The sequence below is a fragment of the Sedimentitalea sp. genome (genome assembly GCF_039973035.1).
Taxonomy (GTDB): Bacteria; Pseudomonadota; Alphaproteobacteria; order Rhodobacterales; family Rhodobacteraceae; genus Sedimentitalea.
Genome location: NZ_JBDWLR010000078.1, coordinates 56,869 through 170,273, shown reverse-complemented (window position 1 = coordinate 170,273; position 113,405 = coordinate 56,869). Strand labels below are relative to the sequence as shown.

The following is a 113,405-nucleotide window of genomic DNA, read 5'->3' as shown; positions in this document are numbered from 1 at the left end:
GTCCAATACCGGGTCGTTCCGTTCACCGGCCAGCGCCAGTTGAAGCGCTGCGTCATGCGCCCTCACAAGTCCGCCGATCAGGGCCAGCATTCCGCGAATGCGTCCCTTGACCGAGACGACCACCGGCTCTGCAGCCCCGATGGCCAGCAGGCCCACGCGCCCCCCTTGTTCGATGATGCGCCATCCGATCAATGCAAGGGCTTCGGCAACCGCGACAGAGCGCAGGGCCCGCCGGGTGCCCCACAGCATTGCGGGCCGAAAATCGGCAACCAACAGCGTTACACGGTCACGCTCTTCCTGAAAGGACCGTACATGCAGGGTGCCGGTGCGCGCGGTGCTGCCTCGGTCGAGATGCCGTATATCGTCGCCTGCGACGTATTCGCGAACATCGGCCATTTCCTGGCCGTGACCACGCCGCTTGGTGACGAACCCGCCCGGCAATGCGGCGAGCACGGTGTTATCCTCGTGATGCAGGGCCAACGAGCGCAGCGCAATCAACGTCTCGGCGCGCAGGGCGATGCCCGGCATATCGAGTGCGGCACTCACAAGGGCTCTACTGTGGTGACGACGTCCGCGATCAGGTCGCGTGCGGTACGCCCTTCGGAAACGGCGCGCCACGTCATGACCAGCCGATGCGACAGCGCGTCTGCCGCAACCGCCTGTACATCCTCGGGCAGGGCGTGGTCGCGCCCGGCCAGATAGGCACGGGCCTTGGAGGCGGCGGCCAACGCCAGAGAGCCACGTGGCGAAACGGCATGGTCAATGTCATCCGCAAACGGGGCATGCCGTGTCGCGGTCACCAGCCGAACGATATAGTCACGCAGCGGAGAAGACAGGTGCACAGCCATTGCCGCCGTTTTGGCGGCGCGAATGTCGTCCAGATGCAGGCGCACCGGCTTGGCAATCGGGCCCTGCCTTTCGGCCTCGACCAGATCGAGAATCCGCCGTTCGGTGGCCGCATCGGGTAGTTCGAGAACCACATGCATCAGGAACCGGTCCAGTTGTGCTTCGGGCAGCGGGAAGGTGCCGTCGTGTTCAATCGGATTTTGCGTCGCAACCACGAGGAAGGGGTCGGGCAAAAGATGGGTTTCATTGCCGCTGGTGACCTGTGCTTCGGCCATCGCCTCCAACAATGCGGATTGCACCTTTGGCGGGGCGCGGTTGATCTCGTCCACCAGAACAAGATTGTGAAACACCGGGCCGGGCACGAACTCGAACGCACCGGTCTGCGGACGGAATACCGGCGTGCCGGTCAGGTCTGATGGCAGCAGATCGGGCGTACATTGTATCCGCGCAAATCCGCCTTCGATGGCGTCGGCCAGCCATTTGACCGCGCGCGTCTTGGCAAGGCCCGGCGCGCCTTCGATCAGCAGATGACCCCCGGCCAATACGCCGATCAGCAAACGTTCGATCAATGCGTCGTGCCCGACCAACCCGGATGCAAGATGGGCTTGCAGTGCGCCCAGCCCGGTGCCTGTTTTTGCGTCCATGCCGCCTCCCTGTTGCGTGCCAGAATGCATATGCACACGCGCAAAGGCTAGCGCCAACGGGAGCGCTCTCAAACACAGCCCATAGTCTAAGTCGTATCTGTGGCTCGCAACTGCACTGAATGAGAGTGCGGCGTTACACCGTTTGAGCCAGTTATCGGTCAGTTACTCGGCGATTTCCGGCACCGGTTTTCCGGGGGCTGTGCGGTAGATCAGATCGGCCGTGTCGTTGTGAGAAAAGGCATCGGCCTTTGCCTGAAGAGCACCGTGATGCGGGGATTTGATGCAAACCGGATCGGTGGCATTGGCATTCCCGACAACAGCCATGGCCTGACATCGGCAGCCGCCAAAATCCTTGAGCTTGTTGTCGCAGCTTTGGCAGGGTTCCTGCATCCAGTCGGTACCGCGATAGGCGTTGAAGGCTGCGCCGTCGTACCAGATGTCACGCAAGTGGCTGTTACGCACATTGTCAAATTGCAGATGCGGGATTGTCTGCGCGGCGTGGCAGGGCAGGACCTCTCCATCCGGCGCGACGTTCAGCCCGGTTGTGCCCCAGCCGCCCATGCACCGTTTGGGAAAGTCGGAATGATAGTCGGCGGGAACGTAGTCGATCACCAATTTGCCCCGCAGGTCTGCGCGGGCCTGTTTGACGATCTTGTCCGCCTCGCGTGCCTGTTCATGGGTGGGCATCAGCCCATCACGGTTTTTCATGGCCCAGCCGTGAAACTGAACGGTCGCCACCTCGATCCGGCGCGCGCCCATTTCAAGTGCCATTTCCAACGCGCGCGGCAGTTGATGCAGGTTGCGGCGATGCAAAACCGCGTTCAGCGTCAGAGGAAAGCCGATATCCTTGATCCATTCGGCCACCTGCATCTTGCGCGCGAACCCTCCGCGATAGCCGCCGATCGAATCCGCCATCTCGGCATCGGTGCCTTGCAGCGACAACTGAATATGGTCCAGCCCGCATTCGTCCAGCGCGCGCAAACGCTTTTCTGTCAATCCGATGCCCGAGGTGATGAGGTTTGTGTAAAGACCCGCCTCGCGGGCAGCACTCACCAAATCGATCAGATCGCGGCGACTGGCGGGTTCTCCGCCAGAGATATGCAACTGCAGCACACCAATTTCAGCGGCCTCGCGAAAGACGCGCGTCCAGGTTTCGGTATCCAGTTCCCTGTCCTGTTGCGCCAACTCCAGCGGGTTGGAACAATAGGGGCAGGCCAGCGGGCAGCGATGGGTCAGTTCTGCCAGCATGGCGATGGGGGGCTTTACCGTCATGTGCGCACCTCAAGAAACCGGCGGTTTTTGAGCGCGCCCAGAAACCCTGCCGTGTCCTTGGCGATATCTTCGACGGGTGCGTTATATTTGGCCGAGAGTATGTCAGTGATCGCCTGAAAGGTCCGCTCGCCATCAATCTCGGACAGGATCGCATGCCCAATGCCGTCCAGTGTGATTGCCCGTTCCGGCGCCAGCAAGACCCAGCCGTCACGCACCTTGTCAAAGTGCACGCGCACACCGCGCGGCAGATAGGGGATATCGGACTGGTCGATCATGACGCTTTGGCCATTGCCATGCCTTCGCCGGGCACCCAAGCGCCGGGCGGGATGCGTCCGGGCTCTACATAGGCCGCGTAAAGCGCGTCAAGCTGCGACCACAACACATCGGTTTTGAAGATCAATGCTGCGGCAGCGGCATCCTGTTTTTCTTGTGTGTCCGCGTGATCCAGGACCCAAGACAGGCCAAAGGCCACGTCCTTGGGCGCCTCTTTCAACCGATTGCGGAAATAACTGAGGCTGCTGTCATCGGCGAAATCATAGTTCTTCAACAGCCCTTGAATGCGATCCGCGTGGATTTTGGGGGCGAAGAGTTCGGTCAGCGAGGCCGCGATCGCCTCAAGCAGAGTTTTGTCGCGCACAAAGCGGACATAGGCATCAACCGCAAACCGGGTTGCGGGCAAAACCCCCCGGTTGGACGCCACATAGTCCCGATCAAGACCAACCGCCTGGGCCAGTCGCAGCCAGCGCCGAATGCCACCTTCGTTGGTGTCGGTGCCATCGTGGTCCTCGATTCGGCTCCGCCACATGCGGCGCAAGTCCGGGTCTTCGACGCGCGACATGAAAGCTGCGTCCTTGATCGGGATCGAATGCTGGTAATAATACCGGTTGATCACCCATGCGCGCACCTCCTCGGGGGAACACTTGCCGCCATGCAACAGGTGATGGAACGGATGCTTGTCGTGGTATCGTTCAGCACCGATCTGGCGCAACCTGTTCTCAAACTCTTCGCGTGTCTGGGTCATGGTGTCACCTCCAGTCCGTCCTGTCCCACAACCCAACCTGCAGCCTCTGCTTCGGCCCTCTCGGCCGAATTCGGGCGCAGCACCGGGTTGGTGTTGTTCATATGTACAAAAACCCGTTTGCCGACGTTTAGGTCTGCAAATGCGGCGATCGAGCCGTCTTTGCCTGACATTGACATGTGACCCATCCGTTTGCCGGTCTTGCTGCCCAATCCGGCGCGCACCATTTCGTCGTCGCGCCACAGTGTTCCGTCGAAAAACACCAGTGCGGCATCGCGCAAACGATTCCGCAGATCATCACTCAATTTGGCACAGCCGGGGATGTAATAGGCGTCCTGACCATCGGCCTGCAGATGTACACCGACAGTCTGCTCACCAACCAGTTCGGTTTCGACAACGTCGCCTTCAAGATACAGCGGCACCTTGCCGGGCACCGGAAACAACGTCGCCACAAGGCCGGGCGCGATCTCGGTCGGCTTATCCAGTGTAACGGTCTGGCGCGTGACAACTGATGCATTCAACGCCGCAAATATCGGGTTTTCATTCAGGACGTCATGAATGCCAGCCGTTGCAAATATCGTAAACGGTTGCATTTCGCGCAGGGTCAGCAACCCGGCAACATGGTCGATATCACCGTTGGTAAGCAGGACTGATCGCAGCGGCATCTCCCGTAATCCGGTTGGATGCAGGGCCGGGCAATCAGCTAATTGTTGTCGGATGTCAGGTGACGCGTTCAAAAGCGCCCAATCGCGTCCGTTGGCCGAAAAGGCGACCGAGGATTGCGTTTGCGCAGGTATCTGACCGGCGCGGGCAAGATTGCAATTTTCGCACCCGCAATTCCATTGGGGCAGTCCACCCCCGGCGGCCGCCCCAAGTATTCTTGCACGGAAACCCACCTGGTTTCCTGTCAATGTCTGTTCAGAACAGGACGCCGTCGTCGTCGCCGTCGGGTCCGTACATGTTGATTTCCATGCCGCATTCGATTTCGCGGATTTTGGGTGTGTTCCAGGACATGATTTGCTCCTCCCGTGGGTTTCCATTTTGTTGATCTTACCTTGTCCGTGCCGGCCGAGTTATTCAAAGCCTAAGTTCTAAGAAAATATAAATGCGCATCCTAATCAGCGTCTTGTCCACTCTCGGGTGCGACGCCATCGAGCATGAACCCCCGGTTTCGAATGGTCTTGATCTCAAAGCCAAACGCGCGCATCGGGTCGAGCTTTTTGCGCAGATAGCCGACATACACGTCGACGACGTTGCCAGAGCTTGCCCCTTTGTCTGCCCAAAGGCGCTCAAAGAGCTGGTCGCGCGACAGGGTTTCTCCTTTGTGTTCGGCGAACATCATCAGCAGTTCAAATTCGCGCTGGGTGAGGGTGACCTTGTGCCGTCCACTGTCGATGCTCCACTCAGTCGGATCCAGCCGGGCAGGGCGTGGTTTTGCGGGTGTCGCGCGCCGTTCCTGCACTTTCAGTCGGGCCACGAGTTCGTCAAACGAGAACGGTTTGACCACATAATCGTCGGCCCCGACCTCGAGACCACGGGTGCGGTCCTCAACTTCGGACAGGGCGCTCAGCATCAGGATCGGGGTGCGATGACCGGCCTCGCGCACCGCGCGCACGAGGTCAAAGCCGCTATCTTCGCCGATCATGACATCAACGATTGCGGCCGCGACTTCCGAATCCCCGAACCGGGCAAGCGCCGTATCCACCCGGTTCTCCGCAAGCGTGGCATACCCGTGCAGTTCCAGCCCGCGTGACAATGCGGAGAGGATTTCCGGGTCGTCGTCGACGATCAGAATGCGGGCGGGCGTGCTCATGAGGCAAGGTTAGTGCGGGTCAAGCGGGATGCCCACTGTTACTTTGGTCCCGGTTTGGCCGTCCGCCGGTGGGCTCGTCAGCGTGATCTCGCCCCCTTGTTCCTCGACGACCCATTTGGCAAAGGCCAGCCCGATTCCAAAACCCTCCGATGCCGCCGCGCTGCGACTCTGGGCGAAGCGTTGAAAAATCGCCTGCTGGTCTTCTCTGGCGATCCCCGGCCCGTTGTCTGTGACGTCCACACGGCCCATCCCGGCCTGCTTGTGAACGCTGAGGTTTATTTTGCCTCCGCTGCGCGCGTGACGAATGGCATTCTGGATCAACCCGCCGATGATTTGACGCACCCAGTTGGCATCACCTCTGACCATCACGGACGGACCGTTCGGCCCAGTCAGGGTCATGCCTGCGCTTTTGACTTCGGCATCCAGATTGGTCGCAGCCTCGCGCGCAGTCATTGTCAGATCAAAAGGGGCGGCAGTCAATTCGAGCTTACCCGATTCCGAGCGGGCGATGCGCAGCAGGTCGTCGATCCTCCGATTCAACCGCAGCGCCCGGCTTTCGATCGTTTCAAAGGATGCCTCGGCGTCGGGGGTGGCTTTGCGTCCGATCTGCGCCTCCATCAAAATGACGGTCAGCGGGGTGCGCAACTCATGGCTGATGTCGGCAAAAAATCTGCGGCGGTTTTCGTCAGTGAGTGCCAACGCTTCATTTGCAGCGCGCAGCTCCTTTGTGCGGGCGGCAACTGTTTCGCTCAGCCGCGCCCATTCGTCTTCTACGTCGGACCTGCGCGCTGCAAGCGCGCTGGCCATGCGGTTTGTTTCGGTGAACAATTGCCCGATCTCGTCCCGGCGATCTTCAGGCAGCGTTATGTCAAAATCGTCTTGGCTGATCTGCCGCGCCGCGCCCTTCAGCTGTTTCAGACGGTGAAATTGCGGACGCACGAGACCGAGATAGAACAGAGCCAGCAACAGGACAGTCGCCACCGAAACACCCATGGCAACATAGATCAGTCGCTGGCGCAGCGCAGTAATGCCGGCGAGAACCTCGTTGCGCACCCGCAATTCACCGGTGATCACGCCGTTCAACAGGGGATCGAACCCAATGGAAAAGCTATCGATATGGCCCTGCAGTCGCTCGTGGTTGGTGACATCCGACAGCAGTGCATCGCGGGTCGATGCGAACAATGCCTCCATACGCGCAATCCCGAGGCTTTGAGTGGCGCGGCGGGATTGTTCGTTCAGACCCAACCGGTCAGCATCGACGACCGCCTGCGCGTGATCGACTCGCAGGCGCTTGAAAGTGGTTTCGATATTATCTGACAGGTTTGACAGGCGGACTGCGCGAATCTCTGGGCTCAGGTCGGATTGCAGTGATTCAGAGGCCACGACGATAAAACTGGCAATCTGGGTCGACAGGATTGCATATCGATCAATGCGATGCTCGGCAGCAAGGGCTGCGTCCAGACGTTCGGCGACGCGGTTCATTCCGATGACTGTGACGGCGGCACCAATAAGGGCAACCAGACCCAGCAAGCCGGCACCGATGCCCAGACGGGCCTTGAGAGAGAAGGCAAAGCGGCGCATCGGGTTGGTGTTCGCTCCTCCATGGCAGATTTCATGGTTGCCAGATTTGCGGGCAGTTCTCTGGAAGTTCTAGCCAAATGGCTCGATAGCGGACCATCAACCAACCTGTTACCACCGCAGATTAGGAATCTAGCCGGATCTGTGCGATATTGGACCGATACTATTGTATCAGTTGACGAGAGGTTTTCATGATTGAGCTTATATTCATTGTTTGTCTTGCCGGAGCGCCCGGTGATTGCGAAAAGCGCAGTTTACTCTACACCGATATAACGCCGACAGCTTGCGTCATGCGGGCACAGCCCGAGTTGGCGAACTGGATCAATACCCATCCCAGATGGAAAGTCGCGCGTTGGGCCTGCCAATCCGTCCGGCCCGGTGAGCACGAGATTTAGACAAACGATCCTGTAGGCTAGCCGTTGTAGACGGTTGCAGCGCCATCGCGCTCTTGCCCCCGGTTTTCGCTTGGCTCATAAACGACCCCAAGCATTGGCACGTTTTCCAAGAACCGGAAGGACCGCAGCGAGATGACCATCCAAGCCCCGGAAACCAAGACCGTAGACAGCTATCGCGTCGCCTGCGACGGTGGTGAGGGCGCGTTGGGTCATCCGCGCGTCTGGCTGTCAATTCCACATGACCGGGGCTGGGTTGAATGCCCCTATTGCGATTGCAAATACGTGCACAAGGATCATGCCGACACGGCCTGATCACGGGTGGCTCCGGGTTGGGACACTTTGCCTTGGCACGTGGTTTGCCGGGCAGGACATACGGGCGGGCTTATCTGCCACCAAAAGGCGGCAGGGTCGCAAACAACACTCTGCACTAAAGAAACATGGCTACCGGGGGACGCGGTTTGGGGGATACGACATTCGGCAAGGGCTGCCATCTGCATCTGATTGATGGGTCTGCCTTTATCTTTCGCGCCTATCACGCCTTGCCACCATTGACGCGGAAATCCGACGGACTGCCCATTGGGGCGGTTGCGGGGTTCTGCAACATGCTGCACCGCTATGTTGAGGGCAACAACGGTCCCGATGCACCAACCCATGCGGCGGTGATCTTTGACAAGGGATCGCATACGTTCCGCAACGACCTCTATGATCTGTACAAGGCCAACCGCGAGGCGATGCCCGAGGATTTGCGCCCGCAAATGCCGCTGACCCGGCGCGCCACCGAGGCGTTCAACATCGCCTGCAAGGAACTGGAAAACTACGAGGCTGATGACATCATCGCGACGCTGGCCTGTCAGGCCCGCGAGGCCGGTGGGCGCGTCACCATCATCAGTTCCGACAAGGACCTGATGCAATTGGTCGGCGACGGCGTCGAGATGCTTGACGCGATGAAGAACAAGCGCATCGACAGGGACGGTGTGTTTGAAAAATTCGGCGTCTTTCCGGATCGCGTGGTGGATGTGCAGGCGCTCGCGGGCGATAGCGTTGACAACGTGCCCGGCGCACCGGGGATCGGTATCAAGACGGCGGCGCTGTTGATCAATGAATACGGCGATTTGGCAACGTTGTTGGACCGCGCCAGCGAAATCAAACAACCCAAACGCCGCGAAACGCTGATTGACAAACGCGATCAGATCGAGTTGAGCAAGCAACTCGTGCAACTGGATTGTGCCACGCCGCTCGACTTTGGCCTCGACGATCTTGATGTGCGAGAACCTGACGCCGACGTCCTATTGCCGTTTCTCGCGGAAATGGAGTTTCGAACCCTGTCGCGTCGCATCGCCAGCCAGTTGGGAGTCGAAGCGCCGGTCATTGAAGAGGCATCTGCGCCGGCAGCGGAGGCCGACGCACCCGAAGCGCCAGCGTTCGATCAGGCCGACTATAGCTGTGTCAGCGATGCCGAGGTGTTGCAGGGATGGGTTGATCAGATTCGCGAACGCGGTTGGGTGGCCGTCGATACCGAAACCACCGGGTTGAACGAGATGATTGCCGATCTGGTTGGTGTATCCCTGTGTGTCGAACCGGGGCGTGCCTGCTACATTCCGCTGATTCACAAGACGAGCGCAACTGAGGACCTGTTTGGGTCAGACGAGTTGGCCGAAGGGCAGATGCCGTTGGACGACGTGCTCGCGCTATTGAAACCGGTCCTTGAGGACCCGGCGATCATTAAGATCGGGCAGAACATCAAATATGACGCCAAGATTCTTGCACGCCATGGTATCACGGTTGCTCCGATTGATGACACGATGCTGATGTCATATGCGATGCATGGCGGAGAGCACGGGCATGGCATGGATACGCTGAGCGAGCGCTATCTCGGTCACACTCCGATCCCGATCAAACCGCTGCTTGGAAGCGGAAAATCGGCGATCACCTTTGACCGGGTGCCGCTGGACAAGGCCGTCAGCTATGCCGCTGAGGATGCGGATATCACCCTGCGCCTTTGGCAATTGTTCAAGCCGCAATTGCATAAGAACAAGGTGACCACCGTATACGAAACGCTTGAGCGCCCATTGGTCCCGGTGCTCGCGCAGATGGAGATGCACGGCATCAAGGTCGACCGTGATACGCTCAGCCGCATGTCCAATGCCTTTGCGCAGAAGATGGCAGGCCTCGAGGCCGAGATCCACGAACTGGCGGGCGAGAATTTCAACGTCGGCTCGCCAGCGCAACTGGGCGAGATCCTGTTTGACAAGATGGGACTTGAGGGCGGCAAGCGCGGCAAGACCGGAAAATACTCCACTGGGGCCGATATTCTCGAAGATCTGGCGACGGAACACGAACTGCCGCGCCGTGTGCTTGATTGGCGGCAGCTCTCGAAACTTAAGTCGACCTATACCGACGCGCTGCAGACCCATATCAACCCCGACACGGGGCGCGTTCATACCTCTTACGCGATTACCGGGGCAAACACCGGCCGCCTGGCTTCGACCGATCCGAACTTGCAGAACATTCCTGTGCGCACAGAAGAGGGCCGGCGCATTCGCGAGGCTTTTGTGGCCGAGCGAGGCAACGTTCTTGTATCGCTGGACTATTCCCAGATCGAACTGCGTATCTTGGCGCATATCGCGGATATTCCCGCGCTGAAACAGGCCTTTGCCGACGGTTTGGACATCCACGCGATGACCGCGAGCGAGATGTTCGATGTGCCGCTGGACGAGATGACACCCGAGATCCGCCGACAGGCCAAGGCAATCAATTTCGGCGTGATCTATGGGATCTCAGGCTTTGGACTGGCCCGCAACTTGCGGATTCCGCGCTCCGAGGCGCAGGGGTTCATCGACCGCTATTTCGAACGCTTCCCTGGGATCCGGACGTACATGGACGAAACCAAGGCCTTTGCGAAGGAAAATGGCTATGTCCAGACGCTGTTCGGGCGCAAGATCCATACGCCGGAGATCAATGCCAAGGGGCCGCGTGCCAGCTTTGCCTATCGTGCGGCGATAAATGCGCCGATTCAGGGCACCGCTGCCGACGTGATCCGTCGGGCAATGGTCCGGATGCCTCCAGCGATCGAAGGGCTCTCGGCCCGGATGCTGCTGCAGGTGCACGACGAACTGTTGTTCGAGGTTGCCGAAGATGCTGTGGACACCGTAGTTGAACGCGCACGCGATGTGATGGAGAACGCCGCCAATCCCGCGGTTCATCTCGACATCAAGCTGACAGCGGATGCAGGGCAGGGTGCAAACTGGGCCGAGGCGCACTGACCGGAACCATTGCGTCCCGGTTGAACGAGTGCGGCACACCAAGCGCACCTAACGATTCGACGCCCGATCTGCTAACTAGAACGTAGCGAACGTCGCAAGAGAGACTGCAATCGCTTGGCGACTCAGGCGTGACCAATCGCCCACTGGTGACCCCGGCAGGATTCGAACCTGCAACCTGCCCCTTAGGAGGGGGCTGCTCTATCCAGTTGAGCCACGGGGCCACGGCGACCCTCTTAGCGTGGAAATATGCGATTGTCATGGGGTTTGCGGCAGAGTTGATCCCGACGGTATGTTCGCGATAACATCCTTTCAGCATACATAGAAAGATTGACCCTTGTCGCTTGATTCCAAACGCCCTCTGACGCTGCGCGATGTCTCTGAAGCATCCGGCGTTTCCGAAATGACGGTCAGCCGCGTGCTGCGCAATCGAGGGGACGTTTCGGACGCGACCCGCAAGCGTGTGCTCGCCGCGGCCAAAGAGCTGGGGTATGTTCCCAACAAGATCGCGGGGGCGCTGGCATCAAGCCGGGTCAATCTGGTTGCTGTCATCATCCCGTCATTGTCCAACATGGTTTTTCCCGAGGTGCTGACAGGTATTAACCAGGTGCTTGAAGATACCGAGTTGCAGCCCGTAGTCGGGGTCAGCGACTATATGCCGGAAAAGGAAGAACGCGTTCTTTATGAAATGCTGTCCTGGCGCCCGTCCGGTGTAATCATTGCCGGACTTGAACATTCGGACGCCAGTCGCGCCATGCTGCGGGCCGCTGGTATTCCGGTGGTCGAGATAATGGATACCGACGGCGTGCCAGTGGATGCCATGGTTGGCATTTCGCATCGCCGTGCAGGGCGCGAAATGGCGACCGCAATACTGAAGGCAGGATATCAACATATCGGGTTCATGGGGACCAAGATGCCGTTGGATCATCGTGCGCGGAAGCGGTTTGAAGGCTTCACCGAAGTCTTGGCCAAGAACGGCGTCGAAATTGAAGATAGGGCTTTTTATTCCGGAGGCTCTGCGCTCGCCAAGGGCCGCGAGATGACGCAAGAAATGCTTGAACGCTCGCCTGAACTCGATTTCTTGTATTATTCCAACGATATGATTGGCGCCGGTGGCCTGCTCTACCTGCTGGATCAGGGTATTGATGTGCCCGGACAGATCGGATTGGCGGGGTTCAACGGAGTCGAACTCTTGCAGGGGCTGCCGCGTAAGCTTGCGACGATGGATGCCTGCAGGCTGGAGATCGGGCGGACAGCGGCCAAGATCGTTGCCGGACGGTTGGCAGAGCCAGATGGTGCACACAATGACAACGTGACCCTGACGCCGACCATCGCATATGGCGATACCCTCAAGAGGCGATGAGCGTCGCGACGCTCGGAAACCGCGCCGCGCGGCATCTGTTTCTTGACCGGCACGCCCTGGCTGAACAGCCTGCTGGCCCAGCCAAAGGCGAAGACCTGCACGCGCTGATCCATCGCCTGGGATTCGTGCAGTTGGACAGCATCAACACGCTGGCCCGCGCCCATGATATGATCCTTTATGCCCGCCGTCCGACCTATCGGGCAAAGCATCTTAAGCGGCTCTATGAAAAGGACCGGGCGCTGTTTGAGCACTGGACTCATGACGCCGCAGTCATTCCGATGGATTTCTATCCGCATTGGCAATTGCGGTTCCGGCGGGATGCGGAACTGCTGAAGCACCGATGGCGCAACTGGCGCCGGGACGGATTTGAGCAACAGTTCCAGACGGTGCTGGATCATGTGCGTGATCACGGGGCGGTCTGTTCGTCGGATGTCGGCAAGGATGAAAAGAAGGGCGGCGGTGGATGGTGGGATTGGCATCCGTCCAAAACGGCGCTCGAGTTTTTGTGGCGCAGTGGTGCCCTGACGGTCGTGGGGCGTGACGGGTTCCAGAAGCGGTATGACCTCACCGAGCGCGTGATCGACAGTGCGCAGGATGTCCCCGATCCCGAGGAAACTGTCGATTGGCTTTGCGGCGGCGCGATTGACCGGTTGGGTTTTGCCACTTCGGGCGAAATCGCGGCGTTCTGGGATACGGCGACACCCCAGGAAGCAAAGGAGTGGTGCGCACGGGAACTGGCGCGCGGCACGCTGGTTCCGGTCGATATCGAAGGGCACGATGGCCAGCTGCGCCGCTGCCTGGCACGACCGGATGTAGAGGACGCGGCAGGGCAGGCACCAAAGCCACCGGGCCGCATTCGTGTTCTCAGCCCGTTTGATCCGGCCTTGCGCAATCGCGACCGTGCTCAAAGGCTGTTTGGATTTCACTACCGGATCGAAGTCTTTGTTCCCGCAGCAAAGCGCAAATACGGCTATTACGTGTTTCCCCTGCTCGAAGGGGATCGTTTGATTGGGCGGATTGACATGAAAGCGCAGCGTGATTGTTGTTGTTTGTCCGTTATCGCTCTGTGGCCGGAACGCGGAGTCCGTTGGTCAGGGGCGCGAACCACGCGATTGATGGCCGAGCTTGAGCGCGTCTGCCGGTTTACCGGATTGGACGATATCAAGATGGAAGACGGCTGGCTTCGAGCTCCGCTTTAGACCGACAACAGGCCGCGCGCCTGAGACCAACGCGAAAGGACGCGGCATGTGTGGCCGATTTATAGACCCCAACCTGCGCGGGACCGAGATTGAGCATTCGGAGATTGGAATTGATCCGTTTGCACGCCGATTCAACATTAAGCCGACGCAGGATGTACTGATCCGACCAGCCGAAGAGGGACAATTCGCATGGGCGCGCTGGTGGTTCATTCCGGTCTGGCACAAGGGCGAAATGCAGGAGTGGAAGGCCACCACGTTCAATGCCCGAATCGAAGAAGCAGATGCAAAGCCTACGTTTCGTGCGGCTTGGAAATATGGCCGCTGTCTGATCCCGGCCGGCGGCTATTACGAATGGACAGGCACGAAAGGTCAGAAGACGCCGCATTTCATCCAGAGCGCAGCAAACGAAGAAACGCTCTGGTTTGCTGGGCTGTTGTCTATCTGGAATGACATGAGAACCTGTACCATCTTGACGCGCGCAGCCAACTCGGACGTTGAGGATGTACATCACCGCATGCCGGTGATCTTGAATGCCGATGAACGGGATGCCTGGCTCGCGGGGAAACAAGACAAGGATTTGGGTGCGGGCGCCTCGCTAAGGCACCATATCGTCAAATCATTCGGCATACAGGACGATAGCCCGGAACTGATCGAGGAGGTCTAGCGCCCGTGCCATGGGACCACCCGTACCGGACTGCTAATAGGGCGGGCAGCGACAGAACGGCGAGATAACGCCGACCCTGCAGGCATTGAAATCTGGGAATATCTTTACTGCGATTCTGCGACCAGTTAAGTTCTCCGGTACAGGCTAGACACGAAACAAAACAATAAAATGGTGAGACCAATGAAAAAGAGCAGTATTTTGGCGATCATCGCCGCTATGGGATTGCTGCAGGCGTGTGCGACGACTCCTGCAGAGCAACGTCAGGTTGGTTGCGCAGGTGCAACTGTTGCAGGCGCGCTGCTTGGCGGGGCGGTCGGCAATCAATTCGGCGGCGGAAGCGGCAGGGACATCCTGACCGCTGGCGGTGCCGTTGCCGGTGGCATGGCCGGAAACAACGCTGCGGGCTGTTAGGCCGCAGTAGAACTTGGTGAGCTGGCGATCCCTGGAGGACTCGAACCCCCAACCTGCTGATTAGAAGTCAGCTGCTCTATCCAGTTGAGCTAAGGGACCGCTTGCTGCCACTTCTTGCTGCTATTCGCTGCGGGGTTCAAGCCCCAAGCGCAGGAATACGCTGTAGGGGTCTGGGATATAGCCGGGAATTGGATCGCAAGGCTCATATCCCAGCGAGTGATAAAGCGCACGGGCAGCATCAAACGCTGGAAGCAGGGATGAGCCGGTTTCCAGCGCCATGACCTGATACCCGGCTTGCCGTGCTTGGGCTTCGAGGAATGTCATGAATTGGCGGGCCAGTCCGCGCCTGCGGGCAGATGTGGCAACATGGACCGATTTGACTTCGGCAAGACCGTCACCCAAATCCTTGAGCGCACCACAGCCCAAGGGGACGTCATTTTCATAAATCGCCCAGAATCGAATGTCGGGTGCGCGCAACGCATCCGCTGGCATCGCATGAATGCTCTCTTGCGGTGTGGTTTCCTGGCTATGCGCCAGATGCGCCTCGATCATCGCGCGGATGGCTGGCGCACCGGGGTCGGCGGGCCGTATATCGATCCCGCTCAGTGGGTCCAGACCGTGCGTCGGTTGGGCGCGAAGTTGTCGGCATAGCCACCGGGCCGGATGTTCTGTTTGCGCGACTTGGGTTCGATCACTTCGGCGTCGATGCCATGCGCCTTGGCATAGTCCAGCGCGGCCTCTTTGCTGGAGAAACGCAGGCGCACCTGACTTTGTGTGTCGTCAGACGAGGTCCAGCCCATTAGCGGATCGACATCGCGTGACGTTGCAGGGGCATAATCCAATACCCAGGTCCGGGTCTTTGCCATGCCCGAGGTCATCGCGTTTCTCGCGGGTTTGTAGATCCGTGCACGCATGGGGCGCTCCCTTGTTCGTCTTGCCGTTTATCCGGGATTTCAGGGCATTGGGCAAGCATCGTTTCGCCGCACCTGAGACCGCAACAGAGGCATCTAATGACAATTTCTGACATCAGTGCGGATAGATCAACGGATATGGGGTTGAACCGGACCAGAAAGAGAACAACTCTGTGGGACCTGCCGCCGGAGAGCCCTATGCCCCATGTCCATACTGATAGTTCGATGCCAATGATGAACGCCCCTAGCGGGCCGCCTCGCGAAAAGCTTGAAGGCGGCAAACGGCTGGTGATGTCAACCGAATTCGAACCCGCGGGCGACCAACCTACTGCGATCGTGGAATTGGCGCAGGCGGTGAACCAAGGAGAACGCAATCAGGTGCTGTTGGGTGCGACGGGGACCGGCAAAACCTTTACCATGGCCAAGGTCATCGAAGAGACCCAGCGTCCGGCGATTATACTTGCACCCAACAAGACGCTGGCGGCCCAGCTTTACGGCGAATTCAAGGGGTTCTTTCCGGACAACGCGGTCGAGTATTTCGTCAGCTTCTATGACTATTACCAGCCCGAAGCCTACGTGCCGCGCAGCGATACCTATATCGAGAAGGAAAGCCAGATCAACGAACAGATCGACCGGATGCGTCACTCGGCGACCCGGGCGTTGTTAGAGCGGGATGATGTAATCATCGTGGCCTCTGTCTCTTGCATCTACGGCATCGGTTCGGTCGAAACCTACGGCGCGATGACGCAGGATCTGAAGGTAGGTCAGGAATACGACCAGCGACAGGTCATGGCGGCACTCGTTGAGCAGCAGTACCGTCGCAACGATCAGGCGTTTCAACGCGGTAGCTTTCGTGTGCGTGGCGATTCTCTGGAGATCTTTCCCGCCCACCTTGAAGACCGCGCCTGGCGGCTGTCGTTCTTTGGCGAAGAGCTTGAGGGCATCACCGAGTTTGATCCGCTGACCGGCGAGCGTACGGATACATTCGAGAAAATCCGGGTCTATGCCAACAGCCACTATGTGACGCCGAAACCGACGTTGAATCAGGCGGTGATCAGCATCAAGAAAGAGCTGCGCGAGCGTCTGGATCACCTCGTCGCCGATGGCAAACTGCTCGAAGCGCAACGGTTGGAACAGCGCACCAATTTCGATATCGAAATGATCGAGGCGCAGGGGTTCTGCAACGGCATCGAAAACTATTCGCGGTATCTGACGGGGCGTGCGCCGGGTGAACCGCCCCCAACGCTGTTCGAATTCATCCCTGACAACGCGATTGTTTTTGCCGATGAAAGCCATGTGTCGGTGCCGCAGATCGGCGGCATGTACAAAGGCGACCACCGACGCAAATTCACGCTGGCCGAACATGGGTTTCGCCTGCCATCCTGTATGGACAACCGCCCTCTCAAGTTCGAGGAATGGGACGCAATGCGCCCGCAATCGGTGTTCGTGTCCGCCACCCCCGCGAAATGGGAAATCGAGCAGACTGGCGGGGTGTTCACAGAACAGGTTATCCGGCCGACCGGATTGCTGGACCCCATGGTCGAAATCCGCCCGGTGGACATGCAGGTCGATGATCTGCTGGATGAGGTGCGCAAGGTCGCCGCCGATGGCTTCCGCACGCTGGTCACCACCCTGACCAAACGCATGGCCGAGGATCTGACCGAATACATGCACGAGCAGGGCATCAAGGTGCGCTATATGCACAGCGATATCGACACACTGGAACGCATCGAGATTCTGCGTGATCTGCGGCTCGGGGCATTTGACGTGCTGATCGGCATCAATCTGCTGCGCGAGGGGCTGGATATCCCCGAATGCGGGCTGGTGGCTATTCTCGATGCGGACAAGGAAGGGTTCCTGCGCTCTGAAACCTCGTTGATCCAGACCATCGGGCGGGCGGCGCGGAACGCCGAGGGGCGGGTCATCATGTATGCCGACCGGATCACCGGATCGATGGAGCGTGCCCTTGGCGAAACCGACCGCCGCCGCGCCAAGCAGATAGCGTATAACGAAGAACGCGGGATCACACCGTCAACGGTGAAAAAGAACGTCGAGGACGTGCTGGCCGGGCTCTACAAGGGCGATACGGACATGTCCCGCGTCACCGCCAAGATCGACAAGCCGCTGAATGGTGCCAATCTGGAAGCCGTGCTGGAAGGCTTGCGCACCGACATGCGCAAAGCGGCAGAGAACCTCGAATTCGAAGAAGCCGCGCGGTTGCGGGACGAGGTCAAACGGCTGGAAGCAGTGGATCTGGCGGTTTCTGACGACCCGCTGGCCCGGCAATATGCAGTGGAGAAGGCCTCGGAGGCGGCGGTAAAGTCGCGTGGCCGATCAACGGCTGGCAGGCCGGGGCAACGGGGCGGGAATGTGAAGCGGAAGGGGCGGTAGAGGGGTTAATGATAGCACCAAAACTGAGCGAACTGAAAAAAACTGAGTTGCGACGAGCTTAGCCAACTTTACGATGAGCATTCAGTAGAGACGCAAGTTGGAACGAGTTTCTTACCTGAAGAAATTCGCAGCCGAAGTATGGAACGCCTCGCGTCTCGAATGGATAAGTTCACGTCGGGGATATTCTGGTCGAACGGGCCATGAGCTTCAAAACCCGCGTTAGCACCGACTCGTAGCTCAGATCGGGACGCATTTCGGTCAGCCAGAACACCGGATACTTCAACAGATTCGATAATACATTTCAGGATATCCAGCGGTCTGATGTTTGATCAACTCACCGCCTGCTGGTTCTCGGCCAATTTCTGGTCCACCAGTTCCACCGTGGCGGCGAGGTTGGTGTTGTCTTGGCCCAAGGATCGGGTGATCAACATAATCAGCTTGTCGACCCGTTCGATGGCAGGTGCTCCGGCGGCGATGGCGCGGGCGGCGGAGGAGGGTTTTAGCAGGCCCTCGGCCGCTTTCGCGTATTTCTCGAAGGGCACCATGTCTTCGGGCGCGGCGCCAAGTCCCACCACCAGATTATTCACCGCGCCATAGATTGCGCGGGATTTTTCGATATCACCATGCACCGCATCGCGGATGGCGATGGGGTCGCCGGGCTGGATGCAGCGGTAGTTGCCGGTGGCCAGCATCGCCCATTTGGCAAACGGCACGAACAGCGAGTCAAACGCGCGCAGTTTCACCGGCACGTACTTGCCGTCGATCCGGTAGTCGAGAATGCCCTGTTCCAGCTCGGCCAGCATGGCATCAGCCTTGGCGTCGTGAAAGCGAGTGACCTTGAAGTTGGTTGGCAGCCCGACGTGCAGCACGTTGGCGTCCTCTTCCGGCGGGCGAAAGGCCTGCGGATCGGGCGAGCACAGGGTCATCAGCGCAGGATCGAATTTGTTCCAGATTTCCGGGTCCTGATAGGCACCGCCAAGCGGCGCGCAGTCGAGCTCGGGAATGCGCCGCATATAGGGCAGGGGGGGCATGTTCATGATCGACATGCACGGCACCCTCGCCTCGGCCACCCGCCCCAGCAGGTCGCGCAGCGAGGGGTGCGAATATTGTGGTTCCTGCATCGCGAGGCAGACCAGATCATAATCCTGTGGTTGTGCGCTCTCGGGCGTCTGTGCATCCAGTTTGCCGCTAAGATCAGCGGACAGGATGCTGCGGTGGTCGTCCTCGTCCCGCAACTTGATCCGCACCTCGGTGCCTTTGTCGTTGATCAGCGCCGCTGTCTTGTCGCGGCAGACCAGCGTGACATCGTACCCTGCGGCAAGGAATTTGGTGCCCAGCAGCGAGCCATAGGAGGCACCCAGAATGAGGATCTTGTAAGGCATGGGACTGTCTCCGTATTTTGCGTCTTCCGACGCACAGGATCAAAGCATGAAAGTACTGGGGAGAGGCCGTGAAGCCAATCCTGTGGGTTCGATATAGAAAGCAATTGATGCCCGTGCGCAATAATCTATCGCGAAGAATGGGCAGACTTTAGTCGCAGCGCGACATTCCGTCGCCCGGATTTCTGTGGGCGAGGGGCATGCAGCCCCTCGCCCGCAAGGGGTTAGCCCAGTAGTTCGACCAGTGTTTCGCCAAGTTTCGCGGGCGATGGGGATACCTGGATACCTGCCGCGCGCATCGCGTCGATCTTGTCGTCGGCACCGCCTTTGCCGCCCGAGATCACGGCGCCTGCGTGGCCCATGGTCCGGCCCGGAGGGGCCGTACGACCGGCGATAAAGCCGACAACCGGTTTCTTGCGGCCTTTCTTGGCCTCGTCGATCAGAAATTGCGCGGCGTCCTCTTCGGCACTGCCGCCGATTTCGCCGATCATGATGATCGATTGGGTTTCGTCGTCCGCGAGGAACAGTTCCAGCACATCGATGAACTCGGTCCCTTTGACCGGGTCGCCGCCGATGCCGACGGCCGAGCTTTGGCCAAGACCGGCAACGGTGGTCTGGTACACTGCCTCATACGTCAGAGTGCCGGAACGCGAGAGCACGCCGACCGATCCCTTCTTGAAGATCGAACCGGGCATGATGCCGATCTTGCACTGATCCGGCGTCATCAGGCCGGGACAGTTGGGGCCGATCAGGCGGCTGGGCGACGCGTCGAGCTTTTCCTTGACCCGCACCATGTCGAGCACCGGGACGCCTTCGGTGATGCAGGTGATCAGGTCTATGCCCGCGTCGATAGCTTCTTCGATGGCCGCCGCCGCACCGGCGGGGGGAACATAGATGACCGAGGCGGTTGCACCAGTTGCATCCTTGGCTTCGGCGACGCTGGCGAAGATCGGCAGGGTTTCACCGTTTGATCCGGTCCAGTCGGTGCCGCCCTTTTTCGGGTGGGTTCCCGCAACCATCTGGGTGCCGTGATAGGCCAGTGCCTGTTCGGTGTGGAATGTGCCGGTCTTGCCGGTCAGGCCTTGAACGATGACCTTCGTGTTCTTGTCGATCAGAATGGACATGCTCTTACCCCTTCACGGCCTTGACGATTTTTTGCGCGGCGTCATCCAGATCGTCCGCTGCGATCACGTTGAGACCGCTGTCATTGATGATGGCCTTGCCCTCTTCGACCTTGGTGCCTTCGAGGCGTACGACCAGCGGCACCTGAAGCCCCACGTCCTTGACCGCCTGGACCACGCCTTCGGCAATCACGTCGCAACGCATGATGCCGCCAAAGATGTTGACCAGGATGCCTTTGACGTTGGGATCGGAGGTGATGATCTTGAAGGCTGCCGTAACCTTTTCGGTGGTCGCGCCGCCGCCAACATCAAGAAAGTTCGCAGGCGAGGCGCCATAGAGCTTGATGATGTCCATCGTCGCCATGGCAAGGCCCGCACCGTTGACCATACAGCCGATTTCACCATCCAGAGCGATATAGGCGAGGTCATATTTTGACGCTTCGATTTCCTTGTCGTCTTCTTCGGTCTCGTCGCGCAGTTCCATGATGTCGGGGTGGCGGAACAGCGCGTTGCCATCGAACGAGATCTTGGCATCAAGCACCTGAACATCGCCAGCCTTGGTGACGATCAGCGGGTTGATTTCCAGCAGGCTCATGTCTTTCGAGGAAAATGCTTCGTACAGCGCCTTGAACAGCGCCTTGCCTTGCTCGCGGGTGTCACCGGACAATTCATAGGCGTCCGCGATCTTGTCCGCGTCTGCTTCGGTCACGCCCTGCGAGGCGGTGATGCCGATGGTGTGAATCTTGTCTGGCGTTTCTTCGGCCACGGCTTCGATGTCCATGCCGCCTTCGGTCGAGGCGACGAACGACGTCTTGCCGGTTTCGCGATCAACAAGGATCGACAGATACAGCTCGCGCTCAATGTCGGCACCGTCTTCGATATAGAGGCGGTTGACCTGTTTGCCGGCGGGGCCGGTTTGTTTGGTGACGAGCGTATTGCCGAACATCTCATTGACGTTGGACAGCGCCTCATCCGCCGAAAATGACACCCGCACGCCACCTTTGGCATCTTCGGCCAGTTCCTTGAATTTGCCCTTGCCGCGCCCGCCAGCATGAATCTGGCTCTTCACAACCCATACGGGACCGGGGAGCGCAGAAATAGCTGACTCGGCCTGATCAAGGCTGGTGATCGGAACGCCATTGGCGATCGGGGCGCCGAACCCTTTCAGCACCTGCTTGGCCTGGTATTCGTGGATGTTCATTCGTTTTTCACTCCCAGTGTGGAAATATTACTTGATGAGCGGCAAGAGCTCTTTGAATGCGGGTGTACCCGCACGGCCCAGCCATTCGAAAACCACCATTTCTGCGGTGACGATGCCGACGCCCGATGCGCTCAGACGGTCGAGGCAGGCGCGTTCGCTATCCAGCGTGCGCGACGCCGTCGCATCAGATACGACAAAGACGTCAAAGCCTGCTTCTACAAGACTCTCGGCAGTTTGTACCACGCAGATATGTGCCTCCATTCCGGCAAGTATGGCCTGCTTGCGTCCAAGCGCGCGAAACGCTTTGGCGAACGCTGGGTCTTCCATACATGAAAAATGCATCTTGGGCAGGACTTGTGCGCCTTCTGCGGCGTTTCGTACCTCGGGCACGGTTTGGCCAAGGCCCTCAGGATACTGTTCGGTCAGAAGTGCAGGCACCCCAGTACGGTTGGCGGCCGTAAGCAAAAGGCGCGTATTGGCTATGGTGCGCGCCGGTGCCTGCATGGCCGGTACAAGGCGCTCTTGCATGTCAATCACCACAAGCGCCGAATCTGTTGCCCTTATCAGCATCTGTTTGTCCAATCCGTAGATTCGATACGTCAGGTATGTGGTATACCACCATAGAAAATGTCAAGGTAGTTGTCTGATTTTCAACGGAATTAAATTTGTTGACCGGTGATGTTCTTGATGTATGGTATACCACATACACAGCTTCAGGTGCCTCGCAAGATGGCCTGCCTGAACGCCTTGGGAGGGGTGCGCACGTGTCGATTGGTGACGGTCTGAATCCGATTTCTGTGAACTTCACGCTGAAGGATCACACGTTCGAGGTTCTGAAAGAAGCCATTCTGAACATGAATATTTACCACCCTGAGGCGGACTTGCGGCTGGACGAACGGCAGCTTGCCGAACGTCTGGCGGTTTCGCGAACCCCGATCCGCGAAGCTTTGGCGCGGCTGGCTCACGAAGGACTAGTGCAAATTGTTCCGCGCCGCGGCGTTTTTGTGCTTCGCAAGTCACGTGATGAGATCCTGCAGATGGTGATTACCTGGGCGGCGCTTGAGAGTATGGCGGCCCGGATGGCAACCGAGGCTGCCAGTGACGCCGATCTAAAGGCGTTGCGGCGTTTCGCGATGCGCCACAGTAGCGATGCGGCCCGTGCCGAACTCGAAGAGTACTCGGATGCGAACATCAAGTTTCACCAGACGATTCTGGAGCTTTCGGGCTGTGAGTTGCTCAAGACGACGGCGGATGGGCTGTTCACGCACATGAAAGCGATCCGGCGGCGCGCGATGGGCGAAAGCGACCGCGCGCGCAGGTCTGTCGCGGACCACATTGAAATCCTCGAAGCCCTTGAGGCACGAGACGCCGACCTCGCGTCGCGGCGGGTGCGCGAACACACGATGAGGTTGCACGATCATATTCACAAGACTTGGACCCGGTTGGAAAATCTGGGTTCGGCAAGAACGGAAGCTGGCTAGTGATACGGGAAGATATCGGAGATCGAACATGACACAATCCGCAGTCGCAGAGACGCAGGATGACGCGCCACAGACTTTGACCGATGGGTTCCACCTGTTGATCGACGCGCTGAAGCTGAATGAGATCGACACGATCTATAACGTGCCGGGTATTCCGATCACCGATCTGGGGCGTTATGCGCAGGCTCAAGGTATGCGGGTCATCTCGTTTCGCCACGAACAGCACGCGGGTTACGCGGCCGCTGCGGCCGGGTTTCTGACCAAAAAGCCCGGTGTCTGCATGACAGTATCGGCCCCGGGTTTCCTGAATGGTCTGACCGCTTTGGCGCATGCCACAACCAATTGCTGGCCGATGATCCTGATTTCGGGCTCGTCTGAGCGTGAAATCGTCGATCTTCAGCGCGGCGACTATGAAGAGATGGACCAGCTGGCCATTGCCCGCCCCCATGCCAAGGCGGCCTATCGCATTTTGCATGCCGAGGATATCGGTCTGGGCGTTGCGCGCGCGGTGCGGGCATCGCTGTCCGGTCGTCCCGGTGGCGTTTACCTGGACGTGCCCGGTGCACTTTTGGGCGAGGTTATGGACGCGGTGGAAGGCGAGCAGTCGCTGATCAAAGTGGTTGATCCGAACCCCGCCAGCGTTCCCGGCCCCGATGCGGTCGCCCGTGCTGTCGAGGTGCTGTCTTCGGCGAAGAAGCCGCTGATCATCATTGGCAAGGGCGCGGCCTATGCGCAGTGCGACGACAAGGTGCGCGAACTGGTCGAAACGCTGGGCTTTCCGTATCTGCCGATGTCGATGGCCAAGGGGCTGTTGTCTGATACCCACCCTCAATGTGCCTCGGCGGCGCGGTCGCTTGTGCTCAAGCAAAGCGATTGCGTCTTTCTGATCGGTGCGCGTCTGAACTGGTTGCTGAGCCATGGACAAGGGCCGGGCTGGGGTGAAAAGGGCGCCAAGTCCTTTGTTCAGATCGACATTGAACCAACCGAGATGGACTCGAACCAGTCGATAACGGCTCCGCTGATCGGTGATATCGAAAGCTGCGCCACAGCGCTTTTGGACGCCATCGGCAGCGATTGGAAAAAGCCGGACGAAAGCTGGACTGGCGCGGTGCGCGACAAGGTTGTTGGTAATGTCGCAAAAATGGCGCCTCGCCTGCAGAACAACAACTCGCCCATGGACTATCATTCCGCACTTGGGGTGGTGAAGCAGGTCATCGCCGACAACCCGGATACGGTACTGGTGAACGAAGGCGCCAACGCGCTTGATCTGACCCGGTCGATTGTCGACGTCATCAAGCCACGCAAGCGCCTGGATGTCGGCACCTGGGGTATCATGGGGATCGGCATGGGCAGCGCCGTGGCCGCGGCGGTCGAAACCGGCAATCAGGTTCTGGCGGTCGAGGGCGACAGCGCCTTTGGCTTTTGCGGCATGGAGGTGGAAACCATCTGTCGCTACAACCTGCCGGTCTGCATCGTGGTCATGAACAACAACGGTATATATCGCGGTGACGGCGAAAACTGGTCCGGAGGAGACGACCCGGCGACCACGGTTTTTGTGCCGGACTCCCGTTATGATCAGATGATGGCGGCCTTTGGTGGTGTCGGTGCGCATGTCACCAATGCTGACGAGCTGAAACAAGCGATCGCCGAGGCCTTTGCCAGTCGCAAGCCCACCCTGATCAACGCGGTGATCGACCCGGCCGCCGGCAAGGAAAGCGGCAATATCGGCAATCTCAATCCGCAGTCGGTGGTGGCGCAAGCGCTTTACCCACAGGCACGCAAGTAGTTACTCGGAACAGGAATACCGCAATGAAAGCACTTGAAGGAATCAAGGTTCTCGATTTCACCCACGTCCAGTCGGGACCGACCTGCACACAGTTGCTGGCCTGGTTCGGAGCAGACGTGATCAAGGTGGAACGCCCCGGTGTCGGCGATGCCACCCGCAAGCAATTGGTCGATGTGCCGGGTGCGGACAGCCTGTATTTCACCATGCTGAACCACAACAAGCGGTCGATTGAGCTGAACTCAAAGAACGAGACCGGCAAGGAGATTCTGACCCGGCTGATTCAGGAATGCGACGTGCTGGTGGAAAACTTTGCTCCGGGTGCGTTGGATCGCATGGGGTTCAGCTGGGAGAATATCCAAAAGATCAATCCGCGTATCATCATGGCCTCGATCAAGGGGTTCGGACCGGGTAAATACGAAGACTGCAAGGTTTATGAAAACGTCGCGCAATGTGCAGGTGGATCGGCCTCAACCACGGGGTTCCGGGATGGCCCGCCGCTGGTGACCGGCGCGCAAATCGGCGATTCCGGCACCGGGTTGCATCTGTGTCTGGGCATTGTGACAGCGCTGTTCCACCGCGAAAAATCAGGTCGCGGACAAAAAGTCTCCGCCGCGATGCAGGATGGTGTGCTGAACCTCGCGCGGGTCAAGCTGCGCGATCAGCAACGTCTCGCCGCCGGTCCGTTGAACGAATACAGCCAATTCGGTGAAGGCATACCATTTGGCGATGCAACCCCTCGCGCAGGCAACGATTCCGGCGGCGGCCAACCCGGTCGCATCCTGAAATGCAAAGGTTGGGAGGATGATCCCAACGCCTATACCTATTTTATCACGCAGGCGGCAGTTTGGGAAAAGATCTGTGATGTGATCGGTGAGCCTGAATGGAAATCCAAAGAGGGTTATCAGACCCCGCCGGAACGGCTGGACAAGCTGAACGCGATCTTTGCGCGGATCGAAGAATGGACCATGACCAAGACCAAATTCGAGGTGATGGACATCTGTAACCCGCTGAACATCCCTGTGGGTCCGATCCTGTCGATGAAGGAAATCGCCGAGGACGAAGGCCTCTATAAAACCGGCACACTGGTCAAGGTCGATCATCCTGAGCGTGGCGAATACATCAGCGTCGGCTGCCCGATCAAACTGTCCGACAGTCCGGTAGAGGTTGAGCGTTCGCCGCTGTTGGGCGAGCACACTGAAGAAATCCTGGCAAGCGTGCTTGGTTACACCGGTGAAGAGCTTGAGCGAGTGATCGGGTCCGGTGCCGTGGGTGACGTGACACGGAAGGCTGCGGAATGACCGGCAAGCCGATGCGCATAATCGTGATGGGCCAACAAGCGTTCGGCAAGGATGCCCTGGCCAAGATCCTCGATACCGGTGTGGACGAAGTCGTGGCCGTCTATTGCGAACCTGACAGCGACGGCAAGCCGGTCGATCCGATCAAGGAGTATGCGCAGGAGCAGGGCCTGCCGGTCAAGCAGCCCGCGCATTTCAAGGATCAGAAAACACTTGATGAACTGGCGGCGTTCAATGCTGACCTGATGGTCATGGCCTATGTCAACGTCTTCGTACCCGAGGCCGCGCGCGACACGCCAACGCATGGTTCAATCTGCTTTCACCCGTCGCTGTTGCCTCTCTATCGCGGGCCATCGGCAGTGAACTGGCCGATCATCATGGGCGACACCAAGTCCGGCTTTTCCTGGTTCTACCCAACCGACGGGTTGGACGAGGGCGATGTTCTGTTGCAATGGGTCTGCGATATCGCGCCGGACGACACGGTGATCGATCTCTATTTCAAGAAGATCTACCCTGCAGCCATCGACTCGGTACTCGAGGTTTGTGACCTGTTCCGCGCCGGGAACCCGCCGCATAGCGAACAGGACGAAAGCGCCGCAACCTACGAGCGGCGATGCGTCAAGAAGCACGCCAAGGTCGATTGGAACAAGCCAGTCAAGCAAGTCTATGACCTGATCCGGGGAACCAACCCGGCTCCGGGGGCCTGGACCACGCATGATGGCGCGGAACTCAGTGTCTATGACAGCGCGCGCGTTCCCGGAGACGGCATATCCAGCCGGATCATGGACATCAGCGATGCTGGCGTCACGGTGCAGTGTATCGGCGGACGTATTCAAATCAAACGGGTCAAGCCTGCAGGCGGTGGCAAACAACCCGCAGCAGACTGGGCCAAGAGCGCCGGACTAAACGTCGGCGACACCTTGGGAGGATAAGAGAAATCATGGCCTTTAAAACGGATATCGAGATAGCGCGCGAAGCGGTCAAGAAACCGATTCAGGAGATTGGCGACAAGCTCGGGATTTCAAGCGATGATCTTGTGCCTTACGGGCATGACAAGGCAAAGGTCTCGGCCGAATTCATTGCCAAGGCGCGGGGCAACAAGGACGGCAAGCTGATCCTTGTTACAGCGATCAATCCGACGCCTGCAGGCGAAGGCAAGACGACGACGACGGTGGGGCTTGGTGATGGTCTGAACCGGATCGGCAAGAAGGCGATGGTCTGTATCCGCGAGGCGAGCCTTGGTCCCTGTTTCGGGATGAAGGGCGGCGCGGCAGGCGGCGGGCTGGCACAGGTTGTGCCGATGGAGGACATGAACCTCCATTTCACCGGTGATTTCCACGCGATCACCAGTGCCCACAACCTGCTCAGCGCGATGATCGACAACCATATTTATTGGGGCAACGAGCTGCGCATCGACCAGCGTCGGGTGGTCTGGCGTCGGGTCATGGACATGAACGACCGGGCGCTGCGTGATATCGTGACCAGCCTTGGCGGCGTTGCCAATGGTTTCCCACGCCAGGCGGGTTTTGACATTACCGTTGCATCCGAGGTGATGGCGATCCTTTGCCTCGCGTCCGATCTCGAAGATCTACAAAAACGGCTCGGTGATATCATCGTTGCCTATCGTCGCGACCGTTCACCGGTCTACTGCCGCGATATCAAGGCAGACGGGGCGATGACGGTCTTGCTCAAGGACGCGATGCAACCGAACTTGGTGCAAACGCTCGAACACAACCCGGCCTTTGTACATGGTGGCCCCTTTGCGAACATCGCGCATGGTTGCAACTCGGTCGTAGCGACCACCACCGCATTGAAACTGGCGGATTACGTGGTGACCGAGGCCGGATTTGGCGCCGATCTGGGTGCCGAGAAATTCATGAACATCAAATGTCGCAAGGCCGGAATCGCGCCGAGTGTTGTGGTGCTGGTTGCCACGGTGCGGGCGATGAAGATGAACGGTGGCGTGGCCAAGGCCGATCTGGGCGACGAAAACGTCGAGGCGGTCAACAAAGGCTGCGCCAATCTGGGTCGTCACATCGAAAACCTCAAAGGTTTTGGCGTTCCGGTGGTCGTGGCGATCAACCATTTTGTGACCGACACCGACGCCGAGGTCGACGCGGTCAAAGCCTATGTGCGGGGGCAGGGGTCCGAAGCGATCTTGTCGCGGCATTGGGAACTGGGTTCGGAAGGGTCCGAGGATCTGGCTCGCCGTGTTGCCGAGGTTGCGGATTCGGGCATGGCCTCGTTCTCGCCGATCTATCCGGACGACATGGGCCTGTTGGACAAGATCAAGACCATCGCCACCCGCATCTATCGTGCCGACGAGGTTCTGGCCGACAAGAAGATTCGCGATCAGCTTAAGCAATGGGAGGAGGCCGGATATGGCAACCTGCCGATCTGTATGGCCAAGACGCAATACAGCTTTACCACCGATCCCAACCGGCGCGGCGCGCCGACCGGGCACAGCGTTCCGGTCCGTGAGGTGCGGCTGAGCGCGGGGGCTGGCTTTATCGTGGTGATCTGCGGCGAAATCATGACCATGCCCGGTCTGCCCAGAGTGCCCTCGTCAGAGGCCATCATGCTGAATGATCAGGGTCAGATCGACGGCCTGTTCTGAGGAAGTGACGCTATGATACGCAAAATCCTGGTTCCGGTACGTGGCGATGGCAAGGGCGACAACGTGCTCGCCCACGCCGCCGTACTCGCCCATCGCAACAACAGTCACGTGGTGGTCACCCATTGCCGGGCCCGTCCCGAAGACCTGTTGCCTTTTGGGGTTCCGCTTCCGGCGGTGTTTCGCAAGCAGATGATGAAGCAGGCCGAGGAACTCGCGGATGTCGAAGAAGCCGGAATGCGCGAAGAATTGCGGGCGCTGGTCGACAAGCTGGGTCTGACGACGAATGGCGACCGTCATGCGGATATGGCCACGGCGGAATGGGTCGAAGAAACCGGCAAGCAGGTTGATGTGATCCGGCGGCACGGTCGCCTTGCGGACGTGATCGCCGTGCCACAGCCGGATGTTGACAGGAACCTTGGCGCAAACACGCTGAAGGCGGCCCTGTTTCGGACCGGACGCCCGGTATTGATGGTGCCCAACGGCGTCGAACCGCCTGCAAAGCTGTGCGAGCATGTCACCGTGGCGTGGAACGGGTCGATGGAGGCCTCCCGCGCAGTCACGATGACCCTGCCGATCCTACGGGCCGCCGGAAAAGTGACGATCCTGACATCTGGTGGAGAACCGAATGCGGCGACAGCCGCGGATTTGCAAGATTACCTATTGGCCCATGAGATCACTGCCGAGATTCACAGGTTTGAAGGTGCTCGCAGAGTTGGGCCGGCGCTGCTCGCATCCAGCAAGGAAGTGGGGGCTGATACCCTGATCATGGGGGCCTATGGCGACAGCCACGAAAAAGAGACAGTCTTTGGCGGCAATACGCAACATATTGTCGACCAAGCAAAAATGCCCGTGATTCTGGTGCACTGAGGAGAGCGCCATGACACGATTGAGCGAAGGGAGACAATAACAGATCCGCCGACCCAAACGGTGGGCCGTGTGGCGCGACACTTTCGCGTGACCTAAGAACTATCCTGGGAGGATAACATGACTCTTACTAAGCGTATGTTTGTCAAACTGGCCGGCGCGACCGCGCTCGCTGGCATGATTGCGGGCCCCGCTGCGGCGTGGGAACCGACCAAGCCGGTGGATTTCGTCATCATGGCGGGCGCGGGCGGCGGTGCCGACCAAATCGCCCGTTTCCTGCAATCTGTTGCTGAAAAGAAGGACCTCACAGGGCGTCCGCTTGTGCCCAACAACAAGGGTGGTGGATCAGGTGCCGAGGCGCTGATCGCACTGAAAGGCGCGAGCGATCCGGATCATTCGATTCTGGTGACGCTGAACTCGTTCTTCACCACACCCTTGCGCCAGGAAAACCTGGGTATTGATGTTCAGACCTTTACGCCGGTGGCGATGATGGGCGTTGATCCCTTTGTTCTGTGGGTTCACAAGGACAGCGGTATCACCAACTTTGACGACTGGCTCGCCAAGGTCAAAGAAGGTGGCTATGTCATGGGCGGTACGGGCAAGGGGCAAGAAGACAGCCTTGTCATCACCTACCTTGAGCAAGCCTATGATCTGGATATCAAGTATATCCCTTACAAAGGCGGCGGCGCCGTGGCCAAAGATCTGGCCGGTCAGCAGATCATGGCGAGCGTGAACAACCCGGCAGAGGCCAAGGGCTTTTACGCATCGGGTGACGTGGTACCACTTGTTGCCTTCTCGGACGAACGGCTTCCGGCCTTCCCGGATGTTCCAACCATCAAGGAACTGGGCAAGGACTTCAGCTATTACAACCAGCGTGCCGTAGTCGGAGCACCCGGAATGTCGGATGAAGCAGCGGCCTATTATCAGGACCTGTTCAAGACCATCTACGACACCGAGGAATGGCAGGAATACATGACTTCCGAAAGCCTGTCGCCGCTCTGGATGGAGGCTGACGCGCAGAAGGAATACTGGAACACCCAGGTCGAACGTCACAAGGAACTGCTCGCCACGATGGGCGAGTAATCCCGGACAACCTGCACAATCTCGGATTTTAAGGAGGGCAAAATGCGCCTTGCAGAAATCGTCACCGCGGGGGTTCTTGCCCTCCTCTCCATCTACCTGATGTGGAAGAGCACCGAGCTGAATGTGGGTTATATCACAGGCGAAGGCCCCGGCGGCGGGGCCTGGCCATTCTGGCTCGCTGGTATCATGCTGATCTGCACCGTCATGATCGCGATCAACTGGTATCGGCAAACCTCGCCTCCGTCCCGGTCTGACGAACCGCTGCTTGACGGCTATGGCAAGCGCACTCTGGTTTTGGTCGGCGGCGGTCTCTTGGGATTTATCGCTCTGACCGGCATCATCTCGATGTATGGCGCGATGGCGGTGTTTCTACTCTATTACCTGCGGTTTCTGGGGCGACACACCTGGACGCTGACCTTGATCCTGTCCATCTCAATACCGATAGGATTCTTCTTTTTCTTCGAGGCGCTTATGCGGATCACGCTGCCCAAAGGAATGAAGTTCACCGAACCGTTCTACAACATTCTCTACTCGATCATCTACTGACCCGGCCAGCTCACGCGCGCACGGTAACGGAGGACTACTGCCATGGAAATTCTGGGGCTACTGACGGACGGCATCATGACGTCTCTCATGCCGATCAATATCTTGCTGATACTGGTCGGGGTGACGTTGGGCCTTTTCATCGGTGCGATGCCGGGATTGGGCTCAGTGAACGGGGTGGCGATCCTGTTGCCGATTACGTTCCTGGTGCCGCCGGGGTCCGCGATCATCTTCCTTGCCGCGATCTATTACGGCGCGATGTATGGTGGTGCGATCAGTTCGATCACCCTGGGCATTCCGGGGGCTTCCACCGCCGTGGCGACCACGTTTGACGGTCGACCATTGGCGATGAAGGGCCGGGCGAGTCTGGCGCTGGTGACAGCGGCGCTTGCCTCCTTCATTGGCGGGACGGTTTCCAACGTTCTGTTCACGGTGTTCGCTCCGTTGTTGGCCAAGGTCGCCCTGATTTTTGGTCCGCCGGAAATCTTTGCGCTGATGCTGCTCGCCTTTGCGACATTTGTCGGGTTGGGTGGCGACGACATTCCCAAGACCATTCTGTCGATCTGCCTTGGCCTTGTCTTTGCCGCCGTCGGATTTGACGAAATCTCAGGGGCCCCGCGACTGGTATTCTTTGATATCTCCGGCTTCCTGCATGGTATCAACTTCCTCGTGCTGGCCATCGGGGTCTATGGCATCGGCGAGATGATATGGACGATAGAAAGTACGAGGGGAGAGATAACCACGACCGAGGCGAAGATGTCGGTCAAGGGTATTGTCTCAGACTCCAAAGAAGGCATGAAACGCGGCTGGAAGGGCACTGCCATCGGGTCTGTCTTGGGCTTTTTTGTGGGCATCCTGCCCGCGGCGGGTGCGACGCCCGGCTCGCTCATGTCCTACGGCGTGGCCAAGCTGGTCGCCAAAAAACCCGACGAATTCGGCAAAGGACATCCAGGCGGTGTTGCTGCTCCGGAAGCGGCCAATAACTCGGCCTCGACGGGTGCCATGCTGCCGATGCTGACACTGGGTATTCCCGGCTCGCCCACCACGGCGATCCTGCTGGGTGGCATGGTGATCTGGGGTCTGACACCGGGCCCGCGTCTCTTTACCGATCAGCCCGACTTTGTTTGGGGCTTGATCGGGTCGTTTTACATCTCCAACTTCTTTGCTCTAATCGTGAACCTCGCGTTCATCCCACTGTTCATCTGGATGCTGCGTATGCCGTTCACGGTTCTCGCGCCACTGATCTTTGTACTGTCGGTTGTGGGTGGCTATGCTGCGACACAGGATATGCATGACGTCTGGTTGATGCTGGGCTTTGGCTTTGGCGCCTTCTTCTTGCGCAAGCTGGACTATCCTCTGGCCCCGGCGGTTCTCGCAATCGTGCTTGGCCCGATCGCCGAGCCGACCCTGCGGCAATCGCTGCTGCTGTCGTCGGGCGATGCGACGATCTTTTTCACGCGCCCAATTGCTGGACCAATTACCGTTATCGCGATCATCCTGATCCTGTTGCCGCTGTTCAAGGCGATCCGTGATCGGTCGCGCAAGGCCAGCGAGGCCTAGACCCAACATCCCACCTGCACTTTTGGTGGCAGGTGGGATGTCCAAATCGGAGGAACTGTCATGGCTGACGACACCGAAGACTTCAATGCCTGGAACCCGGGACTGAACTCGGAAATCCCGGCGCAGCTGATGCCGATGGTCACGCTTTACAGACCCGAAGCATCAATGGTCACCTACGCCGAGGCCAAGGAAGCGGCAGAGTTCTGCGGGCGAAAGCCTATGGAGATGAACGCCTTTACCGCCAGCCGCCTTGTCCGCCATGAACTGTTGATCCGACTGATGGCCGATATCAACGTGCCGGATGGCCCTGAATATCCGGAATTGGGCGAGCATCTGAGGTCAATGGCGCAGACCATTCTGGATGGTTACATCGCGCCGAAAATGGACGCGCTGGAGCTTGAGTTTGATCGACTGCGGGACAGGATCAAACAACGTCTCACGGCGCGCCTCGAACAGGATATCTATGCACGCAGCAATGCGGATCAAGGCAAAACCGAAGGGTTGCTCGCACGGCTAGGTCTGCAAAAACCAAAGCCCGGAGAGGCATCAGAGGCACCCGAAATACTGGCCTTGGTTCAATGGAAAGATGAAATCGACAAGCCGGGCGACGCCTTTGAACATGCCTGTTTGCAGGGGCTCTTGGCGATAGTCGGTGGAATCGTGGGTCAACGCGGGCGGCTGTTTGCGGAACGCGATCTTGTGCTGCAATGGGCGACCAACTGGGTGTCCAACAGCTATGGCACCCATCGGATCGGCCAGCAAATTCAACCGATGATCAAAGAGGCCGTACGGCGCGAAGGGTATCGTACGCTCCCCTTTCAGTCTGCACCGCTGTTCATGAGCGTTAAGGGCGGCCCCGGCGCTGGAAAAAGCACATTGCGACCACTGCAACGGGAACTGGCAGGACGGCTCAACGTGCCGTGGGAGGATTTTGCCAAGATCAGTCCGGATTATTGCCGAAAATTCCTGCTGGATTACGACGGTCTTGGCGCGGATTATCGCTATGCGTCTTCGTTTACCGCGCAAGAGCTAGAGATCATCGACAAGAAGATCGACACCTATATGGAGGCGAAGGCGGCGAATTCAGAGATGCCGCATGTGCTCGTTGATCGTTTCCGCTTTGACAGCTTTATGCCCGCGCCTTACCAGAAACCGGGTGGCACCCTGCTCAGCCGTTTTGCCGACACAGTCTATCTTTTTTTCATGATCACCCCGCCCGCGGATACGGTTGAACGGGCGTGGCAACGCGGGCTGAAAACCGGGCGCTATAAGGCGCTGGATGACATGCTGCATTTCAATATCGAGGCGAATATCGGCATGCCTCAGCTGTTCTTTAACTGGGTCAAGAAGACCAATCAGAAAATCCATTTCGAGTTTCTGGACAACAGCGTACCTCTCGGCGAACGCCCGAAAACCGCGGCATTCGGATGGAACGACAGTATCACCATCCTCGATCCAGACTGTATGCGCAGCATGGGCCGTTATCACAACATCAACATAGACGCCCGCAGCCCCGACGAGGTTCTGCTGCCCGGTGATCCGCCCGGCGAGGATATTCTGGCCGAATGCATGACCCGCGTTGCCAATGTGACCTTTGCGGATCAGGAAAGTCTTGAGATTGGCGCGCAGACGCGGGACGGGGTTTGCGTTTACGCCCGCGCGGATTACCTTGACGGGCTGTCGCTTAGCGATGTTTGCAAGCGTCTCGCCGAACGCAGTGGTCGAACGTCCGCCGTTTCAGACGAGCCTTCCGATGCCACTCCGATTGAAATCGAAGCGGATCGTAAATTTACCGTGGGGCAGTGGGCAGGCGGTTGACGCGATCCACCAGTTCAAGTTTCAGAACTGGTAGGCGAGCCGTATGCGGAGTGAGGTGATGTCCATCTCGATTCCTTCAAATTCATAGGAATCTCGGAGCCATTCAGCGCCCAGAACAAGGAAGTCATTCACCTTGTAGTCGAGTCCAAAGCCGATCGCGGTTCCATCCTCGTTTTCGCCGGTTCCATCGCCGATCTCGCTGTACCCATAGGTGCCATACAGTAAGACAGAGCCAAGATCATAGCCCAGCCGTGCCTTGACACGCCGGGTCATCAGATCATGTGCGAAAGGCATCTCGGTGTAGTTCAACTTGTCGACGTTCAGCTCGCCACCCAGCACAATTTTATTACCGAAGGCGTGGTTGTATCCGGCGATCAGACCATAGGTGCCAGAGTCTTCGCTGATGGTGCGACCATAGTACGTCATTTCGGTTTCGATCGTGCCAAACTGCCCGCCGGCATAGAAGCCAGTCCAGCCTTCAGCGGCAGCAATAGACGGTGCGGTGGCAAAGATCACAAGTAGACCCGACCTTATCAGGCTTTTCATCGGCGATTCCCCTTAAGCGGTATTCAGTTGCCGATAACATGCCAAATAAGTGTGTACACTTCGCTATTTCTGGGATGGCCGTTTTTGTTTGCTTGACTTCTGGTGTCAGGCGGCGGGTGCCAACAGGATTTTCCCGCGATGTGCGGCCTCTTCCATCATTGCGTGCGCCTGGGCGGCTTGATCAAAGGGGAACACGTGGTGAGTCTGGGCAGACAGTTGGTCCGAGGCGAACATCGGCCAGACCTTGTCACGCAGATCGGCCGCAACCTCGGTCTTGAAGCTCTCGGGGCGCGAGCGCAGGGTTGAGCCGGTATAGATCAACCGCTTCAGCATGATCGGCATCAGGTTTATTTCGACCTTGGAGCCGGCATTGAACGCCAATTGCACGATCCGGGCATCCGGGCTGGCCGCCTTGACGTTGCGGGCAACATAATCGCCGCCGATGATGTCCAGAATGAGGTTGGCGCCCCCGGCCTCGCGCACCACATCGACAAAATCTTCTTCGTTAAAGTTGATCGCACGCTCGGCCCCAAGGTTTTGGGCATAGGCGCAGTCATCTGCGTTGGCACAGGTTGTGAAAACGCGCATCCCCAAGGCGTTGCCCAACTGGATCGCCGTTGACCCGATGCCCCCTGCACCCCCATGTACCAACAGCAAATTACCCTTTGGATTGGGGTGCTCAAAGAACAGGTTGCTCCATACGGTAAAGTAAGTTTCGCACAGTCCGGCGGCGTCCTGCTCGGCGATACCCTCGGGAATTGGCAGGCAATGCCCGGCGTCCACCGCGACGTATTCCGCATATCCGCCGCCATTGGTCAGCGCGCAAACCCGGTCCCCCACGGACCAGTTGGTGACGTCTGAACCGATCGCGCAAACTTCGCCCGACACTTCCAGACCCAAGAGATCTGATGCACCTTTGGGTGGCGGATAGTGACCACGCCGCTGAACCAGATCGGGGCCGTTGACGCCAGCTGCCGTCACATGGATCAAAACTTCGCTGCTCTGAGGAATCGGCAACTCACGCTCGCCCGTTACCAGAACCTCGGCCTTGCCGGGTTCGCGCATCTCTACCGTTTTCATGGTATCAGGCAGCATTCAACTTCTCCGGTTCAGGCACCTTGGTTTGCGCAAAACCCTATGATTTTTGGGAATAAATGGCAAACAATAAGCCACATGAAACACCGCTATTTACTCGAAAATCGATTCCAGAGACCATCGCGTTTACCCGGTCGCTGGTATAGACAGAGTTAACGCAGATTTTGCCCCGACGCACAGGACAGAACAATGGAAGACGAGAACAAGCGCCATCAGGAGAAGATGCGCAAGATCAAGGCTGCGCGCGACCGGATGATGGCCACCAAGATCGACAAGAAGGGGCTGATCATCGTGCATACCGGGCCGGGCAAGGGTAAGTCCTCGTCTGGGTTTGGTATGGTGATGCGCTGCATTGCGCATGGGATGCCTTGTGCCGTCGTGCAGTTCATCAAAGGCAACTGGAAAACCGGAGAGGCCGATTTTCTGCGCGCGAAATTCGCCGATGAATGTACCTTTGTGATTTCGGGCGAAGGCTTTACCTGGGAAACGCAGGACCGCGAGCGGGATATCGCGGCAGCCCGGGCGGGCTGGGAAAAAGCGAAAGACCTGATCCGCAACCCCGAGATCGGCTTTGTTCTGCTTGACGAAATCAACATCGCACTGCGGTACGATTACCTCGATATCGATGAGGTCGTCGATTTCCTGATGACCGAAAAGCCAGAAATGACCCATGTTGTTCTGACCGGGCGCAACGCCAAGCCTGAGCTGATCGAGGCGGCCGATTTGGTGACCGAGATGACATTGGTCAAACATCCCTTCCGCGATGGCATCAAGGCGCAGGCCGGCGTGGAGTTCTGAGGCCCAATGCCTGCGCTGATGATTCAGGGCACGGGGTCTAATGTGGGGAAATCCATGTTGGTTGCCGGATTGTGCCGCGCCGCGCGGCGGCGTGGGCTGTCGGTTGCGCCCTTCAAGCCGCAGAACATGTCAAACAATGCCGCAGTCACGGTGGATGGCGGCGAGATCGGGCGCGCGCAGGCGATGCAGGCACTGGCCTGCGGGTTGGAGCCGCATACCGATATGAACCCGGTCTTGCTGAAGCCTGAAACCGATGTCGGCGCGCATGTGGTGGTGCAGGGCCAGCATCGAACGACCGTCCGGGCGCGGGATTATTCGGCGCTGAAACCGACACTCATGCAGGCCGTGCTCGAGAGCTTTGGGCGGCTCAAACAAGCGCATGATCTTGTCATCGTCGAAGGTGCAGGCAGCCCTGCCGAGGTCAATCTGCGTGCGGGCGACATTGCCAATATGGGCTTTGCCGTTGCCGCCGATGTGCCGGTTGTTCTGGCTGGTGACATCGACCGGGGCGGGGTGATTGCGCAGATGGTGGGCACGCAGGCCGTGCTGTCAGAGCAGGATGCGAGCATGGTTTCCGGTTTTCTCATCAACAAGTTTCGCGGCGACCCCAGCCTGTTTGATGATGGCTATGCGCTGATCGAACAGCGCACCGGGTGGTCGGGCTTTGGCGTTCTGCCGTGGTTTGCCGACGCTTGGAAACTACCTGCCGAGGACGCGCTGGATATCGCCTCGGCCCCGCATGAAGGCGCGTTTCATGTGATCTGTCTGGGGCTGTCGCGTATCGCGAATTTCGACGATCTTGACCCGCTTGCACAAGAACCAGGGCTGACGCTGACCATGCTGCGAGCCGGACAGCCGATCCCCGGAGATGCCGATCTGGTAATCCTGCCGGGGAGCAAATCTACCCGCGGCGACCTGGCCTTTCTGCGCGCGCAAGGCTGGGACATTGATCTTGCCGCTCATGTGCGGCGAGGGGGGCATGTGCTCGGCATCTGCGGCGGCTACCAGATGCTTGGGCAGGTTGTACGTGATCCGCTAGGTATCGAAGGGCCGGCAGGGGAAACGCCGGGGTTAGGTCTGTTGGATGTGACAACGGCGATGGAACCGGCGAAACGGCTGACGCGGGTTCAGGCAGAACATGTGCCATCTGGGCAAATGTTTGACGGTTATGAAATTCACATTGGGCAGACGACGGGCCCTGATTGCGCCCGCCCCTTTGCCCGTATCAATGGCGACGACGAAGGCGCGATCAGCGGCAATGGCCGGATCATGGGCAGCTATCTGCACGGACTCTTTCGTCATGATGGCTTTCGCGCAGCGTTTCTGGCCAACCTTGGTGCACAGAGCGATGGGCTGGAATATGATACGGCGGTAGAGGCGACCCTAGGTGCGCTTGCCGACCATATCGAGGCACATCTGGACCTGCCGGGGCTGTTGTCTGTCGCCCGCTAACCCCGGCGCCGCAGTAAATAGATATCCATGATCCAGCCATGATCCGTGCGTGCCTGCGCCCGTGTGGTTCGGATCTGCTCGGCGACCTGATCCAGTGGCCCGTTAATCAGGATTTCTTCGGCCATACCGACATAAGCCCCCCACCAGATGTCATATTGCGTGGCATCCAGCGTGCCGAAAGAGCATTCGCCGTCTAGCATGATTACAGCGGTTTCCACGCCTTCCGGCCACCCATTGTCGCGCAACTGTCGACCGGTGCTTACGGTAAAAGGGGCCCCGATCTCATTCACAGGGATCGCATGTGCGGCTGTGAGTGCCTGCAGTGCGGTGATGCCGGGAATCACGTGGGTTTGCGGTTTGGGGGCGAGCCGCGCGGCGATGCGCAACGAACTGTCGTAAAGCGACGGATCGCCCCAGACCAACAATGCGACGACCTTGGCGCTCGGATGGGTCGCAATCGCGGCCTGCCAGCGTTCGGCAATTGCATCGTGCCAGGCATCTACTCCACGCAAATACCCATCATCATCACGTCGTTTGGGGATGTAGAAATAGGCAAGGCTCGGGAGAGTTTCGGTAACAGAACCAATGATCGTTTCCCGCACACCGGCAAGGTCCGATTTTCCGGCCCCCTTGCGCGGGATCATGATCAGGTCCGCGCGCCGGATGGCCTCGGCACCCTGGCGGGTAACATGATCCGGGTTTCCGGTTCCGATCCCGATCAGCAAAAGTTCTTGCATGGCAAACAAAAGGCCCCGTCACGAAACCGGACGGGGCCTTTCCCTAAATCTCGGACGAATTAAGCGGCGTTGTGCAGGCGGTCTGTCACCAACCCGGAATCACGCAAACCTTTCATCGATTTGGCACCGGCCAGAACGGCCAGATCGATCAACGGTTCGATCAGAACAACCATCATATAGGCCAGTCCAAAGCTGGTGACCGAAGCAAAGGTCTCGGCACCAACGCCTTGACCGTAGAACGCCCAAAAGGCGACCCAAGCGACAACACCACCCTGATAGGCGGCGGACAGTTTGAACACGTCCATGTATTTCAGGTCGACATAGGCCACATTCTGCGGCAGCGCCTTGCGCGCGAGGGCGCCAATGGCAAAGAGTGGCACCAGCAGGGTGGTGATGTTGACGAAATACATCGGCATATCAGACGGAGCAAAGAAGATGCCCTGTATCGCCAGCCCGGCCATCAATCCCACGGCTGCAGGCGCAATCCCGAGGATCAGCAACAAAGTGGTCCCTAGGATAAAATGCACTTCGGAAATTCCGACGGGGAAATGCGGCAACAACTCGAAAAAGATGAACACTGCGACGGTCGCAAGCGCGCTGCGTGCCACAAAGGATGGGACGGAACGGGTTTTCAGCTCATCGGCAATCAGCTTTAGCGAATAACCAGCAGCCGCAGCCGCTGTGCCATAGGCCAGAACCATTTTGGCGCCGTGGACAACTCCGGGTTCGATATGCATTTTCAATCTCCTTGCCGCCAACCCCGGCGGTATTACATGGCCGACGATGCGACCGGTTTCATCACGGCAGGTTTCCTGACTTTCGGATCATCGCATGCGTTGTCCCTTCCCGGCGGCGTGCCAGTGGTTACGTTAACGCATGCTCCCCTATTACAGTTGCGGGGGCAGTCCGGGAATTTCACCCTGTTCCCTATTATCCCAGACCTTGCGAGCCTGGGCACCGTATTCCTCTTCATGAGTTACAGAAGCGTCTTGCGTCAAGTCCAAAACCGGCATTCAGGTCTCTGCCAGCGGCCCATAGAGGATCAGCGCCGGTGCTGTGCCGCTTTCTTTCGCGAGTCGGGTCGCCAGTGTGCTGATGGTGCCGCGATGCAGGCATTGCTCCGGGGTTCCAACCGCTTCGGCCAGCAGAGCCGGGGTATCAGAGGGCAAACCATAGTCCGTCAACATCCGCGCCAACTTTGGGAACGTACGTTTGCCCATGAAGACAACCGTTGTCGCCTGATCATCGGCCAATGCGGCCATGTTCAGGTCTTCAGGCAATTGCCCCGCGACATCATGGCCAGTGACGAATTGCACCCGCCGCGCGGTCAGGCGCCGTGTCAGCGGTATGCCCGCCGCCGCCGCCGCCGCGCAGGCCGATGGAATGCCCGGGATGATTTCATAGGGAATACCCGCCTGCCGCAGCGCCACGAGCTCTTCTTCCAGCCGGCCAAACATGCCGCCATCACCGGATTTCAGACGCACCACCCGCGCACCGTCTGCGGCATAATCCACCAGTAAGCGGCTAACGTGGTCCTGTTTTGGCGAAGGCCGGCCCGCACGTTTTCCGACGCCGACCAGATCTGCTCCGGGTCCTGCATGAGACAGGATTGGCCCGGACGACAGGTCATCAAACAGGATGGCATCGGCGTGTTTCATCCGGTCAACAGCCTTGAGTGTCATCAATTCAGGATCGCCCGGCCCGGACCCGACGAACGACACAAACCCTCTCATGTCGTCGCCTTTGCAATCAGATGAAAGAAGGTGCCCGTGACGTTGCCACGGGTTGAACCGGTTTCGGCAACGGTTGCACCCTCGGCGTCCTGCACATCGGCGAGCGGCGTATCAGGTTGTTCCAGAATTGTGGAATAGTGAAATTCGTGCCCGCGCAAGACGGTTCCGGCGGCAAATCCCGGCATTCCTGCGGTCAGCGTTGCCTTGCGATAGCCAAGATGGAATTTCCGTTTCTCATAAGATGTAACCAATCCCAGTAGTCCCGCCATCCGGTGCCGGTTTCCATCCTTGTCGATCAGAGCCTCGCCCAAGGTCATGTAGCCACCGCATTCCCCATGAACGGCGCGCGTTTCTGCATGGCTTCGCAATCCTTGCAAAAACTGGCTCGCCGTCGCGATCCGTCCGGCATGCAATTCCGGATAGCCACCGGGCAGCCAGACGAGATCGGCGTCCTTTGCGGGTGGTTCATCGCCGAGAGGTGAGAACGGTATGATCTCTGCCCCAGCTGCGCGCCAGCCTTCCAGCAAATGCGGATAGGTAAAGGAAAACGCGGCATCCTGAGCCAAGGCGATCCGTTGCGCCGGGGGGTGCGGCAGCGCGGTCGACGAGGGCCCATTCGGGCGCGAGGAGGCCGCCGCTTGGATTGCTGCAAGATCGACGTGTTCTCGCAAAAATGCGGCATAGCCGGCAATCGCGTTCTCCAGGTCCGGATGCTCCACCGCTTGGATAAGTCCCAGATGCCGTTCCGGAAGGGTCAGATCGCCCCGACGTGGCAAGACGCCCAGCACGGGTAGCCCGGCTCGGTCCATTCCCAACCGGGTCAGCCGCTCGTGCCGTGGACTGGCGACGCGGTTCAGAATAACCCCTGCAAAGGGCAAATCGGGATTGTAGCTGCGAAACCCAAGTGCTGTTGCTGCAGCCGATTGCGCCTGTCCGCCGACATCAAGCACAAGAACGACCGGCCAGCCCATGCGCAGGGCTGTTTCGGCGCTCGACCCATGCCCGATCTCGCCCGGCTTTGCGACTCCGTCAAACAGGCCCATTGACCCCTCTGCGATTACGATATCCGCGCCATGCGCCTGTGCCGCCACCGCATCCAGCAGCGGTGCATTCATCGCCCAACTGTCCATGTTGAACGAGGCCCGACCGGCTGCGGCACGATGAAACGCGGGATCGATGTAATCCGGCCCGCTCTTGAACGGCTGCACCGCCAGACCGTCCTCGGCGAGCGCGCGCAGCAATCCCAACATGACGGTGGTCTTGCCGGTGCCCGAGGAAGGCGCGGAAATCAACAGGCCGGGTGGGTTAGTCATCGCCATGGCTCCAGCTTGACCACGGGCTGTCCGCAGTTTGCGGACGATAGCGGCGGTCATAATCCTTTGAATAGAGGCAGCTTTCGGTAAACCCCTCACCTGCCAGCGCCGGCCCGACAAGGATCAGCGCTGTGCGCGAGATACCGTTATCCATTGCCTCTTTCAACGTGCCCAACGTCGCGCGGATGATCCGCTCGTCCGGCCAGCTGGCGCGATAGACAACCGCCACCGGACAGTCAGCGCCGTATCCGGGTATCAGATCCGCGATCACGTGGTCCAGATTGCCGATCGACAAGTGGATCGCAAGCGTTGCGCCGGTTGCCGCAAAATTGGTCAGCGTTTCACCCGGAGGCATGGACGAAGCCCGTCCTGGTGTGCGGGTCAAAACCACGGATTGTGCGAGGCCGGGCAGGGTCAGTTCGGTCCCCAGCGTTGCGGCGGCGGCGGCAAAGGACGGCACGCCGGGTGTTACGCTCACGGCAATCCGCTCTGCGCGCAGGCGGCGCATTTGCTCGCCCATGGCGGACCAGACCGACAAATCGCCAGAATGCAGTCTGGCAACATCCTGCCCGGCATCTTCTGCGGTGCGGCATTCGGCGATGATCGCGTCCAGATCCATCGACGCGGTATTGATTATGTGCGCGTCGGGCGGGCAGTGCTCCAAAATTCCCTCGGGCACCAACGACCCAGCATAAAGGCAAACCGGGCAGGCGGCGATGATATCGCGCCCGCGCAAGGTCAGCAGGTCGGCGGCACCCGGTCCGGCGCCGATGAAATGTACGGTCATGTCTCTTTCCCGATTGCGATGGCGCAGGTGGCGAGGCGGTCCTGCGAAATCTGACGATGCGCCAACAGTCGCGCGCCCGGCCCGGCGGCGGCAAGCGCAACAGCTTCGGCAACGCTGCCGGTTCCCCGGTGTGCGATGCTCTGTGCGGATTGTGTGACGGTGGATATGGCTTGTAGTTCGCTTGCCGTGACCGGGTGCAAGGGCAGATTTCTGTCTGCTGCCCACCCTGAAATGCAGGCGGCTCCGGCCTTGTCCGCCGGGGCCGCGACCGCGTCAATGGCACGATCCGGCGTCGCGCGTTCCAGTGCAGATTGCAGGCTGGCGCTCGTAGCCTCTGCGCGAAATCCGAAACCTGCGACAATCATAACGTGACGCTCCATTGCACCACGGGATAGGCCGCTTTCCAGCCGCGCTTACTCCCCAACGATCCGGCTTGCGCCAGTTCGACCCGCAAGAGGTTGCCGCCATATTGAGCTTGGGCCTGCGCCAGCAGTGATTCGCTTTCCAGCGTCACGGCATTGGCCACTAACCGGGTCCCGTCGCGCAGGTTTGTGTGCAACCATGTCAGCATATCTGCCGACAGCCCGCCGCCGACAAAGACAGCATCCGGCGGTTGCAAATTGTCCAGTGCGTCGGGCGCAAATCCTTGCACAATGTCCAACCGGTCAACACCCAGTTGATCCGCGTTGCGGCGAATGCGCTTGGCCCGATCGGGACGAGGTTCGATGGTGGTGGCGCCCAGGCTCGGATGGCTCAGCAGCCATTCGATGCCCACCGACCCGCTGCCTCCGCCGATGTCCCACAGATGATCGCCCGGGCGCGGTGCGAGCGCCGCAAGTGTCATCGCGCGCACCGGACCTCTGGTGATCTGGCCATCGTTCTCGAACACCATATCAGGTCGACCCGGCGTCAGAGGCAAGGCAAGGCCATCGCCCGCGACCTCAAGCCCGACACAGACCGGATGCGAGATGTCGTCAAGCGCCAGTGATGCGGCAACACAAATGCGGAGCCGTTCCCGTGGGCCACCAAGTGCCTCGCAAACATGAAGTGTACTCTCGCCGAATCCCGTCTCGACCAAAGACTCTGCTAGCGATGCGACCGCTGCGCCATCGCGCACCAATACGATCACCCGTTGCCCCGCTGCCAAGTAGGGGCGCAGGCGTGTCAGCGGAGCAGCGTGCAGGCCGAGTGTCACGGTGGTTTCCAGCGGCCAGCCCAATCGCGCGGCGGCAAGGGAAAATACCGACACGCCGGGCAGGGCGCACCAGTCTTTGCGTTCCAGATGGCGTGCGATGACGGATCCGGCCCCGAACCAGAACGGATCGCCCGAGGCGAGCATGACGACTTGCCGCCCTCGCAACTCCAGCAATCGTGCAACCCCGTCCGCAAAAGGCACAGGCCATTCGATGCGTTCGGCCCGAAGCTCTGGCAGCAGGGCGAGGTGGCGGGGTGGCCCCATCACGATTTCCGCTTGGTCCAACGTTTCGCGGCTTGCAGGCGACAGGCCCGCCGGTCCATCTTCGCCCAATCCAACGATGGTCAACCACGGAGCGTCAGCCATGACACCGCATCTCCTGATCTTGGGCGGCACGACCGAGGCCAGCGTGTTGGCGCGTGCTGTGGCAGATGCTAGGATTCGCGCAGTATTCTCCTATGCGGGTCGGGTGGATAAGCCGCGAGCGCAGCCGATTCCGGTGCGCGTAGGTGGTTTTGGCGGTGCTGACGGGCTGTCGCATTTCCTGCGGGCCGAGGCCATTACCCATGTCGTTGACGCAACGCATCCCTTTGCCGCGCAGATGAGTGCCAATGCCGTCGTTGCCTGCGCCGCGACCGATGTTCCGCTGATCGCGCTGACTCGTGCACCGTGGCAGGCCGGACCGAAGGATAGTTGGGCTGTGGTGCCCGACATTGCCGCTGCTGTCGCTTCTCTCGCCGGGCCGCACCGCCGGGTCTTTCTGGCGGTCGGACGTATGCACCTTGCGATGTTCGCAGCTCAGCCGCAGCATCGGTATCTGCTTCGGCTGGTTGATCAGCCGGACGGGCTTCCTTTTCCGGACTGTCAGGTTGTGGTCGATCGCGGCCCGTTTACGGCAGAGGCCGACAAAGACCTGATGAAAAACCACGACATTGATCTGGTGGTGTCCAAAAACGCTGGCGGAACCGGCGCACGATCCAAGATCGACGCGGCGCGGGAGTTGGGCCTGCCGGTCCTGATGATCGACCGGCCTGCGATCCCGCCGCGAGCCGAGGTGCAGACCCCTGCGCAGGTTATGAGCTGGCTGGATCATTTTGGCGTGGACCTTGGCGTGTAGATCATTGAGTTCCGGCTGTTCTCAATCAGCCGAGTACGGGATGAGCCGACGATGACCACCGTGCGCATATCGGCCATATCAGGCGTTGCCTTGCCAAGCGTTGTGACATTGAGTTTTTCCTCGGGCGTCGATACGGCCCTTGCGAACAGGATCAGCCGGTCGTCGCCACAAGTGCTTCGCAGCAGGTCCAGCGTCTTTTCAAACCCTTCGGGGCGGGATTTTGAGCGTGGATTATAGAATGCCATCGCGAAATCTCCCTCGGCTGCGAGACGCAAACGCTTCTCAATCAGGCTCCATGGCTTCAGATTGTCGCTCAGGTTGATGGCGCAGAAATCATGACCAAGCGGCGCACCGGCGCGTGCGGCGGCGGCCAGCATGGCGGTTATGCCCGGCAGTACTGTGATATCAAGGGCGCGCCATGCCGTTGGGCCAGCCTCGACGGCCTCAAACACCGCTGCTGCCATCGCAAATACACCGGGATCGCCGGAGGAGACCACAACGACCCGGCGCCCTTGGGATGACAGCTCCAGCGCATGGCGGGACCTGTCCAGTTCCCCCCGATTGTCGCTGGCGTGCAGGGTCAGCCCGTCACGCGGTGCGACACGGGCGACATAGGGGATATAACCGATGACATCGGTTGCCTGCGCGAGCGCCTCGGTGACTTCGGGGGTCACCAATGCATCATTGCCGGGCCCAAGTCCCGCGATGCGGACCCAGCCGGTCACGGCCTGCGCCCTTGTCCGTGTACGAGGATGATCGAGAAATAGGGAGCGATCACGTCCGTGACCTTGCTTAGCGGTGTCACGGTCTGGTTTGGCATGGCGGCGTGTTCGACCAGCCAGGCCCGATCCGCAAGACCGCTGCGGGCCAGGGCGCGGCACACCTTATCAAAATTGCGCCCGATCTTCATCACCACCAAAGCATCGGTATCGCCCATGTGGCGTACAAGCGCATCCTCGGAAAGTGTCCCCATCAAGACGGTCAATACGTCATCGCCCCAGGTGATCGGGGTTCCGGTGGCCGTCCAGGCGCCGGACATGCCGGTGACTGCGGGTACGACGTTGATCGGCACTTTGCCATGCAGGCGGCTGTAGACATGCATGAACGAGCCATAAAAGAACGGATCGCCTTCGCACAGCACCACGACATCCTCACCCTTGGCGGCCAGCGATTTGAGGTGATCGGTACAGTTTGCGTAAAATTCCGACAGCACCTGATTGTACCGCGGATCGCTCAGCGGGATTTCGGTGGTAACGGGGTACTCCATCGGGAATTCGATCGCGTCGGTTGGAATTGCAGCATCCGCAATTGCGCGGGCTTGCCCGACATGTCCGGCCTTGCGGAAATAAGCCACGTGCCGGGCGTTGCGCAGCAGACGATCAGCCCGCACGCTCATCAGATCGGGGTCACCGGGGCCAAGGCCCACGCCATAGATCGTGCCCGAACTCATTCCGCGCGGCTCGCGGTGGCATTCACTGCGGCGACGGTGATCGCCGAGCCGCCAAGGCGGCCTTTTACGATACAGCATGGCACCGGTCGCGCCTCCCACAAGGCGTCCTTGCTTTCGACGGCACCGACGAAACCGACAGGACAGCCGATGATTGCGGCGGGACGTGGACAGTTGGGGTCTTCGAGCATGTTCAGCAGATGAAAAAGCGCGGTCGGCGCATTGCCAATGGCGACGACGGCGCCCTCCAGACGGGGTCGCCACAATTCCAGCGCCGCAGCAGAGCGGGTGTTGCCCATGCCCGCTGCCAATGCACGGACGCGTGGATCATGCAGCGTGCAGACCACCTCGTTATCGGCAGGCAGGCGGGCGCGGGTGATGCCTTCGCTGACCATCCGAGCGTCACAGAGGATTGGCGCGCCGCCATCCAAAGCGGCACGGGCAGATGATACGAAATCCGGAGAAAACTGTATGAATTCCTCCAGCCCGACCATCCCTGCGGCATGGATCATTCGCACCGCAACCTGCTCTTCATCAGCGGCAAAGCGGTCCAGATTTGCTTCTGCACGGATGGTTGCAAAGGACTGCGCGTAGATCGCGGCGCCATCGGTTTCATAATGATAGGGCATCAGGTCAGGTCTCCCAGACGTAGCAGGTCATTTGCGGTCAGCGCCCGCATGGTTGGCTCATCTCCTGCGCAGCCTTGTTTGACAAGGTCAAATCGCCCGTCGCGGCCGACGAGGGTAACATCGGCCGGTATGCTGCGCGCGCAGCCTTTGGCGCAGCCTGACACGTGCAGGCTGCCCGCGACTCGCGGGGCGAGTTCACGGGCAATCGTGCGGGTTTCTGCCTGAGCCTGCGGGCAGTAGGGTGCACCGGGGCAGGCATCAGTCGCGAGTATCGGGTCGCCGGTGCTGGTGATGAACGCGGCGGATTCAGTTGTGGTGACATTTTCAAGAAGGAACATCCGCCAAGGCGTGACACGCAGCGCGGGCGCATTGGTTTGTTGCATCAGAGATGCCAGAGCATCCGCCTCCAATTGCCCAAACGGCGCGCCAAAGATCATTCCGGCGTCACACGGACCGGGTTGGCAGGGTGGCGCGGCAGGGCCGGGCTCTGCGCCAAGCCAAGCCTTGGGGAGATCGCACTCGGCAATCAGCCGTGCCATGCGGCGCGTCTGATCAGGGCGTATATCTGCGAACCAACAGGCAAGGGCGATCAGATGGTCGATTGCATCAGCCTCTGTCACCTGCCGTCCGGTTTCCGCACCGTCTGCGCGCAGGATCAGGCCCGTTGGACCGTTTTCCAGCCGGATATCCGCGGAACACCCGGCAAGCATACGGACCGGGCCGCTGTCGATTGCAAAGCCGAACTTTGCCGGAAGCTGGGGCAGGTCCACGAGGCGGTCGCTCAGTCTCTGCGCAAGTCGCACGGACAGGTCTTCCGGCGTATATAGCGGCGTCACAAGGATGTTACGTCGCATTTCGATTGCTGGATCCGCGTCAAGTAGGCCTTGCTTGGCGAGGTCATCGAGCAGGGCACCGTGATCGTTCTCGCGCACACCGCGCAGTTGCAGGTTGGCGCGGTTGGTAAGGTCAATGGTGCCGTTGCCATAGCGTGTAGCGGCAGCGCAAAGGCCCAGCATTTGTTTCGCAGTCAGTCTTGCGAGCCGAGGTCGCACCCGGACAACCAGCCCGTCGCCGGACATCATCGGGTGGTAGGCGCCGGGGCACCAGCCTTTGATATACGGTGTCATGCCCGATCCTCGATCGCAGCGCGGATCGAATTGCGCCGCGTGTTCCAGAGCCCGGCGTCATGCAGGGCGCGAAATTTGTCCTGCATGGCGCGATGCGCCTCGGGATTGGCCTCGGCAAGAAAGGCATCGACGGCTTCGTCGCCAAGTGTTGCATCGTGGTAGAGGTCAAAAAGATGCGGCGCGACGGCGTCAGCGAGATGCGCAAACGCGGCCATGTGATCCAGTGTAGCTGCGATTTCCGCAGCGCCGCGAAACCCATGGCGCTGCATTCCCGCGATCCAGCCGGGATTGGCGGCGCGGGCGTGCACGACGCGCGAGACCTCCTCGGGCAGGGTGCGGGCGCGAGGCGAATCCGGGTTGGTGTTGTCCAGATGATAGAGCGCTGCGTTTCCACCGGTCTGGGCTTTGGCGGCGGCGAACCCGGCCTCGTGTGTGGCATAGTCCGCGGCAAGCAGAATATCTGTTTCCGTCAGATCCTGAAGGTGAACAAAGGCATCGGCCTTGGCCACCCGGTCACGGATGCCGTCGCGGTCCTGCGCAATTTCAGAGCCTTCCAATGCAAAGGCGCTGGCCTCTAGCCACGCCTGTCCGGCAGCGGCTCGGGCGGCCTCGGTAAAGGTGTCGGGCAGATCGCCCATGCTCAGTCCGTAATTGCCCGGTGCCGGGCCAAAAACGCGCGCAGCTGGTGCGTGGCCTGCATAGGGGTTCCAGTCCGGCGCCTCATCCCGCGCCGACAGGGCGCGCACCGCTTGGCCAAACAACGCCGACAGTGTCGGGAACACATCGCGGAACAGGCCCGAGACACGCAGGGTGACGTCCAGTCTGGGACGGTCAAGATCAGTGATGGGCAGCACTTCAATCCCCGATACCCGTTCGCTGCCAACGTCCCAAACCGGTTTGACGCCCAATAGGTGCAGCGCCATGGCAAATTCCTCGCCTGCCGTTCTCATCGTGGCTGATCCCCAAAGATCGACAATCAGCCCTTTGGGATAGTCACCTTCGTCCTGTAGATGGCGACGCACCAACTCCTCGGCCAGTTTGACGCCTTGCGCATAGGCGCTGCGGGTGGGAACAGATCGCGGATCGGTGGTGTAGAGATTGCGCCCAGTGGGCAGCACATCGCTGCGCCCCCGATAGGGCGAGCCGCTGGGGCCCGGCGCGATCAGGCGACCTGACAGCGCATCCAGCAGCCCATCGCGCTCGGATCGAGCCGAGGCATCGGTGGCAAAGCCGCCTTGCGCAACAGGCGCACGCCCATAGGTATGCAGCCCGTCTCCAAACTGGCTTTCCTTGATATCACAGACAAAGCGGTCGATGCGGGTGATCGCCTCGGCGGTGCTGCTGGCGCGATCCAGTCCCAATTCGCCTTCGACCCCGATGGCTTGGGCCTCCGTGCGGATATCGGCCTGCAGCCGGTCCCGGCGTCTTGGATCAAGCCCGTCGGCATTCGAGAATTCGTCCAGCAGGGTTTCCAACCGGACCATCCGATCTGGCGTGCCGCTCTGTTTCATCGGTGGCGGGATGTGGCCCAATGTGACGGCGCCGATCCGGCGTTTGGCTTGTGCCGCTTCACCGGGGTCGTTGACGATGAAGGGATAGATCACCGGCAGATCGCCAACCAACGCCCCGGGCCAACAGGCACCAGACAGGGCAACCGCTTTGCCGGGCAGCCATTCCAGCGTTCCGTGCGCCCCCACATGGATCAGCGCATCGGCCACGATCTGGTGGCGCAGCCAGAGATAGAAGGCGACATAGCCGTGACGCGGAGTGCGGGAGAGGTCGTGATAGTCATCGTCACGGGTCTCGGGGCGCCCGCGCTCGGGTTGCAGGGCAATAACCGCGTTACCGCGTTTCACTGCCGTGAAATGGAATGCTTCGTCGGAGCAAATCGGATCATCTTCCGGTTCTCCCCATGTGGTTTGCAGATCTTGCTGGAGGCGTGGAGGGAGTTTCGCGAGCGCCGCGCGGTAATCGGTGAGTGACCAGCGTATCCGGGACGCCGCAAGCTCTGCCGGATTGAGCGTCGATTCGGTGGCGTATCCTTGTGAGTGCAGATCAGCGAGGATCGCCTCGGTCGATGCAATCGCATCAAGCCCGACCGCGTGCGCCATTTGCCAACCCTTGCCGGGGTATGTCGAAAGGACCAGCGCCGGAACCTTGTCGGCATTGGGCTTTTGCGCCAGCCTGAGCCAGCCCGCCACCCGGTCGGCAATGGCATCAATGCGGTCTGGTTGGGGCTGATGAACAAGCCTTGCGAATTGCAGGTCCGGATCACGTTGGCCGGGTTCCTTGAAACTGGCGACACCGGCAAGGATGCGGCCATCGACCTCTGGCAGGACGACATGCATTGCCAGATCGGCGGGCGACAATCCGCGCTCTGCCTCGGCCCATGCCTTTTGCGTCGACGTGGCCAAAGCCACCTGAAACACAGGTACATCGGCCGAGTCGAGTGGCGAGGGACCTCCATCGGTCCGACCGGAAAAGGCCGTGGCATTGACGATGGCGGCGGGCACGAGGGCCTGAACCTGCCGTGCCAGCCAACCCGCCGCTTCGGGAGCCTTGAGAGACGGCGCAAAAAGGGCGGCCACGTCATACCCGCGGGTGCGGAAGGCAGTGAACAGCGCCTCGATGGGCGCGAGGTCGGCGGCGGTTAGATAGGCGCGGTAAAACGTGATGAGAATACGGGGGGTGCCGCTGGCTGGGGCAAAGGCCGTCGCCGGACAGGTCACACCGTGTTCCGGCGTCCACGCGCCAACCTGTGGCAGGCTCTTGGAGCCACGCACTGGCCCTGCGTAAAGCCCGGCAGCCAACGCCAGTTGAGCCAGTGCTGCCTGTGCAGCCACGGTCCCGCCGGTATTGCAAAGGTGTTGCAGCCGCCCAAGGGTCGAGCGCGGCAAGGTCGAATAGTCATCAAGCCGGGAGTCGGACCGCCCGTCGGCGGGCAGGACCGCGACCGCCAACCCCTTGCGCGCGGCTAGGGATTGGACCTGTTGCAGGCCATAGGACCAATAGGGAACACCGCCGATCAGCCGGATCAGGACGCCTTTGGCCCCTTCAAGTGTCTGGTCAACATAGGTGTCGACCGACAGCGGATGTTTCAGCGCGGCGAGATTGGCCAGCCGCAGGGATGGCATGCGCCCCTCGGGACCACCGCCACGATGCCAGCCTGCCGCGAACGCGCCCAGATCGCTGTCGGAAAAGGACAGAACCACCAGATCAGCAGGGCTCTGCCCCAGATCCGTCGGGGTGTCCGTTTCTTCAAGGCCATGGCTTTCGCGAAAGACGACATGCATCGTGGCAGGCTTTTCTACTCGGCCACCGCAGGCATGCGGGTGAGGACGTCACGAATTGCAGCGGCATCGATATCGTCATGCTCGGCAATCACCACCAAGCGACTCAGACGGGGCTCATCAGCTTTCCAGGCGCGGTCGTACTGGTGCCGAACCCGTGCGCCAACCGCCTGAACCAACAGACGCATGGGCTTTCCGCTCACGGCGACATACCCTTTGACCCGCAGGATGTTTCGTTCATTTGCCAGACGTTCGATCCGGGCGACCAGATCGGCGGGATCGGATTGTTCGGGCAATTCGATGACAACGCTCTCAAAGTCGTCGTGTTCGTGATCGTCGGCGCCATCATGATGGCTGGGGCGGGCCTCCATATCGTCTTCGGCGGCGGCCTCAAGCCCAAGGATCACGCGCACATCGACGGCCCCTTCGGCAACCTCGACCACGGGCAGCGGTCGGGGGGCTTCGGCTGCAATGATCTCACGCGCCTTTGCGACGCCCTCCGGACCCGCAAGATCGGGCTTGGTCAACAGGATGATATCGGCGCAGCTGATCTGATCCTCAAACACCTCGGACAGCGGGGTTTCGTGATCGATAGAGTCATCGGCAAGGCGCTGGGCGTCGACGCGCGCCACATCTGGTGCGAAACGGCCTGCGGCCACGGCTTCGGCATCGGCAAGCGCGATAACACCGTCCACAGTAATGCGGCTGCGGATATCTGGCCAGTCAAACGCCTTGAGCAGCGGTTTGGGCAAGGCAAGACCAGAGGTTTCGATCAGGATGTGATCCGGGCGCGGGTCAAGCGCCATCAATGCCTCGATCGTCGGGATGAAATCATCGGCCACGGTGCAGCATATGCAGCCGTTGGACAGCTCCATGATGTTCTCGGCAGGGCAATCCGGAATCGCACATGATTTCAGGATATCGCCATCGACGCCTACATCGCCGAATTCATTGACCACCACGGCGAGGCGCTTGCCCTGAGGGTTCTGCATGAGGTGGCGGATGAGGGTGGTTTTGCCGGAGCCGAGAAAGCCGGTGATCACGGTGACGGGCAGCTTGGACAGGTTGGACATCAGGTCTCTCCAATCGGGGGGATGCGGGCGATACAATTCTTGCGGAAATGAACCGGGCGTTCACGCCAAGGTATCAGACCATCCGGTGTGGCATGATAGCGAGAGGCGACGTCCAGGATCATGTCCGCGTCACTGATTTCATCGAAATTGCCGTAGACATAGGTCCAGCGACCGGCACCGCCGCGCAGCACGATGGAACAGCCGCTGTCGCAGTTGGACAGGCATTCGACCGGGCGCAGCGTCACGCCCGACGGTACGTCGCCCGCAGCCAGCGCGTCATATAACTTGGCACCCGGGCGCGGGCCCTCAGTGTCGGTGGGCATTCCCTTGCGGCAGGTCGTGCAGACCAGCAATTCGACCGGGGTCGCCTGATCCTGTGTCTGAGTCATCCGGTCACTTCCCTGTTTCAAAAGCGGGGGAATAGCGGGCAAAGCCTGGGCCGGGCCCGTCACCGAGGCACCCCGCCCGGTTAACGTCACGTTTTGCTGGCAGGTCTCCCGGCTTGCGGATGTCAGAAAGCATCGGCCTTCTGGTGGACATCCCGCCTTCCCGACCCGGTGGTCAGTGGCTTGGGTGCCCTCTCCGTTCACGGTCGCGGGGGCGGCTGCGTCGTGCATTCCCTTTTCATCTGCTTTCGCAGAAACCAACACATCGCGGAATGGCCAAGGGGCGGCGTGTTGTCAAGAGTTTGGAGTGTTCAGGAGAAATTGATAGCCGCCTGCCGGCGTGTTGGGCATTTGCGTATTGGCAATAGAATTTCTATCTTCACAGGGTCATGGTTCTGGCGCGCATGTCTTTAATTCGGTCCGTATATGAAGTTCAAACGGCGATTGGAGAGTGTGATGCCTGTAGAAAAGATATCGGTATATGCGACGGATGGCTCGTATGCTACCAGAGGGTCGAGCCATGCAGGCTAATCTGGCAATCGCGAGTCCTTCAAGGGACAACATCATATTTGCTGTCAAATGGGCTGCTTCGATCATTCAAATCATGGGGTACACGGCGACCGGATTTGGCTGGACCCCGTGGAATCTCTACCTATTTCTAATCGGAGTTGTTGGCTGGTTTGCCGTTGGTGTGCTGTGGAAAGACAAGGCGCTGATGCTCGTTCATCTCGTCGCCCTTGGCGCGATGCTTGCCGGTATGACCAGCGGTTAGCGTGTCAACGGGCTGCAGGCCCAATCAGGGTGGACCCCGGCAAACCTGCCGGGGTCCCTGTGTCGGCGATCAAACTTTGAGGTTAGGAATGATCTGTTTCTTGCGGCTGACGATGCCGGGGAGGACAACGCTGTCACCAGTTGCGGTGGCATCAAAGCTATTGGCGGCGACGGTCTTGACCAGATCGTTGGGAACCAGAAGCGTGGCCTCTTCGTTCAGGATGTCCACGACAAACAACAGAACCTGATCCACGCCGTCCTCGGACGCCACGGTGGTCATGGTGTCGATCAGGCTGGCCTTACGGTCCAGAACCGTTGACGGCGATGTCGTTTCCAGAACCGAAACGCGGAATTTGGTGCCGTCGACTTCGTATTCCTTGCTGTCCATGCGCAACAGTTCGGCATCGCTGAACGAGGACACATCGGACTTGGCGGCGAACATCTCGGCGGCATAATCGGGGATCGAGATGCCCAGATCGGCGGCCAGCTTCTCGGCAACGGCCTTGTCATGCGGCGTGGTGGTCGGGCTGCGGAATTCCAGCGTGTCGGACAGAATGCAGGTCAGCGCGGTCGCCTTGGCCCACTCCGGCATCTTGGCGGTATCGTCGCCCATCAGGTCGTGCATAATTGTAGCAGTGCAGGCCAGCGGACGGATGGTGATGTCGATCGGCCCCTTGGTTTCCAGGCCGCCGACCAGCTTGTGATGGTCGATGATCGCCTGCACATCGGCGTTGTTGATGTTGGCGGGCAGTTCGGCGGGGTTGTTGGTGTCGACGATCACAACTGGGGCATCATCCGCAACGTCATCGATGATGGCAGGTTTGGGCAGGTCCCAGCGTTTCAGCAGAAAGGCCGCCTCGGTGTTGGGTTCGCCCAGCAAAACGGCTTCGGCGGGGGTGCCTTTGATTTCGGACAGATACCACGCCCAAAGGATGGGAGAGCCTGTCGAATCGGTGTCGGGGGATTTGTGTCCAAGAACCTGAATGGTCATCTGATGCATCCTGTGCAGGGGTGTAATTTGCGCGCGTTATAGGAACGTCACCCGGGGTTGTCACCCGTTGTCGCGCAGGCTGCGACCCTTGGTCAGAGTGCCGGGGTGCCGAGCCTCGCGTTGACTTTTGCGCAAGTGGTTGTGAGGGTGCGCTTGGATCGGCCGGACCTGTTGATGATTTCCCACGCACACAAGACCGTTTTTGTACACATCCCCAAGACGGGTGGGCAAAGTGTCGAGACCGTGTTTCTGGACGATCTGGGGTTGGCGTGGCGTGACCGCGCGGCGCTGATGCTGCGTCAGAACGACAACCGCAATGCCGGGCCGCAAAAGCTGGCGCATCTTTATGCAGACGAATATGTCGCGCGGGGCCATATGGTCGCCAAAGATTTTGACCGCTACCTAAAATTTTCTATCGTGCGGCACCCGTATGACAGGGCGCTGTCGGAATTTCGGTATCGGGCAAGGGCGGCGGCCAAGCGGGGTCAGAAGTTGGACTTGGATGATTTTCTGATTTCCGGAGCCTCTGATGATTATCTCGACAGCGCACGGCATCTGGTTCCTCAGGTGCGCTATGTGAGGGACTTGCAGGGGCGGTGTCTGGTCGATCACGTGCTGCGATTCGAGCGTCTTGCCCAAGATATCGGGCCTGTGTTTCGCGAGATCTTTGGTGGGGATCGCCGCTTGCCCCATAAAAACCGGTCGCGGACAGGGCTGGATGCGTGTTTGTCGGCGGCGCAGGCCGACCTGCTGTATGACCGGTATCGCGCGGATTTTGAGGCGTTTGGCTATGAGCGGTGAAGAGATCACGCAAGAACAGCATCTCTATCCGCCAATCAAGGCCCTGCTTGAGCGACAGGGATATGAGGTCAAAGGCGAAGTTGGCGCGGCGGATGTTGTGGCCCGGCGCGGCAATGAACAACCCGTGATCGTTGAACTGAAGCTGCGCTTTTCGCTTTCGCTGTTTCATCAGGCGGTCGAACGGTCACGGATCACCGATCTGGTCTATGTCGCCGTGCTCAGACCGGTCGGGCGCAATGCGCGACGGGCCATGAAGGATAATTTGGCACTGTGCCGCCGGCTGGGGCTCGGTCTGATGACGGTTCGGTCGGACGGACGGGTGGAGGTTCACTGCGATCCCGGCCCCATTGCGCCGCGCAAATCAAAGAAGAAGGCGCAGAAGCTGTTGCGGGATTTTGATCGGCTGCGTGGGGATCCGAATGCAGGGGGCGCGACCCGGCATGGCATCGTGACAGGGTATCGTCAGGATGCGCTGCGCTGTGCGGCCTATCTGGCCGATAACGGACCGAGCAAAGGGGCCGATGTGGCGCGGGCGGCCAAGGTTCCCGCAGCGACGCGGCTAATGGCGGACAATCACTATGGCTGGTTCGAGCGGGAAGATCGCGGCATCTATGCGTTGACGGCCACTGGAACCGACGGGCTGAAGCACTGGGCCGAGAGTTGGTAACCAAAGACTGGCCCTTGCGCCGCGCGACATCAACCATACCTATCGAACGCAGGTCATGCAGTATGCGTGAAGGCCCTGCTGCGGTGGCACGTGAGGCGCACGCCGACAGCGCAAAAACCCCTGCCGTTTGATCGATTGATTTTTGTAAAACGACCTGTTGACAGGCTTCGCATCGGCCCCTACGTATGTCTCGTTATCACTCCTGCGGGGTGAGTGATAATACCCCGAGTGGGGAGCGGAGGACCCCGAAACTTTGAGCGTTAAGGAGCTGCAAAGATGGCATTCAAACCACTTCATGACCGGGTGCTGGTGCGCCGTGTCGAAAGCGATGAAAAAACTTCTGGTGGGCTGATCATTCCCGACAGCGCCAAAGAGAAGCCCGCTGAGGGCCTCGTTGTGTCCGTTGGCGAAGGCGCCCGCAAGGACAGCGGCGAGCTGATCGAGATGGCTGTCTCGGCTGGCGACAAGATCCTGTTCGGCAAATGGTCCGGCACCGAAGTCACCGTCGACGGTGAAGAGCTGCTGATCATGAAAGAAAGCGACATTCTGGGCATCCTCGAAGAGAGCGCAGCCGCCAAAGCGGCCTGAACACCACGCTTCGTCTGATCCCAATCCAGTAAACTAGGAGACAATCAACATGTCTGCAAAAGACGTCAAGTTCGAGACCGACGCCCGCAACCGTATGCTCAAGGGTGTCAACATCCTGGCCGACGCGGTCAAGGTTACTCTGGGCCCCAAAGGCCGTAACGTGGTCATCGACAAATCCTTTGGCGCACCGCGCATCACCAAAGACGGTGTGACAGTTGCCAAGGAAATCGAACTGGAAGACAAGTTCGAGAACATGGGCGCGCAAATGGTGAAAGAAGTCGCCAGCCGCACCAATGACGAAGCCGGCGACGGCACCACCACCGCGACGGTTCTGGCTCAGGCCATCGTCAAAGAAGGTCTGAAATCGGTTGCCGCCGGCATGAACCCGATGGACCTGAAGCGCGGCATCGATCTGGCAACTGCCAACGTCGTTGAAGCGATCAAAGCCGCAGCACGTGACGTCAGCGACAGCGCCGAAGTTGCGCAGGTTGGCACCATCTCTGCCAACGGCGAATCCGAAATCGGTCAGCAAATCGCAGACGCGATGCAGAAAGTCGGCAACGAGGGTGTTATCACCGTCGAAGAAAACAAAGGTCTGGAAACAGAGACCGATGTTGTCGAAGGCATGCAGTTCGACCGCGGCTACCTGAGCCCCTACTTCGTAACCAATGCAGACAAGATGACCGCAGAACTCGAAGACTGCATGATCCTGCTGCACGAAAAGAAACTCTCCTCGCTGCAGCCAATGGTTCCGCTGCTCGAGTCGGTGATCCAGTCGCAAAAGCCGCTGCTGATCATTGCCGAGGACGTTGAAGGCGAAGCGCTGGCGACTCTGGTTGTCAACAAACTGCGCGGCGGCCTGAAAATTGCTGCTGTCAAGGCACCTGGCTTTGGCGATCGTCGCAAGGCAATGCTGCAGGACCTCGCAATTCTGACCGGTGGTCAGGTGATCAGCGAAGACCTGGGCATGAAACTCGAGAATGTCACAATCGACATGCTGGGTTCCGCCAAGAAGGTTTCGATCACAAAAGACGAAACCACTGTTGTTGATGGTGCAGGCGAGAAGGCCGAGATCGAAGCACGCGTTGCTCAGATCCGTAACCAGATCGAAGAAACCACCAGCGACTACGACCGTGAAAAGCTGCAGGAACGTGTTGCCAAGCTGGCAGGCGGCGTTGCGGTTATCCGCGTCGGCGGCATGACCGAAGTCGAAGTGAAGGAGCGCAAGGATCGTGTTGACGATGCTCTGAACGCGACCCGTGCTGCGGTTCAGGAAGGTGTCGTCGTTGGCGGCGGTGTTGCCCTGATCCAAGCCGGCAAAAAGCTGGAAGGCCTCGAAGGCGCCAACGCTGATCAGAGCATCGGTATCCGCATCGTACGCAAGGCGCTCGAAGCGCCGCTGCGTCAGATCGCAGAGAACGCTGGTGTGGACGGCTCGGTTGTTGCCGGCAAAATCCGCGAAAGCGACGACCTGTCCTTTGGCTTTAACGCGCAGACCGAAGAATATGGCGACATGTTCAAGTTCGGCGTCATTGACCCGGCCAAAGTTGTGCGTACAGCGCTTCAGGACGCAGCCTCGATCGCTGGCCTGCTGATCACCACCGAAGCCATGGTGGCAGACAAACCTTCGAAAGAAGGCGCACCTGCAGGTGGCGGCATGCCCGACATGGGCGGCATGGGCGGCATGATGTAAGTCAGCCCGTTCATTTGAACGACTGCGAAGGGGGGCCAAGTGGCCCCCCTTTTGCTGTTCTGGGGTTGGGTCTTGTCAATGCCCTGCCACCCGTTAGCCTGCACGCGGGTGATGGGAGAAATGGCGCAATGACCAAACAATCGAATTTCCGAGAGCTGCACGAGGCCGAGGGATGTTTCCTCCTTCCGAACCCGTGGGATGTTGGAACCGCGCGCATGCTCGCGTCACTCGGATTTTCAGCACTGGCCACGACCAGTGCCGGCATGGCGTTTTCGCTAGGACTTCGCGAAGGGCAAGCGTCGCGCGATCAGGTGCTCGCCCATTGCGCTGATATCGTCTCTGCCACCGCGCTACCGGTGTCGGCAGATCTTGAACACGGATTTGGTCACAGCCCGGAAAGTGCTGCGGAAACCATTGTTGTGGCGTCGGCGACCGGGTTGGCCGGTGGCTCGCTGGAGGATCATACCGGCGATCCCGCCAACCCGATTTACGAGTTCGAGCACGCGGTCGAGCGAATCGCCGCAGCGGCAGAGGCCCGAGAATCATTGCCCAAGGATTTTGTGCTGACCGCAAGGTGCGAGAATTTTCTCTGGGGGCGGTCCGATCTGGACGACACGATCCGCCGTCTGCAGGCGTTTGAAGCAGCCGGGGCGGACGTACTTTATGCACCGGGGCTGCGCGATCTTGCTACGATTGGCGAGGTCTGTGCCGCCGTCAACAAACCGCTCAACGTGGTAATGGGAATGCCCGGTGCGGTGTTTAGCGTGGCGGAACTGGCGCAGGTCGGGGTCAAACGTATCAGTGTCGGGTCGGCACTGGCCCGTCTGGCCTATGGTGCGTTTGTCAATGCCGCCCGCGACATGCAAGCAAATGGCCGGTTCGATTTTGCCGACACAGCAATGGGATTTGCCGAGCTTGAGGGCCTCTTGCCGGACTGAGCCGACGACCGGCGCAAATGTGAGTGTTTTTCCCCGCGACGAGCGGCTATGGGAGAGGAATGCGCCTGTTTCTTCTCACAACCCTGACCATGATCGCCTTTGCGGCGAATTCCATCCTCAACCGGCTGGCCGTTGACAGCGGCGCGATTGATCCTGCGAGCTTTGCAATCGTGCGGGTATTGTCGGGTGCAGTGGTGCTGGTTGCGTTGGTTCTCTTGCGCGGGCGCCGCGTCCCACTCCGCACGCCACGCCGCCTGATAGGGGCAGGGTCGCTTACGCTCTACATGATCGGGTTTTCATGGGGGTATCTGACGCTTGAGGCGGGTCTTGGTGCCCTGTTCCTATTCGGTGTCGTGCAACTGTCGATCTTTGCCATGGCGGCAATCGGTGGCACGCCGCCGCTACCACGCCAACTCGGAGGGGCCGCAGTCGCCTTTGCCGGGTTGACTTGGGTTTTGTGGCCGACGGGACCGGTGGTGGTCGACTACAAGGGATTGTTTTTGATGCTGCTGGCCGGGATCGGCTGGGCCGTTTACACGCTGGAAGGACGCAGAGAGACGGATGCACTTGCGGGTACGGCTGCGAACTTCTGCGTGGCGTTTCCGCTCGTGGCCGTCGCAGCACTGGCAATGCCTGTCGCCATGGTGATGACCGCGCAAGGGCTGTTTCTGGCCGTGATATCCGGCGCCGTGACGTCGGGCATGGGATATGCGCTTTGGTACAGACTCGTGCCGAAATACACGCCATCTCTGGTGGCGATCATACAGTTGGCGGTGCCAGTGATTGCATTGATTGCAGGGATCATCATGCTGGGTGAACAGGCGAGCTTGCGGTTGGTTTTGGGCGCGGCACTCGTGCTTGGTGGGATCGCATTTGCCGTCGGGAGGAAACGGGCAACGGGTGGCAAACGTGCGACTTCGGCGTGACATGCTCAGGCTGGGAGCCATTCTCGCTCTGGCATGGGTGACCCCGGTTAAGGCTGATTGCGTGGTGTTGCTGCACGGGCTGGCGCGAACCGAGGCCTCGTTTGCCTTGATGGAAGACGTGCTGGTCGGCCGAGGCTATGACGTCGTGCGGCCCGGATATCCGTCGACCGATCTGCCAATCTCCATGTTGTCCCAACAGACCGTTCCAGCGGCGGTGGAACAATGCGGTGCGCAGACGGTACATTTTATTTCGCATTCGATGGGGGGCATCCTGATCCGCTATGCTTTTCAACGCGGCAAGCCGGAAAATCTGGGCCGCGTGGTGATGTTGGGCCCGCCCAACCAAGGCAGCGAATTGGTCGATGCCTTGGGTGATCTCGAAGTGTTCGGTTTGCTCAACGGCCCTGCCGGGATGCAATTGGGCACCGGCCCTGACAGCTTGCCCCGACGATTGCCACCGGTGGACTTTCCGCTCGGCGTGATTGCAGGAATAAGCACTTTGAACCCGGTGTTTTCCTCGCTGATCGAGGGGCCAGACGATGGCAAGGTCTCGGTTCGCTCGACCATGGTGTCGGGTATGACGGACCATATGGAATTGCCGGTCACACATACATTCATGATGAACAATCCTCGCGTGATTGCAGAGGCGCTCCATTTCATTGAATACGGGAGTTTTGATCCTGATATCTCGTGGCTGGGCGCTGTCTTTGGTGCAATTGATGAACTGTGCCGCGGGCAGTTCTGCGACGGTGGTGAAACAAGTGAGGTGGTTCAATGACTGGGCTGGCATTGGATTTGAACGGCGCCGATGTCTTGTTTCCCGATGGTGTGCGCCAAGAACGGTTGTCGTTCGCTGATGGGGTGATCACCGCCGACGAAGCCGGACGACCGCTTGATCTGAGCGGCTATCTGGTACTGCCCGGTATCATTGATTTGCATGGCGATGGGTTCGAACGCCATCTTGCGCCACGTCGGGGCGCGATGAAGGAAATGGTCGAGGGGGTGGTATCTGCCGAGGCAGAACTGGCCGCCAATGGCATCACCACCGGGGTGATGGCACAGTTCTTCAGTTGGGAAGGTGGTCTGCGCGCCCCGGAATTTGCAGCCCAGGTATTTGCCGCGATACGGGACGTGCGGGATGAAGTCGTCACCGATCTGATCCCGCAGTTGCGGTTCGAGATCAACCTGCTGGATCACTATGCAGAGCTACCAGAAAAGCTGGCTGAGTGGGGTGTCGACTATGTGGTGTTCAACGACCACCTGCCGCATGAACGACTGGCACAGGGGAAAAAGCCGCCGCGCCTCACTGGACAGGCCCTGAAGGCTGGTCGCAACCCCGAACGCCACTGGGAGATGCTGCAGGACTTGCATGCCCGCAGCCCCGAGGTCCCGGCTGCATTGGACAAGCTGGTACCGGCTTTGACGGCGGTCGGTGCGCGTTTGGGCAGCCATGACGACCGCACTGCCGCTGATCGCGCGGCGTGGCGGGAGCGAGGGGTCAGGATTTCAGAGTTCCCAGAAACCTCCGAAGCCGCCGAAGCTGCCCGAAATGAGGGTGACGCTGTCATATTGGGCGCTCCGAACGTGGTGCGTGGCGGCTCGCACAAGGGCAATGCCAGCGCGGTGGAGTTGATCGCAATGGGTTTCGGGGACGCGCTTGCATCGGATTACCACTACCCCAGCCCACGGCGGGCGGCACTGATGCTGTACAAGAGCGGGATAGGTGATCTCGCCAGCGCGTGGCGGTTGTTGTCCGAGGGCCCCGCGCAAATTCTGGGCCTGGCTGATCGCGGTCGATTTGATCCAGGACTGCGCGCGGATATCGTAATACTGGATACCCGCAACCACCGCGTAGCAGCCACCCTATCAGGCGGGCGTGTAAGTTATATGAGCGGGGATATAGCGTCTCGGTTTATTTCGTAAGCGGCGCCTCTCCTCAGGCTCGACGAGCCCTCGTCACGGCGCGTGAAAGCCCTTTGGGCATTCACGGGAGAACTCAGAAGCCGCAGACTTTTGGTCAGCGTCTCAGACTGTGTTGCTTAGAGAGCCACCAGAAACCCTGAACTTTTTCTTGCTAAAATACCCCGAGGAGCGCGAGGGGCAGAGCCCCTCGCATAAGGCGACGTCGAAGGCGGCGCAAAACCTTCCGTCCGGCCGGCCGCGCATCGGCATTAACGTATGATGCGGTTGGCGTGACCCATTTTGCGACCGGGTTTGACGTCTGCTTTTCCGTAAATATGAAGCGCTGTCTCGGCGTGCCTGGCAAGCTCCGGCACCTTGTCCATGTCATCTCCGATGAGATTCTCCATCACGACATCTGCGTGGCGCTGGCCGTTGCCGAGTGGCCAGCCCACAACGGCGCGAATATGCTGCTCAAATTGATCTACAGCACATCCATTTTGGGTCCAGTGGCCGGAATTGTGAACGCGTGGCGCGATTTCGTTCACGATCAGCCCTTGGGGCGTGACGAACAGTTCGACGCCAAGAACACCGACGTAGTCAAGCGCGTTCAGGATGTTGGCGGCCAATAGTATCGCATCAGTGCGTTGTGCGGCGGACAGGCGGGCAGGGACAGTCGTGGTGTGCAGGATGCCATTACGATGGACGTTTTCGCCGGGGTCAAAACAGGCGACTTCGCCATCGATCCCCCGCGCCGCAATGACCGAGATTTCATGACTGAACTCGATAAATGTTTCGAGCAGGGCGGGCGCACCGGCCATATCGGCGAGTGCGGTCTCTGCGTCAGCGGGTGTGCTCAGCCGGGATTGCCCTTTACCGTCGTATCCGAAGCGCCGGGTTTTCAGAATTGCGGGCGTGCCGATGTCGGCAATTGCAGCGGTCAGATCATCGGCGGTGGCGATATCGGCGAAAGGAGCGGTTTGCAGCCCCAAGCCCTGCAGGAATGTCTTCTCAGTCAGCCTGTCCTGACTAACCCGTAACGCTTCGCGGCCCGGTCGGATGGGGCGGTGCGTTTCGAGTATGTCGAGCGCCTCGGTCGGAATGTTCTCGAATTCGTAGGTGATGACGTCGACAGACTCGGCAAAGGCGGTAAGCGCTGCGTGATCTTCATAGGCGGCTGTCGTGACGCGATCCGCAACCTGGCCTGCGGGCGGGTTCGCCCCGGGCTCGTAGATGTGGGTCAGAAACCCAAGACGGCTGGCGGCCACTGACAGCATGCGGCCCAGTTGCCCGCCACCGAGGATGCCGATGGTTGCGCCGATGGGCAGGGGATCAGGTGTTTGTACCATTCAAGCGGTGTCCTATTTCGGAAAGCGTGGTCTGAAGTGCGTCATGCGCCCCGTGATTTCGCAGACTGTCGGTCATCTGGAGGCTGATCGTGCCATCGGTCGCAAGGGCATCGCGTTCGCTGACAAGCCGGTTTGCGCGGTCCTTGTCCATCGCAGATAGGAAGCCCGCAACCAGTTGCGTTGTGTAGAATTCAGCCATGTCTGCATTGTCTGTCTGAGCGGCGAGCCAGTCACTACCAGTCGCCATCAGGTCGAGCAGGCCCGGTACCATGGCGCAGATGGCAAAATGCGCATTGAACGCCGTTTCATCTGTGATCGCGACAACCGGGTTTTCAGGCGCAAAGAGCGTGGCGAGGATATCAGTGTCACCAAAGGCCGCCAGCGGGCAGCCGCCCTTTTCAAGGAACCCAAGCGGGATCGTCTGCACGATACGGGTGGCCGGGTCACAATAGGTTGCGAGCTGGGCGGCGGTTATGCCGGCCATCACCGAAATCACGCCCTGTAATTCTCGGAATTCCAGTGGCGAGAGCACCGCATGTGCATGCTGGGGGCGCAGACACAGAACTACGATCTCTGAACGAGCGATCACGCTTTGCGGATCACTTACAGCCACGCCATGCGATGCGACAAGCTCTGCCGAGATCGTCGCGCTCCGTTCAGTGACCGCGATGTCGTGACCCTTGTCCGCCAGAAAGCGCACCATCGGGGCCGCGATGTGACCAGTGCCGATGAACCCGACGCGCATTAATCGACCGGTTGCTCGGCGATCGAGGCAGACAGCGTTTCGCGCCACTGATCCAGCCGTTTTGCCAGCGCCGGATCCTGCAATGCGAGGATGCCGGCGGCCATCAGACCAGCATTGGCTGCACCCGCTGCACCAATCGCCATTGTAGCAACCGGAAAGCCGCGGGGCATCTGCACAATCGAATAGAGCGAATCGACACCCGAAAGCGCGCGGGTCTGGACCGGCACGCCAATCACCGGCACGCGGGTCTTGGATGACATCATGCCAGGAAGATGCGCTGCACCGCCTGCACCGGCAATGATCACCTGCAACCCACGCGCGACTGCGGTCTTGCCATAGTCCCACAGCCGGTCGGGGGTTCTGTGCGCGGAAACGATGCGGGCTTCGTGGGCGATGTTGAGTTCGTCCAGAATGTCAGCCGCCTCTTTCATGGTTGCCCAGTCGGATTGACTGCCCATGATGATGCCCACTTGGATGTCGGCCATTAGCTACCCCTGCCTAGCGAAAAGAGCGAGCACTATAGCCGGATCGCAGGGCGAGGCAATGCAATCGACGCTGCAATTCAGGCAATGATGTCCGGGGTCAGCCGGTCTTCGATCACCGCGATCATGTCCTTCAGGCGTAGTTTCTGCTTTTTCAGGCGCTTGAGCGTCAGCTGATCTGCGGTACCGCGTTCGGTCAGGGCGGTGATTGCCTCGTCAAGATCGCGATGTTCGCGGCGAAAAACCTCAAGTTCGACACGCAATACGTCGTCGGTCTTCATCGAGAGATCGGATTGAACGTTCATATATGCGATCCAGAATCAGGACAGGATTGGTGTTCAGCGTACGCGCAGAAGATGTTTTCGCCTAGACCTTGTTAACGGACGGGATTCACCCCATGTTTGTTCAGTGCGGTTGCCAGAATGGGACCGCGCGCACCGTCGCTTTTTATGTCAAAGGACGAAGTACGTGTCAAAACTCACTCTGGCTTCATACCCCCATTTGCTGGGATTCGAGCAATTGGAACGCTTGCTGGAACGGTCATCCAAGACCGGCAATGAAGGCTATCCCCCATTTAACATCGAACAGACGTCGGAACGGTCCTACCGGATCACGCTGGCTGTCGCAGGGTTTGCCGAATCCGATCTTTCGATCACGGTCGAGGATCGGCAATTGGTGATCCGTGGTCGTCAGTCCGATGACAGCGAAGGGCGAATCTATCTGCATCGCGGCATCGCCGCGCGTCAGTTTCAGCGCATGTTCGTCTTGGCCGATGGAGTCGAGGTGGGCGAGGCGATCATGGAAAACGGGCTGTTGCACGTGGACCTGACCCGCGCCGCGCCAGAGACCGTCGTGCAGACAATCAGTATCAAGAAAGGGTAAGTTATGAATACGCCATTTGAATTCGACCAATCCAGTGACCGGATCGTCTATGTCAAAACCGTGGATGTGACCGACTTGCCGCAGGAAGTGCGGGCAGAAGCCGGGGATCTGGATCAACTTTACGCCGTGCACAGCGCGGATGGCGAACAGCTGGCCTTGGTGTCAGACCGTCAGACCGCCTTTGTTCTGGCGCGCCAGCACGACTATTCACCGGTCGCGGTGCACTAAGCCTGTCGGCAATCTGGTCTGTCGCGAAAGGGCCAATATGACAATCTATCAGTTTGACTGGGTGGATGCGTTCACCGACCAGCCGTTCTGTGGCAATGGCTGTGCGGTTGTCCATCAGGGTGCCGGGTTGAGCGACGAAACCTGCATGGCCTACGTGCGCGAGACCTCTCTGGTGGAATGCACCTTTACCGGCCCGTCTGAGGTTGCTGATATACGTGTGCGTTACTTCTTGGCAAGCCGCGAGATCCCGTTTGCGGGGCATCCAACGATCGCAACGGTTGCCGCGATGCGATCGCGAGGCATGGTCACTGGTGATCGACTGGTACTCGAAACCGGGGCCGGACTGGTTGACGTGCGCCTTGACGGCGAATTGATCGAGATGACGCAGGTCGCGCCTGAGTTTGGTGCGAAACCAAGTGCGGCACGGGTGGCGCATGCGGTCGGCTTGATGCCGGATGCGATCATCGCACAACCACAGGTGGTTTCAACCGGGCTGCCGTTTTGCATCACTGTCCTGCGCGATCACGGGGACCTGCGGGCTGCGCGACTGAATGTTGACGCATTGCGCGACATGGCAGCCGATCTGGGCTATGGTGGTACGGATATGATGGAGCCATTTCTTGTGACATTGACCGGTGTAACCGAAGCCGGAGATACATTTTCGAGATTGCTGCTGGCGCCGCCCAGCCCGCCGGAAGATCCGTTCACTGGGTCGGCGACCGGCGCAATGGCCGCCTATCTGTGGCACCATGGGTTGATGGAAAAGAACAGCTTTGTCGCCCAGCAAGGACATTGGATGGGCCGCCCCGGACAGGCTCGTGTCAGTCGGGTTGGACCGGGTGATGCGATGACCGGAATCCAGGTCGCAGGAAACGGTCATGTCCTGATGCGCGGCGAAGTAGACATGCCGGATGGCTGAGGCCCCGTCGATTGCGATCCTGCCCTATGGCGTGGCGCTTGGCGCTGCCTTGGCGGCACGACCCGCAGATGAGCTTATTTGGCCGGAAGGCTGCCCCGAACGTCTTGCAGGGGCCCGTGTCGGGGATCTGTTACCGACCGATCATCTGATCGTCTTTCCCAAGACAAGTATGCACTTCCTGCGAAACTGGGGCACGCGGGCACGGGTTTCGTTGATCATGGGCGAGCCATCATTCATCCATTCCAAACACATCCGGTTGCTGCGATTGACGCACCGTCGGTTCTTTCGGGTGCTGACCTTCAGCCAGACCCTGCTGGACAAGATTCCCAACGCGATATTGTTTCCCTTGGGCGGCACGTGGGTGCCGGATTGGCGCACACGTGACCTGACCAAGACACGGGCTTGCTCGTTGATCGCGTCGGCGAAAAAAGACACCACCGGGCATAAGCTGCGCCATGCTGTTGTTGATCAGGTCAGAGTGCGGGGGCTGGATGTGGATGTCATGGGCGGTGGCTATGCACCGTTCAAGGACAAGGCTGACGGGCTGGCCCCCTATCGCTATTCCGTGGTGATCGAGAATATGCGCGAGCAGAACTATTTCTCGGAAAAGCTGCTGGATGCGGTGTTTTGCGGGACTGTGCCGATTTATTGGGGGTGTCCCAACCTGCCGGACTTTCTTGACCCAGCAGGGCTGATCCAGTGTCAGAGCGAGGCGGATATCCTTGCGGCGCTCGCTGACATGTCCGAGGCGGATTACGTGGCGCGCGTTCCGCAACTGGAACGCCTCAGGACGCAGTTGGAGCCTTATGCCGATATCCAGACACGTGCGGTAACGACGCTACGAGAGGCGATCGCCGCCTAGCAGGCCTATGCGGCACAACTGTGAAACCGCAAACTTGATGGTGATCTGGCACGCAGGCCCGCAGGGTCGTGCCGGAAAATTTGCGATGCGCGGGGCGCAGAGGGTTTTCGGTCGTCCCAAGGGGGGCTAGCTTGCGTCACATGGAATCGGCATTGGATTATCAAACAGCAGGGGCGCTCTTGGAGTGGCAGCACGAACTGGGCGTGACCGACGCCATTGGTGATGCCCCCATTGATCGCTATGCTTTGCCGGATGCCGCACCCTGGCTGCAAAAAAAACAGGCACCGGCTAGCGCCAAAGCTGTGACACCTGCGCCGGAGCAGCAAGAGGATCCAGTCAAGGTCGCCGAGGAGGCGGCGCGGCGCGCGGAAACGCTGGAAGGTCTGCGGGCGGCGATGGGCGCGTTTGAACTGTGTGAATTGAAAAAGGGCGCGCGTAATCTGGTGTTTTGCGATGGGGTGGCCGGAGCGCGGGTCATGATCATCGGCGAGGCACCCGGCCGTGACGAGGATCGCGAGGGGCGCCCCTTTGTCGGGCGCGCCGGACAATTGCTCGACCGGATGCTGGCTGCGGTGAACCTGAGCCGCGAGGCGTCAGTCTACATCACTAACGTGCTGCCGTGGCGCCCGCCGCAAAACCGGGACCCAAAGTCCGAAGAGATCGCGATGATGCAGCCGTTTTTGCGACGGCACGTGGAACTGGCCGCTCCGGATTTCATCGTTCTGATGGGCAATATCAGTTGTCAGGCCGTGCTTGGTCGGCGCGGGATCACCCGACTGCGGGGGAACTGGGCAGAAGCCTATGGGCGGCCCGTTCTGCCAATGTGCCACCCGGCCTACCTGCTGCGCCAACCAATTGCCAAGCGCGAGGCATGGGCAGATTTGCTGAGCCTGCAGGCGAAACTGAAAGGAGCATCATGAAGGTTCTGGCATTTTCTGACCTGCATGGGGCACGCAACCGGGCCGAGGCCATTGTCGCGGCAAGTGAGGCCGCCGATCTGGTGATCGGGGCCGGAGATTTTTGCAACATGCGGCAGGGCCTGGACGATGCGATGGCAATGTTGGCGGGGATCACCGCGCCGCTGGTTATGGTGCCGGGCAATGCCGAAAGCCATGATGAATTGCTTGCCGCCGCGCCGAAAGGGGCGATCGTGCTGCACGGGCAGGGTGCAGTTGTTGCTGGTCTGCGCCTTTTCGGACTGGGCTATGGCGTGCCGGAAACACCCTTCGGTGAGTGGTCCTGTGACCTGTCCGAGGCACGCGCCGCAGAAATGATGGCGGAATGCGGTATGGCAGATATCATGATCCTGCACTCGCCGCCCAAAGGCGTGGTGGACCGTACGTCGACGGGCCAATCGGTTGGGTCCGATGCGATCAACGCGGCAATTGCGCGGATACAACCGCAACTCGCCGTTTGTGGGCACATCCATGACAGTTGGGGTAAACGCGGCACAATCGGCACCAGCGAGGTTGTCAATCTGGGGCCGGTGCCGAACTGGTTCGAGATCGATCCACAGGAAAGTTGACGCATGTCACGAATTGACGAAAGCAAAGAGTTCATCCCGGTGAGGATCGCGGTTCTGACAGTGTCAGATACGCGCAGCCAGACCGAGGATCGGTCAGGTCAGGTTCTGGTTGATCGGTTGACGGCTGCCGGACATGTACTTGCGGATCGGTCTATCCTGCCGGACGAACGAAACGAGATTGCCGCACAGCTGCGCAAATGGATCGCGGACCGCGACGTTGACGTGGTGATCAGCACTGGCGGGACCGGCCTGACCGGACGGGATGTGACCGTCGAGGCGCACAGGGACGTATACGAAAAGGAAATCGACGCCTTTGGCACGGTGTTCACCATGGTGTCGATGACCAAGATCGGCACCAGTGCGGTGCAGTCCCGCGCGACGGGCGGCGTGGCGGGCGGCACCTATCTGTTTGCGTTGCCCGGAAGCCCCGGTGCCTGCAAGGATGCGTGGGACGAGATCCTGTCGCTGCAACTGGATTTTAGGCATCGCCCCTGCAATTTTGTGGAAATAATGCCGCGATTGGACGAACATCAGCGACGGAAATAGTCTTGCCCTGCGTAACACCCTTGTGGCTTGGCATTCTTTGGGGCCGCGCTAGGATAGGTGAGGGCCGCAAATGCGGGCCTGGGGATGTTTACGATGCGCTTTTTACGACAAAGTCTGGTTGGTCTGTTGCTGGCGTCCGTGACGCTGGCGCTGATGATCTATGCGGTCAGCATGGTGATGTCCGCAGTGCAGACGCGCATGAGCGACGACAAGACCCCTCCGCAAGCCCGCGAGCGTGTGTTTGCCGTGAACGTGGTCACGGCCAGAAACGAAACGATAGCGCCGCTGTTGCAGGCCTTTGGGCAGGTGCAGAGCCGTCGTATGCTTGAGCTGCGCACGGCGGTGGGCGGGCGCATCGTGTCATTGGCCGAGAGCTTTGAAGAAGGCGGCGAAGTCCGGACCGGCGATATTCTTGTCGAGATTGATCCGGCGAATGCACAGGCCTCGCTGGATCGGCTGCAGAGCGATCTTCTCGATGCCGAGGCCGAACAGCGTGATGCAGAACGGGTGCTGTTTCTGGCGCGTGACGAACTGGCAGCAGCCGAGGATCAGGCGACCTTGCGTGAACGCGCGTTTGATCGACAAAAGAACCTGCAGGAACGTGGCGTTGGTACCGCGCTGACGGTCGAAGTTGCCGAACTTGCCGCTGCATCGGCGCGGCAGGCGGTTCTGTCGCGGCGGCAGGCGGTGGCGCAGGCCGAAGCTCGGGTGGATCAGGCGGCAACATCACTTGCGCGGGTTCGGATCGCGGTCGCCACAGCCGAAAGGGACTTGGCGGAAACCACGATGCGCGCCACCTTTGATGGCACGCTCAGCGAGGTAAGCCTGGTCGAAGGCCGGCTGGTTTCAACGAACGAAAAACTGGCGACGCTGATTGATCCCTACGCGCTTGAGGTGGCGTTTCGGGTGTCCACGGCGCAGTATTCGCGGCTTCTGGATGATGCAGGCAGGCTGATCTCGGCTGATGTCACGGCGTCGTTGGATGTGACTGGCGCCGAGTTGTTGGCAGAGGGCCGGATCAACCGCGACAGTGCCATCGCGGGCGAAGGGCAATCCGGACGGATGATCTTTGCGAGGCTGGGCAACGCGCCGGGGTTCAAGCCGGGGGATTTTGTCACCGTGTCTGTACAGGAACCGCCGATAGAAAATGTCGCACGGCTGCCCGCTTCGGCGCTGGATGCGGCGCAGACGGTGCTGGTGCTCGGGGTCGAGGACCGGCTTGAATCGCTGCAGGTGGAATTGGTGCGGCGGCAGGGTGATGACATTCTGGTGCGTGGCGCCGGGCTCGCCGGGCGAGAGGTCGTGGTCGGACGCACACCGCTGTTGGGCGCGGGTATCCGTGTGCGGCCCTTGCGGGAAGAGGCGAGCGCCACACCGGAACAGGCGATGCTGGAACTCAGCGACGACCGCCGCGCGCGGCTGGTTGCGGCGATTGAGGCCAACCAACGAATGCCGGCAGAGGCCAAGGCACGGGTTCTCGCGCAACTCTCAGAGACCCATGTTCCGTCCCGACTGGTCGAGCGGATCGAATCCCGCAGTGGCGGATAACGCAGGATGGCACGCGAGATTCCCAAGGCGGCAGGCGGGGTGCTGTCGTATTTCACCCGGCACCGGACGGTCGCGAACCTCTTGCTGCTTGTCATGCTGGTTATGGGGACTGCGGCGATCCCGAATATGCGGGCGCAGTTTTTTCCGGACGTGATCGTTGATGAAGTGACCGTCAGGGTCGAGTGGGAAGGCGCGGGCCCCGAGGATGTCGACGGGGCCATCGTTCAGGTGCTCGAACCGACGCTACTGGCCGTGGATGGGGTTGAAAGCTCATCCTCGTCGTCGCGTGAAGGCATCGGGATCATCGAACTGGAGTTCGAACCCGGCTGGGATATGGCGCGGGCGGCGGATGATACGCAGGCGGCGGTCGATGCCGTGACAACGCTGCCGGACGAGGCTGAAGAGCCGACCGTGCGCCGGGGTGCATGGCGGGATCGGGTCACGGATGTGGTGATCACCGGGCCGATTGGGGCGGGACAACTGGCGCTGTTTGCGGACGAATTTGTCAATCGCCTGTTCGCGGTTGGCGTGACGCGGACCACGATCAGCGGAGTTGCCGCCCCGCAGACCCTGATCGAGGTCCCGTCGGCCAAGCTGATCGCGAATGATATCAGCATGACCGAGATCGCAAATGCCGTGGCGGCCGAGGTTGAAACCAACCCGGCAGGCGATGTGACAGGGGCCAACGCACGGGTCCGCACAGGCACCGAAAAACGCGCGCCCGAGGATATTTCGGGGATCGTCCTGCGCTCGAACCCGGACGGCTCCACGCTGACGGTCGGGGATGTGGCGACGATCAGGGTCGAGGGGGTCGACCGCAACCGCAGCTATTTCGTGGGCGACAATGCCGCCATGTCGATCCGTGTGGACCGGTCGGATCAGGGCGATGCAATCGGTATTCAGCGGCAGGTCGAAGAGGTCGCCGACGAAATGCTGTTGAGCCTGCCCGCCGGGGTCACGATCGATTTGATCCGCACCCGCGCCGAGGCGATCAGCGGGCGTCTGAACATTCTGGTGGAGAATGGCATCATGGGCCTCGGGCTGGTGGTGGGGCTGCTGTTCCTGTTCCTCAACGCCCGGACAGCGTTCTGGGTGGCCGCCGGGATCCCGGTGGCGATGTTTGCCGCGATTGCTCTGATGTATATCGGCGGGTTGACCATCAACATGGTCAGTCTGTTCGGCTTGATCATCACGCTTGGGATTGTTGTGGATGATGCCATTGTGGTGGGCGAGCACGCCGATTTCCGGTCGCGGCGTCTGGGGGAGCATCCGGTCGTGGCCGCCGAAAATGCCGCCCGCCGGATGGCAATGCCGGTCTTTGCCGCCACCCTGACCACAGTGATCGCGTTCTTTGGGCTGACGGCAGTTGGCGGGCGGTTCGGCGACCTGATCAAGGATATTCCATTCACCGTGATCGCAGTTTTGACCGCGTCTTTGGTCGAGTGTTTTCTGATCCTGCCCAATCATATGTCTCACGCCATCGCGCATTCGGCGAAAGAGCATTGGTACGACTGGCCCAACCGGGTGGTCAATCGCGGGTTCCGATGGGTGCGGGATCGTCTGTTTGCCCCATTCATGGGGTGGGTGATCAAGGGCCGGTATGTGGTGCTGGCGGCGGCGGTTGCGGTTCTTGCAAGTCAGGTCGCGGTGTTCATCCGCGGGGATGTGCAATGGCGCTTTTTCAACGCGCCAGAGCGGGGTTCTGTCACCGGAAATTTTGCTATGGTCGAAGGGGCCACGCGGACCGATACGCTTGCCATGAAGCGCGAAATGCAACGGGCGACCGAGGCATTGGGCAAGGACTATGAGGACCGATATGGCACCAACCCGCTGCTTTACGTGATGGCAGAAGTCGGGGGCAATTCGGGTCGCAGTCTACCCGGCGCAGATATCAAGGACAGTGACTTGCTGGGCGGTATCGCAATTGAATTGATCGACGCCGATCTGCGTCCTTATTCAAGTTTTGCGTTTGTCGGAGAACTTCAGGATTCGGTGCGCCGCCATCCGCTTGTCGAAGTGGTTTCTTTTCGCGGTTGGCGATCCGGGCCGGGCGGAGATGCGCTGGATGTGCAGTTCTTTGGTGCCGATGTGCAGACCCTGAAGGCCGCAAGTCAGGACCTGCAGGCGGCCTTGCTGCGCTATCCCGAAGTGTCTGCAGTCGAGGACAATCTGGCCTATGACAAGGAGGAGCTCATCCTTGATCTGACTCCACAGGGGCAGGCATTGGGTTTTACCATCGACACGCTGGGGCAGGCCCTGCGGGCGCGGCTGAACGGGATCGAGGCGGCGACCTATCCGGATGGTCCGCGCAGCGCGTCGATCCGCGTGGAACTGCCCGAAGGGGAGCTAAGCGCTGACTTTCTTGAGCGCACCTATATGCGCGCACCAAATGGCGTCTACGTGCCGCTGTCGGATGTGGTCAGCGTGCAGCAGCGTACCGGCTTTTCGACCGTGCGGCGCGAGAATGGCATTCGGCTGATTTCAGTGACCGGCGATATTGCCGAAGATGATCCCGCCCGCGCCGCCGAAATTCAGACCACGCTCGAAGCCGAGATCCTGCCCAAGATCGCCAGCGAACGGCAGGTAGACTGGCGCCTGTCCGGGCTGAGCGAGCAGGAAAGCGATTTTCTCACCGATGCGCGAAACGGTCTGATCCTGTGTCTGACCGGGATTTACTTGGTGCTGGCCTGGGTGTTTGCAAGCTGGACCCGACCTTTGGTGGTCATGGCAATCATACCCTTTGGGTTGGTCGGAACAATTTGGGGCCATCACCATTGGGGCGTGCCGCTGAGTATGTTCACGGTCGTCGGTCTGTTGGGGATGACCGGTATCATCATAAACGATTCCATTGTGCTGGTGACCACGATTGACCAATACGCACGCGAACGCGGCCTGTTCCAATCTATCATCGAAGGCGCAATGGATCGCCTGCGCCCGGTGATGCTGACCACGCTGACCACGGTTCTGGGCCTCGCTCCGCTGCTTTTTGAACAGAGCCAGCAGGCACAGTTCCTCAAACCCACAGTAATCACGCTGGTCTATGGCTTGGCCTTTGGCATGATCCTCGTGCTGTTGGTCGTACCGGCGCTGGTGGCCGCGCAGCAGGATATCGCGCGCCCGCTGGCGGCATTGCGGCGGGCTTTGCGCAGCCCGGTCCGACCGTTGCGTGGGATGATCTGGGCCACAGGGGCGCTGTTGTTTGGCTGGTTGGCGGCGACGCTCGGGCTGACGGTCGTGACCGGGGCGCTGCCGGGACAGTTGGCCGATCTGTTCCCTGTCCTTCGCGATATGACACCAATGCGCTCGGCACTAGTTGTGTTTTTGCCGGGTGCGGTACTAATCGTTGCGCTGGCTTGGGTGACTGCGGTGATGGGCTATTTGCGCAAATCGATGGCCTGATCCATCACAGAGATTACGCGGTCGCTCATCGCGAGGTCGCCGCGCCTTACTTGCTCAAACGGGAACCACGCCGCATCCTCGACATCATCAGCGGCACATGGCGTCCCACTGACATACTCACACAGCACTGCAGCCAGCAGATAGTGCAGGATGGTCTGGCCATCTGTGTCCCGGCCGATTACGTCGATATTGGTGATATAGTCGACCGGCGTAGCGATCACACTGGTTTCCTCATGCAGTTCACGCGCGGCGGCGGCGAGCGCGGTTTCCCCCAGTTCCACGTGGCCACCGGGAAACCCCCAGAGCCCGGCATCCGGTGGATTTCTGCGTTGCGCCAGCAAAACGTGACCGTCTGAAATCACCACGGCAATAGCACCGAGCCGAGGTGCTTGGCTGGCCATATTAACCCGGTGTGCAGCCACGGATATCAACTGCGTGACGTTTTCCCAGAACCGTGATGCGGATCGCCGAACGGTCGATCGCAAGCGGACCGCCGGTGACCGGGATCAGGTCGCTGACCGCCAACAGCGCTCCGCCTTCGCGACGGGTTTCGGTCTGCGAAGCCCAGATGCGCGGGCTCCCCGGTTCGATCACGGCAACCTCTTGGCCTCCTGCCGATGGCATTGCGATCCTGGCCTGAAGGCGCATCCCGCCATCAACCGGCGAGAGCCGGCATGTGGCCGAGGTCACGCCCCCCTCCTTCTGGGTGAACGGTCGCTGCGCCATCGCTGCGGCAATGGCCGGGTTGCGGCCCGCCTTGGCATCCAATTGATGATCGATCGCAAGCGTTCCGGGCACACAAATGTCCTTGCAGATACCGACATCGACCTTGCCACGCAATTGTACGGGGCGCGAAGGATCCGCAGGGGTGATCTCGACCGGCAGGACCAACTGGGTCTTGTAGCCAATGGACTGCATGCCATTCTGATCGAACACATGCGGCGTCGGCCAGGTGATCTCCAGATGTCCGAGGTTCTGTGAGCGCCCCCAGTCAAACTGCGGCGGTATGCCCGCATCGCCGGGCGCGCGCCAATAGGTTTTCCAACCGTCCGACAGAGTTAAACGCAGCGCGGTCATGTATGTGCCGCGCTTGGTCAGCCCGCCGTCAAGAACATCGGCCCGCACCAGATCGCCTACCTTGACTTGCGCGTGCAGCGGCAGGGCGGCGAACGTGATGGCGGCGACGAGAGCCAGCAGAGAATGAATGCGTGATGTCATGACAATCTAAATGCGCGTTCCGTGGTGCAATGCCAAGTCACGTTCCGGTCAAGATCACTACATCGCAGAAATTCACCCGAACTGTCTCTTGCGCCGGGATAGGGCTGGCGCCATGTTGAACCTATGGACGTGCAGGAGACGACAGCGGGAAAACTCATGGATCTAACCGGAAAACTGCTGATTGCGATGCCCGGAATGGGTGATCTGCGTTTTGAACACTCGGTGATATTCTTATGCAGCCACAGCACCGAGGGTGCGATGGGGCTGATCGTCAACAAACCGGCAGAGGACGTGCGCCTCTCTCACTTGCTGGAGCAGCTCGACATTAAGCCTGACGAGCCAGCGAAGGATATGACCGTTTATTTCGGCGGCCCCGTCGAAAGCGCACGCGGCTTTGTTCTGCACTCGCCCGATTACCAATCGAATCTGCAGTCCTTGGCGGTCTCTGACGAATTCAGTATGACCGCGACATTGGACATCCTCGAAGACATTGCCACCGGCACCGGGCCAAAACGGGGGCTGATGCTGCTGGGCTACGCCGGTTGGGGGCCGGGCCAGCTGGAAGGCGAGATTTCCATGAATGGCTGGCTGACCGCCGAAGCGGATGCGGATCTGGTCTTTGATATGGCCGATGCCGAGAAATGGGGCGCGGCGCTGCAGTCGTTGGGAGTTGATCCCCTCAGCCTCTCGGCAAGTGCAGGACACGCCTGAATTTCGTCTTTGTCCAAATACTCCGGGGAGTGTGAGGGGCAGCGCCCTTCATTCTTCACCCACCCAAAACCCTTATGAATCGCGCGGCGCGGCGGCGCGGCGAAGACGGTCATTGATCGCGGCGCCGAGGCCATGATCGGGGATGGGTGCGACCGCTATGGGCCGTCCGGTCAGATCCAACTCATGCAGATGACCAAAGAGATTGGCAGCCGCTTCGGTCAGGTCCCCGTTTCGCGAAAGGTTCAAATCGCCGCTAACTCCACCAAAGGCAAGAAGCACCTCATCCGTCCGGGCCACCTCGGCGTTCAGCCGGAGCGTTGCCTTTGGCGCATAGTGTGAAAGCAGTTGGCCCGGCGCGTTAAGTGCGTCGGAGACGTGGTGCCGCACCAACTCCTGTCCAAGTGCAGCCTCGATCGGCTCTGCCGGCAGGCCACCGGGGCGAAGCAGGCGCGGCGTGTCATCGGCAAGGCCGACAATTGTGGATTCTAACCCAACGTCGCAGGCGCCATCATCAATCACAGCCGCGATGCGTCCGCCCAATCCGGCAAGGACATGTGCAGCGGTGGTCGGGCTGATTCGCCCGGACGGGTTGGCCGAGGGCGCGGCAAGCGGGCCACCAAAAGCACGAAGTAACGCGCGCGCAGTTGGGTGCGCGGGTACGCGCACCGCGAGCGTATCAAGACCTGCGGTGACAAGGGGCGCGATGCCGTGTCCCTCACGCAGCGGCAGAACCAAGGTCAGCGGGCCGGGCCAGAATGCCATTGCCAGCCTGTCGGCCATATGGGACCACATGACAAGCCGTTGCGCGGTTTCGATATCAGGGACATGTGCAATCAACGGGTTGAAGGCGGGTCGGCCCTTGGCCTCGTATACCCGCGCAACCGCAGGCCCCGATCGCGCGTCTCCACCCAGCCCGTAAACTGTTTCCGTTGGAAAGGCGACTGAGTCGCCCTGCGCCAGCAGATCAGCGGCCCGCGCAAGATCAGCGGATGAGGCAGTCAAGGTTTGTGTCGGTTGTGTTGGCATATCCGTGACGCGGCGTTCCAGTTGCGCAAGGGCGCGCGGTGGTTTGCAATAGGGTCTACCCCGTCCCATAGTGGCGACACGCGTCAAAGCCAAGCCCGCCGTTACTCATTACAAGAGGTCCGTCATGTCCTATCGAGCGCCCGTCCAAGATTACGAATTCCTGTTTCGCAACGTTGTCGGCTTTGATCAGGTGGCCGGGACCGAACGCTTTGACGAAGCCAGCCCCGATATGGTGAGCGCGATCCTGACCGAGGCAGGCAAGATGTGCGAAGAGGTCATGGCCCCCTTGCAGCGCAACGGCGATCTGCACCCCGCACGTTTGGAAAACGGTGTGTTGCGCACGTCCCCCGGTTTCGCGGATGGCTGGACCGCGATCGCCGAAGGCGGCTGGATCGGGATGAGCGGCAACCCGGAATATGGTGGAATGGGCCTGCCAATGACGCTTACCACCAGCGTCAGCGAAATGATGAGCGCCGCGTGCCTGTCGCTGCAATTGGCGCCCTTGATGAGCCAGGGCCAGATTGAGGCACTGGATCATCACGCCAGTGATGCGATCAAGGAGTTGTACCTGCCAAAGCTGATCAGCGGCGAATGGGCGGGCACCATGAACCTGACCGAGCCGCAGGCCGGATCGGATGTCGGGGCACTTAGCTCCAAGGCCGAACCGAACAGCGATGGCACCTATGCCGTGACCGGGCAAAAGATCTTCATCAGTTGGGGCGACAATGACTTCGCCGACAATGTCTGTCACCTCGTGCTGGCACGACTGCCCGACGGGGCGCCGGGCACCAAGGGGATCAGCCTGTTCCTGGTGCCCAAGCGGATACCGGATGAAAACGGCAATGCGGGCGTGGCCAATAGCCTCAAAGTGGTGAGCCTTGAGTACAAGATGGGCCTGCACGGCAGCCCGACCTGCGTGATGCAATATGACGGCGCGACCGGCTGGCTGGTCGGTAACGAACATTGTGGCATGGCGGCGATGTTCACCATGATGAACAATGCACGCCTTGGCGTCGGGGGGCAGGGTGTTGGCGCGGCCGAAGGTGCCTATCAGCACGCGCTGGCCTATGCGATGGAGCGCAAGCAGGGCAAGACGCCCAGCGGGACCATCATCGACCACGCTGATGTGCGCCGCATGCTGACGACCATGAAAGCCGACCTTTTTGCCGCGCGCGCCATCATGCTGGCCTGCGCGGTCGCAATCGACATGCAAACGGCGACAGGCGATGCGGAATGGGGCGCACGGGCCGCGTTGTTGACGCCGATTGCCAAGGCGTTTGGGACCGATGTGGGGATCGAGATCGCACAGACCGGTGTGCAGGTACACGGTGGCATGGGCTTTATCGAAGAAACCGGTGCCGCGCAGTATTATCGCGACGTTCGTGTGACCGCGATCTACGAAGGCACCAACGGTATTCAGGCGATGGACCTTGTGGCGCGCAAGATGATGGACGGCGGCGAGGCGGCGGCGCGGCTTCTTGACGAGATCGAAGCCCATGCCGAAGACGCGCGCGGGGCGTTTCCCGAGATGGCCGAGGCCGTATGGCAGGCCACCGAATCCTTGCGCGAGGCGACAGAGTGGCTGGTGTCGCAATCCGACATGAATGATCGCTTTGCCGGGGCGGTACCCTATCTGCGTGCGTTTGCGCGGGTTCTGGGCGGGCATTACCACCTCGCGGCGGCCTTGGCCGACCGGGGCGGCGCGCGGGAGAAACTGGCGCGGTACTACATCACGCGATTGTTGCCGGAACATGCAGGGCTCTTGATTCAGGCGCAGGCCGGGTCTGCGGACCTTTATGCGTTGAATGCAGATGAGTTGAGCGCATGAGCATGGATGGCACGACACCTCCCGTCATCCGCTATCCGTGGCAAACTCCGCCCGAGCGAGGACAGGCCATCGAAGTCGCTGAAGGCGTGTTATGGATGCGCCTGCCGCTGCCGATGAAACTGGACCATGTGAATGTCTATGCTCTGGATGACGGGGATGGCTGGACCATCATCGACACCGGTTTTGACAGCAAGTTGACCAAGGGCATCTGGACCGATCTCATGAATGGGCCGCTGGCGGGTAAACCGGTGAAGCGGGTGGTCATCACCCATCATCACCCGGATCATGTCGGCCTTGCCGGATGGTTTCAGACCGAGCATGGGGCCGAGCTGGTCTCGACCCGGACGTCGTGGTTGTTCGCGCGGATGCTGTTGCTTGACGATCAGCAGTTGCCACCACCAGAAACGCTGGAATTCTGGCGCAGCGCCGGGATGGATGCGGATATCCTCGCGCAGCGGGCCGAGGAAAAGCCATTTAACTACGCCGATATCGTCGCGCCGATGCCACTGGGGTTCACGCGGGTGCAACAGGGTGGCACGATCCGCATGGGCGGGCGAACATGGGATGTTCATATCGGCAATGGACATGCGCCGGAACATGCCACGTTCTGGAGCCGGGACGACAATCTTGTGATCGCAGGTGATCAGATCCTTTGTTCGATCAGCCCCAACATCGGTGTCTACGCCACCGAACCCGAGGCTGATCCGCTTGCAGGATGGCTTGAGGCTTGCGAGCGCTTTCTGCCGCTGGCGCGTGAGGACCAGTTGGTACTGGGTGGACACAAGCTGCCATTCACCGGCTTGCCATTCCGGTTGCAGCAGCTGATCGAGAACCATCACGGGGCGTTGCGTCGCTTGCAAGAGTTCCTTGAAATCCCGCATGCGGCGGCGGCCTGTTTCCCGACCCTGTTCAAGCGGCGAATTGGTGCGGGCGAATACGGACTCGCGCTGGTTGAATCGGTGGCGCATGTGAACCATCTGTATCATGCGGGTCTGGTCAGCCGCAGCCGCGGCGACGACGGCGCCTGGATGTATCAGACACGGACAGGTTCAGATGGATGACGATATCAAGACAACGGCCGAAGCGATCGAGGGCGATGTGTTGCCCCGGATGCATGAGGTTCATGCCGATCCCGAGAATTGTCCGGGTCCGGACTGCGTTCCGGATCGCCTAAAGCAGCCGGTGGCGGGCAAGAGCGCCGCACAATGGGCCTATGAGCGGCTGATCATGTACATCCGCAACTTCGAGGAGCAGTTGGACAGCGAACACGAAGTTGCCATGGGTTTTGTTGGCGGCAATGCCGGGGTGCTGCGGATCGAAGGATTGGGGTTCTATGATCCCGATATCGTGACATTCTATGGAACTGATGCCAGCGGCGCGCGGACCCAGTTGATCCAGCACGTGAGCCAACTGAGCGTGATGTTGCGTGCCCAAGCGAAACCAAGCGCGGATGTTCCGGCGAACCGGATCGGTTTTCGTTTGGCAGCAGATCTGGAAAACACCTGACGCACTCTTGCGTCAGAGCGGTGAGTGGCGTTCTATGGCGCGGGTGTCCCGCAGCCTGAAGGAGCATTGCGCCTATGCCGGCCTTAGCCACTGTAATCGCCGCCTATAGGGCCGCTTGGTCGCGCAGAATCGCCATCATCGGAATCTATCTGGGGCTGCGGCTCGTGGTCTATGCTGTGCTGGCGCCTTTGCTGGGCTTGTCGCTGAATCTCGCGGTGTCCCTTTCGGATCAGTCGGCGCTGACAGATCAGGAGATCGCCGGATTTCTTCTGACGCCAGCAGGGTTTGTTGCTGCCATCGCTGTAATGGCGCTGTTCTTGCTGGTCGAGGTTCTGGGGTTTGCTTTGATGGCGGCACTGTGGCGTGCGGACGGGTCCGATCGACTGGCAAACGGGCGCGCGGCGCTGTTTGCCGTGATTCGGCGCGTAAGGCCGCTGGTCGTGTTCGCCGTCTTGTTCGTTCTGCGGGTGTTGGTGATCGCGCTGCCATTTGTGTTGGCCGGGTTGCTGGTGGCGTGGTTGCTGCTGTCGGACTACGACATCAATTATTATCTGACCAAAAAGCCGCCAGCTGCGTGGATCGCTGGCGCGCTGATAGGTGTCATCGTCTTGGTTCTTGCATGGTTGCTGCTTGTCAGGCTGACCGGCTGGGCGTTAGCCCTGCATCTGGTGCTGTTCGAGGATGTCACGCCGCGCAATGCTTTTGCCGCGAGCGCAACCCGCATGGCCGGACGACGATTCCGGTTGCAGAGAGAAGTGGTGGTCTGGTTGGCTATCCGCGTCGTTCTTGTAACCGGCGTCGGGTTGATCGCGACAGCTCTCCTGAACCTGATGCCGTTGCGTCTGGACGGAGGATTGCGTCTGGCTTTGGCGATGACGCTTGCGGGTGTAACGCTTTGGAGTCTGATGGCGACTGTAGTTTCGGCCCTCGCTCTTGGCGCGCTCGCCCATGTGGTCGACGGGTTCGTGGCAGATGGAGTGCGGCTGAAACCTGTGCGCGGTGCGGGTGGGTTTAAACTGCGCATGAAGTGGATCGGTGCCGCGCTGGCGGCCGTCGTGGGGATCGGGTTCTGGTCGGCGGCAGAGTTGCTGGACGATATCTCTACCGAGGACGACGTCGAAATCATCGCGCACCGTGGTGCGGCAGGTAGCCGACCTGAGAACACTCTGGCCTCGATTGAGAAAGCACTGGAGGATGGGGCTGACTGGGTCGAAATCGACGTTCAGGAAACCGCTGACGGGCAGGTCGTCGTGATCCATGACAGCGACTATATGAAACTGTCGGGCATCAATCTGAAAATTTGGGACGCCACGTTCGAAGAGCTTGCCGATATAGACATCGGCGGCTGGTTCGATCCGACATATGCCGACCAACGAACGCCGTTGTTGCGCGACGTGCTGGAGCTTGCGAAAGGGCGATCAAAGGTTCTGATCGAGCTGAAATATTACGGTCATGACGTGGATCTGGAAAACCGGGTGATCGGGATCGTCAAGGATACCGGGATGGTCGGCAACATTGCCACCATGTCGCTGAAGTACCCGGCAGTCAAAAAGATGCGGCAATTGGAGCCTGACTGGCGAACGGGCGTTCTTGCGGCAACGGTGGTGGGTAACATGGCCCGACTGGACGGGGACTTCGTCGCATTGAGCATGGGACGAACAACTCCCTGGCTGACCAGCAGCATTCAGGACGCAGGCAAAGACCTTTATGTTTGGACCGTCAATGATCCACTGGACATGTCCAAGATGATTTCCATGGGGGTGAACGGGTTGATTACCGATGAACCGGCGCTGGCGCGACAGGTGCTGGAATTCCGGGCGGGCCTGAGCACGCCGGAGCGGTTGGTGCTGTGGATGTCCGAAGAACTGGGCCTGTCGATCAATGCAAAGGAGTATCGCGATGAATCTCCGTAACATAGCCGCACTCGCGGTGATCCTGCCGGGCAGCGTATTTGCCGAAAGCGACGAAAGCCAGAGCGGTGGCATCACCAAGGCGCTGGAAATGCCCGCCCATCGGGCGTTGATCACACGGATCGGGCAAGGCGACACCACACTGGCCCCGTTTCAAACCGATGGGTGCAGTGGCGGGTTGTCTGATGTGTGGCGACTTGTGTCTTCGCAACTGCCGGACTTTGCGGAGGCGCACGAAGAGGCCCCTCCGTGGGAGTCCTGCTGCGTGACCCACGATCGCGCCTATCACGGGATCACCGGGGCGGAAACTGCCGCCGCCAGTTATAATGCTAGGTTGCAGGCGGATGCGGAACTACGAAGCTGCGTGATGGAGACAGGTGAGAGCCGCAAGGATAGTGTCGCCGTCCATTACGACGTCGAGGTTGAGACGGTTGAGGAGGCCTATGAGATCATCGCCCAGAGCATGTATCTTGCAGTGCGATTCGGAGGCGGACCGTGTTCCGGCCTGCCTTGGCGATGGGGATATGGCTGGCCCGACTGCTCGATCCTGCGGCTTGGTGGCGCTGAATGACAAAGATTTGCTGCGCCGTGTATGGTTGACGCGGTGACAGGGATTTGCGAATGCGTTAGGTAACTGCAACGCAAAGCGAACAGGATTTCAGAGATGGCGGACTACAAGCACGGCGAGATGGACATCGAAGCTCAGACTAAGACATTCGAAGGTTTCATGCGATTCACCACATGGTCTGTGATTTGCATTCTCGCGTTTCTGGTGTTTCTGGCGATTTTTGCGCGCTGATCCCAACCCTGAACATGAAAACAGTATTTGCCTGTCTGGCCTTGATCCTCGTGGTGGCGGGTTGCAGCAAGCCGCGCGTCTATGCGCCTGACGACGTCGTCGCACGCGCATCTTATCGCCATTCCGGCCCGCCATCCCTGACCCTCTACACCATGGTCAACAACCGCACTGGGAGTGGTGCGCACACCGGGTTGCTGATCAATGCGTCGGAACGGGTGATCTTTGATCCTGCCGGCTCGTTCTATTCCGAGGCGACACCAGAGCGGCATGACGTGCTGTTCGGGATCACGCCGGGCATGGAAAAGGGCTATCGCAGTGCCCATGCGCGCAGCACCTATCACGTGGTCAGCCAGACGATTGATGTTTCCGCGGCTCAGGCACAAACCGCCTATCAACTTGCGCTTCAGGCCGGGCCGGTGATGGACGCCTTATGCACCTCGAGCACATCAGAGTTACTGTCACAGGTACCGGGCTTCGAATCGATCAAATCCGTGATGTCGCCCAACAAGCTGATGGAGCAGTTTGGGCAGATTCCCGGTGTCACCACGACGAAATACTACGAAGACGATGACGCAGATTTGCAAAAGGCGCTGGAGGAAGGCGTTACGCCTCTAACCCAGTAAATAGAGCAGGCCATAGAGTGTGGCCGCGCCTGCAAATATTGCGACGATGACGTTCTTGGTCAATAGACCGGCCACGATGGTTGCGGCTGCGGCTGCGATACGGGGCAGATCAGGCGTACCACCGGTTGCTGACGGCCAAATGACCAGCGGCGTGACAAGTGCAGGCAGAATCGCCACGGCCGTATACCGCAGATGGCGCAGCAGCCATGCGGGCAATGGCCTGTCCCCAACCAACCCGATAAAGACAAATCGCAGGGCAAAGCTGCCAATGGCGAGCCCGATGATGACGGTCCAGAGTGTGACGGGATCGGGGCTCATGTCCACAACCCACGCCGCTGGAGCCAGACTTCGGTGCGTGCGCCCGCCATCATCGCGGCAAGTCCTGCGATCAACAATCCGGAATTGTACGGCAACCCGGCTGCGGCAATCGCGGTGACGATCGACACCACTGCAGCAACGATATGTGCGGTGGTCCGCAGCATCGGCGCAATCATCGCCAGAAACGCAATGGGCAGAGCAAAATCGAGCGCCCAGCTCTCAGGAATACGCGATCCCATGACCGCTCCGACCAGCGTGGCGCCGTACCAAAACGGGGCGATCAAGGCACAGGTTCCGGCGAAATAGGCGAGCCGCTCGGGCAGGGACATACTCTTATCGGTCTCAAACTGCACAACAGATAGGGCATAGGATTGATCGACGGTGAAATACGCCACCAAAGCCCGCTGCCAAAGTGGTGCGGCCCCAAGATAGGGAGTGAGCGAGGCGGAATACATCGCAACCCGCAGATTTACTGCAAGTGCTGAGGCCAGAACAATCAGGGTTGGCGCGTTTTCCTGCATCAATTGCAGTGCAGCGAACTGCGCGGCACCGGCAAAAACCGTCATCGTAAATGTCATCGTTTCAAAGAGTTTCAAGCCGGCCTCGGTGGCAAGAACTCCGAACAACAGCCCAAACGGTCCGGCGACAAAGATGAAGGGGCTGCTGTCCCTTATCCCTTTCCAGAAATACGATTTCGCGGTGGTGGAGGGCATGCGTTGACCTTAGACTGTGCTCGACTGCACTAGCGACGAACGGGGAGGTTTGCAATTGGCCAAAGAAGTGGACATCGCGGACTATATCATCGCGCCTGACCCTTCGGCCGCGCGGTTGACGCGGGCCGTCGAAGGGGTTGATCAAGCCGGTGAGATCAGCCGGATCAATGTGGTGGAAGAGCGCCCGCTGACGATTTTCCTCAATGCGCAGGAAATCGTGACGGCGATGACGATTGGCGATTATCCCGAATACCTGGCGTTGGGCTTCCTGCGCAATCAAGGGATGCTGTTGCCTGATGACCGGATCACCGGGGTCGACTACGACGATGATCTGGAAACCGTCGTCGTGCGGACCGAACGTCAGACCAGCTACGAAGAGAAGCTGAAGAAGAAGACCCGCACCTCAGGCTGTGCCGTGGGCACGGTTTTTGGCGACATGATGGAAGGGCTCGAAGATGTGCGCCTGCCTGCAACGCCGGTGCGCACGAGCTGGCTCTATGCGCTTTCGGCCACGATAAACCGGACACCGTCGCTGTACCTCGAAGCGGGGGCCATTCACGGCACCGTCCTGTGCAATGAGGATCGGCCCTTGGTCTATATGGAGGACGTTGGCCGACATAACGCGGTCGACAAAATTGCAGGCTGGATGCTGCAGACCGGCACCGGGGCCGAGGACAAAATCCTTTACACCACCGGGCGGCTGACCTCGGAAATGGTGATCAAGACGGCGATGATGGGCATTCCGGTGCTCGCCTCGCGCTCCGGATTCACGGCCTGGGGCGTAGAGATTGCACGACAGGTGGGGCTGACACTGATCGGCCGGATGCGTGGGCAGCGGTTTGTTTGCCTTGCAGGCGACGAGCGATTGTTGCGCGATGTTGACCCTGCGTCGGTTCCGGCCGAGGAGCGCAAACATCGCAGAAAGAGTGCTGAGGCATGAGCGGTCCACTGGGGGTGATCCTTGCCGGCGGGCTGGCAACCCGGATGGGTGGCGGCGACAAGGGATTGCTGACCTTGGGGGGCCGTCCTCTGCTGTCGCATGTGATTGATCGGCTGGCACCGCAGGTGTCGGGTCTGGCGTTGAATGCCAACGGGGAAGCAGCACGGTTCGACGAATTTGGTTTGCCGGTTCTTGCTGACAGTATCTCAGGTTACGCCGGGCCATTGGCCGGGGTACTGGCCGGACTTGATTGGGCTGCGACGCAAGGTGCAGACAGCATTGTGACAGCGGCCGCAGACACACCGTTCTTTCCCGCCGATCTGGTGGCCCGCCTGCAAGCGACCGGGCAGGGCATAGAAACAGCTCTGGTTCTGGCCGCCACGCCGGATGCCAAGCGTGGTCAGGTGCGGCACCCGACCTTTGGTCTGTGGCCCGTGTCGTTGCGCGACGATCTGCGCGCGGCATTGAATGATGGCCTGCGCAAGGTGGTGTTGTGGACCGAGCGACACAAAGGGCGCGAGGCCGTGTTTCCAATCGGTGATGTCGATCCGTTTTTCAACGTCAACACGCCCGAGGACTTGGCCAAGGCCGAGCAGATGCGAAAGGGCGCGTCGTGAAGGTTTATGGGATCGTCGGCTGGAAAAACACCGGCAAGACCGGGCTGGTCGAACGGTTGGTGGTCGAGATCACGCGGCGTGGATATTCAGTTTCGACCCTCAAGCATGCCCATCACGCGTTTGACGTCGATCAGCCGGGGCGGGACAGCCACCGCCATCGCGTGGCTGGGGCGCAAGAAGTGTTGCTGGGATCAGGCAAACGCTGGGCGCTGATGCACGAGTTGCGGGATGAGGACGAGCCGGGGATGGAGGCGTTGCTGGCGCGTTTGTCACCAGTCGATCTGGTACTGATTGAAGGATACAAATCAGAGACCCATGCCAAGATCGAAACGCATCGGGCCGAAGCGGGCCAGAGATTGATTGCTACCGACGACACAACCATTCGCGCGGTGGCAAGCAACGTGCCGCTCGAGATGGATTGTCCGGTTTTTGATCTGGATGACACATCAGGGATCGCTGATTTCATTCTTGCCGAGGTTGGCCTGTGAGTCGGTTTGACACCTTTGTTGTCGTGGATTGGTCTGGTGGAAACGACCGGGGAGCGAAACCGAAAAAGGACGCAATCTGGGCCTGCATCGCGCGCGAGGGTCAGACCGAAGAACCTGTGTATCTGCGCAACCGCCAGGTCGCCGAAGAGTGGTTGCGCGATCTACTCGAAGCTGAGACCGCCGCGAGGCGTCGCGTCATGATCGGCTTTGATTTCCCGTTTGGCTATCCTGCTGGGTTTTGCCGCGCTCTGACCGGCGGCGATGATCCGTTGGTTTTGTGGGATTGGCTTGAGAAACAGATCAACGACGCGCCGAAAGGCAACAACCGGTTTGACGTTGCGGGCGAGATCAATCGTACGATTGGAAATGGGCGCGGACCGTTCTGGGGCAACGGATTGAGCCGTGACATCGACGGATTGCCGCGTAACAAGACCGCTTACGCCAACGATTTCATCGAACGACGTGCCTGTGAACAACAGGCCAAGGGCAGTTTTGCCTGCTGGCAGTTGTCTGGTGCCGGGGCGGTCGGCTCGCAGATCCTGATGGGTTTGCCAGTACTGGCGCGGTTGCGGCGACACCTTGCAGGCGCAGTTTCCGTCTGGCCATTCGAACCGCTCGATACGCCGGTCGCGTTGGTCGAAATCTGGCCGGGCCTGATCAATCCTGTGGTCAAACAGGCCGAGGCAAATGGCGAATTGCGTGATGCGGCGCAGGTGCGGTTGCTGGCCGGTGCACTGTCACGGCTGGACCCCTCAGCCCTTGATGAAATGCTGGCTGTCGATGCGCCGGAGGAAGGATGGATCATGGGGTTGGGTCACGAAGTACGCCTGATAGATACAGCCCGCGAGCCGATCGCGCCTCCGCCGTTGCGTAACGATTGCTTTGCCTTGCCCGCCGGTGTCGCATGGACGCCGGTTGAGGATGCGCTGGACTTGCTGCGTAGCAGGCTGAACCCGGTGACGGGCACTGAAACCATTCCGCTGCAAGATGCGTTTGGCCGTGTGTTGGCGCAGGACGTGATAGCGGCGCGATCCAACCCGCCACAGCCGAACTCGGCGGTCGATGGCTATGGCTTTGCCGGCGGCGCGGCCGAAGGATCGCATGTGCTGCCCTTGACCGAAGGCCGCGCTGCGGCCGGGGTGCCGTTTGATGGAACCGTTCCGTCAGGCCATGCGATCCGAATTCTGACCGGTGCGGCTGTGCCCGGTGGAGTGGATACGGTGATCCTCGAAGAGGATGTAACCTGCGACGGAGTCCAGATCGCTTTTCGGGGGCCGCTGAAAGCTGGCGCGAACACGCGCAAGGCGGGCGAAGATGTGGTTGCGGGCGACGTGGCCCTGCGCGTGGGGCGAGTGATCACTGCGGCAGATCTGGCGCTGATGTCGGCGGTGGGTATTGCGCGTGTGCCGGTTCGCAAACGCCTGCGGGTCGCTGTGCTGTCAACCGGGGACGAACTTGTCGAGCCGGGAGACGCCGCGGCAGCCGGGCAGATTTTTGATGCAAACCGACCCATGCTGTTGTCGATGGCGCAGGCGTTTGGATTTGACGCGGTGGATTTGGGTCGTGTCGCCGATGACCGCGAAACACTACGCGCGCGGCTTGATGCGGCGGCACAATCGGCGGACGTCATCCTGACCAGCGGTGGTGCTTCTGCAGGGGACGAGGATCATGTGTCGGCCCTGCTGCAAGAGGCCGGTGCGATGCAGGAATGGCGGATTGCGATCAAGCCGGGGCGGCCCTTGGCGCTTGGTTTATGGCAGGGCGTCCCGGTGTTCGGGCTGCCCGGGAATCCGGTTGCGGCGATGGTTTGCACCTTGGTGTTTGCACGCCCCGCGATGAGCCTGCTGGCGGGGGCCGCGTGGTGCGAGCCGCAAGGGTTTGATGTGCCCGCTGCATTTGAAAAGCGGAAGAAACCGGGACGGCGCGAATATCTGCGCGCGCGGGTGCGTGACGGGCGCGCCGAGGTTTTTGCCTCGGAAGGGTCAGGTCGGATCAGCGGGTTGAGCTGGGCCGAAGGGCTGGTCGAGATTGGAGATGGCGAACGCCACATCCGCCCCGGTGATCCTGTGCGGTTCATTCCCTACGGCAGCTTCGGGCTCTAGCACAACGCCAGAGCCCAAGCCGGTCTTCAGAGGCCTTTGCACTCAGGTACGGGGGTGACCGTGGTGCCGTCCTTCAGCCATTGGCTGAGGTTGTCGCAAGTCAGATCGCCCATCGCTTGCCGGGTCTCGTGCGTTGCGCTGCCCACATGGGGTTGCAGGACCACGTTGTCCATCGTGAAGAGTTCAGCCGGGACTTTGGGTTCCTGTTCGAACACGTCAAGGCCCGCACCACCAAGACGACCCTCCTTGAGTGCTTTGATCATCGCTGTCTCGTCGACGACTGATCCACGCGAGACATTGACCAGAATACCATCGGGGCCAAGTGCGTCGATCACCTGTTCGCTGATCAGGTGTTTGGTTGCGGCCCCGCCCGGCGTGATGCAGATCAGAACGTCGCTGTCGGCGGCCATTTCAGCCAGATCGGCGTAGTATCGATAGCTGACGTTTTTGTCGCTGCGGGAATGATAGACCACGGTGCTTTCAAACACCCCAAGCCGGTCGGCAATTGCCTGCCCGATGCGGCCCAACCCGACAATGCCCACGGTCCGCCCCTGAACCGAGTGGGTCAGAGGCGTGCTGCCTTCGTTTTCCCAACGGCCAGCCCGGACATAGGCATCGTTTGGCACCAATCTGCGGCTGACGGCGAACCAAAGGAGCAGGGCTGTATTGGCAACTTCGGCATTTAGCACGTTCGGCGTGTGGGTGACGATGATGCCACGTTTGGCCGCAGCATTCGCATCTATGGCGTCATAGCCGACGCCATAGCTGGACACGATTTTCAGGTTCGGCAACGCGGCCATCAGGTCAGGACGAACGCCGTCATGACCATTGGTCAGAACGGCAGTGATTGCCACGCCGTGGTCGGCCAGAAACTGGGCTTGGTCCGGCTGATCAGACAGGGCATGAACGGTGAAATCGGCAGTCAGCCGGGCCATCATTCTGTCGGTGACCGATCCGATCATCAGAAGGTCGGGTTTGGCGGCCATCTCAACTGTCCTCGGTCACGGTCTGGGTCTGTTGGCCCAGCCCTTCGATCCAGACATCCATCCGGTCGCCGGATTTCAGATAAACTGGTTCCGGTTTCATTCCCATGCCGACACCCGGAGGCGTTCCGGTCGAGATCACGTCGCCCGGATGCAGGGTCATGAGACCAGACAGATGCTCGATGATTTGCGCCACGGTAAAGATCATGGTGTTGGTGTTGCCGGTCTGCTTGCGCTCGCCGTTCACGTCCAGCCACATGTCGAGGCTTTGCACATCGGCGATCTCATCGCGTGTCACCAGCCAGGGGCCAGTTGGACCGAAGGTGTCGCAGGATTTGCCCTTGGTCCATTGGCCGGTCAGTTGCGTCTGAAAGTACCGTTCGGACACATCGTTGATCACGCAATACCCGGCGACGTAATCCAGAGCGTCGGCCTCGCTGACATATTTCGCGGTTTTGCCGATCACCACACCCAGTTCCACTTCCCAGTCGGTATGGGTCGAGCCGCGCGGCATGCTGACGTTATCGTTGGGGCCGACCACGGCAGAATTGGCCTTGAAGAACAGAATCGGGTGCTCGGGAATGTCAGCACCGGTTTCGGCCGCGTGGTCAGAGTAGTTCAGTCCGATGCAGAGAAATTTGCCGATATTGCCGACACAGGGGCCAAGCCGTGGGTTGCCCGAAACCTCTGGCAGGCTGGCCGGGCTAAGCGCGCGCAATTGGTCAAGGCTGGCGTCATCCAGTGCGGTCCCCGCGATGTCAGCCACATGGTCGGACAGATCGCGCAATGTACCGTCTCCATCGATCAGGCCGGGTTTCTCTGCGCCGGGTTCACCGTAACGTACGAGTTTCATCAGATATTCTCCTGTTAGTGATTGTCGCGCGGGGTCGATTTCCGCGCGATGTCTTTGAATTCGGTTGCGCCATCCAGCACCATGCCTTCCGAGAAGGGACGGACCTTTTCGCGGAACATGTCCTGCCATGGCGATTGGCTGGGCGGGGCAAAGGGGCGGTCGGGCAGGGCGGCGCGGCGGCGGTCAAGTTCTGCGTCGTCAACCAGCATGTTGGCGGTGCAGGCGCGCAGGTCGATGCGGATACGGTCCCCGGTTGCGACCAGCCCCAGACCACCGCCATCGGCGGCTTCGGGCGAGGCGTTCAGGATCGAAGGGCTGCCCGAGGTGCCGGACTGACGGCCATCTCCGACACAGGGCAGGGCGTGGATGCCGCGCTTGAGCAGATAGGCCGGCGGGCGCATGTTCACGACCTCGGCACCTCCGGGATAGCCGATAGGGCCCGCGCCGCGCATGATCAGCACACAATTTTCGTCAATCGCGAGGCTTTCGTCGTCGATCCGTTTGTGAAAATCCTCGGGTCCGTCAAAGACGATGGCGCGGCCTTCGAAGGCATCTGGGTCATCGGGGTTGGAAAGATATCGGTCGCGGAATTCCTTGGAGATCACGCTGGTCTTCATGATTGCACTGTCAAACAGATTGCCCGACAGGTTGATGAAGCCGGCCTCCTTGGTCATCGGCTCGGCAATCGGTTTGATCACATCCGGGGTTTCCGTGCGTTTGTCGCCGCAGTTTTCGGCCATGGTCTTGCCATTCGCGGTGATTGCGTCGGGATGCGGCAGAAGACCTGCGCCCAGTAGTTCACCGATCACGGCAGGAACGCCACCGGCGTGGAAATAATCCTCACCCAGATAGGCACCTGCCGGTTGCAGGTTGACCAGCAACGGGACCTTGTGCCCCAGCTTTTGCCAATCATCATTGTCAAGTTCGACGCCGAGATGGCGGGCGATCGCGTTCAGGTGGATCGGCGCGTTGGTCGATCCCCCGATCGCCGAATTGACTACCACTGCGTTTTCAAAGGCTTCGCGGGTCATGATGTCGGTTGGCCGCAAGTCGTCATGGACCATCTGAACGATGCGTTTTCCGGTTTCGTAACTGATCTGCCCGCGCTTGCGATAGGCGGCTGGAATCGCGGCAGAGCCGGGCAATTGCATGCCAAGCGCCTCGGCCAGCGAGTTCATCGTGCTGGCTGTGCCCATGGTGTTGCAATAGCCGACCGAAGTTGCGGACGAAGACACCAGTTCAAGAAAGCCGTCGTCGTCGATATCACCGGCGGCGAGCAATTCGCGTGCTTTCCAGACAATGGTGCCCGATCCGGTACGCTCGCCCCGGAACCAGCCGTTCAGCATCGGGCCGACCGAGAGTGCAACTGCCGGAATGTTGACCGTTGCCGCCGCCATCAAGAGGGCAGGCGTGGTCTTGTCGCAACCGATGTTCAGCACGACGCCGTCGATTGGATAGCCATACAGCGTTTCCACCAGCGACAGGTACGCGAGGTTGCGATCAAGCATCGCGGTGGGGCGCTTGCCGGTTTCCTGAATTGGATGCACCGGGATTTCGATCACTGTGCCACCAGAAGAAATCACACCATCGCGCACGCGCTTTGACAGTTCGATATGGTGCCGGTTGCAAGGGCTGAGATCACTGCCGGTCTGGGCGATGCCGATGATCGGCTTTCCAGATTGCAGTTCTTCGCGTGTGAGCCCGTAGTTCAGATAACGCTCGAGATAGAGCGCGGTCATTTCCGGATCATCCGGGTTGTTGAACCATTTTTGCGACCGAAGCGGGGGTTTCTTGTCCGACATGAAACGCTTTCCTTTAGAGATATTTCGTGGTCAGCCGGACCAGCCACCGTCGATGACATGAGGCTGGCCGGTGGTAAAGCCGCTTTCGTCGCTGGCGAGGTACACCACGAGTGCGGCGATTTCCTCGGCCGTTGCGATACGGCCCATGGGCTGGCGGGCGACAAAATCCTTCATCGCCTTTTCGTAATCCCCGGTGGCACGCAGCCGGTCGTGCAGCGACGGGCTTTCGACCGTGCCGGGGCAGATGGCGTTACAGCGGATGCCCTGGGTGATGTATTCAATGGCCACCGACTTGGTCAGCCCGATCACCGCCGCCTTGGAGGTGCCATACACGCAACGGTTTGGAGCGCCGATAATCGAGGAGCAGGCCGAGGACATGTTGATGATCGAACCCGAACCGCGTTCCAGCATTCCAGGCAAGGCGGCGCGGATCGTGCGGAACATGGATTTGACGTTCAGGTCCAGCGCAAACTCCAGATCGTCATCGATGGCATCAAGGATCGAGCCCGCATGTACAAAGCCGGCACAGTTGAACAGAACGTCCGGCGCGGCGCGGGCAACTCCATCCGCAACCGACTCCTTGTTCAGCACGTCCATCGTGAATGTTTCAACTTGCGCCCCGGCTTCGGCCGCGAGGGCTGCCAGTGAATCGGGGTTGATATCGGTCGCAATGACCTGCGCCCCCTCGGCGGCCATGGCGAGGACAGAAGCCTTGCCGATGCCCTGTCCCGCTGCTGTTACCAATGCGCGCTTACCGTCCAGTCGTGCCATCTGTCGCCTCGTGTTGGTGTGGTGTTGTAAAATCTATCTGAACCTTCATCGCACGGGTGCGGTCGCCCGCCATTTCAAAGGCTTGCTCGGCGCGGTCCAGTGGGAATCGGGCGCTGAGAAGGGGTTTCAGCTGCAATGTTCCGGCGTTGATCAAGGCGACGGCCTCTGCGAATTCCGGATGGAACCGAAAGGCGCCGCGCAGGTCGATTTCCTTTGCGACCAACAGGTTCAGTGGTAGCGATGCGTCGCCACCCAGCCCGACCTGAACCAGCACGGACCGGCGGCGCAATACGTCAAGTCCGGTGCGCAGCGCCTGTTCATTGCCAGAGGCCTCGATCATCACGTCAAAACTGGTTTGGTCGGCCCGAAATTCATCGACCCAGTCCCCGTGTTTGGCGACGTTGATGGCTTGATCGGCCCCTGTGGCTCTGGCGATGTCGAGCACGTGGTCGATCACGTCGGTCACGAAAACCAGCGCTGCGCCTCGCGATCTCGCGGCGAGCATTGCCAGCGCGCCGATTGGGCCACAGCCGGTGATCAGAACCCGCTTGCCGGCAATATCCCCGGCCCGGTTCAGCGCATGCAAGGCGACGGATAGCGGTTCGGCAAAGGCGGCCAGTTCTGCCGGAACGTCCGGGGAAATGACGTGGCACTGGCTGGCATCCGCGATCAGTTCTTCGCGAAATGCGCCTTGGATATGAGGCATCGGCATGGCGCTGCCATAGAACCGCATGTTCAGACAATGGTTAAAGAGGTTGCGGTGGCAATAGTCGCAGGAATGGCAGGGACGGCTCGGAGAAATGGCGATTCTGTCGCCGACGGCGAGGTCCGCCACGCCGTCGCCAACCTCGGCGATGGTCCCGGAAACCTCATGGCCCAGGATCATCGGTTCGCGCAGCCGGACAGTCCCGAATCCACCGTCGTGATAGTAATGCAGATCAGAACCGCAGATGCCGCCCGCCTCGATTTTCACCCTGACCTGACCGGCTGAAACGGATTCACAAGCGCTTGATTCTACGCGTAAATCCTTTGCCGCGTGGATGACCACAGCTTTCATTTGTCCTCCCAGAACCAGCTTAGAAAGATGCTGTTTTTTAATGGCCTAGTCGAAAGCGATTCAAAATACTAGGGTCCAGTTCCGTCGGGTCACCGGCGTTTGACTTTGCGGGAGAGAGCGTTTGACAGAGAAATATTTCGACCTGACAGGCAAGCGGGCGCTGGTCACCGGCTCCAGCCTTGGGATCGGGCGAGCGCTGGCCAGAGGGCTGGCTGAACACGGCGCAAGTGTTGTGCTGAATGCACGAAATGCAGCCCGATTGAGCGAGACGGCAGAGGCGTTGCGGGCAGATGGGTTCGACGTTTCCGAGGCGGCTTTTGATGTGACTGATGGCTCGGCGGTGCGCGAGAATATTTCCCGTATCGAGGATCAGCTCGGCGCGATCGATATTCTGATCAACAACGCCGGAATGCAGCATCGCGCATCGCTGGAGGAATTTCCCGAAGAGGCATGGGATCAGTTGCTGCGCACCAACGTGACCAGTGCTTTTCTGGTAGGCAAGGCGGTCGCCGGTCACATGATCGGACGGGGTCAGGGCAAGATCATCAACATCGCCTCGGTCCAGAGTGAATTGGCCCGCCCAGGTATCGCGCCCTACACCGCGACCAAGGGGGCGATCCGCAACCTGACACGCGGCATGGCAACCGACTGGGCACGGCACGGGTTGCAGTGCAACGCCATCGCGCCGGGGTATTTCAAGACACCGCTGAATCAGGCCTTGGTCGATGATCCGGCCTTTACCGAATGGCTGGAAAAACGCACACCTGCCGGGCGTTGGGGCGATGTGCACGAACTGGTCGCAGCGGCGGTGTTTCTCGCCGGATCCGGTTCATCGTTTGTGAATGGTCAAACGCTGTTTGTTGACGGCGGCATGACCGCGTCGATCTAAGGGAGAGATTACAGATGAAACCGACAATTGCCGTTTTGGGCACCGGGCTGATGGGTGGGCCGATGGCGCGCAACCTGCTGGGGGCCGGATTTCCGGTGCGGGCGTGGAATCGAACGCCGGCCAAGGCCGAGCCGCTGGTGGCCGACGGTGCCACGCTGTGTCAAAACCCGGCAGAGGCTGTGGACGGCGCGGACTTTGTAATCACGATGCTGAGCGACGGGGTGGCGACAGGGGCCATGACGCGCGATGCCGATGTGATGGGCGCATTGACGCGCGGTGCTGTCTGGTTGGACATGAGTTCGACCAAGCCAGAAGAGGCGCGGGCGCAGCAGGAACATCTGGCCAGTCTTGGTGTCGATCATCTGGACGCCCCCGTGTCCGGAGGCACCAAAGGGGCCGAAGCGGGTAGCCTTGCCATCATGGTCGGCGGAGAGGTGGCCGCGTTCGAACGGGCGGTCCCAGTGTTTGAGGCGATGGGCCGACCGGTGCATGTCGGGCCGGCAGGCGCGGGGCAGCTATCCAAACTGGCCAATCAGGCGATTGTCGCGGTCACAATTGGCGCGGTGGCCGAGGCGATGTTGCTTCTGGAGAAAGGCGGAGCAAATCCGGCAGCGGTGCGCGACGCGCTGAAAGGCGGCTTTGCCGACAGTACGATCCTGCAACAGCATGGCGCGCGCATGACCGAGCGCAACTTTGTCCCCGGCGGCCTCTCAAAATTTCAACTCAAGGATCTGGACAACCTGCTGGGCGAGGCCGCCAGTCTGGGCCTGACGCTGCCCACATCGCAAGACATCCGGAACCGGTTCGACCATTTTTGCAAAGAGATGGACGGCGGAGATAAAGACCATTCGGGGCTCTATCTAGAGCTCTGTGCACGCAATAATTTGAAGGTGGAGTGACTGATGACGAGAATACTGATCCTGGGCGGCGGCGGCATGATTGGCCAAAAACTGGCCCATCATCTGGCGAAAGACGGCTGGGAGGGGCAGCCCGCTGAGGTGATCCTGCACGATGTGGCCTTTGCGCCCGGCGGTGCCGAGGCCGCGCAGCGGATCGCCGGAAGCCTGACCGAGGCCGGTGCCGCAGAGAAGCTGGCCGCGTTGCGACCTGATGTGATCTTTCACCTTGCGTCCATTGTATCGGGCGAGGCCGAGCAGGACTTTGACAAGGGGTGGGACGTGAACATGTTTCCCACCTGGAACCTGCTGTCGGCCTTGCGGGCCGAACGTGAGAACAGCGGTGATACCTATTGGCCCAGGTTGGTGTTTTCGTCGTCCATCGCTGTATTTGGTGCGCCGTTTCCGGAAAAGATCGGGGATGAATTTCTGACCGCGCCGCTAACGTCCTACGGCGCGCAAAAAGCATGCTGTGAGCTGATGGTCGCGGATTTCAGCCGCAAGGGGTTTGTCGATGGTGTATCCATTCGTCTGCCGACGATCTGTGTGCGCCCGGGCAAGCCGAACAAGGCCGCTTCGGGCTTTTTCTCGGGGATCATCCGCGAGCCTTTGAATGGTCAGGATGCGATATTGCCGGTGCCGGATACAGTGCGCCATCTGCATGCGTCGCCCCGATCAGCGGTCGGTTTCTTGATGCGCGCCGGAACGATGGATCTCGAACCACTGGGTGCGCGCCGCAGCCTGAATATGCCGGGCGTGTCCTGCACCATTGCCGAACAGATCGAGGCGTTGCGCGTAGTCGCTGGGGCGGATGCAGTCGCACGCATTCGGTCAGAACCGGATGCAGACATCACAAAGATTGTCTCTGGCTGGCCCCGCGACTTTGAGACCGTGCGAGCGCAGGAATTGGGGTTTGTCGCAGAAACCGATTTTGCCGATATCATCCGAACCTATATCGCGGAAGATTTGACGCCTGCCTGACGGCCCAACAAATTGCGCGACAGGTGGTCATAGATCGCCTGTCGAAGGTCATCAGCATCAGCAGCAAGCGCGCATTCCACGATGCGCGCATGCTCGGCGACATTGTTGGAAAAATAGCCATAGTTGCGCTCTTTAGTGACAAGTTGCTGCCGGAACTGATCGTAGATCGCCTTGAACGTACTCCGCAGCAGCGGGGAATCCGACGCTGAAACCAGCGTTTCGTGGAACCCCCATTCGGCGGCGCACCAGGGATTCAGGGCCTCTGTGATGTCATCCGCCTTGGCGATTCGCGTTTCGATATGAGACAGCTTGTGATGTGCGGCGGTCAGGCGTGCTTCCCATTCCAGCCCTCCGTTGCGCATGGATTGCGTTGCGCCTTCCTGCTCCAAAGTGATGCGAAAACTGGTCAGATCGTTCTGTCGCTGCGTTTCCGAGGGCGGGGTGCGAAACCCGCGCTGGTCCTCAAACAGAACCAGTCCGACGGTCGACAGGCGAAACAAGACTTCGCGCACGGTGTTTGCCGAGCGCCCATATCGCACCTGCAACTCTGATGGTTTAAGCTTGCTGCCGGGTTCAAAATACGCGGTGGTCAGTTTGATCCGCAGGTCTTCGTAGATATCCGTGGTTTCAAAGCGTCTGGTCATATTCGGCCCATATCCGTTTGGTGCGGCGCATGGCAGCATGAATTTTGAATAAACGCAATAATTTCAAAATTTCAAGTATTTCAGATTTTTTGTTGCCGCATGGGAAGCGGGTTGCTAGGCTCACCTTCACGGTCGGCAAGCGCGGGAGGAGAACAGCGTGAGACCGGGCACATAGTTTGGGAGGACGTAATGAAGATTTTGACCAAGGCGGCATCTGCTGTCGGAGTTGCCGCATTGTTGTCGGCGACCGCCATGACCGCATCGGCGGAAACCACGAGCCTGCGCATTCAGACGCATTATGCGCCTGAGACCGTCTCGGGCAAGCTGGCGGCTGAATATGTCGACAACGTGCAAACGATGTCGAATGGCGAAATAGAGATCGAGATGTTCTATTCGTCTTCGGTGGTGAAATCGGTCGAAACCTTTGATGCTGCTGCGACCGGTATCGTGGATTGTGACATGACCGGCGGTGCCTATCAGACGGGCAAGAACGCTGCGTTCCAGTTTGTTGGCGACATCATGGGCGGCTATGATACGCCCTATCAGCAGCTGAGCTGGCTCTACTATGGTGGCGGTCTGGATGCAGCGCAGCAGCTTTACAACAAATATGACATGCAACTGGTTGGCTGGTGGGTCTACGGGCAGGAGAGCTTTGCCTCGTCCAAGCCAATCGCTGAAGTTGCAGACTTCAAGGACTGGAAATTCCGTTCGCCTCCGGGCATGGAAACCAAGATCTTCGAAAAGCTCGGTGCCAAGCCGATCGTGATGGATTTCACCGAAATCTTCACCGCTCTGGAAACCGGTATCATCGATGGCGCGGATGCATCGGGTCTGGCCAACAACGTCGGTCTGGGTCTCTATGATCTGGTCAAATACGCCAACTATCCGGGCTTCCATTCGATGCCGTCCGACCATTTGGCCTGTAACAAGGCGCGGTGGGACGCGATGCCCGAAGCGCACCGCCGGATCATGTCGGTTGCGATGGAGGCACTGGCGCTGCGTACCGCATTGACGTTTGAAAAGAAGAACGCCGAAGCAGCTGCCGAATTGCTTGAGGCTGGCGTAACCCTGTCTGCATGGACGCCGGAAGAAAAGCAGAAATTCCGTGATGCCGCACAGGCAACCTGGACTGAGTTTGCAACGACGCCCGAGGCCGAAGCACTGGTCGAGGCGCATCTGAGCTATCTCAAGCAACTGGGCCTCGTATCCGAGTAACCCACCTTTTGCGCGGGCGGCTGGAAATCTGGCCGCCCGTTTGTTCTGGGCTGATCTTGCGGAGCTGTCATGGTTGAACATGAACGTACAGGCTGGGTGGATGCGTTCACCTGGAGATTCAGCCGGGTGGCGATGATCATTCCGGCGATCATCGTGGCCATCATGTTCTACGAAGTGATCATGCGCTATGTGTTCGAGCAGCCAACCCTGTGGGTGAACGAAGCGTCCCTGTGGATGGGCGGGATGGTCTATCTGTTTTCCGGCCTCTACGCGATGCAGCAACGCAGCCACATCCGTATCTTCATTCTCTATGACATTGCGCCGAAATGGTTGCGGCATGTGTTCGACATCCTGTCGACGCTCGCGATCATCGTGTTTTGTCTGGCGGTGATCTGGGGCGGGTTTGGCGAAGCCTATGCCAAGTTCATGCGGTGGGAGCGGTTTGGCACCGCGTGGGATCCACCAATTCCGGCGACGATGAAGCCGCTGATCCTGATCACGCTGACACTGGTGACAATCCAGGCCGTGTCCAACCTGATCTGTGATTGGAACAAGGAACCAGAGTCACATGACGTGACCGACGATATCGACATCGCAATCGAAGAAGTAAAGCGCGCGCAGAGCAAGGTCGAATAGAGACCGGTCCTGACGCAGCAGGGGACAGAGTATGGATATCGGTACAATTTCACTGGTCCTGCTGGTCGGGATGCTGGCCTTGCTGGCGATTGGCATGCCGCTGGGGTTTGCCTCGGGGTTTCTCGCCGTCGTCGTGATGGTGATGAAGTTCGGACCCGACCTGTTGTTCAGCAACTTCGGCTCGGGGCCAATGAACATTCTGGCCCAGCGGATGTATGGGCTGACGACCGACTATGTTTTGATATCGGTACCGTTGTTCATTCTCATGGCGACCTTACTGGAGCGATCCGGCATAGCGCGGGATATGTATTCGTCCCTGTCGGTCTGGCTGAATCGGACCCGTGGGGGCATCGCCCTTGTGACATCGGTGATGGCGGTGGTGATGGCCGCGATGTCCGGGATCATCGGTGGCGAAGTCGTGTTGTTGGGGTTGATCGCGTTGCCGCAAATGTTGCGGCTTGGCTATGATCAGAACCTTGCCATCGGCACAATCTGCGCCTCGGGATCGTTGGGCACGATGATCCCGCCGTCTATCGTTCTCATCTTTTACGGGCTGATCACCGAGACTTCGATTCACGCGTTGTTCAAAGGCGCGTTTGTGCCGGGCTTCATCCTCGCCTCATGCTATATGCTCTACATCATTGTCCGAACGCGGATAAACCCAGAGCTGGCACCGCTGCCTGAACCGGGTCCGGACGATATGACCGGCGCGCAGAAGGCGGTGTATGGCTCCACATTGTTGTCGCTGATTGCGATCGGTGTGTTGTCAGTGACGTTGATCCGGTCAGGCTTTATCATCAGCATGGGTCGCGTGGACGAAGATACCACGGTGTTGAGCTCGGCACAGATGATGACGCGTATGGGGATCATCGCGGTGCTGCTTGGCTATATTCTCATATACGTCAAACCCAAGCGGATCGCGGCCGCATGGGACGTGGGTAAAGGTATGATCGCGCCGTTGCTGGTGGTGGGCGTCGTGCTGGGGTCGATCTATGGCGGCATCACGGGCATCACCGAGGCGGCGGGCATGGGGACGTTTGCCGTACTGGTCCTGATCATCATGCGCGGAGAGTTTTCCTGGACGCTGGTGCGCGAGGCGTTGATGCGCACGTTCAAATCGACGGGCACGATCATCTGGGTGACATTCGGTGCGACCGCGCTGGCCGGGGCCTATACGATCGCCGGCGGGCCGACTTATGTGGCCAATCTCATCGTCGGTTACGATCTGCCGACGCTGGGCGTGCTGGCGGTGATGATGATCATCTTCCTTTTCCTTGGCGCGTTCATGGACTGGGTCGGGATCGTCTTGCTGGTAATGCCGGTGTTCCTGCCCATCGTTCTGAAACTGCCGATCGACGAGATTGGTGTGTTTTCACCCTTGGTCGACGACCCACGCTTTTTGTCTGTGTGGTTCGGCATCCTGTTCTGTGTGAACATGCAGGTGTCCTTTCTGTCGCCGCCCTTTGGACCTGCGGCGTTCTATCTGAAATCGGTCGCGCCGCCGCACATCTCGTTGCCGGACATCTTCAGAGGGTTTCTGCCGTTTATCGGAATTCAGCTGATCGTCCTGTTGATGATCCTGTTCTTCCCCGAGCTGACGATGTTCTTCCGAGGCTGACACGGAACGAGACACAGGTATGTTGATCGATAACGACATTCATCGGGCGCAGTCGGATTCGTTCTCCCGCGCCTGAAACGCTGCACGGTACAAAGAAAGAAGAGAGATGAAAGATTTCATCCGTCTTGATCCTGACGACAACGTCGTGACCGCAACCCATGCTCTGCAAGCGGGCGTGCCCGTCGAAGAGGCCACGACGACGGCATTGATCCCGTCGGGTCACAAGATCGCGACACGGCAGATCAACGAAGGCGAACAGATACGCAAATATGCGCAGTTCATTGGGCTGGCGTCACAGGATATTGCACCCGGGGATCATGTTCACACTCATAACGTGGCCTTTCGCAACACCGATACCGCTTATGAATTCGGCACCGATCTGCGCCCGGTTGATCCTGTTGCAGACGAGGGCTGCGACACCTTCATGGGCTATCGGCGCGAGAATGGCCGGGTCGGGACACGCAACTATATCGCTGTGGTGACCTCTGTGAACTGTTCGGCAACTGCAGCGCGACGGATCGCAGATGCGTTTGGCCCTGAAGAGATGGCGCAATATCCCAATGTTGATGGTGTCGTGGCCTTTGTGCATGGCACGGGCTGTGGCATGGGGGGCGACGGCGAAGGGTTTGAGGCGTTGCAGCGGGTGATGTGGGGTTATGCGAAGCACCCAAATCATGCCGGTGTGCTGATGGTCGGGCTGGGTTGCGAGATGAACCAGATCGACTGGTTGCTTGAAGCCTACGGGCTGAAACAGGGGCCACTGTTCCAGACCATGAATATCCAATCGGTAGCGGGTTTGCAGCGCACCGTTGCTTTGGGCATCGAAAAGGTGCGGGGGATGCTGCCGCTGGCCAACGAGGCAAAGCGCGAACCTTGCCCGGCGTCAGAGTTGATGGTCGCCTTGCAATGCGGCGGATCGGATGCGTGGTCCGGCATCACCGCCAATCCGGCGCTTGGATATGCCAGCGATCTGCTTGCTGCACAGGGTGGCACCGGGGTTCTGGCCGAAACGCCGGAAATTTACGGGGCCGAGCATCTTTTGACGCGCCGTGCAGCGGACCGTGCTACGGGTGACAAGCTGGTTGGCCTGATCAAGTGGTGGGAGGATTACACCGCCCGTAATCGAGGCAGCATGGACAACAATCCAAGTCCCGGTAACAAAAAAGGCGGGCTGACCACCATTCTCGAAAAATCGCTGGGCGCGGCGGCCAAGGGCGGCACCAGCCCGCTGATGGGTGTCTATAAATACGCGGAGCCCGTCACTGGGCGCGGTTTCACCTTTATGGACAGCCCCGGATATGATCCGGCGAGTGTTACAGGGCAAATTGCCGGTGGCTGCAACCTCGTGGTGTTTACCACCGGACGCGGATCAGCCTTTGGGTCAAAGCCTGCGCCGACGATCAAGGTTGCAACCAATACCGAGATGTACGTGCGGATGATCGACGACATGGACGTAAACGCCGGTGATATGCTGACCGAAGGCGTGACGCTAGAAGAAAAGGGCCGCGAGATTTACGAGATGTTCCTGCGTGTCGCCTCTGGCGAAGCCAGCAAGTCTGAGGCGCAGGGTCTGGGCGACTATGAATTTGTACCCTGGCAGATCGGGGCCGTGATGTGACACGGCTGCTGGTGGCAGGGGCTGGGTTGATTGGCAGCCGCCATATCGCTCATATCCTCGCACAACCGCATCTGACACTGGCGGGGGTTATTGATCCGGATCCTGCCGTTCGGGCAAAGTTCGACGCGCCCGCGTTTGCTTCGATCGATGCAGTTGACGTGGCTGCCGACGGGATCGTGCTGGCCACCCCAAGTGATCTGCACGCCGATCATGCGGAGCAATCCGCGGCGCGGGGCTGGCATATGCTGATCGAAAAGCCGGTTGCCAGCGCGATGGAGCAAGCAGACCGGATCATTGCAGCCGCCCGCGCCGCAGAGGTCAGAACGCTCGTTGGGCATCACCGGAGATATCACCCTAAGGTCAGGGCACTCAAAGACCTGCTTTGTGGCGGAGCGATTGGCCCGCCGGTACTTGCCTCGCTGATCTGGGCACTGAAAAAGCCTGATGCCTATTTTGATGTATCCTGGCGCGCCGGTGTGCAGGGATCACCGGTGCTCATCAATTTGGTGCATGAGGTCGACCTGTTGCGGTTCCTGTTTGGAACGATCACCCATGTGTCGGGCTTTGGCAGTCGGAATGTCCGGGGCAAGGAGAATATCGAAAGCGGAGGCGTGACGCTTGGGTTTAGCGGGGGGCAGGTTGCAACGATTGCCTTTTCCGACGCCACCCCATCACCTTGGGCCTTTGAGGCAGGGACCGGCGAGAACCCCAACATTGCGATCACCGCGCAAGACCACCTGCGTATCATTGGCACCGCCGGAGCGGTAGAATTCCCGTCGCTGACGGTCTGGAGCGGAGCAAATGACTGGTCGCAATCCCCATCGCCCGTGGTGTACCCCGCCGAAGGGGAAGCACCGCTGATCGTGCAATTGAATCATTTTGCCGATGTGATCGCCGGGCGGGATGAACCGCTCGTCGACGCGGAAGAAGGACGGAAAAACCTTGAGCACACGCTGAAGATCGAGAGAGTGCTTGCCGAAAGCGCAGAGTAAGAACCAGTGCAGACGGGTTGCAATGCATACAACTATGGAGAGTGAGAGATGAGCAAACCACATATCGGATTTATCGGCCTAGGCCTGATGGGCGCGGCGATGGTTGGGCGCCTGCAAAGCAAGGGGTACGAATTGACCGTTATGGGCAACGTGACCCGCCCTCGCGTTGACGCCGCCGTGGCCGCAGGGGCAACCGAGGCCAAGACAGCGGCGGAACTGGCCAATGTGTCCGACATCGTGATGCTGTGCATGGATACGTCGGATTCCGTCGAGAGCCGGATGCATGGGGACGACGGCGTGATAGCCGGGTTGAAACCGGGCACCATCGTGGTGGATTTCGGGACGTCGCTTCCCGGCTCGACCAAGGCATTGGGCGCGGCTGTCGCGGAAAAAGGGGCAACCTATCTGGATGCGCCATTGGGACGGACGCCATCGCATGCGGTCGACGGGTTGCTGAACATCATGTGTTCCGGCGACAAGGACGCCTTTGACAAGGTCGAACCGGTGTTTCAGGACCTTGGAGAAAACGTCTTTCATCTTGGCGAATTGGGCAATGGCCACACGATCAAGCTGATCAACAACTTCTTTGCGATGACAACTGCAAACGCGATGGCCGAAGCGTTTGCAATGGCCGACCGCGCGGGCGTCGGGCGCAGCGATCTTTATGACGTGATGTCGGCGGGGCCGCTCAAATCCGGGATGATGGATTTCGTCAAGGCCTACGCCGTAGACGGGGATGCCAACAATCTCGCGTTCTCGGTACAGAATGCATGCAAGGATGTCGGATATTATTCCCAAATGGCCAGCGATCTGGACGCGCCGACGATCATGTCCAATTGTGCACGCGAGGCTCTGGGCCTTGCCGTCGATCAGGGGATGGGAGATGCTCTGGTGCCGGAAATGGTGGATTTCTATGTCAAACGCTTTGCAAAGTAACCGATGGCGGGGCTGAGCGCGCAGGTCAGACAGGATCGCGCTGAGCTGGGCATCGTCATGATGCTGGCCGCCTATCTCCTGTTTGCGACGCTCGATACTTCGGTGAAATGGCTGGTTGTTGGGGGATTTCATGCCTTTCAACTGGCCTTTTTCCGCTATGTCGGCCACTTCGCGATTTCGTTGATCATGATTGGTGGCGGTGGCCTGTCGTGGTCGCGGTTCGGTTCCGGACAAATCGGGCTGGTGTTGCTGCGCGCCTTGTGTCTCGTTGGCGCGACCGTTCTTAACTTTGTCGCGTTGAACTATATGACCCTTACGGTCACGTCCGCGATCCTGTTCTCGGCACCGATCATTGTTTGTGCACTGTCGATGCCGTTGCTAGGCGAACGTGTCGGGCCGTGGCGCTGGTTTGCGATTCTGATGGGATTCGCCGGGGTCATGGTGATCATCCGTCCCTTTGGCGAAGCGTTTCATCCGGCGGCGCTGCTTTCGGTTCTTAATGCGATCATGATGGCGTTGTATTCGATCCTGACCCGCCGATTGGCAGGGCAGATCGCGGCGCAGACTATGCAGCTCTACGCCGGTGCTGTCGGCACTATCGCGCTGTTGCCCTTTGCGATCATGACATGGCGAACGCCTGAGACCGGGCTTGAATGGGGGGTGATGATCGCGCTCGGATTCTGGGGGTGGCTGGGGCATGAATTGCTCACGCGCGCGCACGGCTTTGCGCCCGCCGGTACGTTGATGCCTTATACCTATTCCTTCATGATCTATCTCACGATCAGCAGCTATGTGGTCTTTGGCAATCTTCCTGACCAATGGACTGTGACCGGCGCGGCGATTGTCGTGATGTCCGGGCTCGTGATCTGGTGGCGCGAAAAGCGGATGGAGCCTTAGTATGTGCGCAGCTAATTCGAGATTCTCGACGGCGCCTGCCGGATGCTGACCTTCGCGGCGGCAGTCTTTTTCCTGATCATAACCCCGGGGCCGGGTGTGTTGTCGACCGCTGGTGTTGGATCGGCCTTTGGCCGCGGGCCCGGTACACGCTATGTCGGTGGGCTGTTTATCGGGCAGAATCTGGTGTCCGCCACGGTGATCAGCGGGCTTGCCGCGATGGTGCTGGCGGACGATCGACTACGAACAGTGCTGTTTCTGTTGTCGGTCGCGTATCTGCTTTACTTGGCGGCGCGAATTGCGCTCGCGGGATCGCGTGTTGCCTTTATCCAACGGTCTCGCCCGCCGGGACTGCTTGGCGGCGTGGCGCTGCAGATCATCAATCCCAAGGCATATGCAGTGAATACAACGCTGTTTACCGGATTTTCCTTTCTGTCAGACGATCTTTTTTCGGAAACAGTGATCAAGTTATTGATCATGAATGCGATCTGGATTCCGATCCATTTCTTGTGGCTCTGGGCCGGCATCAGACTTGGCCAATTGGACCTTCCCGAACGTGTACACAGGATGATCAACGTTGGTATGGCGCTGTCGATGCTGCTTGTCGTGGCCTTGGCGATCGCCGCGCAAATGCGCCCTGTTTGAGTTGGGTCGAGAGCGGGCGGGTAAGGCTCTTTTTATCCACCATAGACATGACGCCAAAAAATTGCTGTATTTCATATGAGGGCCGGGCAACAGCCAAAACAAAAAGAGCGCGGCACATAGGGTTGGGGAGATAGTTCAGCATTAAACTATTAGCTATGCGCCGTTTGCAGAGAGGATATGCGCCGAGGGACCTACGTTACGTAAGTGCGGCGTGTTAGGCACGCTTCAATCTGACGGGTCGGGCATTCAGGCCGGCTCAAACTGCAGATCGGATCAAAGAATTCATCTGTAGTTTAATTTTAAACTAACTCCGAATATATGCGGAGCAAGGGAGAGGGCACATGACAGACCACGCTCAGGATATTGATCCTGTAGAATCCCAGGAATGGCAGGAAGCGATTGAGGACGTCATCGAACGTGACGGTGCCAATCGCGCACATTTCTTGTTGGACAAGGCGGTACAGCAGGCGCGCGCCGCGGGGGCCAACCTGCCGTTTTCGGCGACTACGCCTTATCAGAACACCATCCCGGCCGACGATCAGGAGCCGTTTCCCGGCGACATGGAGATGGAGTGGCGCATCCGCACGATCAACCGCTGGAACGCCATGGCGACCGTTGTGCGTCGCAACAAGGTCAGTAGCGAATATGGCGGACACATCGCCTCTTTTGCCAGTTCGGCGGCCATGTATGACATCGGGCTGAACCATTTCTGGCGCGCAAAATCCGCGATGCATGGTGGCGACCTAGTGTTCTTTCAGGGCCACGTGATCCCGGGCATTTATGCGCGCAGCTTCATGGAAGGCCGTATCAGCGAGCAAGAGCTGGAAAACTTCCGTAGCGAAGTTGATGGCAAGGGGCTGTCCAGCTATCCGCACCCTTGGCTGATGCCCGACTACTGGCAGTTCCCGACTGTTTCGATGGGTCTGGGGCCGCTCATGGCGATCTATCAGGCGCGGTTCATGAAATACATGCACAACCGGGGCCATATCGACATGGCCGACCGCAAGGTGTGGTGCTTCCTCGGCGATGGCGAGATGGACGAGCCGGAAAGCCGTGGCGCGATTGACCTTGCCGCGCGCGAAGGGCTCGACAACCTGATCTTTGTCATCAACTGCAACCTCCAGCGTCTGGATGGCCCGGTTCGAGGCAACCATAAAATTGTTCAGGAACTCGAGGGCGATTTCCGTGGCGCGGGCTGGAATGTCATCAAGCTGCTCTGGGGCAAAGGCTGGGATGAACTTCTGGAGAAAGACTCCAGCGGCCGGTTGCGCCAGTTGATGGATGAAACCGTCGATGGTGACTATCAGACCTTCAAATCCAAGAATGGAGCCTATATCCGCGAACATTTCTTTGGTAAATACCCGGAAACAGCTGCGCTGGTCGAAGACTGGACAGACGATCAGATTTGGGCCTTGCGCCGGGGCGGCCACGATCCTGAAAAGGTCTATACCGCGTTCAAACGCGCGACCGACACCAAGGGTCAGCCGACCTGCCTTCTGGTCAAGACCGTCAAAGGTCACGGCATGGGAACTGCGGGCGAGGGACAGAACACCACGCACCAGCAGAAAAAGCTGAACGAGGATCAGCTGCGCGCTTTCCGTGATCGCTTCCAGATTCCGGTCAGCGATGAAGACGTGGGCAAGGCCCCGTTTGTCACGCTGAACAACGCGCAAAAGGCGTATCTGGCCGACCGTCGCAAGGCGCTTGGCGGGGCATTCCCGCAGCGCCAGTCGGTCAGCGACAAGCTGGAAATACCGGGGCTCGACAAGTTCGAGGCGCAGTTGAAAGGCACGGGCGAGCGTGAGATTTCGACCACGATGGCCTTTGTGCGGATCCTGACGACGCTGTTGCGCGACAAGAAGATCGGCAAGAACATCGTACCGATTGTGCCGGATGAAAGCCGCACCTTCGGGATGGAAGGTCTGTTCCGCTCTGTGGGGATCTATAACCCGCTTGGGCAGAAATACACGCCGCAGGATGCCGATCAGATGTCGTTCTACAAAGAGAGCGTCGATGGGCAGGTTCTGCAGGAGGGCATCAACGAAGCCGGTGCCATGGCTGACTGGATCGCGGCGGCAACCGCCTATTCCAATCACGGCGTGCCGATGATCCCGTTCTTTATCTATTACTCGATGTTCGGGTTCCAGCGGATCGGCGATCTGGCCTGGGCAGCAGGCGACAGCCGGGCGCGCGGGTTCATGCTGGGCGGCACCGCCGGGCGGACCACGCTGAACGGCGAAGGTTTGCAGCACGAGGACGGGCATTCCCACATCCTTGCGAGCACGATCCCCAACTGCATCAGCTATGATCCGACATTCCAGTATGAAGTGGCGGTGATCGTCCAAAACGGCATGCAACGCATGTATGGCGATCAGGAGGATGTCTATTTCTACCTGACCCTGATGAATGAAAACTACAGCCATCCCGATATGCCGATGGGTGTCGAAGACGATATCATCAAGGGGCTGTACCGCTTCCGCGAAACGCCGAAACCCGGTGACAAGCATGTGAACCTGTTGGGGTCGGGGACGATCCTGATGCAGGCGCTCAAGGCGGCGGAAATGCTCGAGGAAGATTTCGGCGTGACCAGCGACATCTGGTCGGCGACTTCGCTGAATGAGTTGGCGCGCGAAGGTCAGGATTGTCTGCGGTGGAACCGCCTGAATCCGTTGGAAGACGAGAAGCAGCCTTTTGTGACCGGGCAGCTTGCCAAGGCCAAAGGGCCGGTGATCGCAGCCACGGATTACATGAAGAACTATGCCGAACAGATCCGGGCGATGGTGCCGAACGATTTCACGGTGCTGGGCACCGATGGGTTCGGACGTTCCGACAGCCGGGTTAACCTGCGGCGGTTCTTTGAGGTGGACGCCAACCATATCGCGGCAACGGCAATGGAGCGGCTCTATCGTGCCGGCCACGTCAGCCGCGCGGAAATGGAATCCGCCCTGAGCAAGTACAACATTGACGGCGCCAAGCCGAACCCCCGCCTGGTCTGACCGCGGGATACGAGGAGACAATACAAATGGCTATTGAAGTAACCGTACCAGATATCGGCGATTTCGACGATGTTCCGGTGATCAGCATCCTGGTGAGCGTTGGCGACGTGATTGCGGAAGAAGACCCGCTGGTCGAGCTGGAAAGCGATAAGGCAACGATGGAAGTTCCAAGCTCGGCTGCGGGCAAGGTGACAGAGATCAAGGTGAGCGAAGGCGACAAGGTTTCGATGGGCGACGTGCTCTTGTTGGTCGAGGGCGACGGTACAGCCGCTGCGCCAAAAGAGGCACCCAAGGAAGATAAACCCGCCGCCACGCCAGCCGCGCCTGCCGCCGCTGCGCCCGCCCCCGCTGCGCCGGCCGTGACGGATGCCGGTTTTGGCAAGGTCCATGCCAGCCCGTCGGTACGCGCCTTTGCACGGCAACTGGATGTCGAGTTGAGCAAGGTCAACGGGTCTGGTCGCAAGGGACGTATCTTGCGCGAAGACGTGACCAAGTATCTGAAATCCTCAACCGCACCCGCTGCTGCCGCCGGTGGAGCGCAGGGCGGCATGGGCATTCCGCCCATCCCGGCTGTCGATTTCAGCAAATTCGGTCCGGTCGAAGATGTGGAAATGCCTCGGATCAAGAAACTGTCCGGTCCGGCGCTGCACCGCAGTTGGCTGAATATCCCGCATGTGACCCACAACGAAGAGGCGGACATAACCGATCTGGATCAGTACCGGCGCGAGTTGGACGGGCAGGCCAAGCAGGAAGGCTATCGCGTCACATTACTGTCGTTCATGATCAAGGCGTCTGTCTCGGCGCTGAAATCCCATTGGGAAGTGAACAGTTCGATTCATCCGGATGGCGACAAGCTGATCAAGAAGGATTTCTACAATATCGGTTTTGCGGCGGACACGCCGAACGGGCTGATGGTGCCAGTGATCAAGGATGCGGATCGCAAGGGCATCGTCGAGATCAGCAAGGAACTGGGCGAATTGTCGGCCAAGGCACGCGACGGCAAGCTGAAAGGCGATGACATGTCGGGTGCGACCTTTACGATTTCGTCTCTGGGCGGCATCGGTGGGACATCGTTCACCCCGATCGTCAACGCGCCCGAGGTGGCGATTCTGGGCCTGACCCGGTCCAAGATGGCTCCGGTCTGGGATGGTGAAGCCTTTGTGCCTCGCAACATGCAGCCGTTGTCGTTGTCTTATGACCACCGCGCCATTGACGGCGCTCTGGCCGCCCGGTTCTGCGCCAAACTGAAACACCTGCTCGGCGACGTGCGCCGGCTGATGTTGTAAGGAGGGCGCGGATATGGATGTCAAAGTTCCTGATATCGGTGATTTCTCCGAAGTACCTGTGGTCAGCATTCTGGTCAGCGTCGGCGATGAAGTCGCCGCCGAGGACCCGCTGATCGAACTGGAGAGCGACAAGGCAACGATGGAAGTGCCAAGCCCGTCAGCCGGCGTGGTGAAAGAGATCAAGGTGGCCGAGGGCGACAAGGTGTCCGAAGGCAGCCTGATCATGGTGCTGGAAGGGGCGGCGGCCGATGCCGCTCCAGAATCTACTGCCGAGGCGGCACCAGCCGCAGCAGCGCCTGCTGCTGTCTCAGCGACCGGTACCGCCAGCGGTGCGGGCGAGCATCATGCCGAGGTTGTCGTTCTGGGCTCTGGTCCAGGTGGTTATACTGCGGCCTATCGCGCCGCCGATTTGGGCAAATCGGTCATCCTGATCGAGCGCAACCCGGTACTGGGCGGCGTTTGTCTGAACGTCGGGTGTATCCCGTCCAAGGCGTTGTTGCACGCGGCCAAGGTGATCACCGAAGCCGAGGAAATGGGCGCGCACGGTATTACCTTTTCCAAACCCAAGGTTGATATCGACAAGCTGCGCGGCTGGAAAGACGGGGTGGTCAGCCAGCTGACCGGCGGTCTGGACGGTCTGGCGCGGGCTCGAAAGGTCAAAGTCGTGCGCGGAACCGGGACGTTCTCGGGTCCGAACATGATTGCGGTCAGCGGCAGTGACGGGGATACCACGGTGAGCTTTGATAATTGTATCATCGCCGCCGGTTCCGAACCTGTGGAACTGCCATTCATCCCACATGACGACCCAAGGGTGATGGACAGCACCGGGGCGCTGGAACTGGCCGACATCCCCAAGCGGATGTTGGTTCTGGGTGGCGGTATCATCGGGCTCGAGATGGCCTGTGTCTATGATGCGCTTGGCTCGAAAATCACGGTTGTCGAGTTCATGGATCAACTGATGCCCGGAGCCGATAAGGACATGGTGCGTCCGCTTCAGAAGCGTGTCGAGGGTCGGTATGAAAAGATCATGCTCAAGACCAAGGTGACGGCGATGGAGGCCCAGAAGAAAGGGCTGAAAGTCACGTTCGAGGACGACAAGGGCGAGATCACCACAGACACGTTTGACCGGGTTCTGGTGTCCGTCGGGCGCCGCCCCAATGGTAAACTGATTAATGCCGAGGCCGCGGGTGTTGCCGTGGATGAGCGCGGGTTTATCGCCGTGGATCATCAACAGCGCACCGGGCAGGCGCATATCTTTGCGATTGGCGACGTGGTTGGACAACCGATGCTGGCACACAAGGCCGTGCATGAAGGCAAGGTCGCTGCGGAGGTTGCTGCCGGACACAAGCGTGCCTTTGATGCGCAGGTGATCCCGTCGGTGGCCTATACTGATCCCGAGGTTGCATGGGTTGGATTGACCGAAACGCAAGCCAAGGAAAAGGGCATTAAGGTCGAAAAGGGTGTCTTTCCCTGGGCGGCCTCGGGCCGGTCGCTTTCAAATGGGCGCAGCGAGGGGATGACCAAGCTGTTGTTTAACCCTGAGGATGATCGCGTTGTTGGCGCAGCGATTGTCGGCACCAACGCCGGTGATCTGATCGCCGAAGCGGCGCTGGCCATTGAGATGGGCGCAGACGCCGTTGACCTTGGTCACACCATCCACCCGCATCCGACGCTGAGCGAAACGATCAATTTTGCTGCCGAGATGTTCGAAGGCACGATCACCGACCTCATGCCGCCGAAAAAACGGAAGTAGTCGGGCGTCAATCGCTCTTAGCAAACAAAGGCGCGCCACATTCGTTGGCGCGCCTTCTTCAGTTGAAGGGTTGGCGGCATAGCCTTCTGCCCGTTGCCAGAAGGCAACGCGGTTTCCGACGCGTGCGAGATCAACCGACGACCT

113 protein-coding genes, 2 tRNA genes and 2 riboswitches (2 of these 117 only partly in view) are annotated in these 113,405 nt (G+C 59.7%); of the genes, 65 read left to right on the top strand and 50 right to left on the bottom strand.

The genetic code is table 11. From position 1 onward, the window contains the following. The 9 genes from ABJO75_RS19330 to ABJO75_RS19290 form a co-directional block, all read right to left on the bottom strand. Positions 1-546, bottom strand: the 5' portion of a protein-coding gene (locus ABJO75_RS19330; protein WP_348124400.1) for a DUF58 domain-containing protein. 354 nt of this gene lie to the left of the window's left edge; 546 of the gene's 900 nt are visible here — the first part of the coding sequence; its start codon is at positions 544-546; its stop codon lies off the left edge, out of view. Beyond that, the gene (locus tag ABJO75_RS19325; RefSeq protein WP_348124398.1) at positions 543-1,490 is read right to left on the bottom strand and encodes an AAA family ATPase; all 948 of its coding nucleotides are present in this window, start codon (positions 1,488-1,490) and stop codon (positions 543-545) included. The genes ABJO75_RS19330 and ABJO75_RS19325 overlap by 4 nt, the downstream gene beginning before the upstream one ends. 162 nt (positions 1,491-1,652) lie before the next feature. Continuing rightward, a complete protein-coding gene (gene pqqE, locus ABJO75_RS19320; RefSeq protein WP_348124396.1) occupies positions 1,653-2,762 on the bottom strand; it encodes a pyrroloquinoline quinone biosynthesis protein PqqE in 1,110 nt (369 codons plus the stop codon). Beyond that, on the bottom strand, positions 2,759-3,037 hold the full coding sequence (gene pqqD, locus ABJO75_RS19315) for a pyrroloquinoline quinone biosynthesis peptide chaperone PqqD (protein ID WP_348124394.1): 279 nt from the start codon (positions 3,035-3,037) through the stop codon (positions 2,759-2,761). The genes pqqE and pqqD overlap by 4 nt, the downstream gene beginning before the upstream one ends. Then, the gene (gene pqqC, locus ABJO75_RS19310) at positions 3,034-3,783 is read right to left on the bottom strand and encodes a pyrroloquinoline-quinone synthase PqqC (RefSeq protein ID WP_348124392.1); all 750 of its coding nucleotides are present in this window, start codon (positions 3,781-3,783) and stop codon (positions 3,034-3,036) included. Before pqqC ends, pqqD begins: the two co-directional genes overlap by 4 nt. Continuing rightward, positions 3,780-4,676, bottom strand: coding sequence for a pyrroloquinoline quinone biosynthesis protein PqqB (gene pqqB / locus ABJO75_RS19305; protein WP_348124390.1), 897 nt, complete (start codon positions 4,674-4,676; stop codon positions 3,780-3,782). Before pqqB ends, pqqC begins: the two co-directional genes overlap by 4 nt. Positions 4,677-4,698: 22 nt before the next feature. Continuing rightward, positions 4,699-4,794, bottom strand: a complete 96-nt coding sequence (gene pqqA, locus ABJO75_RS19300) for a pyrroloquinoline quinone precursor peptide PqqA (protein WP_316779674.1) — start codon at positions 4,792-4,794, stop codon at positions 4,699-4,701. 100 nt (positions 4,795-4,894) lie between these two features. Continuing rightward, positions 4,895-5,593 (bottom strand): response regulator transcription factor, encoded by a 699-nt coding sequence (locus tag ABJO75_RS19295; RefSeq protein WP_348124388.1) that lies wholly within the window; start codon positions 5,591-5,593, stop codon positions 4,895-4,897. Between the two features lie 9 nt (positions 5,594-5,602). Then, positions 5,603-7,174, bottom strand: coding sequence for an ATP-binding protein (locus ABJO75_RS19290; protein ID WP_348124386.1), 1,572 nt, complete (start codon positions 7,172-7,174; stop codon positions 5,603-5,605). 188 nt (positions 7,175-7,362) lie between these two features. On the opposite strand from ABJO75_RS19290, the gene ABJO75_RS19285 reads away from it, so the two are divergent. From ABJO75_RS19285 to polA, 3 genes are all read left to right on the top strand, one after another. Beyond that, on the top strand, positions 7,363-7,566 hold the full coding sequence (locus ABJO75_RS19285; RefSeq protein ID WP_348414032.1) for a hypothetical protein: 204 nt from the start codon (positions 7,363-7,365) through the stop codon (positions 7,564-7,566). Positions 7,567-7,698: 132 nt separating this feature from the next. Continuing rightward, the gene (locus tag ABJO75_RS19280; protein ID WP_348124384.1) at positions 7,699-7,878 is read left to right on the top strand and encodes a zinc-finger domain-containing protein; all 180 of its coding nucleotides are present in this window, start codon (positions 7,699-7,701) and stop codon (positions 7,876-7,878) included. A gap of 125 nt (positions 7,879-8,003) precedes the next feature. Beyond that, positions 8,004-10,829, top strand: coding sequence for a DNA polymerase I (gene polA / locus ABJO75_RS19275; protein WP_348124382.1), 2,826 nt, complete (start codon positions 8,004-8,006; stop codon positions 10,827-10,829). A 144-nt stretch (positions 10,830-10,973) separates the two neighbouring features. Here the strand turns inward: polA and ABJO75_RS19270 are convergent. Then, positions 10,974-11,050, bottom strand: a tRNA-Arg gene (locus ABJO75_RS19270). Between the two features lie 113 nt (positions 11,051-11,163). Between ABJO75_RS19270 and ABJO75_RS19265 the strand changes: the two genes are divergently transcribed. From ABJO75_RS19265 to ABJO75_RS19250, 4 genes are all read left to right on the top strand, one after another. Continuing rightward, the gene (locus ABJO75_RS19265; protein ID WP_348124380.1) at positions 11,164-12,189 is read left to right on the top strand and encodes a LacI family DNA-binding transcriptional regulator; all 1,026 of its coding nucleotides are present in this window, start codon (positions 11,164-11,166) and stop codon (positions 12,187-12,189) included. After that, positions 12,186-13,388: a crosslink repair DNA glycosylase YcaQ family protein gene (locus ABJO75_RS19260; RefSeq protein WP_348124379.1), complete on the top strand. Its 1,203-nt coding sequence runs from the start codon at positions 12,186-12,188 to the stop codon at positions 13,386-13,388. The genes ABJO75_RS19265 and ABJO75_RS19260 overlap by 4 nt, the downstream gene beginning before the upstream one ends. 46 nt (positions 13,389-13,434) lie before the next feature. Continuing rightward, positions 13,435-14,052: an SOS response-associated peptidase gene (locus ABJO75_RS19255; RefSeq protein ID WP_348124377.1), complete on the top strand. Its 618-nt coding sequence runs from the start codon at positions 13,435-13,437 to the stop codon at positions 14,050-14,052. Between the two features lie 180 nt (positions 14,053-14,232). Then, positions 14,233-14,463 (top strand): glycine zipper 2TM domain-containing protein, encoded by a 231-nt coding sequence (locus tag ABJO75_RS19250; RefSeq protein WP_348124375.1) that lies wholly within the window; start codon positions 14,233-14,235, stop codon positions 14,461-14,463. Between the two features lie 22 nt (positions 14,464-14,485). On the opposite strand, the gene ABJO75_RS19245 is transcribed toward ABJO75_RS19250, so the two are convergent. The 3 genes from ABJO75_RS19245 to ABJO75_RS19235 all read right to left on the bottom strand — a co-directional run bounded on the left by ABJO75_RS19245 (position 14,486) and on the right by ABJO75_RS19235 (position 15,377). Then, positions 14,486-14,562: transfer RNA gene (locus ABJO75_RS19245), tRNA-Arg, on the bottom strand. Positions 14,563-14,583: 21 nt separating this feature from the next. After that, on the bottom strand, positions 14,584-15,015 hold the full coding sequence (locus ABJO75_RS19240; RefSeq protein WP_348124372.1) for a GNAT family N-acetyltransferase: 432 nt from the start codon (positions 15,013-15,015) through the stop codon (positions 14,584-14,586). A gap of 50 nt (positions 15,016-15,065) precedes the next feature. Next, complete coding sequence (locus tag ABJO75_RS19235) at positions 15,066-15,377, bottom strand: ETC complex I subunit (protein WP_348124370.1); 312 nt, start codon at positions 15,375-15,377, stop codon at positions 15,066-15,068. 195 nt (positions 15,378-15,572) lie between these two features. Between ABJO75_RS19235 and uvrB the strand changes: the two genes are divergently transcribed. Continuing rightward, positions 15,573-17,765 (top strand): excinuclease ABC subunit UvrB, encoded by a 2,193-nt coding sequence (gene uvrB / locus ABJO75_RS19230; protein WP_348124368.1) that lies wholly within the window; start codon positions 15,573-15,575, stop codon positions 17,763-17,765. Between the two features lie 329 nt (positions 17,766-18,094). On the opposite strand, the gene ABJO75_RS19225 is transcribed toward uvrB, so the two are convergent. From ABJO75_RS19225 to ABJO75_RS19210, 4 genes are all read right to left on the bottom strand, one after another. Beyond that, a complete protein-coding gene (locus tag ABJO75_RS19225) occupies positions 18,095-19,147 on the bottom strand; it encodes a 2-dehydropantoate 2-reductase N-terminal domain-containing protein (protein WP_348124366.1) in 1,053 nt (350 codons plus the stop codon). A 221-nt stretch (positions 19,148-19,368) separates the two neighbouring features. Next, positions 19,369-20,268: a succinate--CoA ligase subunit alpha gene (sucD, locus tag ABJO75_RS19220; RefSeq protein ID WP_348124364.1), complete on the bottom strand. Its 900-nt coding sequence runs from the start codon at positions 20,266-20,268 to the stop codon at positions 19,369-19,371. A 4-nt stretch (positions 20,269-20,272) separates the two neighbouring features. Next, complete coding sequence (gene sucC / locus ABJO75_RS19215) at positions 20,273-21,466, bottom strand: ADP-forming succinate--CoA ligase subunit beta (protein WP_348124363.1); 1,194 nt, start codon at positions 21,464-21,466, stop codon at positions 20,273-20,275. 27 nt (positions 21,467-21,493) lie between these two features. Then, positions 21,494-22,036 carry a hydrolase gene (locus ABJO75_RS19210; RefSeq protein WP_348124361.1) on the bottom strand — a complete coding sequence of 181 codons (543 nt, stop codon included), beginning with the start codon at positions 22,034-22,036 and terminating at the stop codon, positions 21,494-21,496. Between the two features lie 194 nt (positions 22,037-22,230). Here ABJO75_RS19210 and ABJO75_RS19205 point away from each other — a divergent pair, with 194 nt between their 5' ends. From ABJO75_RS19205 to ABJO75_RS19160, 10 genes are all read left to right on the top strand, one after another. Beyond that, complete coding sequence (locus tag ABJO75_RS19205; protein WP_348124359.1) at positions 22,231-22,947, top strand: GntR family transcriptional regulator; 717 nt, start codon at positions 22,231-22,233, stop codon at positions 22,945-22,947. Between the two features lie 28 nt (positions 22,948-22,975). Beyond that, positions 22,976-24,733, top strand: a complete 1,758-nt coding sequence (oxc, locus tag ABJO75_RS19200; protein WP_348124357.1) for an oxalyl-CoA decarboxylase — start codon at positions 22,976-22,978, stop codon at positions 24,731-24,733. 23 nt (positions 24,734-24,756) lie between these two features. Next, a complete protein-coding gene (frc, locus tag ABJO75_RS19195) occupies positions 24,757-26,031 on the top strand; it encodes a formyl-CoA transferase (RefSeq protein ID WP_348124355.1) in 1,275 nt (424 codons plus the stop codon). Further along, the gene (locus ABJO75_RS19190) at positions 26,028-26,960 is read left to right on the top strand and encodes a methionyl-tRNA formyltransferase (RefSeq protein WP_348124354.1); all 933 of its coding nucleotides are present in this window, start codon (positions 26,028-26,030) and stop codon (positions 26,958-26,960) included. The genes frc and ABJO75_RS19190 overlap by 4 nt, the downstream gene beginning before the upstream one ends. An 8-nt stretch (positions 26,961-26,968) precedes the next feature. Next, the gene (locus ABJO75_RS19185) at positions 26,969-28,645 is read left to right on the top strand and encodes a formate--tetrahydrofolate ligase (RefSeq protein ID WP_348124353.1); all 1,677 of its coding nucleotides are present in this window, start codon (positions 26,969-26,971) and stop codon (positions 28,643-28,645) included. 12 nt (positions 28,646-28,657) lie between these two features. After that, positions 28,658-29,512, top strand: coding sequence for a universal stress protein (locus tag ABJO75_RS19180; protein WP_348124351.1), 855 nt, complete (start codon positions 28,658-28,660; stop codon positions 29,510-29,512). A 117-nt stretch (positions 29,513-29,629) separates the two neighbouring features. After that, positions 29,630-30,592, top strand: coding sequence for a tripartite tricarboxylate transporter substrate binding protein (locus ABJO75_RS19175; protein WP_348124349.1), 963 nt, complete (start codon positions 29,630-29,632; stop codon positions 30,590-30,592). A 42-nt stretch (positions 30,593-30,634) separates the two neighbouring features. Next, on the top strand, positions 30,635-31,138 hold the full coding sequence (locus ABJO75_RS19170) for a tripartite tricarboxylate transporter TctB family protein (protein WP_348124347.1): 504 nt from the start codon (positions 30,635-30,637) through the stop codon (positions 31,136-31,138). A gap of 42 nt (positions 31,139-31,180) precedes the next feature. Next, positions 31,181-32,695, top strand: a complete 1,515-nt coding sequence (locus tag ABJO75_RS19165; protein WP_348124345.1) for a tripartite tricarboxylate transporter permease — start codon at positions 31,181-31,183, stop codon at positions 32,693-32,695. A 60-nt stretch (positions 32,696-32,755) separates the two neighbouring features. Beyond that, positions 32,756-34,513 carry a hypothetical protein gene (locus ABJO75_RS19160; protein ID WP_348124343.1) on the top strand — a complete coding sequence of 586 codons (1,758 nt, stop codon included), beginning with the start codon at positions 32,756-32,758 and terminating at the stop codon, positions 34,511-34,513. A gap of 21 nt (positions 34,514-34,534) precedes the next feature. Here ABJO75_RS19160 and ABJO75_RS19155 read toward each other — a convergent pair whose 3' ends face one another. Together ABJO75_RS19155 and ABJO75_RS19150 are read right to left on the bottom strand one after the other, a co-directional pair. After that, positions 34,535-35,059 carry a porin family protein gene (locus ABJO75_RS19155; RefSeq protein WP_348124341.1) on the bottom strand — a complete coding sequence of 175 codons (525 nt, stop codon included), beginning with the start codon at positions 35,057-35,059 and terminating at the stop codon, positions 34,535-34,537. A 105-nt stretch (positions 35,060-35,164) separates the two neighbouring features. Then, positions 35,165-36,154, bottom strand: a complete 990-nt coding sequence (locus ABJO75_RS19150) for an NAD(P)H-quinone oxidoreductase (protein ID WP_348124339.1) — start codon at positions 36,152-36,154, stop codon at positions 35,165-35,167. A gap of 189 nt (positions 36,155-36,343) precedes the next feature. On the opposite strand from ABJO75_RS19150, the gene cobO reads away from it, so the two are divergent. Beyond that, positions 36,344-36,952, top strand: a complete 609-nt coding sequence (gene cobO / locus ABJO75_RS19145; RefSeq protein ID WP_348124337.1) for a cob(I)yrinic acid a,c-diamide adenosyltransferase — start codon at positions 36,344-36,346, stop codon at positions 36,950-36,952. Between the two features lie 6 nt (positions 36,953-36,958). Beyond that, positions 36,959-38,404: a cobyric acid synthase gene (locus ABJO75_RS19140; protein WP_348124335.1), complete on the top strand. Its 1,446-nt coding sequence runs from the start codon at positions 36,959-36,961 to the stop codon at positions 38,402-38,404. Here the strand turns inward: ABJO75_RS19140 and cobF are convergent. The 7 genes from cobF to cbiE form a co-directional block, all read right to left on the bottom strand. After that, positions 38,401-39,141, bottom strand: a complete 741-nt coding sequence (cobF, locus tag ABJO75_RS19135; protein WP_348124333.1) for a precorrin-6A synthase (deacetylating) — start codon at positions 39,139-39,141, stop codon at positions 38,401-38,403. The two genes, ABJO75_RS19140 and cobF, sit on opposite strands and share 4 nt — an antisense overlap. Before the next feature lie 59 nt (positions 39,142-39,200). Further along, on the bottom strand, positions 39,201-39,878 hold the full coding sequence (locus ABJO75_RS19130) for an energy-coupling factor ABC transporter permease (RefSeq protein ID WP_348124331.1): 678 nt from the start codon (positions 39,876-39,878) through the stop codon (positions 39,201-39,203). Positions 39,879-39,925: 47 nt separating this feature from the next. Beyond that, positions 39,926-40,118, bottom strand: a riboswitch (cobalamin riboswitch). Between the two features lie 36 nt (positions 40,119-40,154). After that, complete coding sequence (cobA, locus tag ABJO75_RS19125) at positions 40,155-40,874, bottom strand: uroporphyrinogen-III C-methyltransferase (RefSeq protein ID WP_348124329.1); 720 nt, start codon at positions 40,872-40,874, stop codon at positions 40,155-40,157. Beyond that, complete coding sequence (locus tag ABJO75_RS19120; RefSeq protein WP_348124327.1) at positions 40,871-42,187, bottom strand: cobyrinate a,c-diamide synthase; 1,317 nt, start codon at positions 42,185-42,187, stop codon at positions 40,871-40,873. The genes cobA and ABJO75_RS19120 overlap by 4 nt, the downstream gene beginning before the upstream one ends. Then, the gene (cobM, locus tag ABJO75_RS19115) at positions 42,180-42,974 is read right to left on the bottom strand and encodes a precorrin-4 C(11)-methyltransferase (protein WP_348124325.1); all 795 of its coding nucleotides are present in this window, start codon (positions 42,972-42,974) and stop codon (positions 42,180-42,182) included. Before cobM ends, ABJO75_RS19120 begins: the two co-directional genes overlap by 8 nt. Continuing rightward, complete coding sequence (locus tag ABJO75_RS19110; RefSeq protein WP_348124323.1) at positions 42,971-43,339, bottom strand: cobalamin biosynthesis protein; 369 nt, start codon at positions 43,337-43,339, stop codon at positions 42,971-42,973. The genes cobM and ABJO75_RS19110 overlap by 4 nt, the downstream gene beginning before the upstream one ends. Next, positions 43,336-44,535, bottom strand: a complete 1,200-nt coding sequence (gene cbiE, locus ABJO75_RS19105) for a precorrin-6y C5,15-methyltransferase (decarboxylating) subunit CbiE (RefSeq protein ID WP_348124321.1) — start codon at positions 44,533-44,535, stop codon at positions 43,336-43,338. Before cbiE ends, ABJO75_RS19110 begins: the two co-directional genes overlap by 4 nt. Between cbiE and ABJO75_RS19100 the strand changes: the two genes are divergently transcribed. After that, positions 44,534-45,286, top strand: coding sequence for a cobalt-precorrin-6A reductase (locus tag ABJO75_RS19100; RefSeq protein WP_348124319.1), 753 nt, complete (start codon positions 44,534-44,536; stop codon positions 45,284-45,286). The two genes, cbiE and ABJO75_RS19100, sit on opposite strands and share 2 nt — an antisense overlap. Here the strand turns inward: ABJO75_RS19100 and cobJ are convergent. From cobJ to ABJO75_RS19065, 7 genes are read right to left on the bottom strand one after another with little or no spacing between them, the layout of a single operon-like run. After that, entirely contained in the window at positions 45,259-46,011 is a 753-nt protein-coding gene (gene cobJ, locus ABJO75_RS19095) for a precorrin-3B C(17)-methyltransferase (RefSeq protein WP_348124317.1), read from the bottom strand. The two genes, ABJO75_RS19100 and cobJ, sit on opposite strands and share 28 nt — an antisense overlap. After that, positions 46,008-46,736 carry a precorrin-2 C(20)-methyltransferase gene (locus tag ABJO75_RS19090; protein ID WP_348124315.1) on the bottom strand — a complete coding sequence of 243 codons (729 nt, stop codon included), beginning with the start codon at positions 46,734-46,736 and terminating at the stop codon, positions 46,008-46,010. The genes cobJ and ABJO75_RS19090 overlap by 4 nt, the downstream gene beginning before the upstream one ends. Then, positions 46,733-47,362: a precorrin-8X methylmutase gene (locus ABJO75_RS19085; RefSeq protein WP_348124313.1), complete on the bottom strand. Its 630-nt coding sequence runs from the start codon at positions 47,360-47,362 to the stop codon at positions 46,733-46,735. Before ABJO75_RS19085 ends, ABJO75_RS19090 begins: the two co-directional genes overlap by 4 nt. Further along, positions 47,362-48,489, bottom strand: coding sequence for a precorrin-3B synthase (cobG, locus tag ABJO75_RS19080; protein WP_348124311.1), 1,128 nt, complete (start codon positions 48,487-48,489; stop codon positions 47,362-47,364). The genes ABJO75_RS19085 and cobG overlap by 1 nt, the downstream gene beginning before the upstream one ends. Further along, positions 48,486-51,782, bottom strand: a complete 3,297-nt coding sequence (gene cobN, locus ABJO75_RS19075; protein ID WP_348124309.1) for a cobaltochelatase subunit CobN — start codon at positions 51,780-51,782, stop codon at positions 48,486-48,488. Before cobN ends, cobG begins: the two co-directional genes overlap by 4 nt. Positions 51,783-51,796: 14 nt before the next feature. Continuing rightward, positions 51,797-52,852: a cobalamin biosynthesis protein CobW gene (gene cobW, locus ABJO75_RS19070; protein ID WP_348124307.1), complete on the bottom strand. Its 1,056-nt coding sequence runs from the start codon at positions 52,850-52,852 to the stop codon at positions 51,797-51,799. Next, entirely contained in the window at positions 52,852-53,241 is a 390-nt protein-coding gene (locus tag ABJO75_RS19065; protein ID WP_348124305.1) for a DUF1636 domain-containing protein, read from the bottom strand. Before ABJO75_RS19065 ends, cobW begins: the two co-directional genes overlap by 1 nt. An 80-nt stretch (positions 53,242-53,321) precedes the next feature. After that, positions 53,322-53,515: riboswitch (cobalamin riboswitch) on the bottom strand. Positions 53,516-53,758: 243 nt separating this feature from the next. Between ABJO75_RS19065 and ABJO75_RS19060 the strand changes: the two genes are divergently transcribed. Then, a complete protein-coding gene (locus ABJO75_RS19060) occupies positions 53,759-54,010 on the top strand; it encodes a DUF6552 family protein (protein WP_348124303.1) in 252 nt (83 codons plus the stop codon). A 69-nt stretch (positions 54,011-54,079) separates the two neighbouring features. On the opposite strand, the gene ABJO75_RS19055 is transcribed toward ABJO75_RS19060, so the two are convergent. Next, positions 54,080-55,000, bottom strand: a complete 921-nt coding sequence (locus ABJO75_RS19055; RefSeq protein WP_348124301.1) for a manganese-dependent inorganic pyrophosphatase — start codon at positions 54,998-55,000, stop codon at positions 54,080-54,082. Between the two features lie 174 nt (positions 55,001-55,174). Between ABJO75_RS19055 and ABJO75_RS19050 the strand changes: the two genes are divergently transcribed. From ABJO75_RS19050 to ABJO75_RS19015, 8 genes are all read left to right on the top strand, one after another. After that, a complete protein-coding gene (locus ABJO75_RS19050; protein ID WP_348124299.1) occupies positions 55,175-55,801 on the top strand; it encodes a sulfotransferase family 2 domain-containing protein in 627 nt (208 codons plus the stop codon). A 4-nt stretch (positions 55,802-55,805) separates the two neighbouring features. Beyond that, positions 55,806-56,468, top strand: a complete 663-nt coding sequence (locus ABJO75_RS19045) for a DUF2161 family putative PD-(D/E)XK-type phosphodiesterase (RefSeq protein WP_348124440.1) — start codon at positions 55,806-55,808, stop codon at positions 56,466-56,468. A 276-nt stretch (positions 56,469-56,744) separates the two neighbouring features. Continuing rightward, positions 56,745-57,056: a co-chaperone GroES gene (locus ABJO75_RS19040; protein WP_348124297.1), complete on the top strand. Its 312-nt coding sequence runs from the start codon at positions 56,745-56,747 to the stop codon at positions 57,054-57,056. 49 nt (positions 57,057-57,105) lie between these two features. Next, entirely contained in the window at positions 57,106-58,749 is a 1,644-nt protein-coding gene (groL, locus tag ABJO75_RS19035) for a chaperonin GroEL (protein WP_348124295.1), read from the top strand. 128 nt (positions 58,750-58,877) lie between these two features. Further along, entirely contained in the window at positions 58,878-59,687 is an 810-nt protein-coding gene (locus tag ABJO75_RS19030) for an isocitrate lyase/phosphoenolpyruvate mutase family protein (protein ID WP_348124293.1), read from the top strand. A 59-nt stretch (positions 59,688-59,746) separates the two neighbouring features. Further along, positions 59,747-60,613 (top strand): DMT family transporter, encoded by an 867-nt coding sequence (locus tag ABJO75_RS19025; RefSeq protein WP_348124291.1) that lies wholly within the window; start codon positions 59,747-59,749, stop codon positions 60,611-60,613. 1 nt (position 60,614) lies between these two features. Further along, positions 60,615-61,391, top strand: coding sequence for an alpha/beta fold hydrolase (locus tag ABJO75_RS19020; RefSeq protein ID WP_348124438.1), 777 nt, complete (start codon positions 60,615-60,617; stop codon positions 61,389-61,391). After that, a complete protein-coding gene (locus ABJO75_RS19015; protein WP_348124289.1) occupies positions 61,388-62,536 on the top strand; it encodes an alpha-D-ribose 1-methylphosphonate 5-triphosphate diphosphatase in 1,149 nt (382 codons plus the stop codon). Before ABJO75_RS19020 ends, ABJO75_RS19015 begins: the two co-directional genes overlap by 4 nt. Positions 62,537-62,784: 248 nt before the next feature. On the opposite strand, the gene ABJO75_RS19010 is transcribed toward ABJO75_RS19015, so the two are convergent. The 4 genes from ABJO75_RS19010 to ABJO75_RS18995 all read right to left on the bottom strand — a co-directional run bounded on the left by ABJO75_RS19010 (position 62,785) and on the right by ABJO75_RS18995 (position 65,393). Continuing rightward, positions 62,785-63,861, bottom strand: coding sequence for a 5-(carboxyamino)imidazole ribonucleotide synthase (locus ABJO75_RS19010; RefSeq protein ID WP_348124287.1), 1,077 nt, complete (start codon positions 63,859-63,861; stop codon positions 62,785-62,787). Further along, positions 63,845-64,606 (bottom strand): NAD(P)-binding domain-containing protein, encoded by a 762-nt coding sequence (locus ABJO75_RS19005; protein ID WP_348124284.1) that lies wholly within the window; start codon positions 64,604-64,606, stop codon positions 63,845-63,847. Before ABJO75_RS19005 ends, ABJO75_RS19010 begins: the two co-directional genes overlap by 17 nt. After that, positions 64,606-65,091, bottom strand: a complete 486-nt coding sequence (purE, locus tag ABJO75_RS19000; protein WP_348124282.1) for a 5-(carboxyamino)imidazole ribonucleotide mutase — start codon at positions 65,089-65,091, stop codon at positions 64,606-64,608. The genes ABJO75_RS19005 and purE overlap by 1 nt, the downstream gene beginning before the upstream one ends. Before the next feature lie 77 nt (positions 65,092-65,168). Continuing rightward, positions 65,169-65,393: a YdcH family protein gene (locus ABJO75_RS18995; protein WP_348124280.1), complete on the bottom strand. Its 225-nt coding sequence runs from the start codon at positions 65,391-65,393 to the stop codon at positions 65,169-65,171. A 163-nt stretch (positions 65,394-65,556) separates the two neighbouring features. On the opposite strand from ABJO75_RS18995, the gene ABJO75_RS18990 reads away from it, so the two are divergent. The 9 genes from ABJO75_RS18990 to ABJO75_RS18950 all read left to right on the top strand — a co-directional run bounded on the left by ABJO75_RS18990 (position 65,557) and on the right by ABJO75_RS18950 (position 74,997). Then, entirely contained in the window at positions 65,557-65,970 is a 414-nt protein-coding gene (locus ABJO75_RS18990; protein WP_348124278.1) for an Hsp20 family protein, read from the top strand. Positions 65,971-65,973: 3 nt separating this feature from the next. Beyond that, positions 65,974-66,198, top strand: a complete 225-nt coding sequence (locus tag ABJO75_RS18985) for a DUF1150 family protein (protein ID WP_348124276.1) — start codon at positions 65,974-65,976, stop codon at positions 66,196-66,198. Positions 66,199-66,235: 37 nt separating this feature from the next. Next, complete coding sequence (locus ABJO75_RS18980; RefSeq protein ID WP_348124273.1) at positions 66,236-67,117, top strand: PhzF family phenazine biosynthesis protein; 882 nt, start codon at positions 66,236-66,238, stop codon at positions 67,115-67,117. Then, complete coding sequence (locus ABJO75_RS18975) at positions 67,110-67,979, top strand: glycosyltransferase family 10 (protein ID WP_348124271.1); 870 nt, start codon at positions 67,110-67,112, stop codon at positions 67,977-67,979. Before ABJO75_RS18980 ends, ABJO75_RS18975 begins: the two co-directional genes overlap by 8 nt. A 140-nt stretch (positions 67,980-68,119) precedes the next feature. Next, positions 68,120-68,899, top strand: a complete 780-nt coding sequence (locus ABJO75_RS18970) for a uracil-DNA glycosylase (RefSeq protein ID WP_348124436.1) — start codon at positions 68,120-68,122, stop codon at positions 68,897-68,899. Beyond that, the gene (locus ABJO75_RS18965; protein WP_348124269.1) at positions 68,896-69,504 is read left to right on the top strand and encodes a metallophosphoesterase family protein; all 609 of its coding nucleotides are present in this window, start codon (positions 68,896-68,898) and stop codon (positions 69,502-69,504) included. Before ABJO75_RS18970 ends, ABJO75_RS18965 begins: the two co-directional genes overlap by 4 nt. Before the next feature lie 3 nt (positions 69,505-69,507). After that, entirely contained in the window at positions 69,508-70,050 is a 543-nt protein-coding gene (moaB, locus tag ABJO75_RS18960) for a molybdenum cofactor biosynthesis protein B (RefSeq protein ID WP_348124267.1), read from the top strand. 93 nt (positions 70,051-70,143) lie between these two features. Beyond that, positions 70,144-71,598 carry an HlyD family efflux transporter periplasmic adaptor subunit gene (locus ABJO75_RS18955; protein ID WP_348124265.1) on the top strand — a complete coding sequence of 485 codons (1,455 nt, stop codon included), beginning with the start codon at positions 70,144-70,146 and terminating at the stop codon, positions 71,596-71,598. Positions 71,599-71,604: 6 nt separating this feature from the next. Beyond that, positions 71,605-74,997 carry an efflux RND transporter permease subunit gene (locus ABJO75_RS18950; RefSeq protein ID WP_348124263.1) on the top strand — a complete coding sequence of 1,131 codons (3,393 nt, stop codon included), beginning with the start codon at positions 71,605-71,607 and terminating at the stop codon, positions 74,995-74,997. Here ABJO75_RS18950 and ABJO75_RS18945 read toward each other — a convergent pair. After that, entirely contained in the window at positions 74,973-75,398 is a 426-nt protein-coding gene (locus ABJO75_RS18945) for an NUDIX hydrolase (protein ID WP_348124261.1), read from the bottom strand. The genes ABJO75_RS18950 and ABJO75_RS18945 overlap by 25 nt on opposite strands. Position 75,399: 1 nt before the next feature. Continuing rightward, positions 75,400-76,215, bottom strand: coding sequence for a protein-disulfide reductase DsbD domain-containing protein (locus ABJO75_RS18940; protein WP_348124259.1), 816 nt, complete (start codon positions 76,213-76,215; stop codon positions 75,400-75,402). Between the two features lie 156 nt (positions 76,216-76,371). On the opposite strand from ABJO75_RS18940, the gene ABJO75_RS18935 reads away from it, so the two are divergent. After that, the gene (locus ABJO75_RS18935; RefSeq protein WP_348124257.1) at positions 76,372-76,926 is read left to right on the top strand and encodes a YqgE/AlgH family protein; all 555 of its coding nucleotides are present in this window, start codon (positions 76,372-76,374) and stop codon (positions 76,924-76,926) included. Between the two features lie 72 nt (positions 76,927-76,998). Here ABJO75_RS18935 and ABJO75_RS18930 read toward each other — a convergent pair whose 3' ends face one another. Continuing rightward, positions 76,999-77,952 (bottom strand): L-threonylcarbamoyladenylate synthase, encoded by a 954-nt coding sequence (locus ABJO75_RS18930; RefSeq protein ID WP_348124255.1) that lies wholly within the window; start codon positions 77,950-77,952, stop codon positions 76,999-77,001. Positions 77,953-78,076: 124 nt separating this feature from the next. Here ABJO75_RS18930 and ABJO75_RS18925 point away from each other — a divergent pair, with 124 nt between their 5' ends. From ABJO75_RS18925 to ABJO75_RS18895, 7 genes are all read left to right on the top strand, one after another. After that, positions 78,077-79,780: an acyl-CoA dehydrogenase gene (locus ABJO75_RS18925; RefSeq protein ID WP_348124253.1), complete on the top strand. Its 1,704-nt coding sequence runs from the start codon at positions 78,077-78,079 to the stop codon at positions 79,778-79,780. 2 nt (positions 79,781-79,782) lie between these two features. After that, positions 79,783-80,841: an MBL fold metallo-hydrolase gene (locus ABJO75_RS18920; protein ID WP_348124433.1), complete on the top strand. Its 1,059-nt coding sequence runs from the start codon at positions 79,783-79,785 to the stop codon at positions 80,839-80,841. Further along, positions 80,834-81,286: a DUF6173 family protein gene (locus tag ABJO75_RS18915; RefSeq protein ID WP_348124251.1), complete on the top strand. Its 453-nt coding sequence runs from the start codon at positions 80,834-80,836 to the stop codon at positions 81,284-81,286. Before ABJO75_RS18920 ends, ABJO75_RS18915 begins: the two co-directional genes overlap by 8 nt. Before the next feature lie 74 nt (positions 81,287-81,360). After that, positions 81,361-83,199, top strand: coding sequence for a glycerophosphodiester phosphodiesterase (locus tag ABJO75_RS18910; RefSeq protein WP_348124249.1), 1,839 nt, complete (start codon positions 81,361-81,363; stop codon positions 83,197-83,199). After that, positions 83,186-83,767: a hypothetical protein gene (locus ABJO75_RS18905; protein WP_348124247.1), complete on the top strand. Its 582-nt coding sequence runs from the start codon at positions 83,186-83,188 to the stop codon at positions 83,765-83,767. Before ABJO75_RS18910 ends, ABJO75_RS18905 begins: the two co-directional genes overlap by 14 nt. A 93-nt stretch (positions 83,768-83,860) precedes the next feature. Next, on the top strand, positions 83,861-83,995 hold the full coding sequence (locus ABJO75_RS18900; protein WP_348124245.1) for an aa3-type cytochrome c oxidase subunit IV: 135 nt from the start codon (positions 83,861-83,863) through the stop codon (positions 83,993-83,995). Between the two features lie 14 nt (positions 83,996-84,009). After that, positions 84,010-84,618: a hypothetical protein gene (locus tag ABJO75_RS18895; protein ID WP_348124243.1), complete on the top strand. Its 609-nt coding sequence runs from the start codon at positions 84,010-84,012 to the stop codon at positions 84,616-84,618. Here ABJO75_RS18895 and ABJO75_RS18890 read toward each other — a convergent pair. Both ABJO75_RS18890 and ABJO75_RS18885 read right to left on the bottom strand, forming a co-directional pair. Continuing rightward, complete coding sequence (locus ABJO75_RS18890; RefSeq protein WP_348124241.1) at positions 84,607-84,936, bottom strand: AzlD domain-containing protein; 330 nt, start codon at positions 84,934-84,936, stop codon at positions 84,607-84,609. The genes ABJO75_RS18895 and ABJO75_RS18890 overlap by 12 nt on opposite strands. Continuing rightward, positions 84,933-85,649: an AzlC family ABC transporter permease gene (locus ABJO75_RS18885; protein WP_348124239.1), complete on the bottom strand. Its 717-nt coding sequence runs from the start codon at positions 85,647-85,649 to the stop codon at positions 84,933-84,935. Before ABJO75_RS18885 ends, ABJO75_RS18890 begins: the two co-directional genes overlap by 4 nt. Before the next feature lie 49 nt (positions 85,650-85,698). Here ABJO75_RS18885 and ABJO75_RS18880 point away from each other — a divergent pair, with 49 nt between their 5' ends. From ABJO75_RS18880 to glp, 4 genes are read left to right on the top strand one after another with little or no spacing between them, the layout of a single operon-like run. After that, a complete protein-coding gene (locus ABJO75_RS18880) occupies positions 85,699-86,589 on the top strand; it encodes a formate dehydrogenase accessory sulfurtransferase FdhD (RefSeq protein ID WP_348124431.1) in 891 nt (296 codons plus the stop codon). Next, positions 86,586-87,206: a molybdenum cofactor guanylyltransferase MobA gene (gene mobA / locus ABJO75_RS18875; protein ID WP_348124237.1), complete on the top strand. Its 621-nt coding sequence runs from the start codon at positions 86,586-86,588 to the stop codon at positions 87,204-87,206. The genes ABJO75_RS18880 and mobA overlap by 4 nt, the downstream gene beginning before the upstream one ends. Then, entirely contained in the window at positions 87,203-87,694 is a 492-nt protein-coding gene (gene mobB, locus ABJO75_RS18870) for a molybdopterin-guanine dinucleotide biosynthesis protein B (RefSeq protein WP_348124235.1), read from the top strand. Before mobA ends, mobB begins: the two co-directional genes overlap by 4 nt. Next, positions 87,691-89,796 carry a gephyrin-like molybdotransferase Glp gene (gene glp / locus ABJO75_RS18865; RefSeq protein ID WP_348124233.1) on the top strand — a complete coding sequence of 702 codons (2,106 nt, stop codon included), beginning with the start codon at positions 87,691-87,693 and terminating at the stop codon, positions 89,794-89,796. Before mobB ends, glp begins: the two co-directional genes overlap by 4 nt. Positions 89,797-89,822: 26 nt before the next feature. On the opposite strand, the gene ABJO75_RS18860 is transcribed toward glp, so the two are convergent. The 5 genes from ABJO75_RS18860 to ABJO75_RS18840 are packed head-to-tail and all read right to left on the bottom strand — an operon-like array spanning position 89,823 to position 95,262. Then, positions 89,823-90,782 (bottom strand): 2-hydroxyacid dehydrogenase, encoded by a 960-nt coding sequence (locus ABJO75_RS18860; protein WP_348124231.1) that lies wholly within the window; start codon positions 90,780-90,782, stop codon positions 89,823-89,825. Position 90,783: 1 nt separating this feature from the next. Further along, positions 90,784-91,632, bottom strand: coding sequence for a fumarylacetoacetate hydrolase family protein (locus ABJO75_RS18855; RefSeq protein WP_348124229.1), 849 nt, complete (start codon positions 91,630-91,632; stop codon positions 90,784-90,786). Between the two features lie 14 nt (positions 91,633-91,646). After that, positions 91,647-93,434 carry an IlvD/Edd family dehydratase gene (locus tag ABJO75_RS18850; protein WP_348124227.1) on the bottom strand — a complete coding sequence of 596 codons (1,788 nt, stop codon included), beginning with the start codon at positions 93,432-93,434 and terminating at the stop codon, positions 91,647-91,649. A 30-nt stretch (positions 93,435-93,464) separates the two neighbouring features. After that, positions 93,465-94,205 carry an SDR family oxidoreductase gene (locus tag ABJO75_RS18845; protein WP_348124224.1) on the bottom strand — a complete coding sequence of 247 codons (741 nt, stop codon included), beginning with the start codon at positions 94,203-94,205 and terminating at the stop codon, positions 93,465-93,467. Beyond that, on the bottom strand, positions 94,186-95,262 hold the full coding sequence (locus ABJO75_RS18840) for an L-idonate 5-dehydrogenase (protein ID WP_348124223.1): 1,077 nt from the start codon (positions 95,260-95,262) through the stop codon (positions 94,186-94,188). The genes ABJO75_RS18845 and ABJO75_RS18840 overlap by 20 nt, the downstream gene beginning before the upstream one ends. A 121-nt stretch (positions 95,263-95,383) precedes the next feature. On the opposite strand from ABJO75_RS18840, the gene ABJO75_RS18835 reads away from it, so the two are divergent. The 3 genes from ABJO75_RS18835 to denD are packed head-to-tail and all read left to right on the top strand — an operon-like array spanning position 95,384 to position 98,028. After that, positions 95,384-96,151 (top strand): SDR family oxidoreductase, encoded by a 768-nt coding sequence (locus ABJO75_RS18835; protein WP_348124221.1) that lies wholly within the window; start codon positions 95,384-95,386, stop codon positions 96,149-96,151. Between the two features lie 14 nt (positions 96,152-96,165). After that, positions 96,166-97,050, top strand: a complete 885-nt coding sequence (locus tag ABJO75_RS18830; RefSeq protein WP_348124214.1) for an NAD(P)-dependent oxidoreductase — start codon at positions 96,166-96,168, stop codon at positions 97,048-97,050. A 3-nt stretch (positions 97,051-97,053) separates the two neighbouring features. Further along, positions 97,054-98,028 (top strand): D-erythronate dehydrogenase, encoded by a 975-nt coding sequence (gene denD / locus ABJO75_RS18825; RefSeq protein WP_348124212.1) that lies wholly within the window; start codon positions 97,054-97,056, stop codon positions 98,026-98,028. Here denD and ABJO75_RS18820 read toward each other — a convergent pair. After that, on the bottom strand, positions 97,998-98,672 hold the full coding sequence (locus tag ABJO75_RS18820) for a GntR family transcriptional regulator (protein ID WP_348124210.1): 675 nt from the start codon (positions 98,670-98,672) through the stop codon (positions 97,998-98,000). The genes denD and ABJO75_RS18820 overlap by 31 nt on opposite strands. A gap of 189 nt (positions 98,673-98,861) precedes the next feature. Here ABJO75_RS18820 and ABJO75_RS18815 point away from each other — a divergent pair, with 189 nt between their 5' ends. From ABJO75_RS18815 to lpdA, 11 genes are all read left to right on the top strand, one after another. Next, positions 98,862-99,887 (top strand): TRAP transporter substrate-binding protein, encoded by a 1,026-nt coding sequence (locus ABJO75_RS18815; protein ID WP_348124208.1) that lies wholly within the window; start codon positions 98,862-98,864, stop codon positions 99,885-99,887. A 69-nt stretch (positions 99,888-99,956) separates the two neighbouring features. After that, entirely contained in the window at positions 99,957-100,523 is a 567-nt protein-coding gene (locus ABJO75_RS18810) for a TRAP transporter small permease (protein ID WP_348124206.1), read from the top strand. A gap of 31 nt (positions 100,524-100,554) precedes the next feature. Beyond that, a complete protein-coding gene (locus ABJO75_RS18805; protein ID WP_348124204.1) occupies positions 100,555-102,141 on the top strand; it encodes a TRAP transporter large permease subunit in 1,587 nt (528 codons plus the stop codon). 106 nt (positions 102,142-102,247) lie between these two features. Continuing rightward, the gene (locus tag ABJO75_RS18800; RefSeq protein ID WP_348124203.1) at positions 102,248-103,759 is read left to right on the top strand and encodes an altronate dehydratase family protein; all 1,512 of its coding nucleotides are present in this window, start codon (positions 102,248-102,250) and stop codon (positions 103,757-103,759) included. Further along, positions 103,756-104,751 carry a Gfo/Idh/MocA family oxidoreductase gene (locus tag ABJO75_RS18795; protein WP_348124201.1) on the top strand — a complete coding sequence of 332 codons (996 nt, stop codon included), beginning with the start codon at positions 103,756-103,758 and terminating at the stop codon, positions 104,749-104,751. The genes ABJO75_RS18800 and ABJO75_RS18795 overlap by 4 nt, the downstream gene beginning before the upstream one ends. A gap of 48 nt (positions 104,752-104,799) precedes the next feature. Further along, the gene (locus ABJO75_RS18790; RefSeq protein ID WP_348124199.1) at positions 104,800-105,687 is read left to right on the top strand and encodes an NAD(P)-dependent oxidoreductase; all 888 of its coding nucleotides are present in this window, start codon (positions 104,800-104,802) and stop codon (positions 105,685-105,687) included. Positions 105,688-105,690: 3 nt separating this feature from the next. After that, on the top strand, positions 105,691-106,584 hold the full coding sequence (locus tag ABJO75_RS18785; RefSeq protein ID WP_348124197.1) for a DMT family transporter: 894 nt from the start codon (positions 105,691-105,693) through the stop codon (positions 106,582-106,584). Between the two features lie 42 nt (positions 106,585-106,626). Further along, on the top strand, positions 106,627-107,226 hold the full coding sequence (locus tag ABJO75_RS18780; RefSeq protein ID WP_348124195.1) for a LysE family translocator: 600 nt from the start codon (positions 106,627-106,629) through the stop codon (positions 107,224-107,226). Positions 107,227-107,567: 341 nt separating this feature from the next. Beyond that, the gene (gene aceE / locus ABJO75_RS18775; RefSeq protein WP_348124193.1) at positions 107,568-110,222 is read left to right on the top strand and encodes a pyruvate dehydrogenase (acetyl-transferring), homodimeric type; all 2,655 of its coding nucleotides are present in this window, start codon (positions 107,568-107,570) and stop codon (positions 110,220-110,222) included. Positions 110,223-110,248: 26 nt separating this feature from the next. Beyond that, positions 110,249-111,508: a dihydrolipoyllysine-residue acetyltransferase gene (gene aceF, locus ABJO75_RS18770; protein WP_348124191.1), complete on the top strand. Its 1,260-nt coding sequence runs from the start codon at positions 110,249-110,251 to the stop codon at positions 111,506-111,508. Between the two features lie 13 nt (positions 111,509-111,521). Beyond that, positions 111,522-113,261: a dihydrolipoyl dehydrogenase gene (lpdA, locus tag ABJO75_RS18765; protein WP_348124189.1), complete on the top strand. Its 1,740-nt coding sequence runs from the start codon at positions 111,522-111,524 to the stop codon at positions 113,259-113,261. A gap of 130 nt (positions 113,262-113,391) precedes the next feature. On the opposite strand, the gene ABJO75_RS18760 is transcribed toward lpdA, so the two are convergent. Next, positions 113,392-113,405, bottom strand: partial view of an EthD family reductase gene (locus tag ABJO75_RS18760; RefSeq protein ID WP_348124187.1) — the end only. The gene runs 295 nt beyond the window's last position; 14 of the gene's 309 nt are visible here — the last part of the coding sequence; its start codon lies off the right edge, out of view; the stop codon is at positions 113,392-113,394.

Coding starts and splice junctions, on each gene's coding strand:
- ABJO75_RS19325 (WP_348124398.1), bottom strand. CDS start 1,490: ATGGACGCAAAAACAGGCACCGGGCTGGGCGCACTGCAAGCCCATCTT.
- pqqE (WP_348124396.1), bottom strand. CDS start 2,762: ATGACGGTAAAGCCCCCCATCGCCATGCTGGCAGAACTGACCCATCGC.
- pqqD (WP_348124394.1), bottom strand. CDS start 3,037: ATGATCGACCAGTCCGATATCCCCTATCTGCCGCGCGGTGTGCGCGTG.
- pqqC (WP_348124392.1), bottom strand. CDS start 3,783: ATGACCCAGACACGCGAAGAGTTTGAGAACAGGTTGCGCCAGATCGGT.
- pqqA (WP_316779674.1), bottom strand. CDS start 4,794: ATGTCCTGGAACACACCCAAAATCCGCGAAATCGAATGCGGCATGGAA.
- ABJO75_RS19295 (WP_348124388.1), bottom strand. CDS start 5,593: ATGAGCACGCCCGCCCGCATTCTGATCGTCGACGACGACCCGGAAATC.
- ABJO75_RS19290 (WP_348124386.1), bottom strand. CDS start 7,174: ATGCGCCGCTTTGCCTTCTCTCTCAAGGCCCGTCTGGGCATCGGTGCC.
- ABJO75_RS19285 (WP_348414032.1), top strand. CDS start 7,363: ATGATTGAGCTTATATTCATTGTTTGTCTTGCCGGAGCGCCCGGTGAT.
- ABJO75_RS19280 (WP_348124384.1), top strand. CDS start 7,699: ATGACCATCCAAGCCCCGGAAACCAAGACCGTAGACAGCTATCGCGTC.
- polA (WP_348124382.1), top strand. CDS start 8,004: ATGGCTACCGGGGGACGCGGTTTGGGGGATACGACATTCGGCAAGGGC.
- ABJO75_RS19260 (WP_348124379.1), top strand. CDS start 12,186: ATGAGCGTCGCGACGCTCGGAAACCGCGCCGCGCGGCATCTGTTTCTT.
- ABJO75_RS19255 (WP_348124377.1), top strand. CDS start 13,435: ATGTGTGGCCGATTTATAGACCCCAACCTGCGCGGGACCGAGATTGAG.
- ABJO75_RS19250 (WP_348124375.1), top strand. CDS start 14,233: ATGAAAAAGAGCAGTATTTTGGCGATCATCGCCGCTATGGGATTGCTG.
- ABJO75_RS19240 (WP_348124372.1), bottom strand. CDS start 15,015: ATGATCGAGGCGCATCTGGCGCATAGCCAGGAAACCACACCGCAAGAG.
- ABJO75_RS19235 (WP_348124370.1), bottom strand. CDS start 15,377: ATGCGTGCACGGATCTACAAACCCGCGAGAAACGCGATGACCTCGGGC.
- uvrB (WP_348124368.1), top strand. CDS start 15,573: ATGCCCCATGTCCATACTGATAGTTCGATGCCAATGATGAACGCCCCT.
- ABJO75_RS19225 (WP_348124366.1), bottom strand. CDS start 19,147: ATGCCTTACAAGATCCTCATTCTGGGTGCCTCCTATGGCTCGCTGCTG.
- sucD (WP_348124364.1), bottom strand. CDS start 20,268: ATGTCCATTCTGATCGACAAGAACACGAAGGTCATCGTTCAAGGCCTG.
- sucC (WP_348124363.1), bottom strand. CDS start 21,466: ATGAACATCCACGAATACCAGGCCAAGCAGGTGCTGAAAGGGTTCGGC.
- ABJO75_RS19210 (WP_348124361.1), bottom strand. CDS start 22,036: ATGCTGATAAGGGCAACAGATTCGGCGCTTGTGGTGATTGACATGCAA.
- oxc (WP_348124357.1), top strand. CDS start 22,976: ATGACACAATCCGCAGTCGCAGAGACGCAGGATGACGCGCCACAGACT.
- frc (WP_348124355.1), top strand. CDS start 24,757: ATGAAAGCACTTGAAGGAATCAAGGTTCTCGATTTCACCCACGTCCAG.
- ABJO75_RS19190 (WP_348124354.1), top strand. CDS start 26,028: ATGACCGGCAAGCCGATGCGCATAATCGTGATGGGCCAACAAGCGTTC.
- ABJO75_RS19185 (WP_348124353.1), top strand. CDS start 26,969: ATGGCCTTTAAAACGGATATCGAGATAGCGCGCGAAGCGGTCAAGAAA.
- ABJO75_RS19180 (WP_348124351.1), top strand. CDS start 28,658: ATGATACGCAAAATCCTGGTTCCGGTACGTGGCGATGGCAAGGGCGAC.
- ABJO75_RS19175 (WP_348124349.1), top strand. CDS start 29,630: ATGACTCTTACTAAGCGTATGTTTGTCAAACTGGCCGGCGCGACCGCG.
- ABJO75_RS19170 (WP_348124347.1), top strand. CDS start 30,635: ATGCGCCTTGCAGAAATCGTCACCGCGGGGGTTCTTGCCCTCCTCTCC.
- ABJO75_RS19165 (WP_348124345.1), top strand. CDS start 31,181: ATGGAAATTCTGGGGCTACTGACGGACGGCATCATGACGTCTCTCATG.
- ABJO75_RS19160 (WP_348124343.1), top strand. CDS start 32,756: ATGGCTGACGACACCGAAGACTTCAATGCCTGGAACCCGGGACTGAAC.
- ABJO75_RS19155 (WP_348124341.1), bottom strand. CDS start 35,059: ATGAAAAGCCTGATAAGGTCGGGTCTACTTGTGATCTTTGCCACCGCA.
- ABJO75_RS19150 (WP_348124339.1), bottom strand. CDS start 36,154: ATGCTGCCTGATACCATGAAAACGGTAGAGATGCGCGAACCCGGCAAG.
- cobO (WP_348124337.1), top strand. CDS start 36,344: ATGGAAGACGAGAACAAGCGCCATCAGGAGAAGATGCGCAAGATCAAG.
- ABJO75_RS19140 (WP_348124335.1), top strand. CDS start 36,959: ATGCCTGCGCTGATGATTCAGGGCACGGGGTCTAATGTGGGGAAATCC.
- cobF (WP_348124333.1), bottom strand. CDS start 39,141: ATGCAAGAACTTTTGCTGATCGGGATCGGAACCGGAAACCCGGATCAT.
- ABJO75_RS19130 (WP_348124331.1), bottom strand. CDS start 39,878: ATGCATATCGAACCCGGAGTTGTCCACGGCGCCAAAATGGTTCTGGCC.
- cobA (WP_348124329.1), bottom strand. CDS start 40,874: ATGAGAGGGTTTGTGTCGTTCGTCGGGTCCGGGCCGGGCGATCCTGAA.
- ABJO75_RS19120 (WP_348124327.1), bottom strand. CDS start 42,187: ATGACTAACCCACCCGGCCTGTTGATTTCCGCGCCTTCCTCGGGCACC.
- cobM (WP_348124325.1), bottom strand. CDS start 42,974: ATGACCGTACATTTCATCGGCGCCGGACCGGGTGCCGCCGACCTGCTG.
- ABJO75_RS19110 (WP_348124323.1), bottom strand. CDS start 43,339: ATGATTGTCGCAGGTTTCGGATTTCGCGCAGAGGCTACGAGCGCCAGC.
- ABJO75_RS19100 (WP_348124319.1), top strand. CDS start 44,534: ATGACACCGCATCTCCTGATCTTGGGCGGCACGACCGAGGCCAGCGTG.
- cbiE (WP_348124321.1), bottom strand. CDS start 44,535: ATGGCTGACGCTCCGTGGTTGACCATCGTTGGATTGGGCGAAGATGGA.
- ABJO75_RS19090 (WP_348124315.1), bottom strand. CDS start 46,736: ATGAGTTCGGGCACGATCTATGGCGTGGGCCTTGGCCCCGGTGACCCC.
- ABJO75_RS19085 (WP_348124313.1), bottom strand. CDS start 47,362: ATGCCCTATCATTATGAAACCGATGGCGCCGCGATCTACGCGCAGTCC.
- cobG (WP_348124311.1), bottom strand. CDS start 48,489: ATGACACCGTATATCAAAGGCTGGTGCCCCGGCGCCTACCACCCGATG.
- cobN (WP_348124309.1), bottom strand. CDS start 51,782: ATGCATGTCGTCTTTCGCGAAAGCCATGGCCTTGAAGAAACGGACACC.
- cobW (WP_348124307.1), bottom strand. CDS start 52,852: ATGTCCAACCTGTCCAAGCTGCCCGTCACCGTGATCACCGGCTTTCTC.
- ABJO75_RS19065 (WP_348124305.1), bottom strand. CDS start 53,241: ATGACTCAGACACAGGATCAGGCGACCCCGGTCGAATTGCTGGTCTGC.
- ABJO75_RS19060 (WP_348124303.1), top strand. CDS start 53,759: ATGCAGGCTAATCTGGCAATCGCGAGTCCTTCAAGGGACAACATCATA.
- ABJO75_RS19055 (WP_348124301.1), bottom strand. CDS start 55,000: ATGACCATTCAGGTTCTTGGACACAAATCCCCCGACACCGATTCGACA.
- ABJO75_RS19050 (WP_348124299.1), top strand. CDS start 55,175: ATGATTTCCCACGCACACAAGACCGTTTTTGTACACATCCCCAAGACG.
- ABJO75_RS19040 (WP_348124297.1), top strand. CDS start 56,745: ATGGCATTCAAACCACTTCATGACCGGGTGCTGGTGCGCCGTGTCGAA.
- groL (WP_348124295.1), top strand. CDS start 57,106: ATGTCTGCAAAAGACGTCAAGTTCGAGACCGACGCCCGCAACCGTATG.
- ABJO75_RS19030 (WP_348124293.1), top strand. CDS start 58,878: ATGACCAAACAATCGAATTTCCGAGAGCTGCACGAGGCCGAGGGATGT.
- ABJO75_RS19025 (WP_348124291.1), top strand. CDS start 59,747: ATGCGCCTGTTTCTTCTCACAACCCTGACCATGATCGCCTTTGCGGCG.
- ABJO75_RS19020 (WP_348124438.1), top strand. CDS start 60,615: ATGCTCAGGCTGGGAGCCATTCTCGCTCTGGCATGGGTGACCCCGGTT.
- ABJO75_RS19015 (WP_348124289.1), top strand. CDS start 61,388: ATGACTGGGCTGGCATTGGATTTGAACGGCGCCGATGTCTTGTTTCCC.
- ABJO75_RS19010 (WP_348124287.1), bottom strand. CDS start 63,861: ATGGTACAAACACCTGATCCCCTGCCCATCGGCGCAACCATCGGCATC.
- ABJO75_RS19005 (WP_348124284.1), bottom strand. CDS start 64,606: ATGCGCGTCGGGTTCATCGGCACTGGTCACATCGCGGCCCCGATGGTG.
- purE (WP_348124282.1), bottom strand. CDS start 65,091: ATGGCCGACATCCAAGTGGGCATCATCATGGGCAGTCAATCCGACTGG.
- ABJO75_RS18995 (WP_348124280.1), bottom strand. CDS start 65,393: ATGAACGTTCAATCCGATCTCTCGATGAAGACCGACGACGTATTGCGT.
- ABJO75_RS18985 (WP_348124276.1), top strand. CDS start 65,974: ATGAATACGCCATTTGAATTCGACCAATCCAGTGACCGGATCGTCTAT.
- ABJO75_RS18980 (WP_348124273.1), top strand. CDS start 66,236: ATGACAATCTATCAGTTTGACTGGGTGGATGCGTTCACCGACCAGCCG.
- ABJO75_RS18975 (WP_348124271.1), top strand. CDS start 67,110: ATGGCTGAGGCCCCGTCGATTGCGATCCTGCCCTATGGCGTGGCGCTT.
- ABJO75_RS18970 (WP_348124436.1), top strand. CDS start 68,120: ATGGAATCGGCATTGGATTATCAAACAGCAGGGGCGCTCTTGGAGTGG.
- ABJO75_RS18965 (WP_348124269.1), top strand. CDS start 68,896: ATGAAGGTTCTGGCATTTTCTGACCTGCATGGGGCACGCAACCGGGCC.
- moaB (WP_348124267.1), top strand. CDS start 69,508: ATGTCACGAATTGACGAAAGCAAAGAGTTCATCCCGGTGAGGATCGCG.
- ABJO75_RS18955 (WP_348124265.1), top strand. CDS start 70,144: ATGCGCTTTTTACGACAAAGTCTGGTTGGTCTGTTGCTGGCGTCCGTG.
- ABJO75_RS18950 (WP_348124263.1), top strand. CDS start 71,605: ATGGCACGCGAGATTCCCAAGGCGGCAGGCGGGGTGCTGTCGTATTTC.
- ABJO75_RS18945 (WP_348124261.1), bottom strand. CDS start 75,398: ATGGCCAGCCAAGCACCTCGGCTCGGTGCTATTGCCGTGGTGATTTCA.
- ABJO75_RS18940 (WP_348124259.1), bottom strand. CDS start 76,215: ATGACATCACGCATTCATTCTCTGCTGGCTCTCGTCGCCGCCATCACG.
- ABJO75_RS18935 (WP_348124257.1), top strand. CDS start 76,372: ATGGATCTAACCGGAAAACTGCTGATTGCGATGCCCGGAATGGGTGAT.
- ABJO75_RS18930 (WP_348124255.1), bottom strand. CDS start 77,952: ATGCCAACACAACCGACACAAACCTTGACTGCCTCATCCGCTGATCTT.
- ABJO75_RS18925 (WP_348124253.1), top strand. CDS start 78,077: ATGTCCTATCGAGCGCCCGTCCAAGATTACGAATTCCTGTTTCGCAAC.
- ABJO75_RS18920 (WP_348124433.1), top strand. CDS start 79,783: ATGGATGGCACGACACCTCCCGTCATCCGCTATCCGTGGCAAACTCCG.
- ABJO75_RS18915 (WP_348124251.1), top strand. CDS start 80,834: ATGGATGACGATATCAAGACAACGGCCGAAGCGATCGAGGGCGATGTG.
- ABJO75_RS18910 (WP_348124249.1), top strand. CDS start 81,361: ATGCCGGCCTTAGCCACTGTAATCGCCGCCTATAGGGCCGCTTGGTCG.
- ABJO75_RS18905 (WP_348124247.1), top strand. CDS start 83,186: ATGAATCTCCGTAACATAGCCGCACTCGCGGTGATCCTGCCGGGCAGC.
- ABJO75_RS18900 (WP_348124245.1), top strand. CDS start 83,861: ATGGCGGACTACAAGCACGGCGAGATGGACATCGAAGCTCAGACTAAG.
- ABJO75_RS18895 (WP_348124243.1), top strand. CDS start 84,010: ATGAAAACAGTATTTGCCTGTCTGGCCTTGATCCTCGTGGTGGCGGGT.
- ABJO75_RS18890 (WP_348124241.1), bottom strand. CDS start 84,936: ATGAGCCCCGATCCCGTCACACTCTGGACCGTCATCATCGGGCTCGCC.
- ABJO75_RS18885 (WP_348124239.1), bottom strand. CDS start 85,649: ATGCCCTCCACCACCGCGAAATCGTATTTCTGGAAAGGGATAAGGGAC.
- mobA (WP_348124237.1), top strand. CDS start 86,586: ATGAGCGGTCCACTGGGGGTGATCCTTGCCGGCGGGCTGGCAACCCGG.
- ABJO75_RS18860 (WP_348124231.1), bottom strand. CDS start 90,782: ATGGCCGCCAAACCCGACCTTCTGATGATCGGATCGGTCACCGACAGA.
- ABJO75_RS18855 (WP_348124229.1), bottom strand. CDS start 91,632: ATGAAACTCGTACGTTACGGTGAACCCGGCGCAGAGAAACCCGGCCTG.
- ABJO75_RS18850 (WP_348124227.1), bottom strand. CDS start 93,434: ATGTCGGACAAGAAACCCCCGCTTCGGTCGCAAAAATGGTTCAACAAC.
- ABJO75_RS18845 (WP_348124224.1), bottom strand. CDS start 94,205: ATGGCACGACTGGACGGTAAGCGCGCATTGGTAACAGCAGCGGGACAG.
- ABJO75_RS18840 (WP_348124223.1), bottom strand. CDS start 95,262: ATGAAAGCTGTGGTCATCCACGCGGCAAAGGATTTACGCGTAGAATCA.
- ABJO75_RS18830 (WP_348124214.1), top strand. CDS start 96,166: ATGAAACCGACAATTGCCGTTTTGGGCACCGGGCTGATGGGTGGGCCG.
- denD (WP_348124212.1), top strand. CDS start 97,054: ATGACGAGAATACTGATCCTGGGCGGCGGCGGCATGATTGGCCAAAAA.
- ABJO75_RS18820 (WP_348124210.1), bottom strand. CDS start 98,672: ATGACCAGACGCTTTGAAACCACGGATATCTACGAAGACCTGCGGATC.
- ABJO75_RS18815 (WP_348124208.1), top strand. CDS start 98,862: ATGAAGATTTTGACCAAGGCGGCATCTGCTGTCGGAGTTGCCGCATTG.
- ABJO75_RS18810 (WP_348124206.1), top strand. CDS start 99,957: ATGGTTGAACATGAACGTACAGGCTGGGTGGATGCGTTCACCTGGAGA.
- ABJO75_RS18805 (WP_348124204.1), top strand. CDS start 100,555: ATGGATATCGGTACAATTTCACTGGTCCTGCTGGTCGGGATGCTGGCC.
- ABJO75_RS18800 (WP_348124203.1), top strand. CDS start 102,248: ATGAAAGATTTCATCCGTCTTGATCCTGACGACAACGTCGTGACCGCA.
- ABJO75_RS18790 (WP_348124199.1), top strand. CDS start 104,800: ATGAGCAAACCACATATCGGATTTATCGGCCTAGGCCTGATGGGCGCG.
- ABJO75_RS18785 (WP_348124197.1), top strand. CDS start 105,691: ATGGCGGGGCTGAGCGCGCAGGTCAGACAGGATCGCGCTGAGCTGGGC.
- ABJO75_RS18780 (WP_348124195.1), top strand. CDS start 106,627: ATGCTGACCTTCGCGGCGGCAGTCTTTTTCCTGATCATAACCCCGGGG.
- aceE (WP_348124193.1), top strand. CDS start 107,568: ATGACAGACCACGCTCAGGATATTGATCCTGTAGAATCCCAGGAATGG.
- aceF (WP_348124191.1), top strand. CDS start 110,249: ATGGCTATTGAAGTAACCGTACCAGATATCGGCGATTTCGACGATGTT.
- lpdA (WP_348124189.1), top strand. CDS start 111,522: ATGGATGTCAAAGTTCCTGATATCGGTGATTTCTCCGAAGTACCTGTG.